This is a genomic window from Nocardia sp. NPDC059195 (assembly GCF_042754695.1).
In the GTDB taxonomy this organism is placed as follows: Bacteria; Actinomycetota; Actinomycetes; order Mycobacteriales; family Mycobacteriaceae; genus Nocardia.
In genome coordinates, this window is sequence record NZ_JBHZBG010000016.1 from 1 (window position 1) to 113,926 (window position 113,926).

Below are 113,926 nucleotides of genomic sequence, written 5' to 3' on the forward strand. Positions count from 1 at the left end.
CACGCAGTGCCAATGGCCGAGCGTAGCGGATCGGGATGGGTTGATGATGGTGGTGAAATCGATGGAACCAGAACGGGCTTCGGTGCGTCTAAGGGTGTGCAGGAGTGCCACATCGGTGCGCGATTGTGCGGGATGGGCAGGGCGGTGAGGATAGGGCTCGACCGTGTGACTCGCGGCCGTCGGCCGGCGGGCGTGGGTTGCTGTGGAGGGTTGGCAGAATTTTGGCGCGGCGGAACTCGGTGTGGTTGTGGAGGTTCCATGGGGCGGGGGCTGTGGGGTGAATTGGGTGGGGTGGTGTCGTAGGCTGTGCGGAACGACGGGGTGGCCGGGTGCGGGGAGTACTCGGGGCGGCCGTGGGGTTGGTGACGGGCTCGGCCGGCTGGTGTGGCTCGGTGATCGGGGAAGACGGAGGATGCTCGTGCGGCGACGGTCTGTGGTGGTGACCACTGTGTTGTGTGGGGTGCTTGCGGTGGCGGGATGTTCCACCACTGAGAGTGGGAACGCACAGCCGAGTACGTCTACGGATCTGTCGGCGGCCACGGCGGCTTTGTGGGATCCGTGTTCGCAGATCCCGGATTCGACGTTGACAAGCCTCGACATCGACCTCGCATCGAAGCGGTCAGGCATCCTCGGAGCAGAAGAGCCAGGATGGAAGATCTGCCTGTGGGAAGAGAACGAGTTCCCGCCGAATTACGGGATCTCGGTCGCATCGTCAGTGCACACCTCCGATGAAGTCAGGGCAAAGCCCGGCAACGTCGATTTTGCAGACGTGACTATCGCCGGCCGCGCAGGAACTAAGTACCGGCAAAGCCACAACGATGTAAATGAAGACTGCACGATCATGTTCCCGACAAGCACGGGATTCGTACAACTCGGCATGCTGAATGTCAGCTCTAAGTCGAAGTCTGTACCGCCATGCGATCGGCTAACACCGATTGCAGAAGCGATCGTTCCACTCCTTCCACGATAGAATTACAACGATATAGGGGGTGCGGTGGCTCCAACTGACGAGAAGTCCCGCTGGCAGTACCTGAACGAAGAGGCCAAAGCAGGACGCCTCTACTTGGATCCGTCGGTCGCTACAAGCTGCCGGGATGCAAGCAATACACAAATCGCCCTATTCACGCAGCTCAAGAATGATCTCCAGATGCTGGCCAGCGTCACCGGACTCGGCCGCTTCGATGCAGCCGACGAGCTGGCGACGATGCTCGGCATGAAGGCCATCGGTGGCGAACGAGATTTCAAAACTGCCTTTGAGGAGCATATAGCGGTCCTTGAGCTCATCCGCGACACCATCGAGATCTCGGTGAAGAAGTACGAAGACCAGCAAGTAGCTCAAGCACAAGCGCTGAATTCCCAGGGCGCCAACATCCCCGGTGGTCAATAGTGTCATTCTTGGACAACCTCGGCAGGGCCGTCGTCAACACCATCCCGGGAGGTAGCACCTACCTCACGTTGAAGGATTACGCCGATGGCAGCAAGCCGACCCGCTCAACGGATGAGAGTCCGGACGCACACATCGCACGGAATCGGCTGGCGGAGTTGAAGACCGACTTCGACGGCACCTATCAGAAGCCGCAGGTTGTCTCGTACGACGAGCCGAGCCAGATGTCGGATCTGTACGAGCGGGTCTCCGCGATGTCGATGACCGACGTCAATACGTTGCACACCCGCTGGGAAACCCTGCGCAACAAGCTCGAAGAGGGGTTCAAGACCTACGACGCCCAGATCGGGACAGCGATCGCCGAGAAATGGACCGGCAACGCGGGTGCCAGCGCCGGTGCGGGAATCAAAGAATATGTCGAGAAGTCGGGCAACCTCCTCGGGTCGGCGCAGATGATGGCCGAGAAGGTGAAGGTCGTCGAGTCGGCCATGCAGATCGCCAAGGATCGGGTGAAGCCGCACGAAGGGTCCACGCTCAGCGGGATCGCGAGCTATATCCCCGGACCCACCTGGAAGATGGACAGCCACAACGCCGACACCGCGAAATCCGAAGGGGCGGAGGTGGTCAAGGGCATCTACTACGAGGCGATCAAGATCGCGGACACCGATGTCCCACTGGTGCCACAGCCCTACAACCCCCTCGACACCGGATCGAAGCCGGGCGACGACCAGGGCAGCAAAGACGACACCACCGGCACGAAGCCGACCACCCAGCAGCCCACTACCGAACAGCCCACCACCGAACAACCGACCACTGAACAGCCGACGACGGAGGATCCCTCCGACGACGACACCGGCGACGACACCACGCCGTCGAGCACGGAGCCGGCCGCGACGACACCACAGTCCACCGTGCCGACCACCCCGACCTCACCGGCAGGCACCACACCCGCCTCGACGACACCGATGGGAACCGGTGGCTCGCCAGGCGGGGGTTCGCCCGGTGCGGGCACACCCGGTTCCGGCGTTCCAGGAGCGGCCGTTCCGGGCACGCCAGGAGGCGCGACCGCTGGGAAGGCGGGCGCGAGCGCAGGCGGCGCGGGTTCCGGCGGCGCGGGCCGTGGAATGTCGGGCATGGGCGGTATGGGTGCCGGTGCCGGTCGCGGCAAGGGCGACGACGAGAAGGAAGCCGGGACGAAGGACTATCTGATCACTCAGGAGAACGGTGAAGAACTCACCGGGCTCAGCGAAGATCAGCGAGCCAGAACCGTTCCCCCTGTGATCGGAGAGTGAACGTGACTCAGTGGCAGTTCAGCGCCCTCGGGTTCACCGTGCTGTGGCGGGCGGCGGATCGGGATGTGCTGCCCTACCCCCTGCAGACGCAATCGGATGCGGTGACCGTGGACGACTACGACCGGCTGTGGCACGACGAGGCGCAGCGGATTCTGCCGATGTTCGACCAGTCCCTGGAAACGGCGTTGCGGATTCTGCGCGAGCCGGAAGCGCGATTCGAACTGGCCGGGTACGGCGACGGGGAGAAATTGCGGTCGTTCGCGGCGGTGCAGGGGCAGCAGGCGGTGCTGGTGGAACAGCAGCGGGTGCCGCTCGACCGCGACGGTGGTGACATCCGGATGAGCATGCTCGAGATCGAGCAGCTGCCCGACAAGCTCCTTTCCCGGCTGCCGAAGACGGGGGCGGCAGCCGGGGAAGGGTTCACGATGAACAGCAACGACATCGACGAGGAAACGCCCTACGATCCGTGGGCGGCCGATCGGCGCACTCCGCAGCAGAAAGCGGATGATTTCTTCGGGCGAACACGGTCGACACTGGTATATGTGGCGGGCTATCCGGGCGCCGCGATCGACAACCGGCCGCAACCCGGTCAGGGCTTCCACGTCATGGATTTCCCGGATGGGCGCTACCTGATCACCGAACGTGGCTCGGTGATCGAGGCACGCCCAGGTGATACCGGTGACGCGCGAGGAGCGCTGGTGCGGTTGATGAAATCGGCGCTCGCGATCTATCGCGAGGACAACGAGCCCGCGTACCGATAGGCACGCATCGACCCTGCCGCGGGTTGCGGCGGGGTCGATGTCGATTCGGAGCAGCGGGCAGCTGTCGCGCCGCTGAGGCAGAATGGCTTCATCCTCCGACTGGTCGTCGGAAACTCCCTCGCGCCGAGGCAGTTACAGGGCTATACAGGTGTTCATGGCAATTCAGAATCCGCCGGTTGAACCGGTTGTGCCCGAAGCCGAAGCGATCGCCGCCAACCGCGCGAACTGGGACGACCGGGCCGACGTGCACGCGCGTTCGCGGATGTACGACGTCGATGCCTTCTTGGCCGATCCGGACGACATTTCCTCGGTGGTGCGCAACGATCTCGCGATGCTGGCGCCACACCTCCCGGCATCCGGGATCCAGGGTCGGTCCCTGCTGCATCTGCAATGCCACATCGGCACCGACACCGTGTCCTGGGCGCGGTTGGGCGCGGTGGAGGTACACGGACTGGATCTGTCGCCGAACTCGCTGCGACACGCGGCGCGGATCGCCGAGGCCGACGGTCGCGACATCACCTGGGTCGAAGGGGACGCGCGGTTCGCCTCGGCAGTGCTCCACCGGCGCTTCGACACCATCGTGACCAGCGCGGGAACGATCGTCTGGCTGCCGGAGCTCACCGCGTGGGCGCGGTCGATCCATGATCTGCTCGAACCGGGTGGGGTGTTCGTGATCCGCGACGACCATCCGATTCTGGGCGCGATGCAGTGCCAACCGTGGGCGATCGACGACGACTACCTCGGCGGTGGTGGTGCTCGGAGCTACTCGGACTCGGGTACCTACACCGAGGAATCGGACGGGCAGATCACCCACACCACCAATCACGAGTGGCGCCACGATCTGGGGGAGATCGTCGGAGCGCTGCTCGGGGCCGGGCTCGTGATCGAGGCGTTGACGGAACTGCCCTATATGGACTGGCCCGCGTTTTCCGATCTCGTGCCCTGCGAGCAAGGGTGGACGCTGCGAGACGGCACGCCGCGCATCCCGTTGAACTTCGCCGTCGTGGCCCGGCGGCCTGACCGCTGAGCCGAGAACGGCTCAGCGGGTACTCGGCCGCGCGCTATACGGCCCGGATCAGCGCGATTGCAGCCAGCCGCCGATCCGCTGGGCGATGGCATCGGGAGTGAGGCCGAGTTCTTCGAGAATCTCGTTGCGGGAGGCGTGGTCCAGGAACTGTTGGGGCACACCGAGATCGCGGGTGGGGACGTCCAGACCCGCGTCACGCAGGCGGGCGGAAACGGTGGAGCCGATGCCGCCGTGCAGGCCGCCGTCTTCGACGGTGACGACGAGGCGGTAGTTCTCGGCGAGCTTGACCAGGGTGTCGGAAACCGGGATGACCCAGCGCGGGTCGACGACGGTGACCGAAATCCCTTGGGGATCGAGCAGTTCGGCGACCTGCATGGCGGTCTCGGCGAAGGGGCCGACGGCGACGATCAGGACGTCACCGTGCTGGGACTGCGCCGAACCGGCACCGGGGACGGCCAGCCGCAGCACATCCAGTCCGTCGAGACGTTCCACGGCCGTGATGTCTTCGGCGACACTGCCTTTCGGAAAACGCAGCACGGTGGGACCGTCGGAGACGGCGAGCGCCTCCGCCAGTTCCTCGCGCAGGGTAGCGCCGTCGCGGGGGGCGGCGACGCGGATGCCGGGGATGATGCCGAGCAGCGAGAAGTCCCACATGCCGTTGTGGCTGGCACCGTCGGGGCCGGTGACGCCCGCGCGGTCCAGCACGACCGTGACGGGCTGCTTCAGCAGCGCTACGTCCATCAAGAGCTGGTCGAACGCGCGGTTGAGGAAGGTGGCGTAGATGGCGATCACCGGGTGCATGCCGCCCAGCGCCAGACCGGCGGCCGAGGCCATGCCGTGCTGTTCGGCGATGCCGACGTCGAACATGCGCTCGGGGAAGCGTTCGCCGAACGCGGCCAGACCGGTGGGGCCGGGCATGGCGGCGGTGATGGCGACGATGTCCTCACGACGCGAGCCGTGTTCGATCAGCTCCTCGGAGAACACCGCGGTCCAGCCCTTCGGCTTCTTGCCCGCCAGCGGGCGGCCGGTGCGGACGTCGATCGGGTCGCAGGCGTGCATCTGGTCGGCGACGTGGTTCTCGGCGTGCTCGTAACCGTTGCCCTTGCGGGTGACCACGTGCACGACCACCGGACCACCGAAGTCCTTGGCGCGCCGCATCGCCGCCTCGAGCGCGACGAGATCGTGGCCGTCGACCGGGCCCACATACTTCATGCCGAGGTCGGAGAACAGTTCCTGCGGGCTCACCGCGTCCTTGATCCCGGCCTTGAGCGCGTGGACCATCGAATACGCCGAATCCCCTACCGCGGGAATACTTTTCAGAATGCGTTTCCCGGCGACGAGCGCGTGCTCGTAGGCGGGCTGGGTGCGCAGCGCGGTCAAGCGATCGGCGAGTCCACCGATCGTGGGGGCATACGAACGGCCGTTGTCGTTGACCACCACCACCACCGGACGATCGGGGGCACCCGCGATGTTGTTGAGCGCCTCCCAGCACATGCCGCCGGTGAGCGCGCCGTCCCCGACGATCGCGACCGGGGTGCGGTCCTGATCGGTGAGCGCGAACGCCTTGGCCAGGCCGTCGACGTAGGACAGCGCGGCCGACGCGTGCGAGGACTCGACCCAGTCGTGTTCGCTCTCGGCGCGACTCGGGTAGCCCGACAGGCCGTTGCGGCTGCGCAGCGAGTCGAAGCGATCCTTGCGGCCGGTGAGGATCTTGTGCACGTACGCCTGGTGACCGGTGTCGAAGATCAACGGGTCGGCCGGCGAATCGAAAATCCGGTGCAGGGCGATGGTCAGCTCGACCACCCCGAGATTGGGGCCGAGATGGCCTCCGGTGGCGGCGACCTTCTGCACCAGGAACTCGCGGATCTCGCCCGCCAGTTCCCGCAGTTGCGGCACGCTCAGCCGGCGCAGATCTTCGGGTGAATCCACCCGCGACAGCACTCCCACCTGAACTCGCTCCCTCCGGACTACATTGTGATCTGCCCAGTGTATTTGCCCGCGTGACGGGCACCGGCCCGCGGGCCCTTCCCCGCGTAGGCACGGCAAGGCCTACGGTCGCGACGACGATACTCCCGCATGCCCGCTGAACAGGACGCGCGAGCGGAAATCGGGTTCGGCAAAGGCTTACCTCACCGCGTTCTCGGCTGTGAGGACAATCTCCCGCGCGTCCCCGCCCGGCCCGCCGACGACGCGACCTACAGTGACGCTGTGACCCGACCGCACGGCGCGACGCGCACGATCGACCCGGGTGTGGTGGCGGGCATACTCGACGAGGTGTACGCGGTCTGCCGCGACGACACCTCCGGCGCACCCGCCGACTACATCCCCGAGCTCGCCGCGGTCGCACCGGATTCGTTCGGGTTGTGCCTGGCCACCGCCGACGGGCTCGTCTACGAGGTCGGCGACACCGACATCAGCTTCACCATCCAGTCCATCTCCAAGCCGTTCACCTATGCGCTCGCCCTCGCCGATCGCGGGCTCGACGGGGTGGCCGCGCACATCGATGTGGAGCCGTCGGGCGAACCGTTCAACGAAATCAGCCTCGAACCGGACAGCCAGCGTCCGAGCAATCCGATGATCAACTCCGGGGCCATCACCGCGGCCTCGCTGATCAACGGCCGCGACGCCGCCGACAAGTTCGAGCGGGTCCGTCGCTGTTACTCCCGGTTCGCCGGGCGCGAGTTGACGATGAACGAGGCGGTCTACGAATCCGAGGCCCGCACCGGGTACCGCAATCGGGCGATCGGGTACATGTTGCGCTCGGTCGGCATCATCGACGTCGACCCGGACGACGCGGTCGACCGGTACTTCCGGCAGTGCTCGATCGAGATCACCTGCGCCGATCTGGCCGTGATGGCCGCGACCCTCGCCGACAACGGGGTCAATCCGAGAACCCGCGAACGGGCGCTGTCGACCGCGCTCACCGAACGGGTGCTCAGCGTGATGACCACCTGCGGCATGTACAACGCCGCCGGTGACTGGGTGACCACGGTCGGACTGCCCGCCAAGAGCGGGGTCGGCGGCGGGATCATCGCGGTGCTGCCCGGTCAGCTCGGGATCTCGGTGTATTCGCCGAGGCTGGACGAGCAGGGCAACAGTGTGCGCGGGGCCGCCGCGTGCCGCGAGCTGTCGCGGCGGCTCGAGTTGCACTTCTGTCACGTGACTCGGTCGGCGCGCACGGCGATCCGCGCCGACTACTCGGTGGCGCAGCTGCCGTCGCGGTTGCGCCGGACCCCCGAGGACGCCGCGGTGCTGGCCGAGCAGGGTGATCGGGCGCGGGTCTACGAACTGCACGGCGACCTGTTGTTCGCCGGGGCCGAGCGTGCGGTGCGGGCGATCGAGGGCAGGGCCGACGAGCTGGACGCGTTGGTGATCGACCTGCGTCGCGTCGGCGAGGTGAGCCAGGTGGCCCGCCACATGCTCGATGAATTGCAGACCGAGCTCGTGCGGCGCGGCAGCCGGGTGGCGTTGGTCGATCCCGACGCCAAGCTCGGGCACGAGGTGTCGAGTCTTGACCCCGACGACCCGCTCGGGCGGGTGTTCATCGATCGGGACACGGCGACCGAATGGTGCGAGGACGTCGTGCTGGACCGGCATCGGCAGCCGGGCACAGGCGTCGGCACGTCGATAAGCCTCGACGAACACCCGCTGCTGGTCGGGCTGGACACGGCCGATCTGGACCGGTTGTGCGCGGATTTCGAGGTGCGCACGTTCGCCCGTGGTGAGGTGATCGCCGAGCGCGCGTCGCAACGGTCGGGGCTGTATCTGATCCTCGACGGGCGGGTGCGGGTCACGTTTCCCGGCACCGACGGGCGGGTGCATCGGCTGGTGACGTTGTCGGCCGGGATGTCGTTCGGCGAGATTCCGATGCTGATCAAGGAACCGTTCGTCAACGAGATCGTCGCCGAGACGCACGTGCGAGTGGCGGTGATGAGTCCGGCGGTGTTCGACGAGCTCGCCGAGCAGCACCCCCAGCTGAAACTCGCCCTGCTGCAACGACTTGCGGCCGGGGCGTACGCACAAATGGACGCAGCGGTGCGAACAGTATCGGCGAACGCCGACAATTACTGACCATCTCCAAACGCTGCTGTCCGAACAGTATCGGCGAACGCCGAGAACTACTGACCATCTCCGAACCCCACCTCTGGCAACACCGAGAATTACTCACCCGGGCCATGGAACTCGGTCCGGGTGCGAGACGTTGAGCAGCACAGCAGCCTTCGACCGACAGGAGTACCGCGGTGAGCAACAAGTCCTGGCAGGCGAGCACGACCACATTCGGGCGCGGGGTGGTGCGCGCGGTGCCCGATCTGATCCGGTTGACGTTGTCGGTGGAATCGCGCGCCGACACCGTCGCCGCGGCGTATGGGCGGGCCGGTGACCGGGTGAGCGCGGTCGTCGCGGCGCTGCGGACCGCCGGGGTGAGTGATGCGGACATGGCGACCAGTGGCTTGAGCGTGCGCACCGAGACCGTCTACACCGACAACGGGCGCAACGAGATCTCCGGCTACCTGGCGTCCACCGGGCTCAGTGTGGCGCTGCGCGAAGACACCGGCACCGGCACCGGCCCCGCCGAAACCGTTGCCGCCGCGGTGAAGGCGGGCGGTGACGACGTCCGCCTCGGCGGCCTCACTCGCGGCATCGCCGACCCGGCTCCACTGCTCGAGCAAGCCCGTGACGCGGCCTTCGACGACGCGAAGGCGAAAGCCGAGCAGTACGCGACCCGCGCCGGGGTAACCCTGGGCGCCGTCCTCCAGATCACCGAGGACACCGCTCCCCCGTCGATCCGCGCCTACGACATCAGTGCCGAGATGGACTCGTCCCCCATGCTGATGGCCCGCGCCAGCTCCCCCGTCCCCATGGTCCCCGGGGAAACCGAAGTCGGCGCAAGCGTCCGAGTGACGTGGGCCCTCGACTGACCCCCTCCCGAGGTCCGCAGCCCTACCGAACCCCTGTCATCGGTCGAGCAACGCCACACACTCCACATGGTGGGTAGCCGGGAAAGCGTCGAACGCCCGCAACTCCGCAAGGTGATAGCCCGCATCCAGGTACAACCCCAGATCACGGGCGAAAGCCGCTGGATCACAACCGATATGGACGATCCGACGAGGATCGGCATCGGTGACGGCGGCGGCGACATCCTTACCCGCACCCGCCCGCGGCGGATCGAGAACCACCACATCCGGCCTACCGGAGGCACTTCGAGCCCACCGCTCGACCCGGTCGCTACGCAATTCCAACCAGGGCAGATCACCCAGCGCCGCAGCACCGTCGACCACTGCCGACCGGGCGGACTCGACACCGGTCACCGCACCGGTCTGTCCCGTCTGCTCGGCCAGACGTGCGGCGAACACACCGACACCGCTGTAGAGATCCCACCCGGACCCACCGGGAGCAAGCCCCGACCATTCGGCGATCAGATCCGAATAGCATTGCGCCGCACCACGATGTGCCTGCCAGAACCCTGTCGCCGCCAGTTCCCAGCGACGCCCCGCCACATACTCCACAACCCGACCTGAACCTTCGACCACACACTCTTCACGAGGCGCGTTCATCGCCGACTTCCGCGAAGCCGCCCGGTCCCGGATCGCACCACGCTCATCACCCGCGGGCGGCGCCGACTCACGACGACGACCCGGACGCTGACCACGACCGCGACTCGCACCACGCGGAGTCTCGGGGCGACCGGACGGGCCGCCGGCCGGCGTCTCGGCCAATTCCACGATGTGCCGCACACCGTCGCCGTCGATCGCGACGACCACATCTGCCCCCGGCGTCCACAGCCGATCCGCGACACCGTCGAGCGCACCGGCGACAGGCTGCGGACAGCCCAGATCCGCGATCACCTCGGTGCTGCGGTAGCGATGCACACCCGCACGCCCCGCACGGTCCACGACCAACCGCACACGGGTGCGCCAACCGCCGGTGACCGCACCGGAATCACCCGCGATCGGGTCGACCGCCACCTCACGCTCGATCTTGGCCAACCGGCGCAGCTGCTCCTCCACCACCGTGGCCTTGAGCGCACGCTGCGCCGCGGGCGTGGCGAAGGAGAAATCACAGCACCCCGCACCGCCCGGTCCCGACACGGGACAGGTCGCGGGCACCCGGTCCGGGGACGCCTCGATGATCTCGACGGCATCGGCGCGGCAGAACGAACCGCCGCGGTCCTCGGTCACCCGGGCCCGCACCAGCTCACCGGGCAGCCCGTGTCGCACGAACACGACCCGGCCCTCGTGGCGCGCGACGATGAAACCACCGTGCCCCGGCGCCCCGAGACGGACCTCGAATTCTTGTCCGCTCCAATCACTCACGGCTACACCCACTCTCACCCTCGACCGGTGCGCCGCTCATTCGCGATCTCCTGGTCGTTCGAAACCTCGGCGCACCGATCCCGGTGCGTTCACATCTGCTGTCTGCTTGGCGCGGGCGGAGGAACTGAGCTGCCACGGCACGCTCGTCACCATCACACCGGGCTCGAACAGCAACCTGCCCTTCAACCGCAACGCGGACTGATTGTGCAGTACCTGCTCCCACCAGTGGCCGACCACATATTCGGGGATGAACACGGTAACCACGTCGCGCGGTGCGTTCTTGCGCACACGCTTGACGTAGTCGAGCACCGGCTTGGTGACCTCGCGGTACGGCGATTCGATCACCTTCAGCGGCACGTTGATCTCGCTGTTCTCCCACTCGCGTACCAGCTTGCGGGTGTCGGCGTCGTCGACGTTGACCGTCACCGCTTCGAGGGTGTCCGGGCGGGTCGCCCGTGCGTAGGCCAGCGCCCGGCGGGTCGGCAGGTGAAGTTTGGAGACCAGCACCAGGGAATGGGTGCGGCTGGGCAGCACACCGTCCCAGTCGGATTCGTCGAGTTCGCGCGAGACCGAGTCGTAGTGCTTGCGGATCAGCTTCATCACGATGAAGATCGCCACCATCACGATGATCGCGATATAGGCGCCGGCGAAGAACTTGGTGACCAGCACGATCACCAGCACCGCACCAGTCGCCGTCAGACCGATCGCGTTGATGACCCTCGACCGCTTCATCTTCGACCGTTGCGCCGGATCGGTTTCGGTGCGCAGCAGCCGCGTCCAGTGCCGCAGCATGCCGGTCTGGCTCAACACGAACGAGACGAACACGCCGACGATGTAGAGCTGGATGAGCTTGGACACCTCGGCGCCGAACAGCACCACGAACGCGATGGCCGCGCCCGACAGGAACAGGATGCCGTTGGAGAAGGCCAACCGGTCGCCCCTGGTGTGCAGCTGACGCGGCAGGTAGCGGTCCTGCGCGAGAATCGAACCGAGCACGGGGAAACCGTTGAACGCGGTGTTGGCGGCCAGCACAAGAATCAGCGCGGTGACGATGGTGATGAAGAAGAAACCGATCGGGAAGCCGTGGAACACAGTCTCGGCGAGCTGGGCGATCAGCGTCTTCTGGTGGTAGTCGGCGGGTGCGCCGATCAGATTCGAGGTGTCGTGGGCGTAAACGATGCCGATCTTCTGGGCCAGAATAATGATGCCCATCAGCAGCACGATCGCGATGGAACCCAACAGCAGCAGGGTGGTCGCGGCATTGCGCGACTTGGGTTTCCGGAACGCGGGAACACCGTTGCTGATGGCCTCGACACCGGTCAGCGCCGCGCAGCCGGAGGAGAAGGCGCGCGCGATCAGGAAGGCGAAAGCAATGCCGTAGAGATGTTCGTCTTCGGCGTTGAGCCCGAATCCGGCGGACTCGGCCTGGATGTCGTCACCGAGCACGTAGGTCCGGAACAGACCCCAGACCAGCATCGCGCCCATGCCGAAGATGAACGCGTAGGTCGGAATCGCGAAGGCGGTCCCGGATTCGCGAACGCCACGCAGGTTGATCGCGGTGAGAATCGCGATCGCCACCACGGCGAACAGCACCTTGTGCGTGGCGACGAACGGAATGGCTGACCCGATATTGGAGGCGGCCGAGGAGATCGACACCGCCACGGTGAGCACGTAGTCGACCAGCAGCGCGCTGCCGACCGTCAAGCCCGCGTTGGGGCCGATGTTCGTGGTCGCGACCTCGTAATCACCACCGCCGGAGGGGTACGCATGCACGTTCTGCCGGTAACTGGCGACGACCACCGCCATCACCAGGGCTACCGCGAGACCGACCCACGGCGCGTACACATAGGCCGAAATGCCCGCCGCCGACAGCACCAGGAAGATTTCCTCCGGGGCGTAGGCGACCGACGACATCGCATCGGAAGCGAACACCGGAAGAGCGATACGCTTGGGCAACAGCGTGTGGCCGAGCGTATCGCTACGGAACGGCCTGCCGAGCAGCACACGCTTGGCTGCCGTCGTCAACTTGGACACCGGGCTGAGCATAGAGGAATTGAGGAGCACCTTCGCGCGCACGTTCATCGGCGTCACGGGGATGTCCGGATTGTTTGTACCGCGTCGGCGCGGGGAAAATGGGCGATGGGAGCATCCGGCGGGTACGGTCCTTGCCGGACGCCACGGGTAGGCCAGGAACGAGGGTGCACGGTGTACGTAGTGATCATGGGGTGCGGGCGCGTCGGCTCGTCACTGGCGCGTGCGCTGACCCGGGTGGGTCACGAGGTCACGGTCATCGACCGCGATCCCGCGGCGTTCCGCCGCCTCGGTGAGGGCTTCACCGGGCAGGAGGTGATCGGCGTCGGGTTCGATCGCGAGGTGCTGACCCGCGCGGGGATCGAGCGGGCCGACGCGTTCGCCGCGGTGAGCTCCGGTGACAACTCCAACATCATCTCGGCCAGGGTGGCCAGGGAGATGTTCGGTGTCGAACGTGTCGTGGCTCGCATCTATGACGCCAAGCGCGCCGAAGTGTACGAACGGCTCGGCATCCCGACCATCGCGACCGTGCCGTGGACCACCGACCGGTTCCTGCGCACCCTCATCGGCGACAACTCGACCACCACCTGGCGCGATCCCACCGGCGCGGTCGCGGTGACCCAGCTGACCCTGCACGAGGACTGGTCCGGCCGCACGGTCCGCGATCTGGAACGCGAACTGCAGGTGCGGGTGGCGTTCATCCTGCGCTTCGGCCAGGGCCTGCTTCCCGAATCCAAGACGATCGTCCAGGCCGACGACATCGTCTATGTCGCGGCCACGTCCGGCACCGTCGGCGAGGCGATCGCCCTGGCCGCCAAAGCCCCCGTGAGCGAGGACTGAACATATGAAGGTCGCCATCGCCGGAGCGGGCGCGGTCGGGCGCTCGATCGCCAGGGAACTACTGCGCGGGGGGCATCGGGTGATGCTGCTCGAACGCCAGCTCGACCACATCGACCCGGCCGCCATCCCCGACGCCGTGTGGGTCCACGCCGACGCCTGCGAGCTGTCGCTGCTGGAGAACGCCGATCTCGAGACCTACGAGGTGGTGATCGCGGCCACCGGTGACGACAAGGCGAATCTGGTGCACGCGCTGCTCGCCAAGACCGAGTTCGGGGTGCGCCGGGTGGTGGCTCGGGTCAACGATCCACGCAACGAATGGCTGTTCAACGAGTCGTGGGGCGTCGACGTGGCGGTATCGACACCGCGGCTGCTCGCCTCGCTCGTCGAGGAGGCCGTGTCGGTGGGTGATCTGGTGCGGCTGATGACGCTGCGTCAGGGACAGGCCAACCTGGTCGAGATCACCCTGCCCGCCGATACCCAGCTGGCCGGCAAACCGGTGCGCACGCTGTCGATGCCGCGCGACACCGCGCTGGTGACGATCCTGCGCGGTGGCCGGGTGATCGTGCCGCAACCCGACGATCCGTTCGAGGGCGACGACGAACTGCTGTTCGTCACCTCGGTGGAAGCCGAAGAGGACCTGCGGCTGACCCTGGCGACGCACGGTGTGAGGCCGTAGCCCTTACGCCACTTTCAGTTCCGCGCGCAGCTTGGTGAGCGCGCGGTGCTGCATCACCCGGACCACGCCGGGACTGGTGCCGATGGCCTCGGCGGTCTGGGCCGCGCTCCAGCCGAGCACGATCCGCATCACCAGCACCTCCCGGTGATTCGGGGCGAGCACCTTCATCAGTTCGTGAGTGGCGGCGCGGCGTTCGAAGGCGAGTACCCAGTCCTCCGGTCCCGCAGAGGCGCTCGCGGTGTCGGGGAGGTCGGCCGTCGGGTAGGCGGTGTGCTTGCCGCGACGAAAGGCGTCGGAGACCTTGTTGGCGGCGATACCGTAGACGAAGGCCAGGAACGACTTGCCCTGATCGCGGTAGCGCGGGATGGCGGTGACGGTGGCGATCAGGACTTCCTGGGTGACATCCTCGGCGGTGACGGTGAGATGGCCGGTGGTGCCCATCCGCGCCGAGCAGTACCGGCGCACCAGCGGATGCACCAGGCGCAGGATCTCCGCGACGGCGTCGCGGTCACCGCGGGCGGCCGGGCCGATCAGCGCGTCGAGTTCGGCGCCGATGCGCTTGCTCTCCGACAGCACCGGCGCCGGGATCTTGGCGGCGTCGCGGCGGGCAGCGGTGGCCGGTCGCTCATTTCGGTGCTCGGTTGCCATCATGGTCGCCGGTCCTCTCACGATCATCGCGTGTTTTTCGGTACGCATTGATCGTGCGACGAACAGGCGGTCGCAACCAGGCACCCCAGGGTGGGTACTTCCCCACCTCCGGCGGCGCGCTACCCACCCTTACGCGGACACGGATTCCGTTCCGGCACCGGACTTGTCGGCTTTCTCGGCAGGCAGATGTCCGGCGCGGCGCACCGCCCACACGGTGACCACCAGGGCGATCGCGGTGAGCGGCCAGCCCATGCCGATGCGCGCCACGGCCAGCCAGGTGGTGTGGTCGGTGTCGTAGAGCTGTGACTGCACCAGGTAGCGGGCACCGAACACGACCACCCAGACGCCGGTGGCCAGGTCGTAGAGCTGACGAACGCGCTTGTCGGTGCGCCAGCGGTGACCGTGGCCGTTGAGCGCGCCCCAGATCACGCCGACGAGCGGTCTGCGCAGCAGGATCGACAGCGCGAACACGCCCGCGTACACCAGGCTGGTGTAGATGCCGAACAGGAAGAAGCCCTTGGCCTCCCCCACCCGCTGGGCGATGAGCGCGCACACCCCGACACCGAGGAAGCCGGAGATCGCGGGCTGGATGGGGCTGCGCTGCACCAGCCGCCAGATGAGGATGGCGGCGGCGACGCCGAGGGCGGCCCAGATGGCCACGGTGAGGCCCGCGAAGGTGTTCACCGGGACGAAGACCAGAACGGGCAGGGTGGAATAGATCAGGCCGCTGAAACCGCCGAGCTGCTCGAGCAAGGTCTGTTCGGCCTTCTCGACCTCGGTGTCGATCTCCGGGTCCACCGATTCATCGGTGACCACGGGCAACGCCACGGTGGCTTCGGGGTCCGCGGCAATGCGGTACTCGTCGCTGGAGGGCATACGTCAGCTGTTCCCGCGCAATTCGTAGTAGGGGTTGAAGATCACCTTACGGCCGTCGCGGTCGCCGACGCGGCCGCGGACCAGAATGCGCCTGCCCGGTTCGATTCCGGGAATGCGCCTGCGCCCGATCCACACCAGGGTGATGGCGTCGGTGCCGTCGAAGAACTCGGCCTGCACGGTGGCACCGGCCGCCTTCGGACACGCCTCGACACTGCGGAGCCTGCCCAGAATCGTCGCCTCTTCACCGCGACAGCAATCCTTGGCCCGCCGGGCACCGGAGGCATCGACCGTCTCCGCCAATTCCTCGGCGTCGAGCTGATCGATATCGGCGGTGAGACGACGACCGAGTCGACGAAAATATCCCGAGTCCGGACCCGATCCCGACTTGTGTCCGCCCGTGGATGACGACATGGCACGCTTCTCCCGCTAGTTGGCCGTACACCGCCACTGTAGATGGGCAAACGCCCGGCCGCTACGCTCGGTCGGTGTTGTGCACCCCACCCCAGGTCACCGTGGTCGCCCTGCCGGGGACCGGCTCCGATGCCGCTTTCGCCGCCCGCGCGTTCGGGCCTGCCGCCCATGCGCACGGACTCGCGTTCCACGCCGTCGAACCGGACCCGCAGGCCGTGATCGGGAGCTGTACCGCGGCTTTGGACGCTGCCGCGGCGCGCGGTCCGGTCCTGGCCGCGGGCATCTCCCTCGGCGCCGCGATCGCACTCGACTGGGCAGCCGAGCACCGTACCGCGGTTGTCGGTGTCATCACAGCATTACCCGCCTGGACGGGTGCCGAAACCGCCGCGTGCCCAGCGGCGTTGAGCGCTTCGGTTACCGCCGAGCAACTGCGAGCCGATGGCCTGGAGGCGGTGATCGAGCGAATGCGGGCGTCGAGTCCGCCGTGGTTGGCCGACGCGCTGACCCAGTCGTGGCGCGGACAGTGGCCGCATCTACCCGCGGCGCTGGACGAGGCCGCGGGGTACGCGTGGCCGTCGACGGCAGCGTTGGCCGCCAACAATGTGCCGGTCGCGGTGGTCGGCGCGACCGACGACCCGGTACACCCGATCGCCGTCGCCGAAGAATGGGCGGCAACATTGCCGTCGGCCCGACTGCACCGAGTGACACTCGCCGAGCTCGGCGCCGACCCGGCAATACTCGGGCATGCCGGGTTCGCAGAGTTGAGCGCGTTACTGCCAGCGACCACTCAGGCAACGGAAAGCCTTGCAGAACAACTGATTTCGCGAGTACATGGGTAACTCGCCGGGCACCCCCAACACAAAACTCACCCCGAACCGCCGGCCCGGCCACTAGCTGAACCGCCTCCCCACGACCGGCAAAAGTCGCGGAGAGGCGGGAAAGCCTAGTTCAGGCCTAGTTGTTGCATGGCCGAACCGTCCGCGCCTCGACGCGGCTCGTCCGGCAGCTTCGGCGGGAGGGCCGAGGGCGGCGGGGCGGCCGCGGCGGCCGCCTGGGCCTCGAGGGCGTCCTGCTGGGCCTGGACCTGCTGCTGGTGGGCGGCGGCCAGCTGTTCGGCCAGTTCCTGGGGTAGGACCACCGGGAGCGGGTCGCGCACGGGCAGTGGCTCGGTACCGCGGCGGACCACGGCGTCGGCCAGGACCGCGCGCGCGGCGGTGATCAGCGGGCTGCGGTCGTCGACGGCGCCCTTGGGACCGGCGGCGACCAGACGGATCATCCAGCGCGGGCCGTCGACGCCGATGAAGCGCAGGTCGGCGCCCTCGGTGATCGCCTTGACCTCACGGCCCCACGGGCCCTTCTCGACGGCCACGCTCGCGCCGTCACCGCGCAGCGACTCGGCCAGATCCGCGGCGACCGTGCGCCATTGGCCCGCCGACTTCGGCGCGGCGTAGGCGGCGACGGTGAGCCTGCCGTGCTCGGTGGCCAGGTGCACCGCCTGCGGGGTGCCGTCGGGGCTCATCTCCACCTGCAACTGCCCGCCCTGGGGCACCGGAATGAGCACCGAACCCAGGTCGAGGCGCCGCGAGATCGCCTCGTCGGAGACCTCGCTGATGTCGTAGGGGCCTGCGGCGGCATCGGGGGCGTGGTCGAAGTTGCCGTAGATGCGCTCATCGGTCGGCGCGTCGTCGAAGTCGAGGCGCGCGAAGTCGGGGCGCTGGAACTCGTCGGTGTCGTACTCGTCGGAGTCCGCGTCCAAGTCGTAGTCCGCCTCGTCGTACTCGACGTAGTCGGCGTCGTCGTACTCGACGTAGTCGGCATCGTCGTCGCGCGCGCGCTTCTTCTTCCCGAACAGACCCATCACGCCTCCTTGCCGGCCAGGCTGGCGTGCCCGCCGCTCGACCCGTATCCGCCGGTGCCGCGGGCGGTGTCGTCGAGATCGTCGACCTCGGCGAAATCGACCGGCTCGACCCGCTGCACCAGCAACTGCGCGATGCGGTCACCGCGACGCAGCTCGATGGCGGTGCGCGGGTCGTGGTTGATCAGGCACACCTTGATCTCACCGCGGTAGCCCGCGTCGACCGTGCCGGGCGTGTTGACCACCGACAGACCGGCCTTCGCGGCCAAGCCGGAACGGGGATGGATCAAGCCGACCGTGCCCATCGGCAACGCGATCGCGATCCCGGTGCCGACCAGCACCCGCTCGCCCGGTTCGATGATCACATCCTCGGTGGTACAGAGGTCGACGCCCGCGTCACCCGGATGGGCACGCGTCGGCACAGGGATGCCGGGATCGAGCCGCCGCAGCGGAATCGGTGCAAGTGCGTTCACATCGGTCGAGACTACGCGGTCGAGGCCGGACCTTCTCGTCGCAGCCCTGGTGCGGTGACCTAGTGTTGAGGGGTGCCCGACCAGCCCGATTCCCCGACCACCGCGACCGCGGACACCGACCACCGCGCGCCGAGCGCGCAGGGTCCGTCGCCCTACTCCGAGCGCCTGTGGGTGCCGCTGTGGTGGTGGCCGGTCGGCTTCGCGATCGCGGGCCTGCTCGCGGCCGAGATCCACATGGGCGCGCCGGGGCTACGGGCCTGGCTGCCCTACGTTCTGCTGGCGCCGGTCCCGGTCTGGATTCTGTTGTGGATGAGCAGGCATCGCCTGGATGTCACCGTGGCCGACGACGGTACGGCGGAACTGCGCGTCGACCGTGCCCACCTACCGGTGAGCTTCGTCGCGCGCGCCACGGCCGTCGCGCCGACGGCCAAGAGTGCGGCGCTGGGCCGACAACTCGACCCCGCCGCCTATGTGCAACACCGGGCCTGGATCGGCCCGCTGGCATTGCTGGTGCTCGACGACCCGGACGACCCGACGCCGTACTGGTTGGTCAGTACGCGCAGGCCGGACCGGGTCTTGGCCGCGCTCGGACTCCCGAGCGCGGGCTGACCCTTCCTCGCTGATCCGTACCGGATCAGACTGCGCGGCCCGTGCGGATCATGTCGACCGCAAGGTGCCGCACACTGCTTGCCGCTAGAGCGCGCAGTCCATGCAGATCAACTGGCCACCCTTCTCGGTGGCCAGTCGGCTGCGGTGATGCACGAGGAAACAGCTCGAGCAGGTGAACTCGTCAGCCTGCTTCGGGACCACCCGAACGCTGAGTACCTCGTCGGACAAATCCGCGCCGGGAAGCTCGAACGATTCCGCTGTATCGGATTCGTCGATGTCCACGACGGCGGACTGCGCCTCGTTGCGGCGCGCCTTCAGCTCCTCGAGCGAATCCTCCGACACCTCGTCGGATTCGGTGCGCCGCGGTGCGTCATAGTCGGTTGCCATGTCGTCTTCCCCTCAGTCCTTACTCCGTATATCCCGGATCAGTCGATTGCCGTAACCCCGCAGGGGTCCGGCGTTCGTACCGCCCCGCCGGTGGTGCACCTCACACGTGCACCGGTCGACTATCAGGTTCGACCGGCTAGCGATCTACTCCGACAGCGTTCGGTAAACGCAGGACATGCCCTTGTTGTTCCCGCGACCGACCACCGTTTCACCGGTAAATATTCGATCTGGGCGGGCAGACAATAGCGGACCAACGGGCGAAAGTCGCAATCAAACCCCAGCCGTGCCGAAACCGACGACGAATCGTCACCTGCTGGGAAACTCGCCGAGACCTCCCCGACTCGCGTACCGCGGCGGGACTCGTAGAGTGAGCGCGTGGTTTCACTGATCACCGAAGGCAGCGCGACTGATCGCGACGGCAAACCCTTTCCGCGGCGGCGGCCCGAGCTCTGGCTCGCGCTGGTCCTCGTGCTGGCTCTGGTGAGCCTGTTCGTCTGGATCACGGCGTTCCGAACCCGTGACGACAGCAACGAACCGATGGCGTGCAACCCGCCGAGCACACCGACGGCCACCAGCGCACCGCAGCCCGCGGCTCTGGGTACCCGGGTGGGTCCGACGCGGCTCGCCGAGGTCGACCCGGCGGCCCTGTCGGAGTCCAGGGTGCGGGTGTTCAACGCCAACGGCAAGAGCGGTCAGGCGGGCAACATCGCCTCGGCACTGGCCGACCTCGGCTTCGCCGGCGCGCCGGGGACACAGGTCGGTAACGATCCGGTCTACGTCGCAGGCGACCTCACCTGCACCGGTCAGATCCGGTACGGCGTGAACGGTCGACCGGCGGCCGCCTCGGTGCAGTTGATCGCACCCTGCGCCGAGCTGATCGAGGACCCGCGCACCGACGACACCGTCGATCTGGTTCTCGGGCAGGCGTTCGGCGAGTCGCTGCGCCCCGGCGCCGACGCCGAGGCGGTGCTCCGGTCGCTGAAGAACCTGGCCCCTGGCGCGAGTTCGTCCTCGATCGACCCGGACCTCCTCGACGCCGCGCGCGAAGTCAAATGCTGAGCTGATGTCTTTGCGGCCGGCGCCGCTGGTTTTCGGCCGCGATTGTCAGTCCGGGAGCGCGGTCGGCGCGCCGGCGCGGTCGAGTAGGTCGTTGAGGTCCTTGGCGATGCCGGGGGCGGCGACGACCGTGAGTTCGCCCGCGGCACCGCCGACGGTGACCGGGGGGACGTGCACGACCGCGCCCGCTTCGGCGGCGATGAGGGCGCCCGCGGCCCAGTCCCAGGCGTTGAGGCCGTGTTCGTAGTAGGCCTCCAGCCTGCCCGCGGCGACATGGCACAGGTCCATGGCGGCGGCGCCGAGGCGGCGGATGTCGCGAATCTGCGGGAGGATCTCCGTGAGCAGCTGCGCCTGGCGGGCACGGCGCACGCTGCCGTAGGCGAAGCCGGTGGCTACCAGGGCCACCGAGAGCGAATCCTCGCTACTGCAGCGAAGTGTCACGCGGGTGCCGTCCGGGCGCACAGCGTGCGATCCAGCGCCCAGTGCGGCACTGTAGGTGGTCGCGGCGGCTACGTCGACCACGGCGCCCGCCACGGGCTTGCCATCGACCACCGCACCCACCGAGACGGCGTAGCCGGGTAGCCCGTAGAGGAAGTTCACGGTGCCGTCGATCGGGTCGACGACCCAGGTGACAGTGCCCGATGCCGTGGCGCCGACATCGCCGCCACCCTCCTCTCCCAGAATCGCGTCGTGGGGCCTGCGCTCGGCGAGCAGGCCACGGATCAGCTGTTCGGATTCGGTGTCGACGATGGTGACCGGATCGGTGACGTGCCCCTTGGTGGCCACGGCGCCCACCACGGGTCCGTCCTCGGCGAACACCTCGGGCCTGCGGGCGCGCACATGCGCGGCGGCCGCTTCGGCGAGCTCGACGGCGAGGCGCCGCAACTGCTCGTAATCGGCGGATGCGACGGGGGCGGGGGCGGGGGCGGGGGCGGGGGAAGTCTCGGGCTCGGTGTATTCGGGCACCGCTCCATCGCATCACATGTCGTGGCGCGTCGCGCGAGAGGTGACTACCGCTACTCTGCTTGCTGGTGCCTGTCAGGCACATCGACCGCGTCAGCAAGGGGTTGAACCATGTCCACTCGGGGGCACGCATTCGGGATCGACATCGGCGGCAGCGGGGTGAAGGGCGCCGAGGTCGATCTGGCCACCGGGCTGCTCACCCATGACCGCATCAAGATCGCGACACCGCAGCCGTCAACGCCCGCGGCCGTCGCCGCGGCGGTCGCCCAACTGGTGGCGCAGGCGGGGTGGGACGGCCCGGTCGGCATCACCATGCCGTGTGTGGTGCTCGACGGCCACGCCAGAACCGCGGCCAACATCGACCAGGCCTGGATCGGCACCGATGCCCGCGCCTTGTTCGCGCAGGCACTGGGTGGGCGAGCCGTCACCGTGCTCAACGACGCCGACGCCGCGGGCCTGGCCGAGGATTCCTACGGCACCGCGCGAGACCTCTCCGGGCTGACCCTGCTGCTCACCTTCGGCACCGGCATCGGCTCCGCGCTGCTCTACAACGGCGTGCTGATCCCCAACTCCGAACTCGGCCATCTCGAGATCGATGGCGCCGACGCCGAGGATCTCGCCGCGGCCTCGGTCAAGGACAACGAGGATCTCACCTACCCCGAGTGGGCGCAGCGGGTGAGTCGCGTGTTGGGTCACATCGAGGATCTGTTCTGGCCGAAGGTGATCGTGGCGGGCGGCGGCATCAGCCGTGATCACGAACAGTGGATTCCCTTGCTCACCAACCGAACTCCCGTGATTCCGGCCGTATTGAAGAACACCGCGGGTATCGTCGGCGCGGCGATGGCCATCGATGCGGGCATCGCGCCGTAGCCCGGCGCGGCCTGCGACGCAACGCCTGGGTGGCATCGTGCCATGAGTACCCTGGTTGGATCGTTACAATGGAACACGTCCGGCGGTGAGCCGGTGAAACCTTCCGGCCGCGGCCGGTCGCGAGAAGGTCGGTGAACGAGCGCCGACTTCCCCCGGCCGACGCATCGCCGGTGCAACCCGACCGACCGCTCCGCCGGAAAACCACTCTGGCGTGACGCCGCACGAGACCGTCACGAAAGGGCGTACGTGGTAGCCACGAATACCCGTCAGACCGCCGACTCGGCCTCCGACGCCGATGCCGACGACGCCGCAACCCCGGCTAAGAAAGCGCCGGCTAAAAAGGCCCCCGCCAAAAAGGCCCCGGCCAAGAAAGCCGTAGCCAAGAAGGCGCCGGCGAAGAAGGCTGCCGCCAAGAAGGCTCCGGCCAAGAAGACCGCCGCGAAGAAGGCGACCTCGGGCGAGGGCGGTGACGAGCAGCTCGACGACGAGTCGGTCGACGTCGACGATCTCGGTGATCTCGAAGTCGCCGAGGACGAACTCGTCGGCGAGGAAGTCGTCGTCGAAGACGTCGCCGAGGAAACCACCGAGGTAGCCGATACCGCGGAGCCGTCCGAGAAGGACAAGGCCTCCGGCGATTTCGTCTGGGACGAGGAGGAGTCCGAAGCGCTGCGTCAAGCACGCAAGGACGCCGAACTCACCGCCTCCGCCGACTCGGTGCGCGCCTACCTCAAGCAGATCGGCAAGGTCGCGCTCCTCAACGCCGAAGAGGAGGTCGAACTCGCCAAGCGGATCGAGGCCGGCCTGTTCGCCGCGGAGAAGATGCGCGAGTTCGCCGAGGCGGGCGAGAAACTCTCGGTGACGACACGCCGGGACTTCAACTGGATCGTGCGCGACGGCAACCGGGCCAAGAACCACCTGCTCGAGGCCAACCTGCGACTGGTCGTCTCACTGGCCAAGCGCTACACCGGCCGCGGCATGGCGTTCTTGGACCTCATCCAGGAAGGCAACCTGGGCCTGATCCGCGCGGTCGAGAAGTTCGACTACACCAAGGGCTACAAGTTCTCGACCTACGCGACGTGGTGGATCCGTCAGGCCATCACCCGCGCCATGGCCGATCAGGCCCGCACCATCCGTATTCCGGTGCACATGGTCGAAGTGATCAACAAGCTCGGCCGCATCCAGCGCGAGTTGCTCCAGGACCTGGGCCGTGAGCCCACGCCGGAGGAGCTCGCCAAGGAAATGGACATCACGCCGGAGAAGGTGCTGGAGATCCAGCAGTACGCGCGTGAGCCGATCTCGCTGGACCAGACCATCGGCGACGAGGGCGACAGCCAGCTCGGTGACTTCATCGAGGATTCCGAGGCGGTCGTCGCTGTCGACGCGGTGAGCTTCACCCTGCTGCAGGATCAGCTGCAGTCGGTGCTGGAGACCCTGTCCGAGCGTGAGGCGGGCGTGGTGCGGTTGCGCTTCGGCCTCACCGACGGTCAGCCGCGCACCCTCGATGAGATCGGTCAGGTCTACGGCGTCACGCGTGAGCGCATCCGCCAGATCGAATCGAAGACGATGAGCAAGCTGCGCCACCCGAGCCGTTCGCAGGTTCTGCGCGACTACCTCGACTAACGGTTCTACGACACGAGGCCCGCACCACCGATTCGGTGGTGCGGGCCTCGTTTTCGTTTCGACCGCTACATTCCAAGCGGTCTGTTTTATCCAATGTACCGACGGGTAATCGTTTCGTGATCAAACCCACACCGATGGATTGCACTGGGGAGGACACGGTTTGGCGAATTTCACCGTATCGTCACATTCAGTTTTTCGTTCTACCGCCTCGAGTCTGCGGTATCGGCATTTGAGGGTTTTTCGCGCGTGCTCGACATTTACCACTTCAGCTACGGCTGGATCACCCCCGTTCTCGCCTACTTCATGTCGGTCACGGGTTGTCTGCTCGGGCTGCAGTGCGCGGCTCGCGGTCGCAATGCCGCCGAGGGACGGGTCGCCTGGCTCATCGGCGCCGCGATCGCGATCGGCGGAACCGGCATCTGGGTCATGCATTTCATCGCCATGCTCGGTTTCACCATCCGCGGCGCCGACATCCGCTACGACATCCCGTTGACGCTGTGCAGCGCGATCACCGCGATGGTGGTGGTCGGGATCGGGCTGTTCATGGTCAACAAGCCGCAGCCGACACTGCGCTCGTTGCTCGCCGGTGGCACCATCACCGGCCTCGGTGTCGGGACCATGCACTACACCGGCATGTACGCGATGAAGTCCAGCGCGACCGTGCAATACGACCCGGCGATCGTGGCACTGTCGATGCTGATCGCGGTGGTGGCTTCGGTGGTGGCGCTGTGGTTCACGTTGCGCGTCAAGGGTTTTCTCGCCACCGTGGGTGCGGCGCTGATCATGGGCGTAGCCGTGTGCGGCATGCACTACACCGGGATGGCGTCGATGCGCGCGCACACCGGGCATCAGACCGCGCCCGCGACCGGCGCCGAGGCGATGGAGTTGCTGGCTCCGCTGATCGGGGTGAGCAGCATCGTCACCATGCTCGTGTTGATCAGCGTGAGCCTCACCGAGATCGAGAACGAGGAAGCGCTGCCGCGCATGTGGCTGACCTCGCGGCACCGTCCGCGACCGGCCAGGACCGCACGGCCGGTCGCGCAGTTCGCGCCGGCCGCACCGCAGGAGTACCGCACCGAGGAACTGAGTTACGACGGTGCAGGCGCCTGGCCGCGTCGCGTCGTCGACTGATCAGCTCGTCGCGACATCCGAACGGCGCCTGACGAATTCGACCACCGGCTCCACCACGCGCGCCGCGATCGGGCCCAGGATCGCCATCAGGAGCACATAGGCCGAGGCCAGCGCGGCCAGTTCCGCGTCGGCCTTGCCATAGGCGACCGCCAGTCCCGCGATGACGATGGAGAATTCGCCGCGCGCCACCAGCGCCGCGCCCGCCCGCGCACGGCCCATCCGCCGGATTCCCTGCTTGCTCGCCGCCCACCAGCCGACCGCGATCTTGGTGCCGGTGGTCACCACTGCCAACGCGACCGCCCAGGCGAACACCGGTGGGACCGCGGCCGGGTCGATCGACAGGCCGAACGCGACGAAAAAGATCGCGGCGAACAGATCACGCAGCGGCTCCAGCAGTTTCGCTGCCTCGTGCGCGGTGGATCCCGAGATGGCGATGCCGAGCAGGAACGCGCCGACCGCGGCCGAGACATTGAGCGCCGAGGCCGCGCCGGCCACGAGCAGCGCGGCGCCGAGCAGCTGGAGCAGGAACACTTCGCGATCGGCGCTGTCGAGTACCGCCGACACCACCCGCCCGAAACGCAGCGCGACCACGAGCACCACGGTGATGGTCGCGAGCGCGATCGCCAGCGAGATCAGTCCGCTCAGCAGGCTCAGCCCCGCCAGCATCATGGTCAGGATCGGCAGGTACACCGCCATCGCGAGGTCTTCGAACACCAGGATCGACAGCACCACCGGGGTCTCGCGGTTACCGAGGCGGCCCAGGTCGTCGAGCACCTTGGCCACGATCCCCGACGACGAGATATAGGTGACCCCGCCGAGCACGACGGCACCGAGTACACCCCAGCCGAGGATCAGCGCCACCGCGACGCCGGGGAGCGCGTTGGCGACCAGGTCCAGCACTCCGGCCGCCCAGGAGCGTCGCAGGCCGGTCATCAGCTCGGGGGCGGTGTACTCGAGCCCGAGCAGCAACAGCAGCAGCACGACACCGATCTCGCCTGCCATGTGCCCGAACTCGATGGCGGCGTCGAGCTCGATGAACCCGCCGCGACCGAACGCCAGCCCACCGAGCAGGTACAGCGGAATCGGTGACATCCCGAACCGGCCCGCCACTCGCCCGCAGATCCCCAGCGCGAACAAGATCACGCCGAGCTCGAGCAGAGCCAAGGCCTGCGAGGTCACGGCGCTCAGCCGTGCACGAGAATCTTCGCGGCCGCTTCCAGGCCCTCCGGGGTGCCGACAACCACGAGTAGATCGCCCTCGGTGAAGGTGAAGTCCGGTCCGGGTGACGGGTGGAGCTGACCGGCGCGCATCACCGCGACGATCGAGGTCTTGGTACGGGTGCGCATGCCCGTCTCGCCGAGGGTTCGCCCCGCATAGGGTGATTCGTCGACGACGGCGAGTTGACGGGTGGTGATGCCCGGCAGATCGCGGTGGTCGTCGTTGAGTTTGGCGACCAGTTGCGGCGCGCCGAGCAGGTTCGCCAGCACCGATGCCTCATCGGTGGACAGTGGCACCTGGGCGGCGATGGCGTCCGGGTCGTCGGGTTTGGACACGATCAGATCGATGTCACCGTCGCGGTGGGCGACCACCCCGACGCGGCGCCCCGACCTGACTTCGAAATCCTTACGCACTCCGATGCCCGGTAGCGCTGTGACGTCGACGTTCACCTCATCAACAGTAGTCGCGCCCGGTGCCGATTGTGGTCTACGCCACTCCGTCCCGGCGCGGTGTCGTGAACACGCCGTCGGAGCCGGGCAGGTACGGCTGCGCGGCGAGCACCGCGGCGACCGGCAGCGGGGCATACAGGTGCGGGAAGAGCATCGACGACGGGTCGCTCGGCACGCCCGGCTCCCACTTCACCGCACCGGTGAACGCCGCCGGATCCAGCCACAGCACGACCATGTCGGTGCGGCCGGCGAAGAGCCGGTTGGCGGGCAGGTGGACCTGCTCCGGGGTGGACAGGTGCACGAAGCCGGCGTCGGCCAGTGACGGGGGCCTGCGTTCGCCCGCGCTGCGGGCTTGTTCCCATTCTTGGGAAGAACACAGGTGAACAAGCGTGTGAGTGTCGGATGTCACGGGTAATCTCCGGGTAGACAACAGGTTCGGACGGTCAAGACCCTGTCACAACTCGACATGTTCGGCCCGGTTCGGTGGTTACGCCCCGTGCGTAACGAGCAACACCGCAGCGAGCGACATATCGGTGAGTAGCAGGATCGAGTGGGAGGTGGCATCAGCGCTTCGCGGGTGATCGGTGGGTGCTCGAAACCGACGACCGGCGGGTGTTCGCTTTCAGCGAAACCGCAGGTCTGTTATCGAAAACACAAAGATTCACTTCCGGGAACAAAGCCTGAACCCCGAACGTCTGACAGAGTAGTCGTACCACTGCTGGGAAGTAGCGGACGCGAGCCACGTGGAGTGACCACGAGGCCCACACCTAGGCGAACGGCCACGCAGCGCCGGGAGCCGGGACGGAGGAGTCATGCCAGGAACCCTGACCAGCACCCCACTGACCGCGATCGATCGTTGCGATCGTTGCGGGGCGGCTGCCCGAGTGCGTGCCGTGCTTCCTGCGGGTGGCGAGTTGCTCTTCTGCCAGCATCACGCGAATGAACACATGGACCGTTTGCGCGAACTCGAAGCCGTGATCAACACGGACGAAGCTCCCGCGATCTGACCCCTCCTCGCGTCCGGAACAATCACATCCGACAATCGAATACTCCCGACAGCGGGCGACCCGAACAGGGCGCCCGCTGTTGCTGTATCCGGGTATCGACGCAGGCCCTCGCCGAACGCTTCGGCCGTGCGCGGCGGAGGAATGCCGCATCGGCGCTCAGCAGGCGTCGGCGAGAATGCCGTCGACGAGAGTGACCACGCCGTAGTCGAACGCACCGTCCGGGTCGGCGGGGGCCTGGTAGTACTCGCCGACGGCGGTGCCGACCCGCCCGGCGAGCGGGAATTCGTCGGCGGGCATCACCCGGGCGAGTACGGGGCCGTTGACCGCCCACCACTGCGCGTCGCTCAGTTGCGCGGCGGCCCCCGCGGCCGCGATGGCGAGGCGGGCATTGCCGGTGGCGAAGTCGGTGAGCACCGCGATCGCGCGGTCCATGACCAGATCACCGAAGCCGACGCCGTCGATCGCGGCCAGCTGACGTTCGTAGCGGCGCATCCTGGCCGGGCCGAGTACCTGGCGCCAGGGGGACACTTCCAGCAGCCAGGGGTGCTCGATCAGTTCGGCCCTGATCTGGGTGGCGATGGCGATCATGCGTGCCCGGACCGGCAGGTCGACCGGGATCGGGGTGTCCGCGGCGGCGACGGCATCGACCATGAGCACGATCAGGGCATCCTTGCTGGGGACATAGGTGTAGAGGCTCATCGCGCGCAGGCCCAGTTCCGCGGCGACGGCCCGGATCGTCAGCTTGTCGATACCGTCGCGGTCGGCCAGCGTGATACCGGCCGAGACCACATCGTCCACGGTGAGACCGGGTTTCGGGCCACGCGCGCCCGGCTTGGGCGGCAAGGCGTGGCGCCACAGTAGTTCGAGGATCTGGGTGGCCTGTGCGGTGGATTTCGCGTCCTCGTCGGCGGGCACGGGCCGTCCTCTCCGGAACTTGTCCGAGCGTTCGGGAACAAACTCAGTACAGTGTACGTTGTTCGGTTGTTCGCGCTTCCCGATCAGAGGAGAACGTTCTGCCCGCCATCGAGGCCACCTACCTCCCCGACCGTCATCTGTTCGCCTTGTGGACGTGGACCGGGCACGATGCCGGTGCCGCGCCGACAGGAATCGGCGATCCGGAACAGCTCACCCTCGCGCTGCCCGTCGGCGAGCGCGGCGCGATCGAAACCGTCGAAGTGGCGACCGCCGTGGTCACGTCGGCCGAACTGGCCGAGGTCACCATCGACGACCTCGCCCCGTCCGCCCTGGCGTGGCGTGCGTTGATGACCGACGAACGGCCCGGCCGATTACCCGCCGCCGCGCACGCGGTGCCCGATGCGGTCGGCACCGCGATCGTCTCCGCCGAGCGAGCGGCGCGGGTGCTCTGCGAGACGCAGGCGCTGGACGGAGAGCTCGCGGGGGTCCTCGATGCCACGCTGCGGCCGTATCAGGTGCGTGGGGTCGGTTGGTTGCGCGAGACCGTTTCGGCGTACGGCGGGGCCGTGCTGGCCGACGAGATGGGCCTCGGTAAGACGGTGCAGACGATCGGGTTCCTTCAGGGGCGCGCCGATGGGCCGCAGTTGGTAGTGTGCCCGACCTCGCTGGTCGGCAACTGGGCGCACGAGATCGAACGGTTCGCGCCGGGGTTGAAGCCGGTGCCGTGGCGTGGTGGTGCGGTGTCCGCCGGGGCGGGGACGGTCGTCGTGACCGGGTATCCGACCTTGCGGCTGCACGGTGCGGCGCTGACCGGTGAGCAGTGGGCGACGGTGGTGTTCGACGAGGCGCAGGCGTTGAAGAATCCGCGGACCCAGGTGTCGCGGGCGGCGCGAGCGTTGACCGCCGACGCGAAGGTCGCGCTCACCGGCACGCCGGTGGAGAACCACCTCGACGAACTGTTCGCGCTGCTCAACCTCACCGTGCCGCGACTGTTCGCACATCGAACACAGTTCCGGCGAAGGTTCGTCCGGCCGATCGAGGAGGGTTCGGCCACAGCGGCGGCCCGGCTGCGCGATGCTGTCGAGCCGGTTGTCCTGGGACGCAAGAAGCTTCAGGTGGCGGCGTCGCTACCCGCGAAGATCCACAGTGATCTGCTGTGCGATCTCACCGCCGAGCAGGAACGGGTGTACGACGCGGTACTCGCCGAGGCCCTCGACGAGGGATTCGGCTCGGGCCTGCAACGACAGGGACGGGTGCTGGCCGCGCTCACCCACCTCAAGCAGGTGTGCAACCACCCCGGACTGGTCTCCGGCGACCTGGGCGAACTCGCGGGCCGCTCCGGCAAACTCGACCTGTGCGCCGACATCGTCGCCACCAACCTCGACACCGGTGACCCCACGCTGATCTTCACCCAGTACCGCAAGACCGGCGACCTGCTGGTGCGTCATCTGGCCGAACAGTTCGGCGTCGAGGCGCCGTTCTTCCACGGTGGGCTCGACGCCACCCAGCGCGGCGACCTGGTTACCCGCTTCCAGGCACCGGACGGGCCGCCGGTGCTGATCCTGAGCCTGCGCGCCGCGGGCACCGGCCTCACCCTCACCCGTGCGGCCGATGTGATCCATTTCGATCGCTGGTGGAATCCGGCGGTGGAGGCGCAGGCTTCGGACCGGGCGCACCGGATCGGGCAGACGCGCACCGTCACCGTCACCACCCTCACCAGCGCTACGACGGTGGAGGAACACATCGCGGCGATGCACACCCGCAAGTCCGCGCTGACGGATCTGTCCGATACCGCGGGCATCGCCGAACTGGCCCGCCTCGACGACGACGCCCTCGTCGACATCCTGCGCCGGAAGCGAGAGAACTGATGGCCGACAACGAATTCGGTTACACCCCATGGGGAATGGACTGGGTAAGACTGGCCGAACCGCTGCGCCAGACCCGCCCGGAACCACTGCTGCCGCGGGCCCGCAGCATCGCCCGCAACGACGGTGCGCGCATCGAGATCGAGGGTCGCACCGTGCGCGCGCACCTGCATCGCGGCGGTCAGGCCTCGATCGCGCACGTCGAGGTGGCATCGCTGTCGCGGGCGGCGGTGACCGCGATCGGTCACACGATCACCGACCCGACCGTCCTCACCGACGAGATGCACCGAGCCCTGCTCGACGCGGGCCACTCCCCCGCGCCGACCCTGGTGAGCACCGATTGCTCCTGCTCGGCACGGACCGCGCGCTGCGTGCATGTGTTCGCGACCCTGTACACGATCGCCCGCAAGGTCGACGAGAATCCGCGCCTGGCATTGGAATTGCAGGGCTACTTCGACGCCACCACCGACTCCGGCCTCCCCGTCCAGGAACCGCGCTGGACCAGTATCAACGCTCTCGACCCGACCCAGTTCTTCGTGCCCGCCCCCTGAGCCTTGGGCCAGGAATCAACGGCCGGATGAGCCGCAGGCGATGCGGCTCATCCGTTCGAACACCACGCGGCACCCGACATCCCGAGCCATGTGCCCATCGACCCTGCTCAGGCGTTGGTGCCACCGTCCACCGTGAGGATCGCGCCGGTGATCGATCGACCGGACGGTCCCGCGAGGAAGGTGACCAGGTCGGCGACATCGGCGGCGGCGCCGAACCGGCCGAGGGCGTTGAACTCTCGCTGGGTCGAGGCGTGGCCGCTGTTCGCCGGGTTCATGTCGGTGTCGGTGGGGCCGGGCTGGACGAGGTTGACGGTGATGCCGCGCGGACCGAGTTCGCGCGCAAGGGCTTTGGTGAAGCCGTTGAGGGCCGACTTGCTCAGGTTGTACAGCGACAGCCCGCCGAAGAGCGCGCGGTCGGACAGGTTGGAGCCGATGGAGATGATCCGGCCGCCCTCGCCGAGGTGCGGTAGAGCGGCCTGGCCCGCGACGAAGGCGGCGCGTGCGTGGATGTTCAGCGCGCGGTCGATCTCGTCGAGGGTGAACTCCTCGTAGGGCTTGGCCGGGAAGATGCCTGCGTTGTTCACGAGCACATCGAGGCCGCCCAGTTCGCGCGCGGTCTGATCGACGGCGGCGACGACCTGTGCGGCATCGGCGCTGTCGGCCTTGATCGGCAGTGCCCGCCTGCCCAGCGCCTCGATGTCGGCGGCGACCGCCTTCGCGGCGACCTCGTCGCGCTGGTAGGTGAACGCCACATCGGCGCCCGCGGCGGCCAGTGCGCGGGCGATGGCCGCGCCGATCCCACGGCTCGCGCCGGTCACCAGGGCAACGTTGTCAGTGCTCGTCATCATGCTCGCTCCAATTTTGTAGTGGTCGATACACAAATAGACAAGCGCATCCACACCCCGCCGTCAAGAGTTTCTTATCGATCGACACAGAATTAGCGGGCGGACGCTGCGACCCCCGCGCCACGGGGTATATTTACCGATCGGCACAGAAAGGTTTCGCATGGCAGAACGCGGGCGTCCCCGGGGTTTCGATCGTGAGGTCGCGCTGCGCCGGGCGATGGAGGTGTTCTGGGAACGGGGCTACGACGGCGCCTCGATGAGCGACCTCACCGCCGCCATGGGCATCAACTCCCCCAGCCTCTACGCCGCCTTCGGCGACAAGGAAGCACTGTTCCGGGCCGCCGTCGAGCTCTACGGCCGCAGCGAGGGTTCCCACACGGCCAGGGCGCTGCGCGAGCAACCCACCGCCTACGCCGCGATCGAGGCGATGCTGCGCGACAACATTCCGATCTACACCGACCCCGGCCTTCCGCACGGCTGCATGGTCGTCCTCGCCGGCGCGACCTACACCACCCGAAATGCCGCGGTCCGCGAATTCCTGGTCGAAGCCCGCCGCCACACCACAGCCGACATCCACGCCAGGCTCGACCGTGGCGTCGCCGAAGGCGACCTCGCCCCCGACACCGACACCGCTTCGCTCGCCATGCTTTTCAGCACTGTGCTCTACGGGCTGTCGATCCAGGCCAGAGACGGCATCGGGCCCGACGAACTGAACATCGCCGTCGACAGCGCCATGCAGACACTGGCGGCCGCGACGCGCTAGGTGGGGCCGTGTGATCGGCGAACGGCCGGACGGGGATCTACGTCGAGGGCGGCGACCCGTCGGCGGGATCTCTCAGAGTCGACGCAGGGCCGCGATGCGCTCGCCCAATTGATCGACACTGGCCAATGCTGTTGGCGGACCACCACATTCGCGGCGGAGTTCGCCATGGATCACGCCGTGGGGTTTGCCGGTGCGGTGGTGGTGCATGGCCACGAGGCTGTTGAGTTCGCGGCGCAGTTCGCCCAATTTGTCGGAGGTGGCGACCCGTTCGGCGACGGCCGCGGGCGGCGGGGCGGACTCCTGGGCGGCGCTTCGGTCGGCGAGTTGGCGGGTCTGCCGGTCGCGCAGCAGCGCGCGCATCTGGTCGGCGTCGAGCAGACCGGGGATGCCCAGATAGTCGGCTTCCTCGTCGCTGCCCGCGATGGTGGCGGTGCCGAAGGAGGATCCGTCGTAGATCAGCTGGTCGAGTTCGGCGTCCGCGGCGAGCGCGACGAAGGACTTCTCGTCCTCGCCGGGCTCGTCCTTGGCCTTGTTGGCGTCCATCAGCAGCTCATCGTCGAGGCCGTCCTTCTCGCGATGCGGCTTGCCGATGACGTGATCGCGCTGCAGCTCGAGCTGCGCGGCCAGGTCCAGCAGCACCGGCACCGACGGCAGGAACACACTCGCGGTCTCCCCCGGCTTGCGGGCACGCACGAAACGGCCGATGGCCTGCGCGAAGTACAGCGGCGTCGACGCGCTGGTGGCATACACGCCGACGGCCAACCGTGGCACGTCGACGCCCTCGGACACCATCCGCACCGCCACCATCCACGGCTGGGTGCTCTTGCCGAACTCACTGATGCGCTGCGAGGACTGCGGATCATCGGAGAGCACCACCGAGGGCCGCTCGCCACAGATGTGTTCGAGCAGTTCGGCGTAGTCGCGAGCCCGTTCCTGATCGGTGGCGATCACCAGACCGCCCGCGTCGGGCATCCCGGAGGCGCGCAGCTGACGCAGGCGCATGTCGGCCGCGCGCAACACCGATGAGATCCAGTCGCCCGCCGGATCGAGCGCGGTGCGCCAGGCCCGCGCGGTGTGTTCGGCGCTGAGCGGTTCGCCGAGCCGGGCGGTGTGCTCCTCACCCGCACTGTCGCGCCAGTGCGCGTCGCCGGAGTAGGCCAGGAACACCACCGGACGCACGACGCCGTCGGCGAGCGCGTCGGCATAGCCATAGGAATGATCGGCGCGCGAACGCGGGAAACCGCCTTCGTCGGGCTCGTAGGTGACGAACGGGATCTTCGAATCGTCACTGCGGAACGGGGTTCCGGTCAGCGCGAGACGGCGCGTCGCGTCGCCGAACGCCTCCTCGGTCGCCTCGCCCCAGGTCTTGGCGTCGCCCGCGTGGTGGATCTCGTCGAGGATCACCAGCGTGCGCCGGTTCTCGGTGCGCACCCGGTGCCGGGTGGGGTGGGCGGCAACCTGGGCATAGGTCACGACCACGCCGTGATAGTCGCCGGAGGTCGCGCCGGTGGAGTTGGAGAATCGCGAGTCGAGCTGGATTCCGGTCCGCGCGGCCGCGGACGACCACTGGTGCTTGAGGTGCTCGGTCGGGGCGACGACGGTGATCTGATCCACCGTGCGATCCGCCAGCAACTCCGCGGCTACCCGCAGCGCGAAGGTGGTTTTACCGGCGCCGGGCGTGGCGACCGCGAGGAAGTCTCGCGGCTTGGTGGCCAGGTATTTCGTCAATGCGCGCCGCTGCCAGGCGCGCAGCGAACCCGACGGGGCACCTCCCGCGGCAGAATCGCCCGGTGTCCCCACTTGCTTCGCCGTAGCGGCACCACCCGACCCAGTCACGCAGACGACCCTAGCCGCCCGATGCGGCGTGTCGCCAAACCGACGCGGGGTGGGCGACAGGCATCACAACCGCACCCGTGGTCACCGGCCATTTACCTGTTACCCGCCGACACGATGCCCGGCCCGCACCACACGGACCTCCATCGTGCGGGATGCTTGACACTGAGATGAACAACGACCAGGTCCCGGCTGCCGACGCGGCACACCCGCCGCACACGCTCCCGCCCCTCGACTCGCCCGCGCGCCCCACGGTCGGCGCGCAGGCCGCCCCGCAACGTCACAGCGATCACGCGCCGTGGGTGCGCCGGCTGGCTACGGCATGGCGGTTGATGGTCCGGGTCGCCATCAAGTGCTGGGACAATTCGATCTTCGCCAAGTCCGCGGCCGCGGCGTTCTGGCAGACGCTGTCGCTGGCCCCGCTGTTGCTCGGTCTGCTCGGCAGCCTCGGCTATGTGGGCGGATTGTTCGGGCCCGACACCGTGCAGATCGTGGAGAGCAAGATCATCGCGTTCAGCCGCGAGTTCTTCAGTCCGTCGGTGGTCTCGGATCTGATCGAACCGACCGTCGACGACGTGCTCGGCCGGGGACGCGGTGCGGTGGTGTCGGTGGGTTTCGTGCTGTCGCTGTGGGCCGGATCCTCGGCGATGGCTACCTTCGTCGACGCCATCGTGGAGGCGCACGGGCAGCAGGACGCGCGTCACCCGATCTGGCAGCGGATCTTCGCGCTGCTGCTGTACGTGCAGTTCCTGGTGGCCGCGGTGCTGATCTTGCCGGTGATCGCCCTGGGTCCGACCCGGATCGGGCGGGTGCTGCCCGAATCCTGGCGTGAGCCGGGGTTGCGGCTGATCGACACGTTCTACTACCCGATCGTCGGCCTGCTGCTGATTTTCGGGCTGACCACGCTCTACAAGCTGGCCCTGCACAAATCGCTGCCGTGGCATCGGCTCTTCGGCGGTGCGCTGGTGGCCGGGGTTTTCTTCATGGGCGCCAGCGACCTGCTGCGCCGGTACCTGTCGTGGATCACCGACACCGGGGTGAGTTACGGCGCGCTTGCCACCCCGATCGCGTTCCTGCTGTTCACGTACTTTCTCGGCTTCGCGGTGATCCTCGGCGCGGAGTTCAACGCCGCCGTTCAGGAGTTCTGGCCTGCCCGGGCCACCCGGATCGAGCAGGTCAAGGACTGGATCACCAGCCAGGTGCGCGGTGACGACGAGGAGGTCGACGAGCACGACGAAACCGCCGACGCCTCACCCGAGGCACCGGCGTCATCGACCGAGCGCTGCGCTCAGTCGCCGTCCTTGCGCAAGCCCTCGTAGACCTTCTTGCAGTCCGGGCACACGGGCGAGCCGGGCTTGGCCGAACGCGTCACCGGGAAAACCTCGCCACACAGGGCGACGACCATCGTGCCCATCACGGCACTTTCGGCGATCCGGTCCTTCTTCACATAATGGAAGAATTTGGGGGTGTCGTCGCTGGTCGTCTCGTCGGTCGTGGTTTCCGGGCGTACCAGAGTGTCTGTACTCACGCCATCCATGATGCCGTATCCGGCGCCCGCACCGCTGACCAGCCGCGTGTGCGCTCGACGACGCCGAGTGGAAGACTCGGGGGTATGCAGTCCTACGGCGATGTCCCAGGCGCCGACGAATCGAAGCCGGACCCGGAAGTGACCATGCCCACCGAGCCCAAGCCCTCGCGTGGGTTCTTCCGTCCCGCCCCCGCCGAACATGCCGTGCTGATCACCGAGGCCGCGCCCTCGCTCGACGACCAGCATCGCGCCAGGGTGCGCCGCTACACGTTCATCATGGCCTTCCGGATCCCCTGCCTGATCCTGGCCGCGATCGCCTACAGCGCGTTCGAGAACCCGCTGCTCTCGATCCTGATCATCGCCGCCTCGGTGCCGCTGCCCTGGATCGCGGTACTGGTCGCCAACGATCGGCCGCCGCGTACCAAGGACGAACCCAGCCGCTGGGACGGCCGCAACAACCAGATCGCCCTCGAATCCGGACACCACAAGACGCTGGAATAGGCGCCTGTCGCACGCAGTCCGGCTAGCGAAGGCTGTGTAGCCGCCAGCGTTCGGCTACACGGCCGTCTTGGGTCTGCGGACCAACATCGACATGACGGCCGCGATACCGCAGAGACCGCCCGCGACGTACCACGCGAGGTCGTAGGAGCCCTGGAGGTCACGGATCAGGCCGGCGCCGGTGGCGGCGATCGCGGCGCCGACCTGGTGGGCGGCGAAGACCCAGCCGAACGCGATCGGTCCGTCGGCGCCGAAGAGTTCACGGCACAGCAGCACCGTCGGCGGGACCGTCGCGATCCAGTCCAAGCCGTAGAACACGATGAACACCCACATGCTCGGCTGGGTGTGCGGGCCGAGCAGTGACGGCAGGATCAGCAGCGACAGGCCGCGCAGCGAGTAGTAGCCGAGCAACAGATAGCGCGGGTCGACGCGGTCGGAGAGCCAGCCCGAGGCGATGGTGCCCGCCACATCGAAGATTCCGACCAGTGCCAGCAGTCCGGCCGCGGTGGTCGGTGGCATGCCGTGGTCGTGGGCGGCGGTGACGAAATGGGTGCCGACCAGGCCGTTCGTCGAGGCACCACAGATCGCGAATCCGCCCGCCAGCAGCCAGAATCCGGGTTTGCGCGCGGCCGAGGCCAACACCGTCAGCGCCCGGTTCGCGCCGCCGGCGATCGGCACCCGCGCCCCCGCGTCCGAACCGGCAGGCGCCCCGTAGGCACGCACGCCGACATCGCTGGGGTAGTCGCGCACGAACAACCACACCAGCGGCACCACCGACAGTGCCACCGCCGCCACGATCAATGCGGGCAGCCGCCAGCCGTGCTCGGTGGCGAGCATCGAGACCAGGGGCAGGAACACCAGCTGACCGGTGGCGCCCGCGGCGGTGAGCACCCCGGTGACCAGGCCGCGACTCCGGACGAACCAGCGTCCGGTGATAGTGGCGACGAACGGCATGGACATCGACCCGACACCGACGCCCACCAGTAGTCCCCAGGTCGCCACCAATTGCCACGCCTGGGTCATGAACACCGTCAGCCCACTGCCCGCGGCGATCAGCACCAGCGCCGAACACACCACCTTGCGGATGCCGAATCGGTCCATCAGCGCGGCGGCGAACGGCGAAATCAGGCCGTAGAGCAGCATATTCAGCGAGATGGCGGTGGAGATCGTCGCATGTGACCAGCCGAATTCGGTGTGCAGCGGGTCGATGAGGACGCTGGGAACCGAGCGGAAGGCGGCCGCGCCGAGCAGGGCCACGAATCCGACGCCGGCCACGATCCACGCGGGGTGGAGTCGACCGCGTTCGTCGGTGCCCGATGCCGGAGTGCGAGTGAGGTTGTCGGCCGGGTCGTCGCCGGTGGGCGGCAGGGGCGCACGTAGATCGGTCACTTGCCCAGCGTGCCGCATCGGCGAAGGACGGACTAGTGGCCGATATGACATGTTTCGTTGATATCCTGCCAACAAGTACGGGCGCGGGCCTGTCAACGGCCGCGCATACTGCGCACCAAGGACTCTCGACGCCCGCGCGCAAGGTTCTCTCGATCGCGGCGCTCACGATCCGCTCGCGCAACCTTGGTCGACAGCGGAGCTCATGGCGCCTACCGTTCGGACAGGACTGCCGACAGTGTGCCCGGAACAGGCCGACCGCTCGGCGAGTGCCGCATATCGGAAGGGAGACAGCATGATTCGCTGGACCTGGGCGTTTCTCGATCGGCCCGTCGATTCGTTCGCCGACTGTGCGCGGTTCTGGGCGACGGTCACCGATTCCACGGTGTCGGCGCCACGCGGCGAGCACGACGAGTTCGTCACGCTGTTGCCCGCCACCGGACCCGCGTGGATCAAGATGCAAGCGGTCGGCGATGACGGTGGCATCCATCTCGACCTCGACGTCGACGACATCCCCGCGGCGGTCGCGACCGCAACGGGGCTCGGCGCCCGCGTCACGGCCGAGCTGCCTGATTACACCGTGCTGGAATCGCCTGCCGGACAGACGTTCTGCCTCACTCCGGCGGCCGGCCGATCGGATCTCGGGCCTGCACCGGTCACGGTGTCGACCGCACCCGACGGCACGGTGACCCGCCTCGACCAGATCTGTCTCGACCTGTCCCCCACCGACATCGACGCCGATACCGCCTTCTGGCAGGAACTCACCGACTGGACGCACAGGCCCGGCCGCCGCCCGGAATTCTCCCGCCTCCGCGGCCCCGACCAGCCACTGCACTTCCTGCTCCAACGCCTCGACGACCCCGGCCCCACGGGCGCGCACGCCGACCTGGCCTCGTCGAACATCACGGCCACCGCCGCCTGGCACGAATCGCTCGGCGCCACCCGAATCACCGACACCGAACACTGGATAGTCCTACGAGACCCCGGAAACGCCCTGTACTGCGTGACATCCAGAGACCCATACACCGGCTGAGCAGCAGCGCCGCCGACTATCGCAATACGTCAATCGGTCGGCCACTGCGAGCGCAGACGATGCCCATCCGACCCGACGGCTATCCTTCCCAGCCGCATCAACCGCCACAGCCACCCGGCGCAGGCGACCCGAGGCGCTGTGTGCGCGGCGACACGCACCGGCAGTTTGTCGATCTCAGTACTCGCGGTCCTGGCAGAGTAGGCGGGTGCCTACGAACCCGACGATGACCGACTCCCTGCTCACCGCACTGTGCCCGGACCTGCGCACCGCGCTGATCCGGGTCGGTTACGCCGCCGACACGCTGGTGGAGGCGCTGGGTCCGGATGTGCATGCGGCGCTGAGCCGTTCGGAGCCGGTACCGGTGCGCCGGGCCGCGCGCGCGGCCGGTGACCTCGGCACGCTGGTGCGGTTGCTGCTTCTCGGCGACGTGTTGCCGGAGCGCGAGGTCGCCGCCGCGCTGGCGCCGGTGCGCATCGACGCGGCGGTGGCGGCGGGTCTGCTCCTCCGCGAGGGCGACGAGGTCAGGGCCGCGCTGGATCTGCGGCCGCTCGATGTCGGCGCGGGGACGCGGTGGATCCTGTCCGATCTCGACGATTCGATGCGGCGGCGCACGCTCACCTCTGATCACGTCCTCGGCGTCGGGCACGCGTCACTGTCCTTGCTGCGCGCGACACCGACCGAAGCCGTCGGCACCGTGTTGGATCTGGGCACCGGCTGTGGCGTGCAGGCCGTGCACGCGGCGGGTTACGCGGGCCGGGTCACCGCGACCGATGTCAACGCGCGGGCCTTGTGGCTGGCACAGGCCACGGCGGCGCTCAACGAACTCGATATCGAACTGCTCGAGGGGTCCTGGTTCGAGCCGGTGGCCGGGCGGCGCTTCGATCAGGTCGTGGCCAATCCGCCGTTCGTGGTCGGTCCGGCGCGCATCGAGCACACCTATCGCGACTCCGGGCTCGCCCTGGACGGCGCCAGCGAACTGGTTATCGGGCGGGCGCCCGCGCTGCTGGCACCCGGTGGCACGGCGGCCATGCTCGCTGCCTGGGTGCACGTGGACGGCGAGGACTGGCGGCAACGGGTGTCGAGCTGGTTGCCCGCCCACGGGGTCGACGCGTGGGTCGTGCAGCGCGACGTCGCCGACCCGGCCCTCTACGTCGGCACCTGGCTGCGCGACGCGGGCCTCGACCCCCGCGACCCGGCCGCCCAGGAACAGGCGGCGCGGTGGCTCGATGCCTTCGACGCCGCCGACGTCGAAGGCATCGGGTTCGGCTTCGTCTATCTGCGCGCGATCGACGGCCCGACCGAACTCCTCGCCGAGGACCTCACCCACGGTTTCGACGACCCGCTCGGTACCGAGGTAGCCGGGTATTTCGCGCGGTCGGCGTGGCTGCGCGCGGTCGCAGGCGACGAGGAACTCGCGTGGACATCTCGTTTCGCGCCGAGCCCGGCGACCGCGTTGGAGCGGGTATACCTGCCCGGCGAGTTCGGCTGGACCGAGCAGGTGGCCCGGCTTCATCGCGGCGACGGACCACGCTGGCAGCACGAAGTCGACGAGTCGACAGTCGCCCTGGTCGCGGGAATGCGGCCCGACGGGCTGCCGTTGTACGAGCTGATCGAACTACTCGCTCTCGCCGACGGAGCCGAGCAGGTCACGCCGGAATTCGCCGCCCAGGCACTCGGTGTGGTCGCCGGACTCGTCCGCCACGGATTGGTGCGGCCGGTCTGAACCGCCCCGCGGTGGTAGCGAGTTGGCGACCACGGCGCTCTTCTCAGGAACTTCTCAGCCGTTGGGGTGGGAACCAGCAGCTCAGAGCGGTTTATCGACCGCGGGAACGGGAACTTTCTCTAAGTCGGGTCCGTTGAACGGAGTGAGACACCACCGACAGGAGGCAAGTCATGACAAGCCCCGCCACCACTCGTTTGCGCCCCAGCGAGGCCGATATCGACGCCCAGAGCCCCGCAGCCGATCTGGTACGCGTGTACCTCAACGGAATCGGACGCACGGCACTGCTCACGGCGGCCGACGAGGTCGAGTTGGCCAAGCGCATCGAGGCGGGCCTGTATGCCCAGAACCTGCTATCAACCGGTAAGCGGTTGACGGCGGCTCGCAAGCGTGATCTGGCGATCCTGGTCCGCGAGGGCTCCGCCGCCCGCTCGCACCTGCTCGAGGCCAACCTGCGTCTGGTCGTATCCCTGGCCAAGCGCTACACCGGCCGCGGCATGCCGCTGCTCGACCTCATTCAGGAGGGCAACCTCGGACTGATCCGCGCGATGGAGAAGTTCGACTACGCCAAGGGCTTCAAGTTCTCCACCTACGCCACCTGGTGGATCCGTCAGGCCATCACCCGCGGCATGGCCGATCAGAGCCGCACCATCCGGCTGCCCGTGCACCTGGTGGAACAGGTGAACAAGCTCGCCAGGATCAAGCGTGAACTGCACCAGCAGCTGGGCCGCGAGGCCACCGACGCCGAACTCGCCAACGAGTCGGGCATCCCGGTGGAGAAGATCGCCGACCTGCTCGACCACAGCCGCGACCCGGTGAGCCTGGACATGCCCGTCGGCAACGACGAAGAGGCCCCGCTCGGTGACTTCATCGAGGACTCGGAAGCCACCTCCGCCGAGAGTGCCGTCATCGCCGGCCTGCTGCACCACGACGTGCGCAGCGTCCTGGCCACCCTCGACGAGCGCGAACAGCAGGTCATCCGCCTGCGCTTCGGTCTCGACGACGGACAGCCGCGCACCCTGGACCAGATCGGCAAGCTGTTCGGGCTGTCCCGTGAGCGAGTCCGTCAGATCGAGCGCGAGGTCATGTCCAAGCTACGCAAGGGCGACCGCGCCGACCGCTTGCGCGCCTACGCCAGCTGATCCAAATCTCGACGGCCCCCCGGGGTCGTCTGCCGAAACGCCGACCGGCGACCGCGAACCCCTCCCCTCCGGGTCGCGAGCCGGTCGGCGTTGTTCGTTATTCCGGCTCCGCGTCGGATCCCCGGTAAGACGGGCCGCCGGGGCGGGGCGACCACGGCCGACGGGGCAGCCGGCGAGGACCGTCGCACCTCAGGCCAGTCGGCGGGGGCCGGTGTCGAAGCGGCTGGGTTCGGGGCCGATGCGGGCTCGGGCGTAGATGATCTCCGCCGATGCCGACGCGGCCAGCACGGGGTCACAGGAGAGTTCGCGCATCTGGGGGATGTCGTCGAACAGGGCCGAAATGCGTTGGGCCAGCTCGGCGAGGGCTGCTTTGTCGACGCCCACTCGGCCCGGTCCATCCGACAGGAGTGGTGCCGCACGTGGCGCGTCGATGAGCGCGGTCGCTTCCTCCTGGGTCAGCGGTAGGGCACGGTAGGCACGGTCGCCGAGCAGGTCGATGATCATGCCGGAGAGGCCGAATTGGATGACCGACCCGAACGAGGGGTCGTCGGTGACGCGCAGCACACAACCGACCCCCTTGGTCGCCATCTTCTGCACGTGCAGAAGCGGATCGCCGCAGATTTCCACCAGGTCGGTGTAGGCCTGACGGACCGCGTCCGGTCCCCACAGGTCCAAGCGCACACCGATCAGATCGGGTCGGCGCCGCCACAGCTCCCCGGTTGCCTTGGCCGCGACCGGATAGCCCAGTTCCTCGGCCGCGGCGACCGCTTGCCCGCCGTCGCGCACCGCCCGGAACTCGACCACGTCGATCCCGTAGCACCCGAGCAGCAGCACCGCCTCCTCATCGGTGAGCCACCGTCCGCCCGATTCCGCCAGCCAGCCCTCCACCAGCGCCGCCGCGGCCGCGGTGTCGATCCCGGGCGGGCGCACCACCGGCGAGATCGGCCGGTCACGCCAGCGCGCGTACCGATCGACCCTGGCCAGCGCACGCGCGGCCCGCTCAGGGTCCGGGTAGGACGGGATGGATCCGCGCGCCGGTGCGCCCGCGGTGGTACGCACCGCCAGCTGTCGCGGAATGCCGGATTCCGCGACAAAGGTGGTGAGCATCGGCTTGCCCGGCGCCGCCGCGGCGGCCGCCCGCAAGGCGTCCCCGAAGCCCTCCATCGGCACCGGAACCGGCGGTGCGACCACGACGATCACCGCGTCGATCTCGTCGCTGCGTAGCGCAGCGAGGACCGCTTCCCTGAAGTCGGCAGGCGTCGCCTCCGGTCCGAGGTCCACCGGGCCGTCCACGCCCACGCCCCGCTCGATGGGCCCGGCAACTCCGGTATCCCGCTCGGGAAGTTCGATGCTGTTCGCACCACGGCCAGCGCGCCGAGCACTGCGCGCGCCCCACGCGGTCCTGCCGACGCGATCCGCACCCTGCGCCGCACGATCCGAATCCCGTGCGGTTCGCCGCACACGATCTGCTCCCCGCCCGGCCCCGCCACGATCTGCCCTCCGGCCGACTCGCCCCGCTCGGTCCGCATCTCGCTCGGCCACTTCGGCCGAATCCCGGTCGATCCGCAGAGGACTGTCCGCACCCCGCTCGGCCGACACCGCACCACCTGAATCCCGCTCGGCCTGCTGGGCGCTGTCCACGACCCGTCCCTCCGACCAGGCACTCTGCACAACTGTCGGCCGGCTGCCGTGCACGCCGTGCTCGGTCGGTCGAGCGCCGGGGCCTCGGTCGAGGGCCGTCACGGGCCGGTACACGTGCAGACCTTCGCCGCGGGCGGCGTCGATGGCCAGCCAGTTCAGCGCGGCGCTGTTGCCGACCACCGCGACTCGGGGGCCCTTCGGTAGCGGCTGACAGGCCAGCAGGGCGGCGCAGTCGAACAGTTCGGAGATGGAGTCGACCTGGATGATCCCGGCTTGGCCGAAGAGGTCACGGACCACCGTGCGGTCCATGTCGGCACCGGCCGCGAGGCGCCCACTGCTCACCGCGACGATCGGTTTGCCGCGTGCCACCCGGCGCGCCAGCCGGGAGAACTTGCGCGGGTTACCGAAGCTCTCCAGGTACAGCAGGATCACCTCGGTGTCGGCGGCGGTGTCCCAGTACTGGAGCAGATCGTTGCCGGAGACGTCGGCTCGGTTGCCTGCCGAGACGAACGTCGACAGACCGAGGTTGCGGGCCGCGGCCTCGCCGAGAATCGCCGCACCGAGCGGGCCGGACTGGCAGAAGAAGCCGATCCGCCCGCGCTCGGGGAGCACCGGTGCCAGGGTGGCGTTCAGGCCGACCGCGGGGTCGGTGTTGGCGATGCCGAGCGCGCTGGGCCCCACCACCCGCATGCCGTGTCCGCGCGCCGCGGCGACCAGGTCGTGTTCGGCGGCCAACCCGGCCGCTCCGGTCTCGCCGAAGCCCGCGGTCAGCACGACCAGGCCCTTGACCCCCTTGGCCATGCAATCGTCGAGGACCGCCCCGATCGCGGCGGGTGGCACCGCGACCACCGCCAGGTCCACCTCGTCGGGAATCTCGCGCACCGTGGCGTAGGCCCGCACACCGCGCACCGAACGCCGGTGCAGATTCACCGGGAACACCGGCCCGCTGAAGCCGCCGGCGAGCAGATTCGCGAACACGGCACCGCCGACGCGGGTCTGCTCCGGTGACGCGCCGATCACCGCGACCGAACCGGGTGCCAGCAGATTTCCGACGCTGCGCGCCTCCGAGGCCGCCTCACGCGAATCCCGCACGGTGCGTAGCGCTTCGGTGGGGTCGATGGCGAATTCGAGGTGCACTTCGGAACCGTCGCGACTGCGCTGCAGTTGGTAGCCCGCCTCGCGGAAGACCGTGATCATGGCCTCGTTCTCGGCCAGCACCTCGGCGACGAACGCGACCACTTCGTTCTCGGCGGCGGCACCGGCGAGATGCTCGAGCAGCACCGAGCCGAGCCCTCGTCCCTGGTGCTCGTCGGCGATCACGAAGGCCACCTCGGCCGCGCGTGGCCCCGGCCGGGCGAGCAGCTCGTAGCGGGCCACGCCGATGATGGCCGTGCCGAGTACCGCGACGAGGCCGACCCGGTCGCGGTAGTCGACGTGTGTGGTGCGGTACATGTCCTTCGGCGAGATCTGTGGGTAGGGACCGAAATAGCGCAGATATCGGGTGCGATCGGACAGACCGGTGTGAAAGGCGGCGAGCGCGTCGGCGTCGGCGGGCACGATCGGGCGTAGCTGGACCACACCGCCGTCGGCGGCGAGCACATCGCCGTACCAGTGTTGGGGTGGCGCAGGCGGATTCGCGGGCGTGTCGGAGGTATCGGGCAGCAGTGGCTCAGTCACGGGGGTCCTCCGGGTCGAGCCCGAGCAGGCCGAAACTCGCCCGCCGGGTGGCCGTGATCGCGGTATCGACCGCGCGCTGGGCGCGGATCTGGCCCGCATCGCCGATCTCGGGTGTGCCGCCGGGACCGTCCCAGGCGCGGTAGGCGGTGTCGCCGCCGTCGCCCATGGTCGTCGGTGGTCGCACGCGCGGCGCGGATGCCCGCACCTGTTCGATCCAGTCGGTGGGCACCGGCGTTTCGGGGGCTAGCGGCCGATCGAGTGCCGCGGCGAGCAGGTGGGTCCAGGCGCGCGGCACCACCCGCACCACGCCGTAACCGCCGCCGCCGACGGCCAGCCAGCGCCCTTCGGCGTATTCGTCGGCCAGGTCCCGCATCGCGAGGAAGGCCGCGCGCTGGCCGTCGACAGTAAGTTCCAGATCAGCCAGCGGATCCTCGCGGTGGGTGTCGACACCACACTGGCTGATGATGATCTGCGGCCGGAAGGCGGCCACCGCGCCGGGTACCACCGCGTGAAATCCCCTCAGCCACTGCGCATCCCGTGTGCCGGGCAGCAGTGGCAGGTTGATCGAGGTGCCCTCGGCCGCCCCGATACCGGTCTCCTCGGGCCAGCCGGTATTGGGCCACAGCGTGGCCGGATGCTGATGCAGCGAGACTGTGAGCACACGCGGATCGGCGTAGAACGCCCGTTGCACGCCGTCGCCGTGATGGACATCGACATCGAGGTAGGCGATGCGGTCGAAGCCGTGGTCGAGCAGCCATGAGATGGCGATCGCGGCATCGTTGTAGACACAGAACCCCGCCGCCGAATCCGGCATGGCGTGGTGCATTCCGCCGCCGATACTCACCGCGCGCCGCGTACGGCCCGCCGCGATCTCCCGTGCGGCGGCGAGGGTGCCGCCGACGATCACCGACGCCGCCTCGTGCATGTGCGGGAACACCGGATTGTCGGCGGTTCCGAGCCCGTAGGCGGCGTCCTCGGGTGTCGGCGGGCCCTGCCCGGCCCGGCGCACCGCCTCGATGTAGGAGCTGCTGTGGACCCGCATCAGGTCCGATTGAGTGGCCGCGTCGGGTGCCAGCGGCTCGACACCATCGAGAAGACCTAGGCTTTGGGCCAGCGACATGGTGTATTGCAGGCGCGCGGGCTTCATCGGATGCTCCGGACTCCAGGTGTAGCCGAGGAATCGCTCGGTCCATACGACGGTCCCTGCGTGTTCGCTGCGCGGCGACGTGACCATGCTCGCCACGCTAGCCGGAAGCAGCGGACCCCGTGTGGCGTTGACATGCAGTAGAAATAGGGCCGCTGGTCCGACGGGCGGACCGGTGTTCGCGCGTGGGTAGAATTCGTCCTGACGAAGGGGTATCAGGTGAAGGATCTGGTCGACACCACGGAGATGTATCTCCGTACCATCTACGACCTCGAGGAAGAGGGCGTGGTGCCCTTGCGGGCGCGTATCGCCGAACGCCTCGAGCAGAGTGGTCCGACGGTGAGCCAGACGGTCGCGCGGATGGAGCGCGACGGCCTGTTGCTCGTCGCCGGCGACCGCCATCTCGAGCTCACCGACAAGGGCCGGTCCATGGCCGTGTCGGTGATGCGCAAGCACCGGCTCGCCGAGCGGTTGCTGGTCGACATCATCGGATTGGACTGGGAGAACGTGCACGCCGAGGCGTGTCGCTGGGAGCACGTGATGAGCGAGGAGGTGGAGCGGCGCCTGATCGAGGTGCTCAACCACCCGACCACCTCGCCCTACGGCAACCCGATTCCCGGCCTGGACGAACTCGGCCTCAGCGACGCTCCCGCCCCCGAGGAGAAGCTGATCCGGCTCTCCGATCTGCCCAACGGCGCGCTGCACGCGGTGGTCGTGCGCAGGCTGGCAGAGCACATCCAGACCGACCCGGAGGTCATCGGGCGGTTGCGTGAGGCGGGCGTTGTGCCCGACGCCCGCGTTACCGTGGAGACCAAACCGGGTGCGGTATTGATCACGGTGCCGGGCCACAACGGTTTCGAACTGTCCGAAGAGATGGCGCATGCCGTCCAGGTGAGGCTGGTCTGATTCGTGAAACTCCTTGTCACCGGCGGCGCCGGCTATGTGGGTGGCGGCTGCGCCGCAGTGTTGCTCGAAGAGGGCCACGAGGTTGTCGTCGTCGACGACCTCTCGACCGGTAATGCCGATGGCGTCCCGGCCGGTGCCCGATTCGTCGACGGCGATATCGCGGTCGCCGCCCCCGATCTGCTGCGTGCCGAATCCTTCGACGGCGTCCTGCATTTCGCGGCACAGTCGCTGGTCGGCGAGTCGGTGGAGCAGCCGGAGAAGTACTGGCACGGCAATGTCGTGAAGACGCTGACGCTGCTCGAGGCGATCCGTGAGACCGGCACGCCGCGCCTGGTGTTCTCCTCCACGGCCGCGGTGTACGGCGAGCCAGAGCAGGTCCCGATCACCGAGGACTCGCCCACTCGCCCCACCAATCCCTACGGTGCGAGCAAGCTGGCCATCGATCACGCCATCACCTCCTACGCGGTGGCGCACGATCTGGCCGCGACGAGCCTGCGCTACTTCAACGTGGCAGGCGCCTATGCCGGACTCGGCGAGAACCGGGTCGTGGAAACACATCTGATCCCCCTCGTGTTGCAGGTGGCGCTGGGTCACCGCAAGGCCATTTCGGTGTACGGCACCGACTGGCCGACGCCGGACGGTACGTGTGTGCGCGACTACATCCACATCCGCGATCTGGCGCAGGCACACCTGCTCGCGCTGTCGTCGTCGCAGCCGGGCGCGCACCGGATCTGCAACCTCGGTTCGGGCACGGGTTTCTCGGTGCGCGAAGTGATCTCGGCGTGCGAGCGGGTTACCGGCCTGCCGATCGAGACGATCGACGCACCGCGGCGCGCGGGCGATCCGGCCGTACTGATCGCCTCCAGTGACCGCGCGGTCGCCGAACTGGGCTGGCAACCCGAGCACAACGACCTCGACGAGATCGTCTCCGACGCTTGGGATTTCCTGCGTTCCCTCGGCACGAACGCCCACAGCGCCCGCTGAAACGCCTCCCTCATCCGGCGATGGGGCCGATGTCGACCCCGAGATCGGCGGCGATCTGGTGGCCACAATGCGCGAGTCTGCGTAGCCGTTCGGGCCGCAACCCGGTCTGCAGCGAAGTCTCCAGCAGTGCCGCCATCGCGTGCTCGGCGTCGGCCTCGACGGCGGCGGCGATAGCGACACCGGCGAACGGTCCGTCGCCGCGCAGGTAGGCGCTGAAGCCGAGCAGAGCCGCGGCCTCGGCGCGGTCGGAACCGGAAGTCGCCCGAGCCAGCTGCGCCCACAGCAGCTCGGCGGCTTCGGCGTGATCGCCCAGCGCCAGCCCGTACATGGCGTCGCGGATCGGCCGGTCACGCAGGTTCGCGGCCAGTCGCGCGAGTTCGCGCTCGGCACGCGGTGCGCCCGACGCGGTATCGGCGATCTGCCACAGCACCCATTCCAGTGCCCGCCGCTGGTAGGCCACCATGTTCCCGGCGCGCGTCGCCGCCGCCAGCCCACCCCGATACCACGCGTCCGCCGCCCCGAGCTGGGCACGCACTCGCGCGCTCAGCAGGTCGTCGGGAATCATCAGCGCGGTCATCTCGTGGCGGGAGCCGCGAATCTGCTTGCCTTCCAGCACATGTGACACCGCGACGATCGAGGACGCCGGGTCGGCGACCAGGCCGGTCCCGACCGTGCCGAACACGCTGGAGTAGCGCTCGCCCACCGCGATCGCGGGCACCGACCAGGCACCGCGAACCGCGATCCCGTCCTCGGCGAGCACGTCGATCAATTCGGCCGCACGCAAGACTTCCTCACCCTCGAACTCGGCGCGGTCCTCGACGAAGACGGCGAGCACCCCGGTTGCCTCTTCGCGCAAGCAGATCGATGCCAGACAGGCGGTGAACTGGTCGAGCAGCCGCATGTCGGTGGCCGCGTCGAGGTCGAAGCGCACTACTGCCTCGATTGCCTCGGACCCGCCACCCGCCACCTCGTGCAGAACGGCGACAACGAGGGATCGTTCGGGGACGAAGCCGAGCATCGCGGGCAGGGCGGCGATCAGTTCACCGGGTTCGTCGACGCGCAGCGGTGGGCGCGGCAGGCCGCCGGGATAGCGGGGGGTGGATTCGGCGCAGCCGAGTGCGCGGGGAAACGGCCCGGTGCGCTTGGCCCGGCGGGTGGGGTTCGTCGAATGCGTCATGGCTCCACTGTGCCCGCCGCCTACCGCACACGCGGCGCACCGACCTGGGCTTTTATCCGCCCTGTGAGTAGCGCCGGAGCTGTGGAGAAACCCCGGTCCCGGCGATGCGCCGCCAGCGAATCTGTCAGCGCCTCGTGGTAGGCGCGTCAGCTGCCGTTCACGGAGGCAACGGTTGTCGCGAACATGTCGTCCACGGCGGCTGTATCCGGTTGTCCGGCACCGAAAGTCATCGACGTCACCGTGATGCGCACGTCGCCGATCTGCCCGATCGAGGTCTGCATCGTCTGTGTCAGCCCCGCACCGCCGACCTCGGGAACTACGGTGCGCCGCAACGCTATCGCATCGTCGGTACCGGCAGGCACGGCCTGGTCGAGCACGGTCGTGACGGTGGAGCCCGCACCGGCCCGCCGGACCTGGATCTGCCCGCACTCGTGGAGCCGATCGCGCAGCCGCGCCACCGGCTCGGGGCTACGCGACAATTCGACGGTGAGCGTGGCCCGGCTCGCGTCGTCGGTCCCGACCGCTACCGCCGCGGGCTCCCCACCGGGCTCGACCTCGGTCGGCATGCACTGCGCCGGGCTGACCGTCGCGCCCGCCCCCACTCCGTCGAGATCGCCCGCGGCCGCCGTCGCCGCCTGCGCGGGCAGCACCACCGCCGGGTACCGAGCCGGAAAACGCGAAGGTGAAGGCAGTAGGTCGGCCAATGCACCATCGACCTGTCGCACCGACACCGCGCTCTCGGCGACCGGCGTCCCGCTGACGCTCTGCGCGCATCCGGCGAGCGCGAACGACACTGCCGCCAACCCCAGCCACCAGCGACGCAGGCCCGGATCACCCGTACGGATCGGTGTCGCCTGCGCCACGTTCACACCGTCCACTGTGCCCCACCGCGTCGATCGGCCCGGTCGCGCCACGCCGTCCGGGAAGTCGCGGCGTGCGCAAGACCCAGGTCAGCAGCCCGGCCGCCACACCGGACGGGAATGGGCGAACAGTCCACGACCACCGCCAGAAGCCCGATCACCACGCCCCGCGGGAATGCGGGGAGAGCCCACGACCACCGCCAGAAGCCCGGTCACCACGCCCCGCGGGAATGCGGGGAGAGCCCACGACCACCGCCAGAAGCCCGGTCACCACGCCCTGCGGGAATGCGGGGAGAGTCCATGCTGTTGCCTACCAGGACGAGCCGTCCCCGGCCGTGTGCGATGGCACTAGCTCGCGTGGGGGACAATGGAGATCCGCTTCCCCACCCCCGCGAGCGATGGTGGACCGCGCAGGAAGGAGAAACGCGATGGATGACCAGTCGCATATGTACGAACTGGAGTTCCCGGCGCCGCAGTTGTCCTCGGACGACGGTGCGGGCCCCGTGCTGGTGCACGGCCTGGAAGGTTTCACCGACGCCGGACATGCCGTGCGCCTGGCGACAACCCATCTGCGCGAGAGCCTCGAATCGGAGCTGGTCGCGTCCTTCGATGTCGACGAGCTGCTCGACTACCGCTCGCGCCGGCCGATGATGACGTTCCAGACCGATCATTTCGCCGACTACGCCGAGCCGGAACTGAACCTGTGGGCGTTGCGCGACACCGCAGGCACCCCGTTCCTGCTGCTCTCGGGCCTGGAACCGGATCTGCGCTGGGAGAAGTTCACCACCGCGGTGCGACTGCTGGCCGAACAGCTCGGCGTGCGCCGCACGATCGGCCTCTCGGCGATTCCGATGGCGATCCCGCACACGCGCCCGCTCGGTGTCACCGCACATTCCTCGGACCGTTCGCTGATCGGCGAGCACCAGCGCTGGCCGGGCGAGTTGCAGGTACCGGGCAGCGCGTCGTCGCTGCTCGAGTACCGGATGGCGCAGCACGGCCACGAATCACTCGGGTTCTCGGTGCACGTGCCGCACTACCTGGCCCAGACCGATTATCCCGAGGCCGCGCAGACGCTGCTGGAGAATTTCGCCGACAACGCGGGCCTGGATCTGCCGCTCGCGGCGCTGGGTGAGGCGGCCGCGCGCGTGCGCGAGCAGGTCGCCGAGCACATCGCGGGCAACGAGGAGGTGGAGACGGTCGTCACAGCGCTGGAACGCCAGTACGACAGCTTCGTCACCGCCCAGGAAAGCCAGTCCAGCCTGCTGGCCGCTGATGGTGAACTGCCCAGTGGTGAGGAGCTCGGCGCGGAGTTCGAACGCTTCCTGGCCGAGCAAGGTGGTTACGACGACACCGCCGGCGACGGTAAGGACTGACCCGCCGGACCCACTAGGGTGGTCGGAGTGGATCTGACCGACCTGCTGGAAATTCCCGGGACCGACGCCGACGCGCTCTACGAGTCGTTCGCGGCGTGGGCCGCCGAGCAGGGCACACCCCTGTATCCAGCACAGGACGAGGCGCTGATGGAGTTGGCGTCGGGATCCCATGTCATTCTGGCGACGCCGACCGGCTCCGGAAAATCTCTGGTGGCGGTCGGCGCGCACCTGTTCGCCATGGCCAACGGGCAGCGCAGCTATTACACCGCGCCGATCAAGGCCCTGGTCAGCGAGAAGTTCTTCGCGCTGTGTGAGGTGTTCGGCGCGGAGAACGTCGGCATGGTGACCGGCGACGCGGCCGTCAACGCCGACGCCCCGATCATCTGCGCCACCGCGGAGATCCTGGCGAACCTGGCGTTGCGCGAGGGCGCGGCGGCCGAGGTCGGCCAGATCGTGATGGACGAGTTCCACTTCTACGCCGACCCCGATCGCGGCTGGGCGTGGCAGGTGCCGATCATCGAACTCCCCCGCGCCCAGTTCCTGCTGATGTCGGCGACTTTGGGTGAGGTGGATTTCTTCGCCACCGATCTCGAGGCGCGCACCGGCCGCTCGACCTCGGTGGTCGCGGGCACCGAACGTCCTGTCCCACTGACGTTCTCGTACGTGCGCACGCCCATCACCGAAACCCTCGAAGAACTGGTGACCACCCACCAGGCACCGGTCTACGTCGTGCACTTCACCCAGGCCGCCGCCCTCGAACGCGCGCAGGCACTGACGAGCGTGAACTTCGCCTCCCGCGCCGAGAAAGACGCGATCGCCACCGCGATCGGCGATTTCCGGTTCGCGTCGGGCTTCGGTAAGACCCTGTCGCGCCTGATCCGCCACGGCATCGGCGTGCACCACGCGGGCATGCTGCCCAAATATCGCCGTTTGGTGGAGAAGCTCGCCCAGGACGGCCTGCTGAAAGTGGTGTGCGGCACCGACACCCTCGGCGTCGGCATCAACGTCCCGATCCGCACCGTGCTGCTCACCGGCCTCACCAAATACGACGGTGTCCGCACCCGCAGGCTCAAGGCCCGTGAGTTCCACCAGATCGCCGGACGCGCGGGCCGTGCGGGCTACGACACGATGGGCACCGTAGTGGTGCAGGCACCCGAACACGAGGTGGAGAACACCCGCCTGATCGCCAAGGCGGGCGACGACCCGAAGAAGCAGCGAAAAGTGGTGCGCCGCAAGCCCCCCGAGGGTTTCGTCTCCTGGAGCGAGGAGACCTTCGACCGTCTCATCGCCGCCCCGCCCGAGCCGATGGTGTCGCGCTTCGCGGTGACGAACTCGATGCTGCTCAACGTGATCGCCCGCCCCGGCAACTGTTTCTACGCCATGCGTCACCTGCTCGAGAACAACCACGAGCCGCGCCCCGCGCAGCGCAAGCACATCCTGCGCGCCATCCGTCTCTATCGTTCGCTGCGGGATGCCGGTGTGGTGCAACAGCTTTCCGAACCCGACGCGAAGGGCCGGATGGCACGGCTCACCGTCGACCTGCAACGCGACTTCGCGCTCGACCAGCCGCTGTCACCGTTCGCACTGGCCGCGTTCGAACTCCTGGATCGCGAAAGCCTTACCTACACACTCGATGTCGTCTCCCTGATCGAGGCGACCCTCGAAGACCCACGCCAACTGCTGATGGCCCAGCAGCACAAGGCCCGTGGCGCCGCTGTCGCCGAAATGAAGGCCGAGGGCATCGAATACGAAGAGCGCATGGAGCTGCTCGAAGAGGTCACCTGGCCCAAGCCGCTGTCGGAACTGATCGACCCCGCGTTCGAGACCTACCGGGCCGGACACCCCTGGGTGTCGGAATTCGCGCCGTCGCCGAAGTCGGTGGTACGCGACATGATCGAGCGCGCGATGACCTTCGCCGAGCTGATCTCGCACTACGAACTGACTCGCTCCGAAGGCGTCGTGCTGCGCTACCTCGCCGACGCCTATCGCGCCCTGCGCCGCACCGTGCCCGACGCCGCGCGCACCGAGGATCTCGACGATCTCACCGAATGGCTCGGCGAACTGATCCGCCAGGTCGACTCGAGCCTGCTCGACGAGTGGGAACAGCTCACCAATCCCGGCGCCGAGAACGATGCCGAGCAGGTCGCGTTCGGCGCCGAAACGGTGCGCCCGATCACCGCCAACGAACGCGCCTTCCGGATCATGGTCCGCAACGCCATGTTCCGTCGCGTGGAGCTGGCCTCGCGTCGCCGCTGGTACGAACTAGACGAGCTGGGCACCGGCCCCGACTGGGCCGAGGACTTCGCCCCCTATTTCGACGAGTACGCCACGATCGGCACCGGCCCCGACGCGCGCGGCCCGCAATTGTTCCAGATCGAGCAGCGGCCCGGTTTCTGGCATGTGCGCCAGGTGATCGACGACCCGTCGGGCGATCACGGCTGGGCGCTGACGGCGATCGTGGATCTCGAGGAGTCCGACGCCGCGGGCGAGGTCGTGTTCGACGAGGTCACAGTCACAGCCGGCTGAGTAATACCAGCCGCCTATGACGAATATGACGAATGTTTGACGGATTCGTTGTTGGGTAGGCGCCGCTGATAGTCTCTCCCGGCCGCCGAGGAGAAAGTTCACCGTGCTCGATTCCCCGTACCTTGTCATCGACCCCGAGCGGGTACGTGCCAATTACCGAACCCTCGACGCCGCCGTCTCCACGGACACCCGGATCAGGTACGCGGTCAAAGCGGCACCGGTGGCCCAACTGATCACCCTGCTCGACGACGAGGGCGCCGAATTCGACGTCGCCAGCATCGGCGAGATCGACCAGTGCCTCGACCTCGGCGTCGCCCCCGAGCGGCTCTGCTACGGCAACCCGATCAAGAAGAGCGCCCACATCGCGCGCGCCTTCGCCCTCGGGGTACGCCGCTACGCCTTCGACACCGAAGACGACCTCGACCGCATCGCCGAGCACGCGCCCGGCTCCGAGGTCGAGTGCCGATTCCTGTCCTCGGCCCCCGAATCACGGACGCCGTTCGGCACCAAGTTCGGGTGCGCGCCCGCCGAGGCCCTGCGACTGCTGGTGCGTGCCCATGACCTGGGCCTGACGGTCGGCGGCCCCTATTTCCACGTCGGCTCCCAGCAGCTCGACCCCGCCGCCTGGCGGATCGGCATCGAGCAGGCCGGTGAGATCGTCAAGGCATTGGCGGACAAGGACATTCACGTCACGGCGGTCAATGTGGGCGGCGGTCTGCCGATCTCCTACGCCGAACAAGCCCCCGAACTCGACGCGATCGCGGCCGCCATTTCGAGCGCCGCCGCCGAGTTCCTGCCCGCGGCCACCGGCCTGATCGTGGAACCCGGCCGTGCGCTGGTGGGTAACGCGGGCACCATTCACGCCGAGGTCGTCGGCGTGCGTTTCGCGCCGGATGGCCGGCGCTGGGTGTATCTCGACATCGGCCGATACAACGGTATGGCCGAGACCGAGAACGAGTACATCGCTTACCGTTTCGTCACCGATCGCGACGGCGATCCGGTCGAGGAGGCGGTGGTCGCGGGTCCGACCTGCGACGGCGACGATGTACTGTATCAACGCACGAAGGTCCTTCTGCCGACCACGTTGCGAGCCGGTGACCGGATTCAGATCCTGCACACCGGCGCCTATACCGCGAGTTATTCGTCGGTGTCCTTCAATGGTTTTCCGCCCTTGACCGTTCATGTCTCGGGCGCTGAGCGAGAGTGAGTTTGCCCATGACGGCGGAATTCACCGGTTGGCACGTGCTGGCCGAGTTCGGTGGCGTCGACACAGACCTGTGTGACGATCTCGAACGACTCGAATCGGCGTTGCGTGAAGCTCTGCTCGCGGCGGGCGTCACCATCTGCGAAGTCGTACATAAAAAGTTCGATCCGCAGGGGGTGACCGTCCTCGCGCTGTTGGCGGAGTCGCACGCCTCGATTCACACTTATCCGGAGTCCGGCGACATCTTCGTCGACGTCTTCACCTGCGGCAGCATCGGTGCGGGCGCGACGAAAGCAGTCGACCTGCTCCGAGACAAGTTGTCCCCCACCACTGTTCGGATGCAGGTGGTCCAGCGTGGCCACGGCGCCGAGAAGATCTACGAACCGGTGGGCGACGGCCTGACCCGGATCTGGGATCTGCACGAGGTGATCGTCGATACCAACACCCCGTTCCAGCACATGGTGATCGCGCGGACCGATCAGGGGATCTCCCTGTTCTCCGACGACGATCGCCAGTCCACCGAGTTCTCGCAGGTCACCTACCACGAGGCCATGATGGTCCCGGCGTTCGTGCTGGCGGAGAAGCTCGATCGGGTGCTGATCATCGGTTCCGGTGAGGGTGTGGCCTCGCAGATGTCGGTGGCGGCCGGGGCGAGCCTGGTCGACCATGTCGACATCGATCAGCGCGAAGTGGAGCTGTGCGCCGAGCACCTGCCCTACGGCTACACCACCGCCGAGCTCACCGCCGCCGTGGCCCACGAGGGCCCGATCCACGTGCACTACGCCGACGGCTGGGATTTCCTGGCCAAGGCGCAGCAAGCCGGCACCCGCTACGACGTGATCGTCATCGATCTCCCCGACGAGCGCGTCGAGGATGCCCAGCACAACCGCCTCTACGAGTCGGAGTTCCTGTCCCGATGTAAGGCACTGCTGGCACCCGGCGGCGTACTGACGGCGCAGGCGGGTTGCGCGACCATGTGGCGCAACGAAACGCTGAAGCGTTCCTGGGGCCGTTTCCAGGAGCAGTTCGCCACCGTGGTCCCCTACGGCAGCGACGAGCACGAGTGGACCTTCCTGTTCGGCCTGAACGAGAAGATCGACGACCCGGTCCGCGGCATGCGCGACCGCCTCGCCCTGCTGCCCTACCGCGCCGAAACCATCGACGCGCGGGCACTGGAGCGCGGCGCGATCGAGCCATACGCCCTGCGCGGCTGATTCTCGATACGCGAGAAGGCGGTGACCCGGAGTTCCGGGTCACCGCCTTCGTCGTTCGCCGGCACCGCCGATCCGGCGGATTCGCCGGTCCGCGGGCGGCGACCGGGCGACACTGGTCAGTACCCGAGCCCGCCAGTGCAGAATCGAGCCAGCAATGACGCAGACACCGTTGTCCGCAAACGGCCTGATGCCGGTCCGCCGACCGTCCGATCATCGGCCCCGGCTGGACGCGCTGTCCGCGGCGGGAATCGCCGAGTTCCCTCGCCTGTTCGCCGCGGCGCCCGCGGTGACGACAGCCGATTTCGCGCGCCTCGAGGGTGATCTGGTGATGCGTTCGTTCCCCGGGTCCGCGCAGCGGGTGCTGGGACCACTGATGGCGCGGCCCTCGTACTCATGGGTGGGGAAATCGTTTCGTCACGTGGACGACGCCATGGCGGTCGGCCACAATGTCTTTCGTCTCCTCGGCGGTGTCCGCGCGCTGAGCTTCGTCGCGACGGTGGGCGATTCGGTGGTCGACGGCAAGTCCGCGGTGCGGCTCGACTACGACGATTCCCGCACGGGTCCGCGCAGCCCCGCTCGCGGGATCTACGACGAACTGCGCGAGATCGAGCCGGGATTGTGGCTGGGGCCCAGCTATTTCGTGACGCGCGGGAGACGGATCTCGATGGGCTGGTTCGCCCTCGACGCCTCGGTCGAGTTCGACAGTTTGCTGTGAGCCGGGCGCAACCGTTGCGCGCACCCGGCTCGTCAGCGGGGACTCATTCCGCGGCGGCGCGCCGAGCGCGATACTCGGCGACGTTCACCCCGCCCACACCCCAATCCGTCAGCGGCACTTCGTCGATCACGACATAAGTACTGTCGGGGGCCTTACCGAGCACGTCGAAGAGCAGATCGGTGACGCCTCTGATGAGCTGTGATTTCTGCTCCGGAGTGACATTCTCATCGGTGACCTTGATGTTCACGTACGGCATGACGGTGTCCTTTCGCGATGGTGCAGCTACTACAGGATGACCCGGGATCGTGCTGCTGCGGGCCCGAACCCGTTGTGCGCGAGCAGCTCTCGCCGATTCAGCCAGCTCGACCGGTAACGAACCCACCGTCGACGGGCAGGATATGGCCGGTGACGAACTGGGCGTCGATGAGATACAGCACGGCCGCTGTGGTGTCGGCGACCTCGCCGATCCGGTTCAGTAGCGCCAGCGCTCCCGACGCGCGCTCGTCACCGTCTCCGAAGAGCGGGGTGCGGATGATGCCGGGAGCCACCGCGTTCACCCGGATTCCGGCGGCGGCGAGTTCGGCGGCCAGGCTGGTGGTGAGCGCGTGCACGCCGCCCTTGCTGATGAGCGCGGCCGAGGCCGGCAGACCGGCCAGCGCGTGGTCGATCAGAACCGTGCCGATGTTGACGACGCTGCCGCCCGTGCCCTGGGCGAGCAGCTGCCGAACGACGGCCTGCGTGGTGAAGTAGGTGCCCTTGAGGTTGCCGCCGAGATAGCGATCGAGTTCGGCCTCGGTGACGTCGACGAACGGCGTGGCACCGAAGACGCCCGCGCTGTTGATCAGCGCGTCGACCCGGCCGAACCGATCGAGCGCGATGCGCACGTACGCCGAACCCGTCGCGGGCGAGGCGATGTCACCGACCACCGTAGCCACCCGTTCGGGCGCGGCCAGTTCGGCGGCGACCTCGGCGAGCTTGTCCGCGTCGCGCCCGCCGAGGACGACATTGTCACCGCGGGCGACGAGCGCACGGGCGACATCACGCCCGATGCCGCTGGAACCACCGGTCACGACGACCGTCTTCGATGTGGACATGAACTGATCCTTTCGGGAAACAATATACGACCGGTCGTCTTGAAATGGCGACCGAAAGGAAACCGACCCGTAGGCCGACGGTGCTGGTCAGGTCGACACCAGAGAAGGTGCCGACAGGAGTTACGGCCGGAAGTAGTCGTCGAGCAGGCGGCGCAGACACTTGTCGAGCGGCTCGACGGTGCGGTCGATCTTCATCCGGATCACCGCACCCTCCCAGGATTCGAGCAGCAGATCCGCCAGATCCACGGCGTCGATATCGGCGCGGACAGTGCCCTGCGCCTGCGCCTCGCGCAGCGCGGTGGCCACGCCGTCACGCCACGCACCCCAGGCGCTCGACAGCGAATTCCGCAGCAGCTCACTGCCTTCCAGTTCCGCGCCGAGGTTGGCGATCAGGCAGCCGCCGGTGTATTCGGCGGTGACGAAATCCTCGGTCATGGCCGCGAAGAAGACGCGGATGCCACTGAGCGGGTCCGGCGCCGCGTCGAAGGCGGCGGCGAGGTTGCGCTGCACGCACAGCGAGTGATGCTCGATGATCGCCTGCGCGAAGCTCTCTTTGCTGTCGAAGTAGTTGTAGAACGAACCTTTCGGCACCCCGACCTTGTCGAGCACCTGCTTGATACCGGTGCCGTGGTAACCCTGCGACAGCAGGCCGACGGCACCCTCCTCGATGAGGAGAGCTCGCGTGTCGTCGCTGCGCCGTGGTCGTGCCATGCGGTAAACTATACGACCGGTCGTCTAGGAATGGCAAGTGGCAGTGTGGACGTGCCCCGCACCGACCTCAGTCATCGTCGACACCGCGCGCCGCGAGCGCCTCGCCCATCGCGTCGGCGGTCCGCAACGCCCGCACCAATACCGGCGTGACCAGAGCGGTCGCCGACCACGACACCCCGCGCGCTCGCCGCGCCTCGCCGACATCGTTGACGATCTGCGCCAGCAGTGGAACACACCGAATCGCAAGCGCGAGAAGCAGGCTCACCCGCTCCGGGTTCACCCCGACGCGACGCAGCGGTCCGAGCGCGCGAGTCAAGGCGTCGAGCATGTCGGTCACCCGCGTGGTCACCGTGACCAGCGCCGCGAGAGCGACCGAGACCAGCAGTACCCCGCAGACCACGACGGCCCGCCCGGGTGAGGTGGTGAGCAGCTGGAACGCCCCGATGATCGCCGTCATCCACAGCACCGGGCGCACCTGAGCGAACGCCACCCGCCAGGAGATGCGGGCGAGCGCGAACAGGCAGGCCACCAGCGCCACCGCGACCAGCACACCGAGCGGGCCGCGGACGAACACCGTCATCGCCAGGATCGAGACCAGCAACAGCGCCAGCTTCACCCCCGCAGGCATCCGGTGCAGCGGCGAGTCGCCGGGGCAGTACAGGCCGATCATTCGATCAGTTGCCGATACGCGTCGATCGCCGCTACCGGGTGGCCGTCGAAGACGACGGAACCGTTGTCGAGCACCACGACTCGATCGAATCCGTCGAGCAGGCCGAGCTGGTGGGTTACCACGATCACCTGCTGATCGAGGGAGTTCAGCACCTGCGATACCCGCCGTGCGTTGCGCAGATCGAGCAGCGTGGTCGGTTCGTCGGCGACGATCACCTCGGGCTCGCGGATCAGCGCGGAACCGATGGCCAGTAGCTGTTTCTGCCCACCGGAGAGCAGGTGTGCCGGATGGTCGGTGTGGGCGGCGAGGCCGAAGCGGTCGAGCATTCGCTGCACCCGTGCCGCGATCTCGACCTTGCTCAGGCCGCTGCGGCGCAGCGAGAACGCGAGGTCCTCGGCGACCGTCGGCATCACGATCTGGGTGTCGGGATCGGTGAACACGAAGCCGACCTTGCGCCGCACCTGCGCACCCTTGCGGGCGACGTCGAGCCCGTCGACGGTGACGGTGCCGGTGGAGGGCTTCAGCAGTCCGTTGAGCATGCGGGCCAGCGTCGATTTGCCCGACCCGTTGGCGCCGATGAACCCGACTCGGCGTTCGGTGATCCGCAGATCGATATCGCGCAGCACGCTCCGATCGCCGAATCGGTGCCCCACCGCGTCGACGACGATCTCGCTCACGACGCCCAGCGATCAGGCACGGATCAGCCCGGGATAGGCGCGATGCACGCCCTTCGCGACGATCGTGGCGATCACGACCTTTGCCAGGTCACCGGGGACGAACGCGAAGTTGGTCGACACCGCCGCCCACGGGCTGAGATCGGTGCGGACCAGCAGTCCCGCGGTGCCGAACAGATAGATGATCACGATGCCACCGAGGGCGTTGATCAGCAGGCCGAGCACGATCGGATATTTCGGCAGGATCATCGCGGTCAGCAGCCCGATGACCAGCGTCGCCGGAATCCAGCCGATCAGGTAGCCGGCCGTCGGCGAAGCCAGCGCGGTGAGTCCGGTGCGACCACCGGAGAGCAGCGGCAACCCGATCATGGTGAGCGCGATGAACACCGCCACCGCGGCCGTGCCTTTGCGGGCGCCCAGGATCGCGCCGGTGAGGATCACCCCGAGCGTCTGCAGCGTGATCGGTACCCCACTGAACCCGACGGTGATCGCGCCGGGCAGGCCGAGGGCCGCGATCAGGGCCGCGAACACCGCGATCTGCGCCATGTCCCGTGCGGCGAACCCGATCACCGGCTTCGCGTTGTTCTCGACTTCAGACACGGCAAACATCCTTCACGACAGAATTGAACAACGTTCAAAGTAACAGGTGATCAGGGCGGTGCCGCAACCGGAACGACACAGTGGAGGATGTCGCCCCGGCCGTTGATCGACTACGATCGGAGGGTTGGAACAACTCGGATGGCACTCGCCGCACGACACCATCGTGCGAGTGATCCGTGCCCGAGGAAGGCCACTCATGTCGATTGCGCTACAACGCTTTTCGAACTTGATCGCCGAAATACACAACGCGAGCACCGACCCGGACCGATGGGACGGAGTGGTTCGCGACATCATCGATACCTTCGACGCGATGCACGGTTTTCTCGTGATCGCCGACCCAGCCCGCGGCGGCGTCGAGGTCAAGACCGCGGGCCCGATCACGCTCGCCGAGGTCGAGCCGCAGCTCGATTCGGTGGCGGTCCGCCTGAACCGGCTGCCCGCGGGCGCCACGGCGACCGTCGAGGAACTGTTCGGGTCCGTCAACGGTGACCGCGCCGCGGCCGTGAGCACCAACGGCCTGACCAACAGTTTCGTCGCACGACTCACCGCCGATCTGCCGTCGTCGTGGCTGTGTCTGACGATGTCGGACCATCGGGCGATCGCCGAGCAGCCGGGCGGCCCGGTGCTGCTGCGAGTGCTCGTACCGCACCTGCGCGGCGCACTGCGCACTCGCGCGAAGCTGGTCGGGATGGCGCGGGAACGGGCATTCGCGTTCGCCGCCCTGGCGAAGGCCCATCACGGCGTCATGATCGTCACCGCCGACATGGCGCTGGTGTTCGCCAATGCCGCGGCCGAGCGCATCGCGCACGAGTCCGACGGGTTGACGGTGGACTCGTGCGGACACCTACGGGCCGACTCCGCGCACCTGCAGGACCGGCTGCGCGAGTTGATCGACGACGCCACCGACTCGGAGTACGGCGGCGGGAACGTGGCCGTACTCCGACCGTCGGGTAAGCGGTCGCTGATTCTGCGGATCTCCCCGCTGGACACGCAGTCCGGTCACGGGCGGTGGCCGAGGGCCGCGCTCGTGGTGATCACCGATCCGGATCATGAACCGACACCGGATCCGTCTGTACTGCACGAACTCTTCGGGTTGACCGAGGCGGAGGTAGCGGTCGCGCTGTGTGTCCTGCGCGGCGACGGACTCCCCGCCGTCGCCGATGAACTTTCCGTCTCGGTATTCACGGCCCGGACACATTTGCAGCATATTTTCGCCAAGACGAAAACACACCGGCAGGCCGAATTGGTCCGGTTGTTATCGACTACCGCGATTTCGGCGCATTGATACTCGTGCGCTAGATCGGGTGGAATCCCACCCCTGGGCCGCCACGGGCATTCACATCGTCGAGAATTCTGGTGAAATTGGCGCCCACCTGCGGTCCGAGACACGGCACCGCGACGTAGCCGTTGACAATGGCGACGAGAGTAGATCCGACCACCACGGGCGCGCCGGAATCGCCGACGATCACGCAGATCTGTGTCAGCGTCCAATTGGCGCCGCCGAAAACATCGCCGTAGACCAAACCGCAGGTCTGCCCGGTGGTTCGTCCTTCCTTGCAGGCGACGGCCGGGAACTGCGCGGGCAGTCCGATACCGGTGATCGAAGTCGAGCCGACGTAGTTCACCGGGTTGACCAGACCCGCGTCGAAGCGGATGACCGCGTAGTCGAGGTCGGTACTGGTGAACGCGACGGTGCCGACGGACCCGGCCTCTTGATCAGCTTCCGCCGATACTCCGGCTCCGGCCACCGCGCAGTGTCCCGCGGTGAAGCCGACCAGCTGACCTGAGCCGTCGAAGCCGATGGTGGTGAGTGTGCAGGTCGACCCGTCGTCGAAGATGATGCCCGATCCGCCACCGAGGGTCACCGGGGCAGCTGCCTGCGCCGTCCCGACGGTCGCCCACATCAGCAGCAATGCGGCAGCGACCTGCCACCATCGACGCCATGTCACAGGGACACTCCCGCACTGTGGTGCGGGAGTGACTCGATTACTCCTCATGGTTGCTGGCATCGGCGGGTCAGACCACGCATACCGGGTAGAGGAACGGCACTGTCACCAGGACCGGAAGACACGCCAGGAAAGCGCCGGGGATGGTGATGAACGGCGACAACACGACGGGCTCGACCTGAACAGGAACCGGTGCGACGGGGACGGGATCCGCCGCGGGCGCTGCGCCGGCTACACCGGCACCTAATGCGATCAGCGGCGCACAAGCGAGCACCGCGATGGTTGAACGGACTTTGTACATGACCATTTCCTTCGACTGTCTGACTACGAGTCGTGTCGGTCCCGAGTCGGGAACGTCACCGCTTTCAAGAACAGCACCGGCGGTCAGGAATTTCGTCGTTCGAACAGATGAAATCAGAAAGGTCGCTTGGAACGGATGACCGCCGCCAGGTATTCGTAATCCGCGGCCCGCGCGGATGACCCCCGATAGGCGAGCCCGATCGTGCGGCCCGGGGCGGGGTCGGCGAAGCGCGCGGTGTCCAGACTCGCGCGCGCTGTCTCGGCCGCCACGGCCATCTCCGGGATGAGTGTCACGCCCAGCCCGCCCGCCACGCACTGCACGACCGTGGTCAGCGAGGCCGCGCGGGTGTCACCGACCATCCCTGGTTGCACGTCGGCCGAGCGGCACAGGTCAAGGGTCTGATCGCGCAGACAATGCCCCTCGTCGAGCAGCAGCAGTGGCAGATCGGCGAGCGCGGGTGCGGCCAGGTCGGTGCGCCCGGCCAGGTCGTGGCCGCGCGGGGTGACCAGGACGAATTCCTCACTGTAGAGCGGGATCTCGACCAAGCCGCTCGCTTCGCTCGGCAGCGCCAGCACCGCCACATCGAGCACACCGGTGCGCAGGCCGTCGAGCAGCCGCGCAGTCTGGTCCTCGATCACCTGGGGCACCACCCCGGGCAGTTTGCGGCGTAATTCGGGCAGCAGCTCGGGCAGCACATACGGCGCCACGGTCGGAATGAAGCCCAGGCGCAGCGTGCCGCCGAGGGTGTCACCGGTCGCCGAGGCGACGAACCGATCGGCGGCTTCCAGCGTCGCCCTTGCCTGCGGCAGCAGACGCATCCCGGCGGCGGTGACCAGCACGCGGCGGGTGCTGCGCTCGATCAATTGGAGCCCGAGTCCGTTTTCCAGTGATGCCAGTGCCTGCGATAACGTGGGTTGACTCACAGTCAAACGCGCTGCGGCGGTGCCGAAATGCCGGTATTCGGCGACGGCCACGAACGCACGCAGCTGCGACAGGGTTGGCTGATAAGTCTGATCACTCACACCTATCAGTGTACGGCCAGCAATCGGCTTTACCTTTCAGTAGGCTCACATCAACCACACCACGAATGAGGAGACGAAGCATGGCTCTGCTGACCATCGGCGACCAGTTCCCGGCATACAACCTCAAGGCCGTCATCGGAGGCGATCTCTCCAAAGTCGACGCACAGCAGCCCGACGATTACTTCACCCAGATCACCAGCGACGACCACGCGGGCAAGTGGCGCATCGTGTTCTTCTGGCCCAAGGACTTCACCTTTGTGTGCCCGACCGAGATCGCCGCGTTCGGCAAGCTGAACGACGAGTTCGCCGACCGCGACACCCAGGTGCTCGGCGCCTCGGTGGACAACGAGTTCGTGCACTTCCAGTGGCGCGCCCAGCACGAGGACCTCAAGACCCTCCCCTTCCCGATGCTGTCGGACCTCAAGCGTGAACTGGCCACCGCCACCGGTGTTCTCAACGCCGACGGCGTCGCCGATCGCGCCACCTTCATCGTCGACCCGAACAACGAGGTGCAGTTCGTCTCGGTGACCGCCGGTTCGGTCGGCCGCAATGTCGACGAGGTGCTGCGCGTGCTCGACGCCCTGCAGTCCGACGAGCTGTGCGCCTGCAACTGGAAGAAGGGCGACCCGACCATCGACGCGGGCGAACTCCTTTCGGCCAGCGTCTGATTCACCCTTCCCCACCGAAATACCCCCAGAGGAGCCCCACTGTCATGAGCATCGAGAACCTGAAGAACTCTCTTCCCGAGTACGCCAAGGACCTCAAGCTCAATCTGTCCTCGCTGGCCCGCACCACGGTGCTCAACGAGCAGCAGCTGTGGGGCACCTTGCTCGCTTCGGCCGCGGCCACCCGGTCGGCGACCACCCTGCGCGAGATCGCCGAAGAGGCCGCCGACGTGCTCTCGGCCGAGGCGTACGACGCCGCGCTCGGTGCCGCGTCGATCATGGGCATGAACAACGTGTTCTACCGCGGTAAGGCGTTCCTGGACGGTCGTTACGACGACCTGCGGGCGGGTCTGCGGATGAACATCATCGGCAACCCCGGCGTCGACAAGGCGGATTTCGAGCTGTGGTCGTTCGCGGTCTCCTCGATCAACGGCTGCGCGCACTGCCTCGAGGCGCACGAGAAGACGCTGCGCGAGGCCGGTGTGTCGCGCGAGGTGATCTTCGAGTCGCTGCGGGCGGCGGCGATCGTCGCAGGCGTCGGCCAGGCGGTGGCGTCGACCGAGGCGTTGGCCTCGGCTGCCGTCTGATTCGAGACACTGCTCTAGGCGTTTGCGCGGCCCCGATCCGGATTCCGGGTCGGGGCCGCTGCTGTGGGGTGCGGACACGTCCGCCGCGCTCACGGTGCGGTCGGCGCCGCTGTGCGGGCCGGTAGGCTCGCGCTCATGAACGCACATGATGTGCCAGATGCCCCGGATATCCAGGTCGAGGTCGTCCGCGTGTTCACCGATCCGGCCGGAAATCTCGGCAATGCGCTCGGCATCGCCCGCGCGGGCGATGTTGTCGCCCTCGACAAGCAGGAGCTGGCGGCGCGGCTGGGATTCAGCGAGACCACGGTGGTCTCCGAGCCTGTCGACGGCGTCGCCGACGTCCGCATCTACACGCCCGCCGTCGAGTTGCCCTTCGCCGGGCATCCCACCGTCGGCACCGCGTGGTGGCTGGATGTCCAGCGCACTCCGGTGCACACCTTGCAGGTGCCCGCGGGCCCGGTGGCCGTCACCCAGACCGACGGTCTGACCTGGATCACCGCGCGCGCCGAGTGGGCACCGAAATTCGCCTTCCAGCAACTGGAGTCGGCCGAGGCGCTGGCGGCCTTGTCGCCCGGCGACTTCACCGATGGTCAGCATTTCTTCTGGGCCTGGACCGACGAGACGCGCGGTGCGCTGCGGGCCAGGATGTTCGCTCCCGCGATGGGCATCGCCGAGGACGAGGCGACCGGGGCCGCCGCGGTCGCGCTCACCGGGCAGTTGCGTCGCGGGCTGATCATCACGCAGGGGCTGGGCTCGCAGCTCTACACCGAATGGGACTCCGACGGGTGGGTTCGACTCGGCGGGCGGGTCGCCGAAGATCACGTGGTGGTGCTCTAACTTTCCGGTTGACTGCCGAAGCGGCGCAGCCAGGGGGGTCTGGCCGTCCAGTGGCCGCGCCGCTGCGGTGCGTCGGTGCCCAGGTCGGCGAGGATGCGGGTTTCGAGCATGCGGGGCGGGGTGTGCTGGTCGTCGGCGGCGAGCAGTGCGAGCACTTCGTGCACACCGCGGACACGGGTGGCGAACTGCGACAGGCTGTTCGCGGTGGTGGCGGTGAGTCTGTTCTCGATGTGGTGATGTTCGAGTTCGGCGACCGCGTCGAGGGCGTAGGCGTCGGCCAGCGACAGCACCGAGCCGGGCGGGCACCACGACTGTGTGGCCGTCCATCGGTCGATCCGCTGCTCGGCGAGCCGTTCGATGCTTTCGGCCAGCAGTCTCGTGACCATCGGCACGCGCAGGCCCAGTTCGCGGCCGATGGCACGGTAGGTGCGGCCGCCGTAGTAGGCGAGGACGAAGACTTCGCAGTGGCTGTCGAGTGGATCGTCGAAGCCGAGCCTGGCCGCGGCCGCGAGCCATGGCATGTCGTCGCCGCCGCGGCGGTCCAGGCGAAGGCGCTGGACCGCGAGACGATGGATCTGGGCAAGTAGCCAGGACTGATCGGGGGTGAACGCCAGGCCGGGATGGGCGATATGAGCTGCGCCGGGGTGGTCCAGTTCTGTATCGCTGCCGGGGTCGCCCGGTCCCGCCGTACCGAAGCCCCATCGGTCTTCTGTACCGGCATTGCCGTGGCCGGGGTGAACAAGTCCGGGATGGGCAAATTCCGCGTGGTCCGGTTCGGGATGGCGGGGGTCGGAGTTGCCATGACCCGCACCGTCGGTGCCGTCATCGCGAGCGTCCGGGTAGTCGGCGCCGAGGTGGTCTGGTTCCCCGGACCGGGAATCGGCGTGGTCGGCACCCGCATGATCGGACCGGCGGGAACCGTCGTTGGTGTAGACGACGCCTCGACCGAACGCTACGTCCATCGAACCGTAGGTGGGCGGAGCTAGATCGGAACGCTGTTCGGTCGCGACGAATGCCGAACGGCCCCATGGTGTGCCGAGGTCCGGACCGGGACGTGGCGGCGTGCCCGCCGCAGTGTCGTCGGCGGATTCGGCCGGGTGGAAGTCGCAATCCCGGTTGGTGTCGTCCTCGTCGAGGATCCACTGCGCCGCTCTCGCCCGCCGATATCCCTCACGGACAACATCTTCGGCGGCGCCACGACGATGCAGCACCCGCAGGGCCAACCCGAACGCGGCGGCGCCGGTGGAGCGGTAGAGCGCGCGCATCTCCTCGCGATCGTCGGCGCCGGAGACGATCGGGGGTACCCGCGTACCGCCGCCGCGGCCCCCCGGCGGCGGTTGGGGACCGCGCTGCCCGCTCATCGTCGAATTCCTGCCCGCACTAAGGCAATTCGCAGCGCAAGCCGTTGTGGATCGGTATTCACCGGCCGATCGCGGCGATCAGCATGAACGCGGTCCCGATATCCATCGCCACATGGGGCACCAGCGCCGAGGTCAGCGGGTGGGAACCGGCGGGATGGACGAAGCGGTGCCAGCGTGACCGGTGACCGACCGTACCGAGCGTGAGCAGCGCATCGAAGCCGAACAGCACCGCCAGCACGACGGCGGGCCAGCTCGCCCCACCGGCGCCGTGCACCGCCCCGTGCCCGGTCATCGCGTAGAGCATCGCCGCCGCGGCGACGGTGTGATAGCCCAGTGCCAACATGGGGTCGGGTGCCGATCCGGTGCGCCACCCCATGATGCGTTCGGCGAGCAGGATCGCGAACGCGACGGTGAGGGCGGTGAGCAGCCCGCGCATCGCGTGCGGGTCGGTGGCGGCGGGGAACACCAGCATCGCCAGCATCACCAGGCACATGAGCAGGTGCGCGCTGTCGGACGCGGTATCGACTCGGTGCGCCGGCGGCGTTCGCCTGGTCAACCGGGTCGCCACGATCAGCGACGCCAGCACGAACGCGGCGACCACCGGCCACCGCACGAACGCATACTGCTCCACGAAATCGGCCACACCCCACCACTTTCGAGTCGACACCCGCACCACCATGCTCGCACCCACGGTGGTGCCCTGGGGCGTTTTCCGCGGTCAGGGCGCACCTCATCGCGACGCCGCACGCCGACGGCCACTCCAGCGAGACCCTCGCGCTGCGCCCTCAGCACCGCTCGCTCAGCACGGCGAGGTCACTCCCATAGTGACCGACCCGGATCGATGGGCATCGGCATCGATCTGCAAACTGGACTGATGACCGATAACCCAACCGCCGCGGTCGACCAGCTTCGCGTGGTGGCCGATGATCTCACCGGCGCGGAAATCCGGACCCTGCTGGCCGCTCACCACGCGGAAATGGCGGACACCACCCCCGCCTGCAGCATGCACGCCCTCGACCTCACCGCCCTGCGCGATCCCGCGGTCACGGTGTGGAGCGCGTGGTCCGGCGACGACCTCGCCGGGTGCGCTGCGCTGAAGGAACTCGACGACCGGCACGCCGAGATCAAGTCCATGCGCACCGCCGAGGGATTCACCGGCCGTGGAGTCGCGGCCGCGGTGCTCGCCCACCTGGTCGAGGTAGCCCGAGAACGCGGGTACCGGCGGCTGAGCCTGGAAACCGGCGCCGAGGACTTCTTCGCCCCGGCCCGCCGCCTCTACCTGCGCCACGGATTCATCGAGTGCGGCCCGTTCGGCAGCTACTCCCCCGACCCACTGAGCCGATTCTTCACCCTGGGGCTCGAACCTTCCTGATTCCGCGCGAGGTGATGTCGACACCGTGAGGCCGGTTCCGCCTGCGAGGTCCGCTGACGGAACCGGTGGACGAATCAGCCGAGGGCGCGGGCGAATCCGTCCGCGAGCTCGGCGACCTGCGCGTCGGTCATGACGAACGACGGCGAGATCTGCATGGCGCCCGCACCGGCGGCGCGGCCCGAGATGCCGTGTTCGCGCAAGGTTCTCACCAGGGCGGGACCTTCGGCGGGGTCGGCGAGTTGGACTGCGGCTACGGCGCCGAGGCCGCTGCGGACTTCGGCGACGCGGGGGTGATCGGCCAACGGGGCCAACGCGGTGTGCAGGGTGGATTCGAGGCGGGCGGCTTCCTCGATGAGGCCTTCGCGTTCGACGATGGCGAGGTTGGCCAGGGCTGCGGCGGCGGCACCGGCGTGGCCGCCGTAGGTGTAGCCGTGGCGGAACCAGGTGCCGCCGGCGAAGAACGGCTCGGCCAGGTGGGGGGCGATGAAGACCGCGCCCATCGGGACGTAGCCGGAGGTGAGGCCCTTGGCCGTCGTCATCAGATCGGGCTGCAGGTCGAAGCGGGTGGAGGCGAACCAGGAGCCGCCGATGCGGCCGAAACCGGTGACGACCTCGTCGGCGACGAAGAGGATGTCGTGGTCACGGCAGATCTGGCGGACCTCGGCCAGATAGCCATCGGGCGGCAGGTACACCCCACCGGCACCGATGATCGGTTCGCAGAAGAACGCGGCGATCTGCTCGGCGCCGACCTCTTCGATCAGGGCGAGCAGCGATTTGGCGTCGTCCCATTCGACGGTGCGGGTGTCGTCGACCAGCACGCCGTAGCCCTCCTTGTTCGGCGTCAGACCGCCGAGCGAGGTGCTCGCGTAATGCATGCCGTGGTAGGCCAACCGGCGGCCGACCAGAATCTTCTTGTCGGCGCGGCCCTGTTCGTACCAGTAGCGGCGGGCCAGTTTGGCCGCGGTCTCCACCGAATCGGAGCCACCGGAGGTGAAGAAGATCTTGCTGCCGGGAACGGGGGCGATCGACGAGAGTTTCTCGGCGAGTTCCTGGGTGGGGGCTTCGGTGAGGTCGCCGAAGTTGGAGTAGTGCGCGATAGTGCGCAACTGGTCGGCGACCGCGTCGGCGATCTCACCGCGACCGTGCCCGACGTTGGCGAACCACAGCCCAGCGGTGGCGTCGAGGTAGCGCTTGCCCGCGGTATCGAAGACGTAAGCGCCCTCGCCGCGAGCGATAACGAACGCACCGTCACGATTGACGGCACCCATATCAGCGAATCCGTGCCAGAGCGCATTCATGGGTCCACATTTACCCCACCGCACCGCGACGCGCGCGCCGGGCCCGTCGCGTGGTCAGTCTTCGGCCTTGCGTTCGCGCCACCACGCGGGCAGATCGCCCAGCGAAGCCATGGCTACCGCCAGCACCGCGAACACCAGCGTGAGCACGACCAGTCCGATCGCCATCGACAGATAACCCTGGTCGGTGGGGTTGATGAACGGGTAGGGATACCAGTCGACGATCGGACCGCGGATCAGGCTGTAGACGCCGTAGACGAGCGGGAAGATCAACCACTGGCCGATCAGCGCCGGACTCGGCCGCAATCGCCGCGCCATCGCGACGAACATCCAGTCCAGCACCAGGATCAACGGCAGGTAGCGGTGCATGAGGTCGTTGATCCACTTGTCGTTGAGCATCACATCGATCCGCGACAGCAGCACCGCGTAGACGACCATCGTGATGAGCATGTAGAGCGTGACGGCACCACGCAACAGCTGCCAGCCGCGGCCCTGCGGTGCGACCAGACCACCGATGAGCAGCACGATCACGCCCAGAATGTTGGACTCGATGGTGAAGTAGCTCAGATAGTTGGTGAGCGAGAAGGTCGCCGAGTCGATATTGCGCACGGGAATCCACAGCAAGACGACAACTCCCAGCAGGCCGAAACCGAGCCGATAGGCCCTGATCCACCACGCCGTTCGCACCGATGCGCTCATGCTGTGTCCCTTTCGCCTGGTCGCCGCGCTCTGAGTGGCGACGCGAGGTGCCTGCTGACCGCTCATGCCCGGATCCTCGCATGATGGACCCCCGCTGACCGGGAGTTCGTCGTCGCATGAGCCATCGCGTCGCGCGGTGTCACCCAGACGCGCGGACCGCGACGGGCGGTGTCGTGGTGTGTCGTTGGTCTCCGCGAGCATGCGAGCGGGCCACGCGAGGGGAAAACCGGTGGCGGGCCTCGCTACGCTGGTAGGCGCAATGACCAGAACAGCTAGCACCGGAACCCGCGCGCTGCGCACCCGCCTGGCGGAGGTCTCGCTGCGCGATGAACATCGGCTCCAGCGCAAGCTCGACCGTGCGCGCCCCGACGACTTGCCCGCCATCGAGGCCGAGATCGCCACCGCCGAGACCCGCGTGGCCAATCGCCGCGCGGCGCTTCCGCGGATCACCTACCCGGAACAACTCCCCGTTTCCGCGCGCCGCGACGACATCGCCGCCGCCATCGCCGCCAATCAGGTCGTGATCGTGGCCGGTGAGACCGGTTCCGGCAAGACCACCCAGATCCCCAAGATCTGCCTCGAACTCGGTCGCGGGATCCGCGGCACCATCGGCCACACTCAGCCGCGCAGGCTCGCCGCGCGCACCGTGGCCGAACGCATCGCCGAGGAACTGGGTACCGAACTGGGTGACGTGGTCGGCTACACGGTCCGATTCACCGATCAGGCTTCGGATCGCACACTGGTCAAACTCATGACCGACGGCATCCTGCTCGCCGAGATCCAGCGCGACCGGATGCTGCGCCGCTACGACACGATCATCATCGACGAGGCCCACGAACGCAGCCTCAATATCGACTTCCTGCTCGGCTATCTCAAGCAGTTGCTGCCGCAGCGGCCCGATCTCAAGGTGATCATCACCTCGGCGACGATCGATCCCGAACTGTTCGCCCGCCACTTCGCGGACGCGCAAGGCACGCCCGCGCCGATCGTCGAAGTGTCGGGTCGGTCGTATCCGGTGGAGTTGCGGTACCGGCCGCTGTCGCTGGAACTGCCCGGATCCGACGATGACGAGGACACCCGCGTCGTCGACCGCGATCCCACCGACGCCATCGCCGACGGGGTTGTCGAACTGTTCGCCGAGGGCGACGGTGACGTGCTGGTGTTCCTGTCGGGCGAACGCGAGATCCGCGACACCGCCGACGCCCTCCGCGATCTGAAACTCCCCCGCACCGAGATCGTGCCGCTGTACGCGCGGCTGTCGGCCGCCGAACAGCACAAAGTCTTCGCCCCGCATACCGGGCGCCGGGTGGTGCTGGCCACCAATGTCGCCGAGACCTCGCTGACGGTGCCGGGCATCCGCTACGTCATCGACCCCGGTACGGCTCGCATCTCGCGCTATTCGATGCGCACGAAGGTGCAGCGGCTGCCGATCGAAGAGGTCTCCCAGGCCTCGGCGCGGCAGCGATCGGGTCGCTGTGGTCGCGTCGCCGACGGTATCTGTATCCGGCTGTACTCCGAGGACGATTTCGAGGCGCGGCCCGCGTTCACCGAGCCGGAGATCCTGCGCACCAACCTCGCGGCGGTCATCCTGCAGATGACGGCGCTGGGGCTGGGCGATATCGAGAGTTTCCCGTTCGTCGAGGCACCCGACCGTCGTGCCATCCGCGACGGCATCGCCCTGCTCGAAGAACTGGGCGCGCTGGCGCACGGCAGCACGAAATCTGTTGACGGCGAAGCTGATTCGGGTGGACATCTCACGCTCACGCCGATCGGGCGGGAGATGGCGCAGCTGCCGGTGGATCCGCGGATGGCGCGCATGCTCGTCGAAGCGCAGCGCAACGGGTGCCTGGACGAGGTGCTGATCATTGTCGCGGCGCTCTCGATTCAGGATGTGCGCGAACGCCCCGTCGAGCATCAGCAGGCAGCCGATGCCCAGCATGCGCGCTTCGTCGTCGAAGGCTCGGACTTCCTGGCCTACCTGCGGCTGTGGGATTACCTCACCGAGCAGCGCAAGTCGCTGTCGTCCAACCAGTTCCGCCGGATGTGTCGCGAGGAGTTCCTGCATTACCTGCGCATCAGGGAGTGGCAGGACCTGCACGGCCAGTTGCGCACGATCGCCCGCGGGATGGGCTGGAACGACGTGGGCGCGAGCCGGGGACAGACGAACTCCGACACCACAACGACCGGCGACCGGCGCACCGCGGCTGCCGGTGGTAGCACCGCCGAGGGCGCCGGCGGCAATCGTGGACGCCGTGGTCGCGGCCGCGGGAATTCCCAGCGCGCGGTGACGGAGTCGACCTCCGGGGCGAACGCCACCGTCGGCCGTGCGGACACACAGGACGAAGGTTCGCGCCGGGCAGCTGGACGATCTCGACGTGGCGGCGGTGCCGGCCAGCACGCGGTGTCCGCGAAAGCCGTTGGCGGGTCGGCGGATTCGTCCGACGATGACGCGATGCCGTGGCCGAGTACCCAGATCCACCAGTCACTACTGGCGGGCATGCTGTCGCATATCGGTGTGCGCGAAGCGGAGTCGCGGGAGTTCCTCGGGGCGCGCAATGCGAAGTTCATGATCTTCCCCGGGTCGTCGCTGGCGAAGAAGGCACCGCGCTGGGTGATGGCGGCCGAACTGGTGGAGACCTCGCGACTGTGGGGGCGGATCGCGGCGAAGGTGGAGCCGGAGTGGGCCGAACGGCTCGCCGGCGACCTAGTGAAACGTACCTATTCCGAACCACATTGGTCGTCCAAGCGCGGCTCGGCGCGCGCCTACGAGCGGGCGACGCTGTACGGCGTGCCCTTGGTGACCGGGCGGCCGGTGGACTTCGGGCGCATCGACCCGGAGCTGTCGCGCGAGCTGTTCATCCGCCACGCCCTGGTGCAGGGCGAATGGCAGACGCGGCACGGGTTCTTCGCGCGCAACCGGGCCCTGATCGACGATGTCGCCGACCTCGAACATCGCGCGCGGCGGCGCGACATCCTCGTCGACGACGAAGTGCTGTTCGAGTTCTACGACAAGCGCATCCCCGCCGACATCGTGTCGGTGCGCCATTTCGACAGCTGGTGGCGCAAGACCGAGCGCAACGATCCCGCGCTGCTGGACTTCTCGACCGACACCGTGGTCAATGCCGGTGTCGCCACGCTCGACCCGACCGACTTCCCCGACGCCTGGCGCCAGGGTGAACTCAGCTTCCCGCTGACCTACCAGTTCGAGCCCGGCCAAGACGACGACGGCGTCACCGCGCGGATCCCGGTGGAGCAGCTCGCGCACGTGCGGGCGGTCGGCTTCGACTGGCTGGTGCCGGGCATGCGCGAAGAACTCGCTGCCACGTTCATCAAGACTCTTCCGAAAGCGTTGCGGCGCGCGATCGTTCCCGCGCCCGACTTCGCGGCGGCGGCGTTGCGCGCGCTGACTCCGCGCGCCGAGCCGCTGCGCACGGGGCTCTCGCGGGAACTGTCCCGGCTGGGTTCGGTCACCATCACCGCCGACGACCTCTCCCCCGCCGCGCTGCCCGATCATCTGCGCATGACCTTCGCCGCGGTCGATCGCAATGGCAAGGTGCTCGCCAAGAACAAGAGCCTCCAGCAGCTGAAAGCACAACTGGCAAAACAGGTTTCAGCGTCGGTCGCGCGTGCCACCGCCGGTGCCGAGCGTGCGCCCGCGACGGTGTGGACCTCGGAATCCCTTGGTTCGGTCGCGCCGACCGTGAGCCGCGAAGTCGCAGGCCAGACCGTGACGGGGTACCCGGCACTGGTCCCCGAGGGCGAGGGCGTCGCGGTACGCGTACTGAGCTCGCCCGGCGAGCAGGCGGCCGCGATGCGAGCCGGTGTGCGCACCCTGCTGCTCGCCGCGATCCCGACCTCGACTCGCGCGGTCACCGCCGGACTGCCCGCCCGCGATCGGCTGGCGTTGAGCCAGAACCCCGACGGGTCGCTCGACAACCTGGTAGAGGACTGCAGGATCGCCGCCGCCGACGAACTCATCGCCACAGCGGGCGGCCCGGTTCGCACGCCCGAGGAGTTCGACAAGCTGGTCGCGACCGTCCGACCGCAACTGTCCACGGCGGTCGTCGCCCTGATCCGCACCGTCGTGCCGGTACTGTCCGCCGCCCAGCAGGCGCGCGCGGCGCTGGCCGACACCCTCGAAACCGATATCGCCGACGATGTCCGCCAGCAACTCGACGACCTGCTGTTCCCCGGTTTCGTCGCCGAATGGGGACGGGTGCGGCTGGGTGAACTCCCGCGCTACCTCCTCGCCGCGGCACAGCGCCTGCAATCGCTACCCGGATCGGCGGTGCGCGACCGTCAGGCCATGGTCGAGGTGGACCGGATGCTCGCCGCCTACGACAAGCTCGTCCGCGCGCTGCCTCCCGGCCGCAAGAACGCCCGCGAGGTCACCGAGATCTGGTGGATGATCGAGGAGCTGCGGGTCAGCCTGTTCGCACAGAAGTTGGGCACGCCGTACCCGGTGTCGGCCAAGCGCATCGAGAAGACGATCAGCACGATCCGTCGCTGAACCCGGTGCGGGCGTTGAGGATCAGCCACCGACGACTGATGGACCAATCGCTGCGAGAGGTAGGCCGAGACAGCGGGGATGTCGCGAGGCGATGCCGGTGGACGGGGCCCGCGCTGAACCTGGGTCGTAGATCAGTCGGTCGCGGCGACCGCGGCCGCCGCGCGGGCCGCCCGCATCTCGGTGATCTCGCGTTCGAAATCAGCTGCGCTGGTGAAGGATCGGTACACCGAGGCGAAGCGTAGATACGCCACTTCGTCGAGGTCGCGCAGCGGGCCGAGGATGGCAAGACCGACCTCGTGGCTGGGTACCTCGGGAGAACCCTTGGCGCGCACCGCGTCTTCGACCTGCTGGGCGAGCAGGTTCAGTGCGTCGTCATCGACTTCCCGGCCCTGGCAGGCCCGGCGGACACCGACGATCACCTTCTCGCGGCTGAACGGCTCGGTCACGCCACTGCGCTTGACCACCGACAGAATCGCCGTCTCGACGGTGGTGAATCGGCGCGCACAGCTCGGGCAGGAACGACGGCGGCGGATCGCGGTGCCCTCCTCGACTTCCCGCGAGTCGACGACGCGCGAGTCGGGGTGTCGGCAATACGGGCAATGCATCCGAGGGTTCCTTCGTCGATGCGCATTTCTATTCCATGGCTCTTGACAGGATACCGGTCAGGATGGCACAACCTGCCACTGCGTGGTCAGGTCCGCGATGATGTCGGGCAGCCGGGCGAGCAGCCGGCCCCGGTCGAGCTTGACGGCGAACGGTTCCCGATACACCGTCACCGCGTGCGCGGGGTCTGCGACGAGGTCGAGTTGGCGGGGCACCAGGTCGGCGATGAGGTAAGCCCAGCGGGCGTCGCGGTCGGCCCAGTTGAACGCGGGCAGCGGCATCCGCAGCCCCAGCGGGCTCCCCGCGGCGATCGGCGACCACACCGTCGCCGGTGCGTAGACGCCGGGTGCGCGGGTACCGGCCAGACCCGGCTTGCCCGCGACCGTGGTGACATAGGTGAGCACCCGGCCCATGCCGTCGCGACCAGTCGCGGTCGCGTCCCATTGGTCGGCGACGATGTGGTTCTGCTCCCGATCGGTCATGGCGACCAGCGCGTCGGCGCGGCCCGCCTCGGTGCCACCGTCGATCCCACGCCAGGCCGTGAGCATGCGGTCGTCGAGCAGACCGGCCGCGAACATCTCGTCGATGCCTGCCATCCCCTCGGCGAGGTAGGCCTCGTGCATCGGCACCAGGTCGGTGAAGATGTGTTTCTGCATGATCATCAGCCGCGTTTGATACCAGGCCAGATCGGCGGGGGTCAACCGCGGGGCGAGGGTGGCCAGCGCGGTGATGTCGCGGGGCACCCCCGAGAGGAGCTGCGGCGGGGTGGCGCGCAGCAGGTCGGAGACGACGTTGCCGAGTTCGTGGATGCCGCCGACCGAGAGCACGGTGGAGACATCACCGATATCGAAGAACCCCGAGGCGAAGGAGCCGCCCGCGATGCCGGCGAGGCCTGCCCAGTAGAAGTCGGGGCGGGCGGCGGCGATGCGAAAGTAGTTCACATACACCTGGGTGAAGGTGGCCGTATTCTCCGCTACGCCGCGGTAGGGCGCCCAGGCATCGAGGTCGATGGCGGCGTTGTCGGTGGCTACGACGAGCCAATACTGGTGCAGCAGGGTCGAATAGCGTGCGGGGTCGATACCGTCGGACCGTGCGTGCTCCAGCGCATCCCAGAGGAGGGGCTCGGCGGTCGGGAGTGCCGGGTGCAGGGCGCCTGCCTGTTCGCCGTCGCCGTTGAGGGCGGGCAGGTCGAGGTACTCGGCGTAGGCGGGGGCCGCGTGCGCGGCGGGTGCGAGTACCGCACCGAGGACCAGGCTCATGAGAAGAGCGATCGTGCAGCGGCGCACCGAAACCTCGCATCCGGGTTCGACCGGGGCCCCGCCCCGATTCAGGATGCCCGCCACCGTAGCAACGTGTTCTAGTTTCAGGGTGCGATTCGCCGATACCGACGATCTCGCTCACCGCCGAAAACGTTTCCGAAAACGTTTCCGCGCAGCTGTTTTCGACTCATCGCCCCGGCTCGAACCGCGCGCCGGACCCGAACCCCGCCTGCTCCGAGATTCCGGGGATCGTCGAGTCGACGTGGTCGACGAAACTGCCGGCGCGTACGTGCGCCAGTCCGAGAAAGGCCACGACGATCAGCGCGGTCACCAGCGCCGTCACGGCCAGCGCGGCGAACCCGACCTTGGCCTGTTCGACTCGGTGCAGCGGATGCAAGCCCTGCGCACGGCCGGCGCGCACGGGACCGCGGGCATACAGCGAGAGTTCGCTGCGCGGTGCGCGACGATGTGGGCCGCGATCCGCCGACGGGCGAGCGACCTCGCGGGTTCGGCGCGCGGGTTCACTGCGGGGCACGGTGGCGAAGGCGAGATCGAGCTCGGCGTCGGTGAGTTCGATACGCCGAGCGCCGCGAACGATATCGGCGGCGGGCAGTCCGTCCGCCGGCGCACTCAACACGCCGGACCGGACGATACTGCGCGCGACATCCGCGGACGTCGTCGCGGGCGCGCGGGTCGAGGCAGCGCTCGCGGTCGGCGCTTCGACCGCCGGTTCTTCGACGCCTGCCGCCTGCGGCATCGCCGGTCGGACCAAGGCGAAAGGCCGTGGAGCGCGGGCGGTCCGGCGTCGGCGGAGAATCGACTCCGAGGCCGGGATGGGGTCTGAGGAACGCAGGGCGCTGGTTGCTGTGCTCATCGGAAGAACCTCCGGGGTGGTGTGCTCCGCTGCTGCGAGAAAGTACTGGTGAGGCGGCGATGCCTCCCGCTGTTCGAACACCTGTGCGACGAACTGATGTTCGATTTCTACCAGATTGCCGTGCCCCTGTCAGCACGAAACGCCCGACATGCTCGAACAGATGTTTGATTGTTCGGCGTGGCCCGACTAGCCTCGAGATGGCGAATTCGACAACTCAGAAGGGCGGGACACGGTGACCCACACAGACGACACGGGTGACGAAAGCGGCACCGGCACCGTCACATCGGGATCCGGGACGGATCTCACCGTGCGTCAGCGCACGGTCCTCGATGTCATCCGTTCCTCGGTGACCGAACGGGGCTATCCCCCCAGCATCCGCGAGATCGGCGACGCGGTCGGCCTCACCTCCACCTCCTCGGTGGCCCATCAACTACGCGCCCTCGAACGCAAGGGCTATCTACGCCGCGACCCGAATCGACCGCGCGCGGTGAATGTCCGCGGGCTCGATGAGGCGGTCCGCTCGGTCACCACGCTGCCCCAGCAGACCGACGAGGTCGACCCGAGCCGCCCGACACCGACGTTCGTCCCGGTCCTGGGACGGATCGCCGCCGGTGGCCCGATCCTGGCCGAGCAGGCCGTGGAAGACGTTTTCCCGCTGCCGCGCGAACTCGTCGGTGAGGGTTCGCTGTTCCTGCTCAAGGTGGTCGGCCAGTCGATGATCGACGCGGCGATCTGCGACGGCGACTTCGTTGTGGTGCGCCAGCAGAATGTCGCCGAAGGTGGCGACATCGTCGCCGCGATGATCGACGGCGAGGCCACCGTGAAGACCTTCAAGCGCAGCGGCAAGGACGTGTGGCTGATGCCGCACAACCCGCATTTCGAGCCGATCCCCGGCAACGACGCGCAAATTCTGGGCAAGGTCGTCACCGTCATCCGCAAGGTCTAGCGGCGCGGTCATCTCCCAGATCAGCAACTCGGCGGCGGTCACGCGGTGGGGGTAGCGAGATCGGCGCCGCGGGCATTCCGCACACATGTGCGCGTCTGCACCGCGGCGCCGATCCAGCCGATCAGGCGGTTCCGGTCACCAGGGCAGTACGTTGCGCAGGCGGCCGACCATGGTGCGGCCGGTATCGCGTGCGCGCTCGTTGAACAGGAACTGCAGTTCTTCTTCGAGACCCTTGCGCACCACATCGCGCAGATCGGCGGCCGCACCGTCGAGGTCGTCGGCTTCCATCCACGGCGTGGGGTCGATGGGGGCACCCGCGGAGAAGTAGAACCGCTCCGGGCGGGGCAGTACCGTCGGGCCGACACCCTTGACCAGCGGCGGGTTCAGCTCGGGATTGATGCCGAGCAGACGGCAGGTCCAGCGCAGCGGAGCCATCACCGGATGCTGACCGTCGAAGACGATGTCGTAGGCGTCGTCGATGCCGATCATCGCCAGCGGCACGATGGGCACCCCCGCCTGAATCGCCATCCGCGCGAAACCCGTGCGGCCCTCCCACTTGAGCACGTACTTCTCGCCCTTGCGGCGGATCGCCTCGCGGCCACCACCGGGGAACACCACCACCGCTTCCCCGCGCTCGAGCAGCGCCAGGCAGTTCGAGCGGGTGCCACGGACAGCGCCGAAATGATGCAGGAAGTCCCGCACACCGGGCACCATCAGCACATGCTCGGCCAGGCCGCGCACCAGTCTGCCGCGCACCCGCAGGATCTCCGGCATGATCAGCGGTGCGTCGATCCCGCCGAGCAGATTGTGGTTGGCAACGATCAGCACCGGCCCTTCGGCCGGGATGTTCTCCAGACCGTAGAACTTCGGGCTGGTCCACAACCGCACCGGCGCGAACAGCGCTTCGAAGGCGCGCATGTCCCATTCACTCGGCGCCGGATGCAACGGCGCGCCATCCGACAAGACCGCGCCGGACCGAACAGGATCGCCCTCCGCGACCCTGTTCTCCTTCAGATTTTTCGTACCATCATGGTCGTTCGACATAACACCCTCCTGCAGTCGATATTCGACCATAGCGTCCGAAAATGCCTGTGTCGCATCGACATTTGTCCGCAACCGGCGGGCAAATCAGCGAAAAAGATCAGCTGAGCGCCGGCTCGGAAGGCCCGGAGTGGGCGTACTCGGACAGTGCCGCGGCCAAGGCGTGCGGCACACGCGCGCGAACCCGGGTGCCACCTTCCTCGTGGTCGGCGGTGACGATCCGGCCGTCGGCGTGGATGCGGGCGAGCAGATCGCCGCGGCTGTAGGGCAGCAGCACACTGATGTCGACATCGAGTCCGCCGAGCACCTCGGAGAGCCGCTCGCGCAACTCCTCCACACCCGCGCCGGTCTGCGCGGAGACGAAGGCCGCCTGCGGCAAGATGCCGCGCAACCGGGTGAGCTCGTTCGGATCGGCGGCATCGATCTTGTTGACCACCAGCAGTTCCGGCGGAGCGGGCGTGCCCTGCTCCCTGATCACGTCGGTGATCACCTCGCGCACCGCCCTGATCTGCTCGAGCGGCAGCGGGTCGGCGCCGTCGACGACATGCAGCAGCAGGTCGGCGCCGGTGACCTCCTCGAGCGTCGAGCGGAAGGCCTCGACCAGCTGGGTCGGCAGGTGGCGGACGAAGCCGACGGTGTCGGTGAACACCATCTCGCGGCCGTCGTCGAGCGCCGCCCGACGGGTGGTCGGGTCGAGGGTGGCGAACAGCGCGTCCTGCACGAGCAGGCCCGCACCGGTGAGCGAGTTCATCAGGCTGGACTTGCCCGCGTTGGTGTAACCGACGATCGCGATCGAGGGCACGCCGCTCTCGCTGCGGCGCGCGCGCATGGTGTCGCGCGCGGTCTTCATCTCACGGATCTCGCGGCGCAGTTTGGCCATCCGCTCCCGGATGCGGCGACGATCGGTTTCGATCTTGGTCTCACCGGGACCACGCAGACCGACGCCACCGCCGTTGCCGCCCGCCCGGCCACCGGCCTGACGCGACATCGACTCACCCCAGCCGCGCAGGCGGGGCAGCATGTACTCCATCTGCGCCAGCGCGACCTGGGCCTTGCCCTCGCGGGAGGTGGCGTGCTGGGCGAAGATGTCGAGGATCAGCGCGGTGCGGTCGATGACCTTCACCTTCACGACCTTCTCCAGCGCGGTGAGCTGCGCGGGCGTGAGTTCACCATCGCAGATCACCGTGTCGGCGCCGGTGTCGAGAACGACGGTGCGCAGCTCCTCGGCCTTGCCGGAGCCGATGTAGGTGGCCGGGTCGGGCTTGTCGCGGCGCTGGATCAGCGCCTCGAGGACCTCCGAGCCCGCCGTCTCGGCGAGCGCGGCCAACTCGACCATGCTCGCGTCGGCCTGGGCGACACTGCCGGTGGTCCAGACACCGACCAGCACGACGCGCTCGAGGCGCAGCTGACGGTATTCGACCTCGGTGATATCGGTGAGTTCGGTGGACAGCCCGGCGACGCGGCGCAGCGAGGAGCGCTCGTCGAGCTGCATCTCGCCGACCGTCGGGTCGGCCGCCCAGCCGGGCTGTTTCATGCGGGCCGCGTGGCGGGCCAGCGCGTCATCGACGTCACCGCGATCGGCGGCCACGTCGGGATCGGCCGCGGTGGTGTGCTCGGCCGAGGTGGATTCTGTGGGTTCTACTGGTTTCGTCATACGTTCTCTATGCTGCCACGTCCAGGTGACAGCGTGCACGCGGTTATCGCTGCTACTGCGCGTCCCACCAGTCCTGCGACAGCGCGCCCGAGGCCAGCAGCACCGAGGGCCCGCGCAACCAGGCGCGTCCGTCGGCGATGCCGACGCGGACCTGCCCGCCGGGTACACGCACGGTGACCTCGCCGGATCCGGTGCCGATCGGCACCCCGGCGGCCGTCAGCGCGGCGGCGGCCGCGGCCACGGTTCCGGTTCCACAGGAACGGGTTTCGCCGACTCCGCGTTCGTAGACACGCATGTCGACGGCGTTGTCGGCATCGAGCGCAGTGAGTATTTCCACGTTCACGCCGTGTGGGAAAAGGTCAGGATCGAAGCCCGGCGACACGCTCAGATCGAGTTTGGCGAGGGCGTCGACGGTCAGGCCGTCGTCGACGCAGGCCAGGTGCGGATTGCCCACATCGATGCCGATTCCGCCCAGCGCCCAACCGGCCAGGGTGGCGGTGGAGGGGCCGAGTTCGCGAACGACACCCATGTCCACGGTGACCTCGCCGTCGGTCGGCCCCGCGGCGTGCACGACGACCGGCCGGGCGCCCGCGCGGCTGCCGACGACGTACTCGGTGCGCTCTTCCAGCCCGGTGGCGTTGAGGTAGTGCGCGAAGACCCGCACCCCGTTGCCGCACATCTCGGCGATCGAACCGTCGCCGTTGCGGTAGTCCATGAACCAGTCGTCGGCGCCGACACCCTCGGGCAGTGCTTCCAGAACACCGGCCGCGCGCAGCGCACCGGCCTTCGCCACGCGCAGCACACCGTCGGCGCCGAGGCCGCGCTGCCGGTCGCACAGTGCGGCGACGCGGTCGGCGGTCAGGTCGAGGCGCACCTCGAGGTCGGGCAGCACCACGAAATCGTTCTGGGTGCCATGGCCCTTGCTGAATTCGATGTCGGACACGTCCGTCATTCTCCTCTGCGCCGCAGTGGGGTGTACTACCGGGCGAACGTGCGCCGCTGCCTGGCGATCTCGTAGAGGCTGATCGCCCCCGCCGACGGCGCGCCGAGCGAGCTGGCGGTGCCGCCCATCGGGATGGTGACCAGGTCGTCGCAGGCGTCGGCCCAGGCCGAGCTCATGCCGGTGGTCTCGTTGCCGACGACCAGGATGGTGGCCTCGGTGAAGTCGTGGTCGTAGATGGTGCCCGGCGCGTCCTCGTCGGTGCCGACGATGCGGGTGGGGATGCCACGAGCCTGTTGACGGTCACGGAATTCGAGCACTTGACCGGGGCCCGCCGCGCGCAGCACCGGCATCGCGAACAGCGAACCGGTCGAGGCGCGCACGGCCTGCGGGTCGAACTGGTCGGCGCCGTGGCCGGTGACGATCACCCCGGACGCGCCGAAAGCGTCCGCCGAGCGGATCAGCGTGCCGAGGTTGCCGGGCGAGTTCGGGCGATCGAACACGACCACGACCGGGGCGTCCTCCCCCGGTTCACCGGGTGTGTAGTCGGCCAGGTCGGGGTGCTGCGACACCGCGACCGCCACGATCTCCGGCGTGCTCGCCGCCTTCTCCCCCAGCTCGGCCATGAGTTCGGGGACCAGGCCGACCTGCGGCACGTCGGCGGTGGCGAGAATCTCGCGCGCCCAACTCGACAGCTCAGGGCCACCGAGCCGGTAGAGCAGCGTTTCCAGCGGCCAGTCGTTGGCCAGTGCCTGGGTGATCGGGCGCACGCCTTGCACGAGGAACCGGCCGTCACGATGACGTTTGGTCCGGTTGTTGAGGTAGGCCTGCCACACCTGCACCGAGGCGTTGCGGGTACTCACTCGTCGCGTCACTGCGCTGTCCGTCCTATCGGGTCGGTGTTCGATGCTTCAGAGCAGGGCCAGCGCGGTCGCGGCGAGCTCGGGATCGGCGCCGTCGACCCAGGAGACCCTGGGGTCGCGGCGGAACCACGACCGCTGCCTGCGCACGTATCGGCGGGTGCCGATCAGGGTGCGCTCGCGCGCGTGGTCGAGATCGTATTCGTCGTCGAGGTAGGCCAGCACCTGGGCGTAGCCGATGGCGCGGCGGGCGGTCTGGCCCTCGCGCAGACCCGCGTCGAGCAGTCCGCGGACCTCGTCGACCAGACCCGCATCGAACATCAGGGCGGTGCGGGTCTCGATGCGGGCGTCGAGAGCGGCGGTCTCCCGGTCGACGCCGAGAATCGCGGTGTTCCAGCGCGGGGTGCCGATGGTCGGGGCCGATGCGGCGAACGGGCGGCCGGTCAGTTCCACGACCTCGAGCGCGCGCACCATGCGCCGGCCGTCGGTGGGCAGGATGGTGGCCGCGGCGACCGGGTCGGCCTGTCGCAGCGCCGCGTGCAGCGCCTGCACACCGCTCTCGTCCAGGAGCGCCTCCCAGCGAGCACGGACCTCGGGGTCGGTGGCCGGGAAATCCCACTCGTCGAGCAGCGCCTGCACGTACATCATCGAGCCGCCGACGATGACCGGGGTCTTTCCGCGCGCCATGATGTCTTCGACGATCGCGCAGGCCGAGCTCTGGTAGGCGGCGACGGTCGCTGTCTCGGTGACATCGAGAACGTCGAGCAGATGGTGTGCGATACCGCGTCGCTGGTCGGGCGGCAGTTTCGCGGTGCCGACATCCATCCCGCGGTAGAGCTGCATGGCGTCGATGTTGACGATCTCGCCGCCGAGCTCGGTGGCGAGGTCGAGTGCGAGGTCGGACTTGCCGGTGGCGGTGGGGCCGACGACCGCGATCGGTCTGCTCGTCACTCGTCGATACCTTCCTGTCCACCCGGTTCCCACACGCTCACGTCGTAGCCGACGCCATAGGGTGCGCCTTGGTACAGCGTACGGACCTTCGGGTCTGCCGAATCCGGGGCGAACAGACCGCCCAGTACCTGGTAGGCGGCCCGGCCGTCGACGAGCAACGCCGCGCACAGTTCCGGCTCCAGCGCGGCCAATCCCGCCCGCGAACCCGTGCGCAAGGCGGTGTCGAGGTCGTCCTGAACCGCGTGGGCCCGCTCGTCGAGATAGCCGGGCGCCTTGACCGTCAAGGTCGCGGCACCATCCCCGACGACGAGCACCGCATACGGGTCCCGCTCGCTGTCCAGCTCGGCGCGGAGCGCGGCACCTGCCTCGGCACAAGCCGCGGCTGAGGCGTCGGCGGCGAACAGCCGAGCTTGTACCGAAATCCGCGGTGCGACCTGCTCCCGCAACCATCCGGCGATCAGTATCGGGAGGGGAAGCTGGGCGTCTGCTGGACCGGGCTCCTCGCCCACCGGACCGAGCCCGACTGAGACATCGGCACCGAACCCCGTGAACGTTCCCCGGGTCGCCGAACCGTAGATCCGGTCATGGCTGCCGACCCCGATGACGATCCACCGGTCGGCGGTCGCGGCGAGGGTGGCCGCGGCGTCCAGGGCGGCCGCGCGCAGCACCATGGTCGGATCGTCGGGATCGCTGCCGGACACCGGGACTCGCCCACACAGTTCGGGCACCAGCATCGGCGGCGACGGGACCAGGGCCGCTATCGAGAACACGCGGTAACCGTAGCCGCAGCGCGCGCGTGGGCACGCATCCGGCGCCGCGCGGGCGTGCGGCCGTCTGCGAGTGTCCGGCGTAGAGATGCTCGCCGAGATTGCTAGTGTTTTCAGGTGCGACTACCCACGTCGTCCGGGACGAAATCCCAGGAAATCCGCTATCCGATCCGCTGGATCGATGGTTTCCGTGGCTCGAACCGGGTTCAATGGGATGTGCTAGGGCGTAACCAGGCAGCCGTGACGCGCGGCAGGGACGGAGAGCAATGACCGACAGCAACGGAACCGCGAAGCCCACCCCAGGTCCGGCCCCGCGACCGTCCGGTACCCCCAAGCCCGGCGGGAATGCTCCGCGTCCGCCGAAACCGCATGCCGTGAAACCGGCGCCGGGCCCCGATCAACCGCATCCGCACGCCGTGATCGTGCCGAGCGCCACCGACCCGAGCAAGTGGGGTCGGGTCGACGAAGACGGCACCGCCTGGGTGCAGACCGCCGAGGGCGAACGGATCGTCGGCTCCTGGCAGGCGGGCGACGTCGCCGAGGGCCTGACCCACTTCGGCCGCCGCTTCGACGATCTCGCGACCGAGGTCGCGCTGCTCGAGGCCAGGCTGGCCGCGGGCGCGGATGCCCGCAAGACCAAGGCCGCCGCGCTGGCACTGGCCGAGACGCTGCCGACCGCGGCCGTCATCGGCGACATCGACGGCCTCACGGCCCGTCTGCAGGCCATCACCGAGCACTCCGAGGAAGCCGCCGCGCACGCCAAGGAGGAGAAGGACCGCGCCCGCCACGAGCACACCGAGCGCAAGGAAGCCCTCGCCGCCGAGGCCGAGCAGATCGCCGCCGATTCCACCCAGTGGAAGGCGGCGGGCGACCGGCTGCGCGAGATCCTCGACGAGTGGAAGTCGATCCGCGGTGTCGACCGCAAGGTCGACGACGCGCTGTGGAAGCGCTACTCCAAGGCCCGTGAGGCGTTCAACCGCCGTCGCGGCGCCCACTTCGCCGACCTCGACCGCGAACGCGCCACCGCCAAGACGCGCAAGGAAGAGCTGTGCGTACGTGCCGAGGAACTGGCCGACTCCACCGACTGGACCGGCACCGCCGCGGTGTTCCGCGACCTGCTCTCGGAGTGGAAGGCCGCGGGCCGGGCACCGCGCGAGGCCGACGAGTCGCTGTGGCGGCGGTTCAAGAGCGCCCAGGACGTGTTCTTCGCCGCCCGCAACGCGGCGGTCTCCGAGCGCGATGCCGAATTCGACCACAACGCCACCGCCAAGCTGGAACTCCTGGCCGCCTACGAGCACATCGACCCGGCCAACGGCGTGGACGCCGCCCGCAACGCGCTGCGCGAACTGCAGGACAAGTGGGACGCCATCGGCAAGGTCCCCCGCGAACGCATGCAGGAGCTGGAAGCCAAGCTGCGCGCCATCGAGAAGCGGGTGCGCGACGCCGCCGATCAGCAGTGGCGTCGCTCCGACCCCGAGGCGGTCGCGCGGGCCGCGCAGTTCCGTGAGCGGGTCGCGCAGTTCGAGGAGCAGGCCGCCAAGGCCACTGCGGCGGGCAAGAAGCGCGATGCGGAGAAGGCACTCGAGCAGGCCAAGCAGTGGCGCGAATGGGCCGAAGCCGCCGAGGGGGCCGTCAGCAATTTGTGAGTGGCAGAGAAAGTAACCCCCGACCGATTCGGTCGGGGGTTTTCTTGTCTCGCAGGACTATTCGCCGGTGAGGCGCTTGCGGTCGCGGTCCTCGGCTTCGCGCGCCGCATTGCGACGCTGCTCCTCCGCGGCGAGCTGCACCGCGGTGCGACTCCAGACCACACGGACCCAGTGGAAGGTGAGCACCATGATCGCGATGGTGCCAAGGATCAGGCCGATGCCGGGCCCCGCGCCTTCGTAGTTTCCGAGGCCGGGGGTCTGGCGGTGCCAGATCGAGAGCACGCCGAACACGCTGCCCACGGCCGAACCCGCGCAGGCGATCCAGGCCAGCACCCAGCGGCGGGTGGTCAGCGCCAGCAGCGAGAAGCCGACACCGAAGACGATGACCAGCCACACGAAGATCCGCGACGGCAGGCCGATGTGTTCGACGCCCGCTGCGCCGGTGTTCAGCAGTACGTCGAAGCCGCGCGCGGTGCCCGCGGTCGGCAAGACGAGGGAGATCAGCAGCGCGAAGACCGCGCCCGCCACCACCAGCGCCCGCGCGCCGGGGTCGATCTCACCGGCGATGCGGCGCTCGACCGCGTCGAGCTCACCGCGGAATTGTTCGAAATCCTGGTCGTTGCGCGCCGGGTTCACCGCGTGTCCGCTCCTGTCCGCAGGCTGATCGTTGGCGGGTCCCACTGTGCCATCACCGGACGCACCGTTCGCATCCGACCCACTACGACCGGTAGTAGATTCGTCGTCGCTCACGACGCGCACCCCGTCGAACAGCCGCTCTCGACCGTCTCGACAACCGGTGCGCCGATGCGGGGCAGCCCGAGCCCCACGCCGATCGGCGCCGTTTTAGGCGTGATGCCACGTTCATGCGCGTCGCCGGCGGTGGTGCGCCGATGCGACTTCACCACACTGTCGGCGATGAGGTGGTGCGGTGCCGCCTCGGTGATGTCGACGGTGACGATGTCGCCCGGACGGATACCGGTCACGTCACCGGGACGGAAGTGCACCAGCCTGCCGTCGCGCGCGCGGCCGCTCATCCGCGCGGTCACCGCGTTCTTCTTGCCGGCTCCGTCGGCGACGAGCAGTTCCACCTCGGTGCCGATGAGCGCCTGGTTGTTCTCCCAGGAGACCTGGTCCTGCAACGCGATCAGCCGTTCGAAGCGTTCCTGCACGACCTGCTTGGGCAGCTGATCGGGCAGTTCGGCGGCCGGGGTACCGGGCCGCTTGGAGTACTGGAAGGTATAGGCGCTGGTGAAGCGGGCCCGACGGACCACGTCGAGAGTCTCGAGGAAATCCTCCTCGGTCTCGCCGGGGAAGCCGACGATGATGTCGGTGGTGATCGACGCGTGCGGCATCGCGGCGCGCACCTTGTCGATGATGCCGAGGAAGCGTTCCTTGCGGTAGGAGCGGCGCATCGCCTTGAGCACCCGGTCCGAACCCGATTGCAACGGCATGTGCAACTGCGGGCAGACATTCGGGGTGGCCGCCATCGCCTCGATGACGTCGTCGGTGAACTCCGCGGGATGCGGGGAGGTGAACCGCACGCGTTCGAGGCCATCGATCTGCCCGGTCGCGCGCAGCAGCTGCGCGAAAGCGCCCCGGTCGCGCGGCTGTTCGGGATCGACGAAGTTCACCCCGTAGGAATTGACGTTCTGCCCGAGCAGGGTCACCTCCAGCACGCCCTGGTCGACCAGTGCCTGCACCTCGGCGAGCACGTCACCGGGACGGCGGTCCACTTCCTTGCCGCGCAGCGAGGGCACGATGCAGAACGTGCAGGTGTTGTTGCAGCCCACCGAGATCGACACCCAGCCCGCGTAGGCCGACTCCCGCTTGGCGGGCAGCGTCGACGGGAACGCCTCGAGCGATTCGAGGATCTCCACCTGGGCTTCGTCATTGTGGCGGGCCCGCTCGAGCAGCACCGGCAGCGAGCCGATGTTGTGGGTGCCGAACACCACGTCGACCCACGGCGCCTTGCGCACCACGGTCTCGCGGTCCTTCTGCGCCAGGCAGCCACCGACGGCGATCTGCATGCCGGGGCGACCCTGTTTGACCGGCACCAGCTGACCGAGGGTGCCGTAGAGCTTGTTGTCGGCGTTCTCGCGTACCGCGCAGGTGTTGAACACCATCAGATCGGGCGTCTCCCCGGTGGCGGCCTTGGTATAGCCCGCGTCCTCGAGTAGCCCGGACAAGCGTTCGGAGTCGTGCACGTTCATCTGGCAGCCGAACGTGCGAACCTCATAGCTGCGTGTAGGCGCGCTCTCAGTCGCGTTCTGAACCGTCGAATCCACCTGCCCAGGGTACGGGCAGACCATACTGTGACGCACATCACGCCAACAATCGCCAGATAATACGCAAAGGTAACGGGCAGCCACCGGGTTACCAGCAGGTGTCGTCTCGGCGTGGCGTGACGGCATGTCGGCGAAAGCCGGGCATTTCTCCAGATACGACATAAGGTTTCTCACCATGACCGACGACGCCGCACCCGCGACCGGGAACGCCGACGCCGCAGCCGCAACCGCTGCGCCGCCGATGATCTCGATGCGCAGCGTGGACAAACACTTCGGTGAACTCCATGTCCTGCGCGATATCCACCTCGAAGTGCCCCGTGGGCAGGTCGTGATCGTCCTCGGCCCGTCAGGGTCGGGGAAATCGACCCTGTGCCGCACTATCAACCGCCTCGAACCGATCGACTCCGGCGACATCGCCATCGACGGCGTCGCACTGCCCGACGAGGGTAAAGCCCTCGCCGCCTTGCGCGCCGACGTGGGCATGGTGTTCCAGTCGTTCAACCTGTTCGCGCACAAGACGATCGTCGAGAACGTCATGCTGGCGCCGACGAAGGTACGCGGGAAGAAGAAAGACGAAGCCCGCAAGCACGCCATGGCCCTGCTCGAGCGGGTCGGCATCGCCAACCAGGCCGACAAGTACCCCGCCCAGCTCTCCGGCGGTCAGCAGCAGCGCGTCGCGATCGCCCGCTCGTTGGCGATGGACCCCAAGGTCATGCTGTTCGACGAACCGACCTCGGCACTCGACCCCGAAATGGTCAACGAGGTGCTCGACGTGATGGTCTCCCTCGCCAAGGAAGGGATGACCATGCTCGTGGTCACCCATGAGATGGGCTTCGCACGCCGGGCAGGCGACCGTGTGTTGTTCATGGCCGACGGCGAGATCGTCGAGGACACCGCGCCCGAAACATTCTTCACCGCACCGAAATCCGAACGCGCCAGGGACTTCCTCGGCAAGATTCTCAGTCACTGACTCGCAGCACCATTGTCACAAGGAGAAGGAAACTCATGAGGATCAATCGTGCGATGCGCGTCGGAATCGGCGCCGCAGCACTGGTATTGGCAGCCACTGTCACCGCCGCGTGTGGTGGCGGTGACGACAAGTCCGCCCTGGAAAACGCCAAGGACGGCAAGCTGACCATCGGCATCAAGTTCGACCAGCCGGGTCTCGGCCTGCGCAATACCGACGGCACCTACAGCGGTTTCGATGTCGACGTCGCCAAGTACGTCGCCGAGAAGCTCGGTGTGAAGCCGGAGAACGTCACCTTCAAGGAAGCGCCATCGGCGCAGCGCGAGACGCTGATCGAGAACGGCCAGGTCGACCTCGTCGTGGCCACCTACTCGATCAACGACAAGCGCAAGGAGAAGGTCGATTTCGGCGGCCCGTACTACATCGCGGGCCAGGACCTGCTGGTGCCCGCCGCCAACACCGACATCACCGGCCCCGATTCCCTCGCGGGCAAGAAGGTCTGCTCGGTGAAGGGTTCCACCCCGGCCCAGAACATCGAGAAGAACTACCCGCAGGCGCAGCTGCAGACCTACGACACCTACTCGCTGTGCATCGAGGCGATGCGTAGCGGTGCGATCGACGCGGTCACCACCGACAACGTGATCCTCGCCGGTTACGCGGCCCAGTCGCCGGGCACCTTCAAGCTGGTGAACAAGACCTTCACCACCGAGAAGTACGGCATCGGCCTGAAGAAGGGCGATTCGGAGCTGCGCGGCAAGGTCAACGACGCCATTCAGGCGATGATCGATGACGGTTCGTGGAAGGCCGCGCAGGAGAAGAACTTCGCGGGTACCGGTATCGCGGTTCCGGCGCCGCCGACCGTCGACCGCTACTGATCGACCATCGCATCGGTGGCCCGGGGATTCCCGGGTCACCGATGCGATGTTGTCCTGCTGGCCTTCACACCGATCGGAGGACGCGCGTCCGTGTTCGACCTGATCTCGAGGTATGACAACCAAATCCTCGATGCGTTCTGGGTAACAATCAAACTCACCTTCTTCTCGGCGATCGGTGCGCTCGTCATCGGTACCGTCGTCGCCGGCATGCGCGTGTCCCCGATTCCGGTCGCGCGCTGGGTCGGCGCGGCGTATGTGGCCGTTTTCCGCAACACCCCGCTCACCCTGATCATCGTGTTCACCTCGCTCGGCCTCTACACCACCCTCGGGTGGAAGATCGCCGGTGACGATCTACGCGAGAACAACTACCGCTGGGCGATCATCGGCCTGAGCGTCTACACCGCGGCCTTCGTCTGCGAATCGCTGCGCTCTGGCATCAACACCGTCGCGCTGGGCCAATCCGAAGCGGGCCGATCGCTCGGCTTCGGATTCGCCCAGAACTTGCGGTTGATCGTGCTGCCCCAAGCGTTTCGGGCCGTCATCGCACCGCTGGGCAGCGTGCTGATCGCACTGACCAAGAACTCCACGGTCGCCTCGGTCATCGGTGTCGCCGAGGCCGCGTACCTGATGGGCGCGATGAACGAGAACGAGGCCGCGGTCCTGGCCATCGGCGCGATCTTCGCGCTCGGCTTCGTCGTCCTCACCCTGCCGACCGGGCTGTTCTTCGGCTGGCTGGCCAAGCGATACGAGGTGGCACGATGAGCGGCGCTTCGGTTCTGTTCGACGCTCCCGGGCGTCGTGCCCGGCTACGGCACAACCTGTACTCGGTCCTGGTCGTCATCCTGGTCGTCGGCGCGGGCTGGTGGCTCTATGACGCCTTCGCCGACAAGGACCAGTTCACCGCGGCCAAGTGGAAGCCGTTCCTCGAAGCCGAGATCTGGGAGACCTACCTCCTGCCCGGCTTGGAAGGCACCCTCACCGCCGCGGTCATCTCGATCATCGGCTCGGTGTTCTTCGGCATGATCTTCGGGATCCTGCGCCTGTCCGACCACGCGTGGGTGCGCTGGGTATCGGGCACGATCGTCGAGCTCGCCAGGGCGATCCCGGTGCTGATCTTGATGATCTTCCTGTTCGCGGTGTTCGGCGACTACAACCTGTTCCCCTCCGATCAGCTCGCACTGGCCGCGGTGGTCATCGCGCTGATCATCTACAACTCCGCGGTCATCGCCGAGATCGTGCGCGCCGGCATCAAGTCCCTGCCCAAGGGACAAACCGAAGCCGCCGTCGCGCTGGGGTTGCGCAAGAACCAGCTCATGCGGCTGATCCTGCTCCCGCAGGCCGTCACCGCGATGCTGCCCGCCCTGGTCTCGCAGATGGTGGTCGTGCTCAAGGACACCGCGCTGGGCTACCAGATCACCTATGTGGAGCTGGTGCGGTCCGGTCAGCAAGAAGGCGCGTCGATGCAGAACACGATCCCCGCGCTGATCGTCATCGCGCTGATCATGATCTCGCTCAACATGGCGCTGAGCTTCCTGGCGACCACCCTCGAAAAGCGGTTGCGGTCGCGGAAGAAGAGCGGTGGTGCGGTGCTGACCGCCGATTCGATCCTCACCGACGCCGCGCCGGGCGTCGACATCACCAAGAAGTAGTCGCACGGCAACAACGGGGCCTGATCCGAGTTGGATCGGGCCCCGTTGTTGTTTTCCTAGTCCTCGCCGATGAGGCCGAATTCGCGCAGCAGCGGCCCGATCTCGGTGTCGTCGAGCTTCTTCAGCAACCGAGTGCGAACGAACTCCGGTCCCGGCAGACTCATCTCCTCGCCGTCACGCAACCGGCTGGTCGCCGCCAGCAGCGACCGGATGTCATAGGTGGAGGCGAATACCTCGGGCACTCCCCGTTCGACATCGAGCAGCGTGTAGGCCGCCTCCATTCCGGTGCGCACCGAGTACTCGGTGGTGAAGATGCAGTCGCGGGTGGTCTCCGCGAACTGGCCGATGAAGCGGAATCCGCTCGTCGAGGGTGGTGACCGTGGCCGATTCCCATTTTGTCTGCGGGATGTGGCCGCCGAAGACGTCGGGGTGGCCGAACGCGGGGTCCTTGGCGGCGATGCGCTTCGGCTCCTTGATCCCGTCGAGCGCGCCGCCGGGTAGTTTCAGCCGCTCCAGGACGGTGATCTTGTCGGCCGCCAGCTGCCCATCCCTGATGAGGAACGCCGCGCCGGCGAGCGAGGCCAGCCCGGCCCCGACGAACCAGGCCGATTTGCCGTCCACGCCTTCGGGTTTGCGCGGCCGGGCGAACGCTTCGTAGTTGCCATTGCTGTAGTACATCCGACTCCTCTGTCCGATCCGGAAAGGTCGAGCGGGACGGTGCGATGTACGGAACTACGAGGTGTAGCGGTAGAACCCCTCTCCGGTGGAGGCGCCGAGCTTGCCCTTGTCGATGTAGTTCTCCTTGAGCCAGGCCGCGAGCTTCTTGTGGGCGTCACCACCATTCATCAGGATGTTGTACGGGGTGGTCAGGCCGACGATGTCGAGGATCTGGAACGGGCCCATGGGCGCCCCGGTGGCGATGCGCCAGGTCTCGTCCACCGCGGCGGGCTCGGCGTATCCGCCTGCGGCGAGCTCGATTCCGGAATTCAGAAACGGCACGAGCAACGAGTTGAGAACGTAACCCGCCTTCTCCTTGTGCAATTCGATCGGCACCATGCCGATGGCCTTCGCGAACTCGACCACCGCGCCGAACACCGCCGGATCGGTCTGCTCGGTGCCCATCACCTCGGCGGTGTTGAACTTCCAGACGTGGTTGGCGAAGTGCAGCGCCAGGAATCGGTCGGGCCGGCCGGTGTAGGCGACGATGTCGCTGGGCAGCAGCGTCGAGGAGTTCGTCGCGAACACGGTGCGTTCGGGCGCGAGCGCGCCGAGCTTGCCGTACAGGTCACGTTTGATCTCGAGTACCTCCGGGACCGCCTCGATGACGAGGTCTGCCTCGGCCGCCGCGGTGGCCAGGTCGGCGGTCAGGGTGATGCCCGCCGCGGTCGCTGTGGTGTTGCTGGCATCGGCGCCTGCCACGTCCTGCTGGTACACCGTGGCGAGGTCATCGAATCGGGTGCGCGCGGCGGTGAGTGCCGCGTCGTCGATGTCGTAGGCGGTGACGTCGAACCCGTGGAACGCGGTCTGGAAGGCGATCTGGGATCCGAGCACCCCTGTCCCGAGGACGGTCACCTTGCGGATTTCGATGGTCATGCGTCAGCCTCCCAGTCTGGACGCGAGCCCACCGCTGCGCGTCGCGGTTTCCGGTTGTCTCTACCGCCGTCCATCATCGCCCGAGAAGCTGAGTCAGTGGTGTGAGCGACCCACGCGTTCCCGACATCTCGGGCGAGAAACTGGTAACAGTTCGGCAAACCACCGCGGTGGATCAGCCCGCGGTGACGAGTCCCTCGGCAACCATCCAGTCACGGGCGACGTCGGCGGGTTCGCGGCCGTCGATGTCGACCTGACGGTTGAGTTCGGTGATCACCGCGTTGGTGAGCCGGGCCGAGATCGGGGCCATGACCCCGACGACCTGGGGGTGGGCATCGGCGAAGTCGCGGTGCATGACCAGCGACGCGTTGTACTTCGGGAAGAAGGCCCTGTCGTCTTCGAGGAGCACCAACTCGAGGGCGGGAATGCGGCCGTCGGTGGCGGCGACCGAGCCGAACCGGCACTGTTTCGCGTCGGCGGTGGCCTGGTAGACGAGCGCGTCCTGGACGATCTGACGTTGGGCCTTGCCGAGGTCGATCCCGTAGGCGCCGGCCAGGCCTGGATAGCCGTCCGGACGGACATTGAACTCGGTGCCGACACAGGTGGCCGCGGCACCGGGATCTTTCGCGATGAGGTTCGCGTAGTCCGACAGCGTGCGTACCCCGGTCTGCTCGGCGGTGCTCTTGCTCGTAACGAGGGCGTAGGTGTTGTTCATCGGCGCCATCGCCGCCCAGACCATGTCATGCTCGGCGAGGTCGGCCTCGCGCACCGCCTCGAACTGGGCCGCCTCGGTCGGAATCGGCTTCTCCTTGCCGAGGTAGTTGATCCAGCCGGTGCCGGTGTAGTCGTAGGCGATGTCGATCTGGCCGTTCAGTTGCGCGTCGCGCAGGCTGTTGGAGCCTTGGATATTGGTCAGGTCACGCACATTCGCACCCGCGGCCGTCAGCGCGAATTCGATCATGTAGCCCAGAATGTTGGCCTCGGTGAAATCCTTGGAACCCACCGTGACCGCGACACCGTCGAGTTCGGGCACGGGGCCGATGCTGCCGGGGCCGACCGGCAACGGCACCGAACCACCCGACTGCAGACCGCAACTCGCGAGCACCAGCACGCTCAGGACCGGGACGAGCCCGCGCAACAATCCGGTGAGCCTCACCGCAACCCCCTCGGCCCGAGGAACTGTTCGGCCAGCGCGCCGAGCCAGTCGACGAACAGTGCCAGCGCTACCGCGAGTACGGCGCCGAGCGTCAATGTCACGGTGTCGCGCAGTTTGTAGCCGGTGTCGATGAGAATGCCGAGCCCGCCCGCACTCACCATGAACGACAGCGTCGCGGTGCCGACGGCCAGCACCAGCGAGGTTCTCAGGCCCGCCAGGATGTAGGGCACCGCGAGCGGAAATTCGATGCGGCGCAACACGAGTCCGGCCGACATGCCCTGTCCCCTGCCCGCGTCGATCAGTGCCGGGTCGACCTGCTGGTAGCCCAAAATCGTATTGCGCAGGACCGGTAGCAGCGAACAGAACGCGATCGGCGCGACACCCACCCAGAACCCGGTGGTGCGGGTGACCAGGTAGCACAGCACGATCAGCCCGATCGCCGGCGCGGACGCCCCGATATTGGCGATGCCGACGAAGAACGGGGCGAGACGGCGGAATCGGTGTCGGGTGAGCAAGGTCCCGAGCGGCACGGCCACCACCACCACGATGAGCACCACCGCCGCCGTGATCAGCACATGCTGCCAGGTCACCTGCGCGACATTGCGCACGCTGATGCTGGCCTGCTGGATGACGGTGAGATCGCGCCGGAACGCCCAGACGAGCACCCCGACGGTGAGGATCAGCACGATCGCAGGTTGCACCAACAGGCGCCAGAACTCGGCGCGGCGCTGGATCGCGGGCGCTGCGGCGACGGGCACATCGGCGATCGACCGCGACCGGCCGGGAACAGTTTTCGTCACCATGATGTCCGCCCAGCCCGGGTCGTGGCACCGCTGAAACTTCGGGCGGTGGTCCTCGCGGGAAACGACAAGGCGAGCGAATGTGGTCGAACAGAAACAGTATTCGTCACTGTGTGCCCACACGAGGCGTAGCACTGCACGATCGTCGCCACGAATGCTGATCGAATTCGAGTCGGCGCAGGTCGACGCCGATATCCGGCCGTCTGGTGTCGTCGGCCTCGGTGCGATCGGTGTCGCGGCTCGGCCGTCATGCCGGTGCGGTTTCTGTCGCGGCCAGATGGCTGATCAGCGTGTCGACGGTGACGGTTCCGGTGTAGGTGCCGGTGTTGTCGACGACGACGGCGGAGGCGGTGCGTTCGGTGAGAAGCGCGGCCAGTGCGTCCTGGAGAGTGGCGTCGGCGGGCAGGGTGGTGCCGATCGGGGTGCCGAGCTCGTGCAGCGAATCCGCGTGGGCGAGTTCGCCTGTCGTGACCCGCCGGAGTGGGCGGCGCTGTGCGTCGAGGAGGATGCCCCAGGTTCGGCCGGCCTCGCGCAGGGCCGTGGTGAGGGCTGTGGGAGTGGCGCTCTCCTCGACGGCGATGCCCTCGTCCAGGTCCATGTCGGCGAGGACGGTGAGGCCGAGTCGGTCGATGGTGGCGGTGGCGCCCACGAAACCGGCGACCGTTTCGTCGGCGGGGGCGGCCAGGATCGCGGCGGGGGTGTCGTACTGCAGGATGCGGGAGCGGTCGCCGAGGACGGCGATGCGGTCGCCCAGCTTCACCGCTTCACCGAAGTCGTGGGTGACGAAGACGATGGTCTTGCCGAGTTCGCTTTGCAGGCGGAGCAATTCGTCTTGCAGCAGCCCGCGGGTGATCGGATCGACCGCGCCGAACGGTTCGTCCATGAGCAGGACCGGCGGGTCGGCCGCCAGCGCTCTGGCCACACCGACGCGCTGCTGCTGTCCGCCGGAGAGCTGGCGGGGGTAGCGGTTGCGGTAGGTGTCGGGATCGAGGCCGACGAGGGTGAGCATGTCGTCGGTGCGTTCGGCGATCCGGCGGCGGTCCCAGCCGAGCAGGCCGGGCACCGTGGCGATGTTCTTGGCGACGGTCATGTGCGGGAACAGTCCGGCCTGCTGGATCGAATAGCCGATGCCGCGGCGCAATTCGTCGGCGTCGATCGCGCCCGCGTCGCGACCGCCGATGGTGACGGTGCCCGAGCTGGGTTCGATCAGCCGGTTGATCATCCGCATGGTGGTGGTCTTGCCGCAGCCGGACGGACCGACCAGCACCACGATCTCCCCGGCCGGGATGGTCATGGAGACCTCGTCGACCGCGGGTTCTGGCTGTTCGGGATAGCGTTTGGTGACCCGGTCGAGGACGATCTCGACCCCGGAGACCGCGGCGGCCGTCGCCGTCTTGGTGGTTTCGATGTCAGTCACGAATTCCCCTCGGAATAGTGAGCCGTCCGAGCAGAACCAGGACGCCGTCGAGTGCGAGTGCGAGCACGACGATGAGGACGGTGCCGGTGAGCGTCTGCGGCACCGCGTTCGGGCTACCGAGCCGCCCGAGGCCGGAGATGATCAGGTTGCCGAGACCGGGGCCCTTCGCATAGGCCGCCAGTGCCAGGATGCCCATGATCATCTGGGTACTGACCCGCATTCCGGTGAGAATGGACGGCCAGGCGAGGGGCAGTTCGATCTTGGTCAGCAGGCGCAACCGGTTCATGCCGACACCACGCGCGGCATCGGTCACCGCCGGATCCACCGACGACAAGCCGAGCACCGTATTACGCAGGATCGGTAGCAGCGCGTACAGCACCAATGCCACGATCGTCGGCCCGACACCGAGCCCGAGGAACGGAATCAGCAACCCGAGCAACGCGAACGAGGGCACGGTCAGAATCGCCCCCGCCGTCGCGGTAGCGGTCGCGGACCCGAGCGGACTCCGGTACACCAGCACCCCGAGCGCCACCGCGATCACGGTCGCCAGCACCAGCGACTGCACCACCGCCGACACATGCAGGTAAGAATCGACCAGCAACTGCTCGCGCCGGTTCACCACGAACGACCACAACGCGTCCAGGGTTCCACCTCCCCCGTCGTTCGGCGGCCACCTACGGCCCTGCTCCGCGGAGTGCCCACCCCGAACCGGATGAAACATCCCATCCCCACACCCACCGCATCACCGATACGGCGAATCTGCCTGTGCGAAACCATGTTTCACCGGCGGGATCATCTTACGCCCGCAAACGAGCTCGTGCGGCGATTCGGGACTCACCGCACTACCGACGACCTCTCGCCGCATCACCGGCACCCGGTTGTCGCGCCCACAGCCACCCTCGGCCCCCGCGCTCGTCACGTCACCGACCCGGTGCCGTGCGCTCGCGGTCATCGCCTGCGCACGGCCTCGACATCGCTCGGGTGTACCTCCCCGGTCCGCACGGTGCTCATCGATCGGTCTGCGACAGTGCGGCTTTCACCACGGAGAAAGCCGTAGACGAGCTGTATCCGCGGCGGGCGAGCATGTCGACCAGGCGGCGAGTGGCCTTCGCGCGGTCCAGATCCGCGGGCATGGCACGGAGCTTGCGACGGACCAGGTCGATCGCATCGTGTTCGTCGCCAGGAGTCGGGCGGCCGGCCGAACGACGGGCAGTATCCGATTCGGCTGTATCGCTGAAGGTTTCACCGGTGTCCGCCGAACCAGCACCGCGCGACATCGAGCGGCGTGTCCGCCACGGGCCGCCTGCCTCGTCGGTTCGGGCTGCCTGCTCGCTCACCGAGGCAGCGTGAGCGGGGCGAGGCGGGGTGCGTTCGAACCCCGCTTCGTCCAGTTCCGCGGTGGCGACGGCGAAAGCGGTGGACTGGTCGTAGCCGCGGCGGGCGAGCATGCCGACGAGTCGGCGGACTGCCTTGTCGCGGTCCAGGTCTGCGGGCAGGGTGCGGAGTTTGCGGCGGACCAGGTCGGCGGCGCGAGCGTGTTCGGCATCGTCGGTGACCATCGACAGCGCCTGTTCGGCATCGCCGGGGGCGACGCCCTTCTCGCGCAGCTCGCGCTGGAGGGCCCTTTTGCCTCGGCCGGAGTAGGTGTGACGTTCGTGCACCCACTGCTCGGCGAAGGAGGCGTCGTTGATCAGACCCACTTCCACGAACCGTTCGAGGGCGGCCGCTGTCACCTCTAGGCGGAACCCCTTCTCGCCGAGGCGTTTCTCCAGTTCGGCGCGGCTGCGAGCACGCACCGAGAGCAATCGCAGGCACACGTCCTTGGCTTGTTCCAGGGTCGCATCGGGACGGTCGCCCGGGGCGAGCCGGCGTGTGCCGGCCCGCCTGTCGGGCTCTCCCGGCTGGGATCCGGCCGCCACCGGATCCGCCTGCCGTCCGTCGTCACCACCGACGACGGTCGACAGGGAGACTTCGTCGCGCCGCGCGGACTTGCGTTCGCGTCGGGCGCCGCGGGGCCGTCGCCGACCCTCGCTCCCCCACTCTTCATGATCAACACCAACCCGCGCAGCGGAATGCGGTGGTTTGTCACCATCGGTGAATCCGGTCGGGTGCGCGCGCTGCGGATCGCCCGCACCCGACCGAATCCTCTTCGCGTCCGGATCGGCTCGTTTGTCGCGAGCCGATCGGACGAGATCATCGCCCGCCCCCCTGCCGCGACCCACCGCGGGCGGCAGCACCGGCTCCGGGGAGACCTCGATTCCGAGGCGAGCCAGCTGTCTGCGCATCTGTTCGACCGGGTCGGCCGAATCGCGGTGGCCGCCGGGGTTCGGCGTGGTCATCGGCTCAGAAGTCGGCGGGCGCGTCGGCCTCGGCGGTCAGTACGGCGCCGATGCCCAGCTTCTCCTTGATCTTCTTCTCGACCTCGTCACGCACGTCGGTGTTCTCCAACAGGAACTTGCGGGCGTTCTCCTTGCCCTGGCCCAGCTGGTCGCCCTCGTAGGTGTACCAGGAGCCGGACTTGCGGATGAAGCCGTGCTCGACACCCATGTCGATGAGCGAGCCCTCCTTGGAGATGCCCTGGCCGTACAGGATGTCGAACTCGGCCTGCTTGAACGGCGGGGCGACCTTGTTCTTGACGACCTTCACGCGGGTGCGGTTACCGACCGCGTCGCTGCCGTCCTTGAGGGTCTCGATGCGGCGCACGTCCAGGCGGACCGAGGCGTAGAACTTCAGCGCCTTACCACCGGTGGTGGTCTCCGGCGAGCCGAACATGACGCCGATCTTCTCGCGCAGCTGGTTGATGAAGATGGCGGTGGTGCCGGAGTTGCTGAGGGCACCGGTCATCTTGCGCAGGGCCTGGCTCATGAGGCGGGCCTGCAGGCCGACGTGGCTGTCGCCCATCTCGCCTTCGATTTCCGCGCGCGGCACCAGGGCGGCGACGGAGTCGATGACGAGGATGTCGATGGCGCCGGAGCGCACCAGCATGTCGGCGATCTCCAGGGCCTGCTCACCGGTATCGGGCTGGGAGACCAGCAGTGCGTCGGTGTCGACACCCAGCTTGCGGGCGTAATCGGGGTCTAGGGCGTGCTCGGCGTCGATGAAGGCGGCGACACCGCCCGCGGCCTGGGCGTTGGCGACGGCATGCAGCGCGACGGTGGTCTTACCCGAGGATTCCGGGCCGTAGATCTCCACGACGCGACCGCGCGGCAACCCGCCGATACCGAGCGCGACGTCGAGCGCAATGGAGCCGGTGGGGATGACGGCGATCGGCTGACGGGTCTCTTCACCAAGACGCATGACCGCGCCCTTGCCGAAGCTCTTCTCCACCTGCGCCAGTGCCAGTTCCAGCGCTTTGTCGCGATCGTAGGCCTGCGGTGCCATGATGTGTGCCCCTTCTCGAGGTGAGTGTCTCTCTGGTTGGCGCCCACAGTAGAGGCCGGCACCGACAAGTTCTGGCGCCCAGGTTAGTCGAACACCCATTCGAGTCAAGCGACGCGCCCACCAACACGCGAAGCAGCCGCTCAGACCAGCAATCCGGGAGCGAAACCAGCCGTCAGTGCTGCGGCAGCACCGAGTCGTCGCCCTCGGCGCGTGGCCCGAAGATCCGCCGCTGCGCTTGCTCGATCCGCACATCGTTGATGCTGGCCTCACGCCGCGCCATCCGCCCGTCCGGCGCGAACTCCCACTGCTCGTTGCCGTAGCTGCGCCACCACTGCCCCGACTCGTCGTGCCATTCGTACTGGAAGCGCACGGCGATGCGGTTGTCGTGGAAAGCCCACAGATCCTTGCGCAGCACATAGCCGTTCTCGGCCGACCATTTACGGGTCAGGAAGTCGACGATGGCGGCGTGGCCGGTGAAGAATTCGTCGCGGTTGCGCCACACCGAATCCTCGGTGTACGCCGCGGCGACCCGTTCGGGGTCCCTGGTGTTCCAGGCATTTTCGGCGGCGAGCACCTTCGCGCGGGCGGACTCGAGGTCGAAGGGTGGCAGCGGTGGTCGCATGGCGGGAAGCCTTTCGGTGTGATCAGGGGTTGTTCGGGGAGAGCTCGGGCGGCCCCCAGCGCACAGCGAGCGCGCCGGGGCGTTCGAGCACCTGCTCGACGGTGAAATCGACGGCACACTGCGCGCCTGCGGTGAATGCCGCCGTATCCCAGACTAATTCGGCACGGCCGGTGAGCTGGAGCAGCGCACCGGTCGACCAGTCGGCGACGAGCAACCCGCAGCGGGGTTGCACGGCGAGGTTGCCCAGGGTCATGAACATCGAGTTGCCGCGATAGTCCGGCCAGCGCAGTCGGGTCGGCGAAAGAACCTGCAGGAAACCGGGATTGCCGCCGCGGTGCGAGGCGTCGGCATGCCCGTCGCCATCGGCGGTGGCGACGAAGAACATATCGGCGGCACCGATCGTCTCGACCGCGGCGGTGGTCAGCGCCGTACCGCGTGAGACCGGGCCGGGCGCACCGACCGGCGCCACCTCCCGAATCTGCCTGCGCGAGATGTATTTCGGGCAGTTCGCGTAGACCTGCTCGGTGCGGATCCGCAGCCCACCCGCCCGTGCCGCCGCCGTGCCGTTGACGCGCATCCGCCGACGGCGCTGCGGCTGCAGCGCGATCAACCCGACCTCGACCTCACTCGACAGCGCCACCGACAGCGGATCGGCGCCGTAGGGGAGCGTGTCGATGTCGATGGTCGTGTCACCGACCGCGTGCACGAACCCGGCCGGACCGGCGAGCGGACTCGCCCACAGGCGCCCGGCCGGATCGGCGGCGCCGAGCACCACCATCGACTGCTCGGCCAGGAAGGACGCGGCGACCGCCGGAATCCCGGTACGGATCGAGCGACCGACCCTGGCAGCCGCCGCTGCCTGCCCCATACGGTGCTGCACCGCGAGCTCGCCGGAGTGAAACATCCTCGCCCTCCCGGTCGATGACGTGAAATTGGCTACGGGTCAGAAGAATCCGCACGTCGGGGCGGGCCCGGCCGGTGCGGGTGCGGTGCCGGTGCCCAGCGGGGCGAAGACCTCGAGCCGAATGCCATCGGGATCGGCGAAGAAGATGCCACCGGAGGACGCCCCCTCGCCGTGGGCGACCACACCGTCGTGGAAGAACTCGGCATCGACCGCACGCAGCGCCGACTCGACGACGCGCACCGTGTCGAGGTCGTCGACCTGGAACGACAGGTGATGCAGACCGGGTGTGCTGGTGGAGAATTCGCCGCTGCTCTGCTGCCACAGCGTGAGCACCAGCGCACCGCCCCGACCGAGGAAGGCCCAGCGCCGATCACCGTCGGCGCCGCTGCCGAGCTGTTCGAAGCCGAGGCCACGGCGGTAGAAGTCGACGGAACGGTCGAGGTCGGCGACGTTGAGTCCGATATGGCCGGTGGCGAGCACAGGCGCGGTGACGGTGGTCATGGTTTCCTCCCGGATGTAACTGTCTATCGATAATTGAATAGTTAGAACATAGAATGGGGTCACCCACTTCGTCAACCCTTGAAACACTTTTAAACAGTTAGGAGGGTCGTGTTGATAGCCTCGGGCATGCGCGATCCCCGTCCGCACACCGGCGAACCCCCCGCTCTCGACCTGCTCAACACCCGGTGGGCGGGCGCCGAACCCGGCGATCTGCTCGCCGATCTCGACGGGTTGCGCACGTGGCTGGAGCTCATCGGGCTCGCCGATCGGGTACCCGTCGACGACCACGCTCTCACCGCGCTGCACACCGCGCGCGATGCCGTGCACGACGCCGTCACCCGGGCCGATCACACCGCGCTGAACCGGGTTCTCGAGCACGGGCGCATCCGCCGCGAACTCACCGACGAGGGCCCCCGCGACATCCCAGAGGTCGACGACCCGGCGTGGTTACCCGGCTGGCTCGCCGCCGACAATCTGCTCCACCTGATCGCCGAGGCACCGCATCGGATCCGCCAGTGCGCGCACCCCGATTGCGTGCTGTTCTTCTACGACACGTCCAAGAACGGCACCCGGCGCTGGCATTCCATGGCGACCTGCGGCAACCGCACCAAGGCCGCGCGCCACTACGCCAAGACCAGTTGAGAAGCGGACCTCAGAACAGTTCGTCGAGCAGCCGGTAGTAGTCGAGCGCGGTGCGATCGGGTTCGGTCAGGCCATAGGCGGTGTAGAACGCCGCGACGGCCTCGGCGCCGAAGTCCCCGGCCAGGTCGCGCTCGGCCAGCGCCAGGTCGCGATAACGATCGCCGCGACCCAGCGCCGCGACATCGATCAGCAGGCCGCCGGCGAGCACATTGCCCGGTGTGAAGTCGCCGTGCGTGACGACCAGGTCTTCGGTGGCCGGGCGCCGTTCCCGGAGTCGCGCGAGGATCATCGCAGGTGTGAGATCACGGTGATCGTCGTCGAAATCCGCTGCGTCGACGAAACCTTCGACCACGGTGCGGTGTGCCCGCGCCAGGGTAACATCGAGACCACCGTCGAAGGGGCACTCCGCCACCGGAAGGTCGTGCAACGAACGCAGGGTCTGACCCAGCTGCGTGCCGATCGCGGCGACTTCGGTCGAATCAGCTTCTCCGGCAAGTGATCCGACCCCGGCATCGGCGAGCACGAGGACGTCCTCGGCGAACGCGACCACCTCCGGCACCGCGATCCCGTTCTCACGCAACCAGGTCAGCCGCTCGTACTCGGCCACCGCCCGCGGGCCACGCTTGATCCAGTACCCGCCCGACCGCACAAGATTCCCGTCCCGGCCCTCGTGCTCGTCCGACCATGCGGGCACCGGCCCGAGCAGGGTCTCGATCGCCGACGGGAGCGGCAGGGCCAGCTCGTCGAGGTGGTCGAGGGCCGCGCGGGTGGATTCGATGAGCTCGGAATCGCCGTCGGCCACCCGCAGCCGCATGGCCTCCATGAGCAGCGCACGCGCCTCCTGCGGCCGGTGCTGTTCGGCCAGCGATTTGCCCAGGTGGTGGGCAGCGAAGGAGACGAGGTCGGGGTCATCGAGCGCGCGGCTGGCGTGCAGGGCCCGGCGGTACAGGATCTCGGCGTGCGACGGTTCGCCCTGGTACCGGTAGACATCGGCCAGGTTGATCCAGACGGTGATCCGGCGCCGCTCGGTATCGGCCAGTTCGAGGGCCTGATCGAGCCGGTCGAGGGCCTGGTCGTAACGCCCGAGCAGCATCAAGGCGATGCCGAGCCTGCGCAAGCCGGGGAAATCGGCGGGGTCGGCGAGGGCGACCCGGGCCGCGAGGGTCTCGGCGTCGACCGGGATCATCCGCAGCCGCTCGTCGAACCGATACGGTCGGATGTCCGAGTTCTGCGCTGTCACGGCCATTTCCTGGTCACCACCGGTTCGGAGGTACATCGAAGTCGGCACACAGCGCCCGCCACACGTCGCGTGGGTCGACACCACTGTCGATCGCCACCGCCCCCGTGCGCCCCAGTTGGGGTATCACGTGATCGGTCAGCATGGCGTCGGCGCGCGCCACGCCGAACTCGGTGTGCATCAGCTCCTGGAATTCGGTCAATCGCACGTTGCCCAAGATACTCGCGCCGGGCGACTGCCGACAGGGCACCGCTCGCCCAGCACCCGGCAGTATCCGCGGCGACCGGCGACGGCGACACCCAGGATTGTCCGAGCGGGCTCCTGCGCAGTTCCCCAGTGGGCGCGAGCGACGTACTACCGCTTCGCGGCGTCGTGACAGACCTGGACCGGGTTCTCGACCGCTGCCAGACCGGCGGCGGCATGGCGAGCCGCTTGGGCGTAGGCGGGGTCGTCGAGAACTTTCCGCACCGCGGCGCCGACCGCCTCGGGCGTGAGCGGTCGCACGAGCACCGAACTACCCTGCCGCACAGCGCGATTGGCGAGTTCCCACTGGTCACCGCCGCCGGGGACGGTCACCACCGGCACACCGGCGGACAGGGATTTCGCGAGCAGGCCGTGTCCGCCACCACCGATGACCACCGCGGCGTGGGTGAGCAGTTCGTCCTGGCGGCCGAGGCCCGCGGTGGCCCAGCCGGGCAGGTCCGCAGGTGGGGTGTCCAGGGTCGAGATGGCCGCGCGCACACCGAGTTCGGCCAGGCCGGATACGACGACGTCGACCATGTCGGCGACGCCGGTGTGCGCGGTCGAGGGCGCCACCATCACCAGCGGGGCGTCGCCGGGGGGCAAGGGGAGCACGGCGTCGGTGGGTTCCCACAGCAGCGGTCCGACGACGTGGGTGTCGGCGGGCCAGTCGGGGCGGTCCATCTCCAACGCGGGCAGGGTCGCGACCAGGCGCGCGGCGGGACCGGGGTCCTCGGCGGGCAGCCCGATGGTCTCGCGGGCGGCGGAGCGCTGGCGGTGCCCATTGCGAACCGCGCGCGCGGTCATCGTGCGCAGGACACCGTCGCGCATGCGGCCACGCACACCCTCCCCCGGCGCCAGGCCACTTCCGATCGGCGGCAGGGCTTTCGACGGCAGGTAGAGCGGGTGCGGTGACAATTCGACCCACGGCAACCCCAGCCGCTCGGCCGCCATCCCGCCGCCCGCGGTGAGGACATCGGAGACGATCAGGTCCGGCAGCATCGCGCTGAGTTCGGGCAGGTTCTCGGTGGCGATATGGGCGGCGCGATCGTGGATCCGGGCACCCGCGTCGGTGTCGTCGTCGGTGGGGCGCGGTGCGAGACCCTTGAGCTTGCGCACGCTGATCCCCGCCGAGCGTGCCGGGTCGAGCCATCTCGGCCCGGTGAACAACACGGGCTCGTCCCCCGCGGCCAGCAATCGCAGACACAACGCGATCGCGGGAAACGCATGCCCTGGATCGGGCCCGGCCACCACAGCTATTCGCATCCGCCCACCCTGCCATATCCCCAGGCCGTGCCCACCTCGGACGAGGCGAACTCATGGTTTCTGCGCTACGTTGACCGTCGCAACACCGCGTCGAGCGAAACCGGAGCGAGCACATGCGTCCCCCGAGGATCGACACCGTCGAGGATCTGTTCGCGCTCCTCGAGCAGTGCGCCGGTGCCTGGGACACCGCTGACCGCACCGGCGACCCCGTCGACATCCTCGATCACGATCGCCAGTGCGCGCAGTTGCTGCGCCACGACTTCCCCGATGACGAAGAACTCCAGGTCGCAGGTCTGCTGCACGACATCGGCCACGTCCTGGTCCCCGGCGACGACGCCGGCCACGGCAGGCACGGCGCCGAGGCCGTGCGCGGGCTGCTCGGCAATCGGGTGGCCCGCCTGATCGAGCTGCATGTCACCGCGAAACGTTTTCTGGTGGCAACGGATTCAGCACACGAGGCCGCATTGTCGGCGTCGAGTCAGCGCACACTCGTCGCGCAGGGCGGGCCGATGACACCCGCCGAGGCCGATTCCTTCCGCGCGGACCCCGACTTCACCGCCGCCTTGGCGCTGCGCAGGGCTGATGACGCGGGCAAGGTGGTCGGCCTGCGAGTCGCGCCACTGCAGGACTGGCGACCTCTTGTCGAACGCGTCGCGGCGCGGGGGCTCCGACACCGGCCGAGCCCAGCACGGGCAACCTCTTCCGTTGCACCACTTCATCATCGGCATCAGTGATCGAACGGGTGGCCGCCCGCCGATCAGCCGGCGAAGGTGAACAGTTCGAAGCCGACCGCGTGCTCGGCGGGGAACCCTTCCTTCGGACCCGTTGCGAACGTGACGATTTCGCGCACCTGCTCCGCCACCGGCACCGGGCTCAGCACCTGCAGATACCGCCGATGCGCCGACAGCGACGCGCGCGCCTGCTCCAGCTGCGCGCTCACATCGACGGCGTGGGTCGCGCCAGGGCCGACGACGGCCGCCCAGCGCGCCGACCACGGCGGCAGGTCGGCGAGTTCGGGGAAAATCCATTCGTTGCCCGCGTCGGAGATCGCGTCCATCGCCGATCGGCCGACAGCCCGGTGATCGGCACTGTTGACCATTCCCGGCGCCCAGGTGTCGCCGAAGTTGAACAGCACCACCATCTCCGGGCGGTGCCTGCGCAGTGCGGCGGCCAGTTCGCGGCGCAGGGCGAGGCCTTCCTCGATGCGGCCGTCGGGATGGTCGAGGAATTCGACGGTGTGCACGCCGACCTCGCGGGCGCCCGAGATCTCCTCGATCTCCCGCAACGGCGCGGCCTGCGCGGGCGGCATCCCGGCGATCCCCGCCTCACCACGCGTGACGAGCAGATAGCGAATATCTTTTCCCTGTCCCGTCCAGCGCGCGACGGCCGCAGCGGCGCCGTATTCGATGTCGTCGGGGTGCGCGACAATCACCAGTCCGCGCTGCCAGTCCTCGGGTACCTGTTCCACCCCGCCATGCTAACCACAGACGGCTAACTGATCGGGGTCTTGTCGCTCCCCGAGATCGCCTTGTACAGCAGGTACAGGCCGGTACCGATCGCCCCGATCACCAGGATCGGCATCAGCGCCTCGAGCAGCGCGCCGAGAATCCAGAACGCGATCACCGCAACCACGACGATGCCGATGACTTTCAGAACCATGATGTGACTCCTCGCCAGCTCTACGACCGCTGTCCAGCGATCCGATATCTTCGATGCTCCCATCTCGCGAGCAATAGATCACCAGGTCAGCACCAATATCCGGGTGTAGATCAGGGTTCACCCCGAGACCGGCACCGAGGTACCGGGCTACCGTGATCGGCATGGATTACTTGGCGTTGCTCTGCGCGAAGCTCACCGCCTTCGGCGAGCTCATCACTCCTGACACCGATCTCGCCGCGCCCGTGCCGTCCTGCGGCGACTGGACGTTCTACGACCTCGCCGACCATGTCGGGCGCGGCAATCTGTGGGTGATCACGGCGGTGGCCGAGTTGCGCGGCGATTTCGACGGCGAGCCCGCACCGAAAGATCGCGCGGCCCTGCGGGAGTGGTACGAGTCGACCGCCGACGCCCTGGTGACCTCGCTGTCGGCCGACGAAGACCAGCAGGCCTGGACCTTCACCCGCACCATGCCGCGCACCGTCGGCTTCTGGCGGCGCCGTCGCGCCCACGAGACGCTCATGCATCTGTGGGACGGTCAGAATGCTCTCGGCAAGGCCGACCCGTTCGACCCTGATCTCGCTGTCGACGGCATCGACGAGGTATTCGAACTGTTCGCGCCCCGGATGATCCACCGCGGCCTCGCGGTCGAACCGGAGGTGGCACTGCGGTTGCGAGCCACCGACATCGAAGGCGGTTGGACCTACGGCCCCGGCGAGCCGGTCGCCGAGCTCGCGGGCACCGCGTCGGACCTGCTCCTGGCCCTGTGGGCACGCAAGTCCGGCGACGACCAGGAGTTCGCCTGGGACGGCGACCGCGCCGCGGGTGAACGAGTACTCAGCGGACCACTCGTTCCGTAGGCAAACGACTGACGACGAGCCGGACAAACGCCCATAATCGGGGCTCACTGCGCGTAGGAGGACTTCTATGGAACCCATCGTCACGATCACGAGCGGCGCGGTCCGCGGCCACACCGAGGCCGGCGTAACCCGCTTCCTCGGCGTGCCGTTCGCGGCGGCACCGGTCGGGCCGAAACGATTCCAGCTGCCCGAGCCCGCGCCCGCCTGGGACGGGGTACGTGACGCGACCCAGATGGGCGCCACCTGCGCGCAGTCGCCGTATCCCGCACCGATCCACGCCCTGCTCGGCAGCGACGGTATTCCCGGCGACGAGTACCTCAACGCGAATGTGTGGACGCCCGACACCGCCGCTTCGGGGCTGCCGGTGCTGGTCTGGATTCACGGTGGCGCGTTCGTCCGCGGGTCCAACGCGCGGGCGATCTACGACGGGACCGCGTTCGCGCGCGACGGTGTGGTCATGGTGGGGATCAACTACCGCCTCGGCGTGTCGGGATTCGCCGAGATCGCCGGCGCACCGTCGAATCGCGGTCTGCACGACCAGATCTTCGCGTTGCGCTGGGTGCGCGAGAACATCGCCGCCTTCGGTGGCGACCCGGACAATGTGACGATCTTCGGTGAGTCCGCGGGCGCGATGAGCGTGGCGGCCTTGATCGCCGCCCCGCAGACCGCCGGGCTGTTCCGCCGGGCGATCATGCAGAGCGGCAACGGTGCGGTCGCCGCCGATCCCGAGGACGCGCGCAAGGTTTCCGCCGCGCTGGCCGCGGAGCTCGGAATCTCGCCTACCGCAGAAGATTTCGGAAAACTCGGCCCGGACGAACTGCGCGCCGCACAGAACGCCGTCGCGCTGGCCGTGATGACCGATCCCGACCCCGAGCGGTGGGGCCGATCGGTGATCCAGTTGGGCGGCGGCATCATGAGCCTGTTCCCGGTGACCGACAACGACATCGTCGAAGGCCCACCGACCGAGGTCCTGCGCGCGCATCCGAACCGCGCGGTCCCCCTCATCGCGGGCACTACCGCCGACGAGTTCCGCTTCTTCACCGTCCCCGCCGGCCTCGCCGCCGCCATCACCACCGACACTCTCCCCTTCGTCCTCACCCGCTACGGCATCGATCCCGCGGTCGCCCAGACCTATTCGACCGAGCGCCCCGACGCCACCCCCGCCGAGATCTTCAACGCCATCCTCACCGATATGAGCTTCCGCGCGGGCACCTACGATTTCGCCGAAGCCAACGCGACAACCGCCCCCACCAACGTCTACGAATTCGCTTGGCCCACAGCCCTTCCCGGCCTCGGCGCCTGCCACGTCCTGGAAGTCCCCTTCGTCTTCGACACCATCGACGACGCCCACTCCCTCACCGGCCCCACCCCACCGCAGTCCCTGGCCGACGAAATCCACGCCGCCTGGGTGTCTTTCGCCACCGACGGCACCACCGGCTGGGCACCGTTCACCGCCGACGAGAAGAACGTCCGCATCTTCGACACCCCCGAGTCCGCCACCGTCACCGACCCCCGCGCCGGGGAACTCGCGGCCCTGCGCGAGGCCGTGACCCCTGCCTGACCTCCGGTCGGCACGCCGCGTCCAGGACCGGCGTGCCGACCGAGCTGGACCCGAGGGTGCTAGCGGGCGGAATCCGTTCCACCGGCGAACAAGTCGGTGCCGTGGTCGGCCATTTCGGTGAGGGCCTGGGCCCAGCCGTCGAGGCGGTCGGCGGCTTCGCGCAGGTCGGCGACGATGCCGTTGAACTGGTAGGCCAGGACCGAGTCCTCGGGGACCGCGAGGATGCGGGCCGCGGCGGCGACCAGTTGTTCGTATTCGACCACGCCGGTGTCCAGACGGGTGAGTACGCCGGCGACGGTGGTCTTCAGCGCTGCCACGGTGTCGGGATTGGCGCGGCCGACGGTATCGGCGGCCTGTTCCATCGCGACCACGTCGGCGGCGAGCGCGTGCAGGGCGGCCGCACCGGAGCGGGCCGTCTCGAGCAGGTCGCGTAGTTCGTCCTCGGGGAGACGGCGGGTGCGCGCGATCTGGGCACCGAGGTCGTAGAGCGCCCGTTCGGCGCGGATCAGGCGCTGGATGGGAGCGCGCGCGGCCGATCGCAGGCCGGGCGATTTGCGGGCGACGAACGCCGCCTGGGGCAGGGGTTTGCCGCGCAATTCCAGATAGCGGCGGGCGGTGAGCGCGGTTCCGGTGACGAAGGCGACGGCGCCACCACCGATCACCACGACCGCCCAGGCCGGCGCCGAGATCACCGCAAGCCCGACCGCGCCGACCGTGGTGATGCCGGAAACGGTGCCCAGCTGGAAACTGCGCCTGCGCACCCGGCGCCGACGGCGCAACTCACGTTCGCGCGGGTCGGCCCAGCGCCGCACCGCGACCATGGCCTGCTCACCGACCCCGCGCAGGGTCGCGGGCACCGAGCCTGCCATCGCGGCCTGCGCGAGCGCCGCCGGATCCACGATCTCGGCACGTTCGCGCCGCATTTTCCCGCTCATCGCCTGTCCTTCCCCCGGGTGCCGGTCGTCGCGGAAACCGTTGATGGCGCGGCCACCGGGCGTTACCGCCGGGTTTCCGCGCCCTCGCCGGACTCCACGTACTGCTTACTGCTGAGCCGCTTGGCCCTTGTTGATATTCGGCGCCGGTGCGGCCTGGGGCTGCGCCGGGTCGATCGCCGCGTTGGTGTTGCCCGTGGGCAACGCGTCACCACGCATGGAGGCGCGGATCTGCTCGAGCTTGCTGTGCCCGGCCATCTGGACGCTGGCCTGCTGCACCTCCATCATGCGACCCTGCACCGTGTTCTGCGCCAGCTCGGCCGAACCGAGCGCGTTGGCGTAGCGGCGCTCGATCTTGTCGCGCACGGCGTCCAGGCTGGGCGTGGAGCCCGGCGCGGACAGGGTGGAGTCCATCTGCTGCAGCGAAGCCGAGACCTGCTCCTGCATCTTGGCCTGCTCGAGCTGGCTGAGCAGCTTGGTGCGCTCGGCGACCTTCTGCTGCAACATCATCGCGTTCTGCTCGACCGCCTTCTTGGCCTGTGCGGCGGCCTGCAGGGACTGATCGTGCAACACCTTGAGGTCTTCCACCGACTGCTCGGCGGTGACCAGCTGGGCGGCGAACGCCTCGGCGGCGTTGGTGTACTGGATCGCCTTCTCGGTGTCGCCCGCCGCCTGCGCCTGATCGGCCAGGGTGACGGCCTGACGGGCGTTGGCGTTGAGCTTCTCGACCTCGTCGAGCTGGCGGTTCAGCTTCATCTCCAGCTGACGCTGGTTACCGATCACCGACGCCGCCTGCTGCGACAGCGCCTGATGCTGACGCTGCGCCTCCTCGATAGCCTGCTGAATCTGGACCTTCGGATCCGCATGCTCTTCGATCTTGGAGTCGAAGAGGGCCATCATGTACTTCCAGGCCTTCACGAACGGATTAGCCATCGATTGATCCCGCCTCCATCTGTGCGTCGCTCGTGCGACTGGTGGTACGCGACCGTCACGCACCAGATACGTGCTTATCCTTCACCATGCGGCACCCGAACCGGAATGACCGGACCGATCGACGCCTGATGAGAATCTATCCGTTCTCACCAGCGGTGTGCAGCGTCTCGCGCGCCGGGCGCAGGGTTCGCCGCGTCACATTCCCTTCACCAGTACCAGCATCTCGGCCCTCGGGGCCGGGATGACGATGCGGGTGTCTTCGGCGATGCCGATGCGCGCGCCCTGCTCGGCCGCCGCGCTCGCGGAGGCGGATGCCTCGCCCGCGGCGGGTTCGGGCACAGTGGCAGGCTCGGCTTCGGTCGGCTCGCGCTCGGCGGCGGGGCCGGTCAGCGCGGGTTCGCGCGGCGCGGAGCCGTCGGCGCCCGCCATCAGGGTGCTCACATCCCACAGCACGCGCGAGAGCGGCAGGTCGAGTGCCTCGCAGATGCTGGCGAGCAGTTCACTGGAGGCTTCCTTGCGGCCGCGCTCCACTTCCGACAGATAGCCGAGGCTCACGCGCGCCGAGGTCGACACCTCGCGCAGCGTTCGATGCTGGGCGAGACGCGCACGCCGCAGACTGTCCCCGATTGCCTCCCGCAGCAGCGTCATCTCGTTCTCCTCCACCTCGTGTCACCGCCGTAGCGGTGCTCACCTCTTTCTGGCACAACGTCGAGCATGGACCGGTGGTTCCCGAACCTGGCTACTTCACACTGACACAGCGCAGCAACTCCCGCACCGCACTGTGCACCGCACCGAGTCTGATCGTCCACCGGTCACCGTGCAGTTTCAACCGGACCACTTCGCTGTGACGTGGACCGGCCAACCCGAGGTATACCGTGCCGACGGGATGCCCGTCCTGGGAATCGGGTCCGGCGACCCCGGTCAATCCGACACCCCAGTCCGCGCGGCACTGCTCCCGTGCCCCCACGGCGAGCTGTTCGGCGGTCGAGGCGGCCACCGGCCCGTCGGCGCGAAGGAGGGCGTCGTCGACGCAGGCCAGACGGCTCTTGAGGTCGGTGGCGTAGACGATCACACCGCCCCGCAGGACCGCGCTCGCACCGGGAACCCCCGCCACCGTGGCAGCCAGCAGACCGGCGGTGAGCGATTCGGCCGTGGCCACGGTCTGACCC

General features: G+C 68.1%; 112 protein-coding genes and 2 pseudogenes (1 of these 114 cut by a window edge). 47 read left to right on the plus strand and 67 right to left on the minus strand.

Translation table 11 applies throughout. The annotated features are described in order from the left end of the window. The first annotated feature begins 439 nt into the window (after nt 1-439). The 5 genes from ACFXKN_RS20500 to ACFXKN_RS20520 all read left to right on the plus strand — a co-directional run bounded on the left by ACFXKN_RS20500 (nt 440) and on the right by ACFXKN_RS20520 (nt 4,464). A complete protein-coding gene (locus ACFXKN_RS20500; RefSeq protein WP_378944975.1) occupies nt 440-970 on the plus strand; it encodes a DUF3558 domain-containing protein in 531 nt (176 codons plus the stop codon). Nucleotides 971-994: 24 nt separating this feature from the next. Beyond that, nucleotides 995-1,387 carry a hypothetical protein gene (locus tag ACFXKN_RS20505; protein WP_378944972.1) on the plus strand — a complete coding sequence of 131 codons (393 nt, stop codon included), beginning with the start codon at nt 995-997 and terminating at the stop codon, nt 1,385-1,387. Next, entirely contained in the window at nt 1,387-2,676 is a 1,290-nt protein-coding gene (locus tag ACFXKN_RS20510; RefSeq protein WP_378944969.1) for a hypothetical protein, read from the plus strand. The genes ACFXKN_RS20505 and ACFXKN_RS20510 overlap by 1 nt, the downstream gene beginning before the upstream one ends. Nucleotides 2,677-2,678: 2 nt before the next feature. Beyond that, complete coding sequence (locus ACFXKN_RS20515) at nt 2,679-3,437, plus strand: ESX secretion-associated protein EspG (protein ID WP_378944966.1); 759 nt, start codon at nt 2,679-2,681, stop codon at nt 3,435-3,437. Nucleotides 3,438-3,591: 154 nt separating this feature from the next. Further along, the gene (locus tag ACFXKN_RS20520; protein ID WP_378944963.1) at nt 3,592-4,464 is read left to right on the plus strand and encodes a class I SAM-dependent methyltransferase; all 873 of its coding nucleotides are present in this window, start codon (nt 3,592-3,594) and stop codon (nt 4,462-4,464) included. Between the two features lie 48 nt (nt 4,465-4,512). Here ACFXKN_RS20520 and dxs read toward each other — a convergent pair whose 3' ends face one another. Further along, entirely contained in the window at nt 4,513-6,411 is a 1,899-nt protein-coding gene (dxs, locus tag ACFXKN_RS20525; protein ID WP_378944959.1) for a 1-deoxy-D-xylulose-5-phosphate synthase, read from the minus strand. A gap of 129 nt (nt 6,412-6,540) precedes the next feature. Here dxs and glsA point away from each other — a divergent pair, with 129 nt between their 5' ends. Both glsA and ACFXKN_RS20535 read left to right on the plus strand, forming a co-directional pair. Next, nucleotides 6,541-8,535, plus strand: coding sequence for a glutaminase A (gene glsA / locus ACFXKN_RS20530; protein WP_378944956.1), 1,995 nt, complete (start codon nt 6,541-6,543; stop codon nt 8,533-8,535). 170 nt (nt 8,536-8,705) lie between these two features. Continuing rightward, nucleotides 8,706-9,383 carry an SIMPL domain-containing protein gene (locus ACFXKN_RS20535; protein ID WP_378944953.1) on the plus strand — a complete coding sequence of 226 codons (678 nt, stop codon included), beginning with the start codon at nt 8,706-8,708 and terminating at the stop codon, nt 9,381-9,383. Nucleotides 9,384-9,419: 36 nt separating this feature from the next. Here the strand turns inward: ACFXKN_RS20535 and ACFXKN_RS20540 are convergent, their stop codons facing one another. After that, entirely contained in the window at nt 9,420-10,778 is a 1,359-nt protein-coding gene (locus ACFXKN_RS20540) for a class I SAM-dependent RNA methyltransferase (RefSeq protein ID WP_379433616.1), read from the minus strand. Nucleotides 10,779-10,814: 36 nt separating this feature from the next. Beyond that, nucleotides 10,815-12,812 (minus strand): APC family permease, encoded by a 1,998-nt coding sequence (locus tag ACFXKN_RS20545; protein ID WP_378944944.1) that lies wholly within the window; start codon nt 12,810-12,812, stop codon nt 10,815-10,817. Between the two features lie 171 nt (nt 12,813-12,983). Between ACFXKN_RS20545 and ACFXKN_RS20550 the strand changes: the two genes are divergently transcribed. Further along, entirely contained in the window at nt 12,984-13,649 is a 666-nt protein-coding gene (locus ACFXKN_RS20550; protein ID WP_378944941.1) for a potassium channel family protein, read from the plus strand. A 4-nt stretch (nt 13,650-13,653) separates the two neighbouring features. Next, nucleotides 13,654-14,325 (plus strand): potassium channel family protein, encoded by a 672-nt coding sequence (locus ACFXKN_RS20555; protein WP_378905736.1) that lies wholly within the window; start codon nt 13,654-13,656, stop codon nt 14,323-14,325. A gap of 3 nt (nt 14,326-14,328) precedes the next feature. On the opposite strand, the gene ACFXKN_RS20560 is transcribed toward ACFXKN_RS20555, so the two are convergent. From ACFXKN_RS20560 to ACFXKN_RS20570, 3 genes are all read right to left on the minus strand, one after another. Beyond that, nucleotides 14,329-14,973: a sigma-70 family RNA polymerase sigma factor gene (locus tag ACFXKN_RS20560; protein ID WP_378946205.1), complete on the minus strand. Its 645-nt coding sequence runs from the start codon at nt 14,971-14,973 to the stop codon at nt 14,329-14,331. Between the two features lie 129 nt (nt 14,974-15,102). Next, nucleotides 15,103-15,849: a DUF3159 domain-containing protein gene (locus ACFXKN_RS20565; protein WP_378944936.1), complete on the minus strand. Its 747-nt coding sequence runs from the start codon at nt 15,847-15,849 to the stop codon at nt 15,103-15,105. 3 nt (nt 15,850-15,852) lie between these two features. Then, a complete protein-coding gene (locus tag ACFXKN_RS20570) occupies nt 15,853-16,260 on the minus strand; it encodes an OB-fold nucleic acid binding domain-containing protein (RefSeq protein ID WP_101466671.1) in 408 nt (135 codons plus the stop codon). 74 nt (nt 16,261-16,334) lie between these two features. Here ACFXKN_RS20570 and ACFXKN_RS20575 point away from each other — a divergent pair, with 74 nt between their 5' ends. Beyond that, nucleotides 16,335-17,099 (plus strand): alpha/beta fold hydrolase, encoded by a 765-nt coding sequence (locus ACFXKN_RS20575; RefSeq protein ID WP_378944932.1) that lies wholly within the window; start codon nt 16,335-16,337, stop codon nt 17,097-17,099. 104 nt (nt 17,100-17,203) lie between these two features. On the opposite strand, the gene ACFXKN_RS20580 is transcribed toward ACFXKN_RS20575, so the two are convergent. Both ACFXKN_RS20580 and dut read right to left on the minus strand, forming a co-directional pair. Next, entirely contained in the window at nt 17,204-18,112 is a 909-nt protein-coding gene (locus ACFXKN_RS20580; RefSeq protein ID WP_378946202.1) for a DUF3710 domain-containing protein, read from the minus strand. A 5-nt stretch (nt 18,113-18,117) separates the two neighbouring features. Continuing rightward, complete coding sequence (gene dut / locus ACFXKN_RS20585) at nt 18,118-18,588, minus strand: dUTP diphosphatase (RefSeq protein WP_378944927.1); 471 nt, start codon at nt 18,586-18,588, stop codon at nt 18,118-18,120. Nucleotides 18,589-18,660: 72 nt separating this feature from the next. On the opposite strand from dut, the gene ACFXKN_RS20590 reads away from it, so the two are divergent. Next, nucleotides 18,661-19,197 (plus strand): DUF3093 domain-containing protein, encoded by a 537-nt coding sequence (locus tag ACFXKN_RS20590; protein WP_378944924.1) that lies wholly within the window; start codon nt 18,661-18,663, stop codon nt 19,195-19,197. Between the two features lie 84 nt (nt 19,198-19,281). On the opposite strand, the gene ACFXKN_RS20595 is transcribed toward ACFXKN_RS20590, so the two are convergent. Beyond that, on the minus strand, nt 19,282-19,584 hold the full coding sequence (locus tag ACFXKN_RS20595) for a DUF4193 domain-containing protein (RefSeq protein ID WP_056811237.1): 303 nt from the start codon (nt 19,582-19,584) through the stop codon (nt 19,282-19,284). A 375-nt stretch (nt 19,585-19,959) separates the two neighbouring features. Between ACFXKN_RS20595 and cei the strand changes: the two genes are divergently transcribed. Continuing rightward, the gene (gene cei, locus ACFXKN_RS20600; RefSeq protein ID WP_378944921.1) at nt 19,960-20,643 is read left to right on the plus strand and encodes an envelope integrity protein Cei; all 684 of its coding nucleotides are present in this window, start codon (nt 19,960-19,962) and stop codon (nt 20,641-20,643) included. A 45-nt stretch (nt 20,644-20,688) separates the two neighbouring features. Here cei and ACFXKN_RS20605 read toward each other — a convergent pair whose 3' ends face one another. After that, nucleotides 20,689-21,606, minus strand: coding sequence for an inositol monophosphatase family protein (locus ACFXKN_RS20605; RefSeq protein ID WP_379433617.1), 918 nt, complete (start codon nt 21,604-21,606; stop codon nt 20,689-20,691). Between the two features lie 108 nt (nt 21,607-21,714). Between ACFXKN_RS20605 and ppgK the strand changes: the two genes are divergently transcribed. From ppgK to ACFXKN_RS20620, 3 genes are all read left to right on the plus strand, one after another. Next, nucleotides 21,715-22,473, plus strand: coding sequence for a polyphosphate--glucose phosphotransferase (gene ppgK / locus ACFXKN_RS20610; protein WP_379433618.1), 759 nt, complete (start codon nt 21,715-21,717; stop codon nt 22,471-22,473). Between the two features lie 246 nt (nt 22,474-22,719). Beyond that, complete coding sequence (locus ACFXKN_RS20615; protein ID WP_378944910.1) at nt 22,720-24,093, plus strand: RNA polymerase sigma factor; 1,374 nt, start codon at nt 22,720-22,722, stop codon at nt 24,091-24,093. A 246-nt stretch (nt 24,094-24,339) separates the two neighbouring features. Then, on the plus strand, nt 24,340-25,224 hold the full coding sequence (locus tag ACFXKN_RS20620) for an MHYT domain-containing protein (RefSeq protein ID WP_378944907.1): 885 nt from the start codon (nt 24,340-24,342) through the stop codon (nt 25,222-25,224). On the opposite strand, the gene ACFXKN_RS20625 is transcribed toward ACFXKN_RS20620, so the two are convergent. Genes ACFXKN_RS20625 through ACFXKN_RS20635 form a run of 3 tightly spaced genes read right to left on the minus strand, consistent with a single transcriptional unit; the run spans nt 25,225 to nt 27,300 of the window. After that, the gene (locus ACFXKN_RS20625) at nt 25,225-26,403 is read right to left on the minus strand and encodes a cation:proton antiporter (RefSeq protein WP_378944904.1); all 1,179 of its coding nucleotides are present in this window, start codon (nt 26,401-26,403) and stop codon (nt 25,225-25,227) included. It abuts the gene before it with no gap. 5 nt (nt 26,404-26,408) lie between these two features. Continuing rightward, nucleotides 26,409-26,891 carry a cation:proton antiporter regulatory subunit gene (locus ACFXKN_RS20630; protein ID WP_378944901.1) on the minus strand — a complete coding sequence of 161 codons (483 nt, stop codon included), beginning with the start codon at nt 26,889-26,891 and terminating at the stop codon, nt 26,409-26,411. Between the two features lie 37 nt (nt 26,892-26,928). Beyond that, the gene (locus ACFXKN_RS20635) at nt 26,929-27,300 is read right to left on the minus strand and encodes a DUF952 domain-containing protein (RefSeq protein WP_379433619.1); all 372 of its coding nucleotides are present in this window, start codon (nt 27,298-27,300) and stop codon (nt 26,929-26,931) included. 403 nt (nt 27,301-27,703) lie between these two features. Between ACFXKN_RS20635 and ACFXKN_RS20640 the strand changes: the two genes are divergently transcribed. Further along, the gene (locus ACFXKN_RS20640; RefSeq protein ID WP_378944895.1) at nt 27,704-27,898 is read left to right on the plus strand and encodes a hypothetical protein; all 195 of its coding nucleotides are present in this window, start codon (nt 27,704-27,706) and stop codon (nt 27,896-27,898) included. Nucleotides 27,899-28,054: 156 nt separating this feature from the next. Here ACFXKN_RS20640 and ACFXKN_RS20645 read toward each other — a convergent pair whose 3' ends face one another. Then, entirely contained in the window at nt 28,055-28,813 is a 759-nt protein-coding gene (locus ACFXKN_RS20645) for a TetR/AcrR family transcriptional regulator (RefSeq protein WP_379433620.1), read from the minus strand. 137 nt (nt 28,814-28,950) lie between these two features. On the opposite strand from ACFXKN_RS20645, the gene ACFXKN_RS20650 reads away from it, so the two are divergent. Continuing rightward, nucleotides 28,951-30,681, plus strand: a complete 1,731-nt coding sequence (locus ACFXKN_RS20650) for a DEAD/DEAH box helicase (protein ID WP_379433659.1) — start codon at nt 28,951-28,953, stop codon at nt 30,679-30,681. After that, the gene (locus tag ACFXKN_RS20655; protein WP_379433621.1) at nt 30,681-31,229 is read left to right on the plus strand and encodes a hypothetical protein; all 549 of its coding nucleotides are present in this window, start codon (nt 30,681-30,683) and stop codon (nt 31,227-31,229) included. Before ACFXKN_RS20650 ends, ACFXKN_RS20655 begins: the two co-directional genes overlap by 1 nt. Nucleotides 31,230-31,336: 107 nt before the next feature. Here the strand turns inward: ACFXKN_RS20655 and ACFXKN_RS20660 are convergent, their stop codons facing one another. Further along, a complete protein-coding gene (locus tag ACFXKN_RS20660) occupies nt 31,337-32,074 on the minus strand; it encodes an SDR family NAD(P)-dependent oxidoreductase (RefSeq protein WP_379433660.1) in 738 nt (245 codons plus the stop codon). A gap of 160 nt (nt 32,075-32,234) precedes the next feature. Here ACFXKN_RS20660 and ACFXKN_RS20665 point away from each other — a divergent pair, with 160 nt between their 5' ends. Continuing rightward, nucleotides 32,235-32,837, plus strand: a complete 603-nt coding sequence (locus tag ACFXKN_RS20665; RefSeq protein WP_379433622.1) for a TetR/AcrR family transcriptional regulator — start codon at nt 32,235-32,237, stop codon at nt 32,835-32,837. Between the two features lie 72 nt (nt 32,838-32,909). Here ACFXKN_RS20665 and ACFXKN_RS20670 read toward each other — a convergent pair whose 3' ends face one another. Next, the gene (locus ACFXKN_RS20670) at nt 32,910-34,637 is read right to left on the minus strand and encodes a DEAD/DEAH box helicase (protein ID WP_378946194.1); all 1,728 of its coding nucleotides are present in this window, start codon (nt 34,635-34,637) and stop codon (nt 32,910-32,912) included. Between the two features lie 365 nt (nt 34,638-35,002). Here ACFXKN_RS20670 and ACFXKN_RS20675 point away from each other — a divergent pair, with 365 nt between their 5' ends. Next, nucleotides 35,003-35,989 (plus strand): YihY/virulence factor BrkB family protein, encoded by a 987-nt coding sequence (locus ACFXKN_RS20675; protein ID WP_378946191.1) that lies wholly within the window; start codon nt 35,003-35,005, stop codon nt 35,987-35,989. On the opposite strand, the gene ACFXKN_RS20680 is transcribed toward ACFXKN_RS20675, so the two are convergent. Next, a complete protein-coding gene (locus tag ACFXKN_RS20680; RefSeq protein ID WP_056815556.1) occupies nt 35,959-36,198 on the minus strand; it encodes a DUF3039 domain-containing protein in 240 nt (79 codons plus the stop codon). The genes ACFXKN_RS20675 and ACFXKN_RS20680 overlap by 31 nt on opposite strands. Nucleotides 36,199-36,342: 144 nt before the next feature. On the opposite strand from ACFXKN_RS20680, the gene ACFXKN_RS20685 reads away from it, so the two are divergent. Next, nucleotides 36,343-36,699, plus strand: coding sequence for a DUF3099 domain-containing protein (locus tag ACFXKN_RS20685; RefSeq protein WP_378946188.1), 357 nt, complete (start codon nt 36,343-36,345; stop codon nt 36,697-36,699). Between the two features lie 54 nt (nt 36,700-36,753). Here the strand turns inward: ACFXKN_RS20685 and ACFXKN_RS20690 are convergent, their stop codons facing one another. Continuing rightward, nucleotides 36,754-38,085 carry an MFS transporter gene (locus ACFXKN_RS20690; protein ID WP_379433623.1) on the minus strand — a complete coding sequence of 444 codons (1,332 nt, stop codon included), beginning with the start codon at nt 38,083-38,085 and terminating at the stop codon, nt 36,754-36,756. Between the two features lie 292 nt (nt 38,086-38,377). On the opposite strand from ACFXKN_RS20690, the gene ACFXKN_RS20695 reads away from it, so the two are divergent. From ACFXKN_RS20695 to ACFXKN_RS20705, 3 genes are all read left to right on the plus strand, one after another. Then, nucleotides 38,378-39,115, plus strand: a complete 738-nt coding sequence (locus ACFXKN_RS20695) for a VOC family protein (protein WP_379433624.1) — start codon at nt 38,378-38,380, stop codon at nt 39,113-39,115. 223 nt (nt 39,116-39,338) lie between these two features. Next, the gene (locus ACFXKN_RS20700; RefSeq protein ID WP_378944870.1) at nt 39,339-40,838 is read left to right on the plus strand and encodes a methyltransferase; all 1,500 of its coding nucleotides are present in this window, start codon (nt 39,339-39,341) and stop codon (nt 40,836-40,838) included. 170 nt (nt 40,839-41,008) lie between these two features. Then, a complete protein-coding gene (locus tag ACFXKN_RS20705; RefSeq protein WP_056811283.1) occupies nt 41,009-41,977 on the plus strand; it encodes a sigma-70 family RNA polymerase sigma factor in 969 nt (322 codons plus the stop codon). A gap of 189 nt (nt 41,978-42,166) precedes the next feature. On the opposite strand, the gene ACFXKN_RS20710 is transcribed toward ACFXKN_RS20705, so the two are convergent. Together ACFXKN_RS20710 and ACFXKN_RS20715 are read right to left on the minus strand one after the other, a co-directional pair. Further along, nucleotides 42,167-45,295 carry a GNAT family N-acetyltransferase gene (locus tag ACFXKN_RS20710; protein ID WP_379433625.1) on the minus strand — a complete coding sequence of 1,043 codons (3,129 nt, stop codon included), beginning with the start codon at nt 45,293-45,295 and terminating at the stop codon, nt 42,167-42,169. After that, entirely contained in the window at nt 45,288-46,529 is a 1,242-nt protein-coding gene (locus tag ACFXKN_RS20715; protein WP_379433626.1) for an acetoin utilization protein AcuC, read from the minus strand. Before ACFXKN_RS20715 ends, ACFXKN_RS20710 begins: the two co-directional genes overlap by 8 nt. A gap of 129 nt (nt 46,530-46,658) precedes the next feature. On the opposite strand from ACFXKN_RS20715, the gene ACFXKN_RS20720 reads away from it, so the two are divergent. Then, complete coding sequence (locus ACFXKN_RS20720; protein WP_378944859.1) at nt 46,659-47,345, plus strand: metal-dependent transcriptional regulator; 687 nt, start codon at nt 46,659-46,661, stop codon at nt 47,343-47,345. Between the two features lie 3 nt (nt 47,346-47,348). Continuing rightward, nucleotides 47,349-48,329 carry a UDP-glucose 4-epimerase GalE gene (gene galE, locus ACFXKN_RS20725; RefSeq protein WP_379433627.1) on the plus strand — a complete coding sequence of 327 codons (981 nt, stop codon included), beginning with the start codon at nt 47,349-47,351 and terminating at the stop codon, nt 48,327-48,329. Nucleotides 48,330-48,339: 10 nt separating this feature from the next. Here the strand turns inward: galE and ACFXKN_RS20730 are convergent, their stop codons facing one another. Next, nucleotides 48,340-49,506: a DUF4192 domain-containing protein gene (locus ACFXKN_RS20730; RefSeq protein ID WP_379433628.1), complete on the minus strand. Its 1,167-nt coding sequence runs from the start codon at nt 49,504-49,506 to the stop codon at nt 48,340-48,342. 146 nt (nt 49,507-49,652) lie between these two features. Then, nucleotides 49,653-50,375 carry a sensor domain-containing protein gene (locus ACFXKN_RS20735; RefSeq protein WP_379433629.1) on the minus strand — a complete coding sequence of 241 codons (723 nt, stop codon included), beginning with the start codon at nt 50,373-50,375 and terminating at the stop codon, nt 49,653-49,655. A gap of 419 nt (nt 50,376-50,794) precedes the next feature. Between ACFXKN_RS20735 and ACFXKN_RS20740 the strand changes: the two genes are divergently transcribed. The 5 genes from ACFXKN_RS20740 to ACFXKN_RS20760 all read left to right on the plus strand — a co-directional run bounded on the left by ACFXKN_RS20740 (nt 50,795) and on the right by ACFXKN_RS20760 (nt 57,398). Continuing rightward, nucleotides 50,795-51,739 (plus strand): PAC2 family protein, encoded by a 945-nt coding sequence (locus tag ACFXKN_RS20740; RefSeq protein WP_379433630.1) that lies wholly within the window; start codon nt 50,795-50,797, stop codon nt 51,737-51,739. 27 nt (nt 51,740-51,766) lie between these two features. After that, the gene (locus ACFXKN_RS20745; protein ID WP_379433631.1) at nt 51,767-54,265 is read left to right on the plus strand and encodes a DEAD/DEAH box helicase; all 2,499 of its coding nucleotides are present in this window, start codon (nt 51,767-51,769) and stop codon (nt 54,263-54,265) included. Nucleotides 54,266-54,368: 103 nt separating this feature from the next. After that, the gene (locus tag ACFXKN_RS20750) at nt 54,369-55,472 is read left to right on the plus strand and encodes a type III PLP-dependent enzyme (RefSeq protein ID WP_379433632.1); all 1,104 of its coding nucleotides are present in this window, start codon (nt 54,369-54,371) and stop codon (nt 55,470-55,472) included. An 8-nt stretch (nt 55,473-55,480) separates the two neighbouring features. Next, nucleotides 55,481-56,683 (plus strand): adenosylmethionine decarboxylase, encoded by a 1,203-nt coding sequence (speD, locus tag ACFXKN_RS20755; protein WP_378944834.1) that lies wholly within the window; start codon nt 55,481-55,483, stop codon nt 56,681-56,683. Nucleotides 56,684-56,837: 154 nt separating this feature from the next. Further along, complete coding sequence (locus ACFXKN_RS20760; protein WP_378944831.1) at nt 56,838-57,398, plus strand: hypothetical protein; 561 nt, start codon at nt 56,838-56,840, stop codon at nt 57,396-57,398. Between the two features lie 43 nt (nt 57,399-57,441). Here the strand turns inward: ACFXKN_RS20760 and ACFXKN_RS20765 are convergent, their stop codons facing one another. The 6 genes from ACFXKN_RS20765 to ACFXKN_RS20790 form a co-directional block, all read right to left on the minus strand. Continuing rightward, on the minus strand, nt 57,442-57,654 hold the full coding sequence (locus ACFXKN_RS20765) for a 4-oxalocrotonate tautomerase family protein (RefSeq protein ID WP_379433633.1): 213 nt from the start codon (nt 57,652-57,654) through the stop codon (nt 57,442-57,444). Nucleotides 57,655-57,751: 97 nt separating this feature from the next. Then, the gene (locus ACFXKN_RS20770) at nt 57,752-58,492 is read right to left on the minus strand and encodes an SDR family NAD(P)-dependent oxidoreductase (protein WP_378944559.1); all 741 of its coding nucleotides are present in this window, start codon (nt 58,490-58,492) and stop codon (nt 57,752-57,754) included. A gap of 120 nt (nt 58,493-58,612) precedes the next feature. Next, the gene (locus ACFXKN_RS20775; protein ID WP_378944556.1) at nt 58,613-59,203 is read right to left on the minus strand and encodes a TetR family transcriptional regulator C-terminal domain-containing protein; all 591 of its coding nucleotides are present in this window, start codon (nt 59,201-59,203) and stop codon (nt 58,613-58,615) included. Between the two features lie 67 nt (nt 59,204-59,270). Next, nucleotides 59,271-59,873, minus strand: a complete 603-nt coding sequence (locus ACFXKN_RS20780) for an energy-coupling factor transporter transmembrane component T family protein (RefSeq protein ID WP_378944553.1) — start codon at nt 59,871-59,873, stop codon at nt 59,271-59,273. Beyond that, a complete protein-coding gene (locus tag ACFXKN_RS20785; RefSeq protein ID WP_378944550.1) occupies nt 59,870-60,550 on the minus strand; it encodes an energy-coupling factor ABC transporter ATP-binding protein in 681 nt (226 codons plus the stop codon). The genes ACFXKN_RS20780 and ACFXKN_RS20785 overlap by 4 nt, the downstream gene beginning before the upstream one ends. Before the next feature lie 12 nt (nt 60,551-60,562). After that, nucleotides 60,563-61,093: a biotin transporter BioY gene (locus ACFXKN_RS20790; RefSeq protein ID WP_378946185.1), complete on the minus strand. Its 531-nt coding sequence runs from the start codon at nt 61,091-61,093 to the stop codon at nt 60,563-60,565. A gap of 250 nt (nt 61,094-61,343) precedes the next feature. On the opposite strand from ACFXKN_RS20790, the gene ACFXKN_RS20795 reads away from it, so the two are divergent. Next, nucleotides 61,344-62,432, plus strand: a complete 1,089-nt coding sequence (locus ACFXKN_RS20795) for a helix-turn-helix transcriptional regulator (RefSeq protein ID WP_378944548.1) — start codon at nt 61,344-61,346, stop codon at nt 62,430-62,432. A gap of 10 nt (nt 62,433-62,442) precedes the next feature. On the opposite strand, the gene ACFXKN_RS20800 is transcribed toward ACFXKN_RS20795, so the two are convergent. The 3 genes from ACFXKN_RS20800 to ACFXKN_RS20810 all read right to left on the minus strand — a co-directional run bounded on the left by ACFXKN_RS20800 (nt 62,443) and on the right by ACFXKN_RS20810 (nt 64,416). Beyond that, nucleotides 62,443-63,051, minus strand: a complete 609-nt coding sequence (locus tag ACFXKN_RS20800) for a serine protease (protein ID WP_378946182.1) — start codon at nt 63,049-63,051, stop codon at nt 62,443-62,445. Between the two features lie 112 nt (nt 63,052-63,163). Beyond that, nucleotides 63,164-63,394, minus strand: coding sequence for a hypothetical protein (locus ACFXKN_RS20805; protein ID WP_378944546.1), 231 nt, complete (start codon nt 63,392-63,394; stop codon nt 63,164-63,166). A gap of 113 nt (nt 63,395-63,507) precedes the next feature. Continuing rightward, the gene (locus ACFXKN_RS20810) at nt 63,508-64,416 is read right to left on the minus strand and encodes a LysR substrate-binding domain-containing protein (RefSeq protein WP_378944544.1); all 909 of its coding nucleotides are present in this window, start codon (nt 64,414-64,416) and stop codon (nt 63,508-63,510) included. 80 nt (nt 64,417-64,496) lie between these two features. Here ACFXKN_RS20810 and ACFXKN_RS20815 point away from each other — a divergent pair, with 80 nt between their 5' ends. From ACFXKN_RS20815 to ACFXKN_RS20825, 3 genes are all read left to right on the plus strand, one after another. Continuing rightward, nucleotides 64,497-65,084 carry a peroxiredoxin gene (locus tag ACFXKN_RS20815; protein WP_266291067.1) on the plus strand — a complete coding sequence of 196 codons (588 nt, stop codon included), beginning with the start codon at nt 64,497-64,499 and terminating at the stop codon, nt 65,082-65,084. Between the two features lie 44 nt (nt 65,085-65,128). After that, nucleotides 65,129-65,668, plus strand: a complete 540-nt coding sequence (locus tag ACFXKN_RS20820; RefSeq protein WP_378905620.1) for a carboxymuconolactone decarboxylase family protein — start codon at nt 65,129-65,131, stop codon at nt 65,666-65,668. A gap of 135 nt (nt 65,669-65,803) precedes the next feature. Further along, a complete protein-coding gene (locus tag ACFXKN_RS20825) occupies nt 65,804-66,505 on the plus strand; it encodes a PhzF family phenazine biosynthesis protein (RefSeq protein ID WP_378944539.1) in 702 nt (233 codons plus the stop codon). On the opposite strand, the gene ACFXKN_RS20830 is transcribed toward ACFXKN_RS20825, so the two are convergent. Beyond that, entirely contained in the window at nt 66,502-67,866 is a 1,365-nt protein-coding gene (locus ACFXKN_RS20830) for a hypothetical protein (RefSeq protein ID WP_378944535.1), read from the minus strand. The genes ACFXKN_RS20825 and ACFXKN_RS20830 overlap by 4 nt on opposite strands. Nucleotides 67,867-67,924: 58 nt before the next feature. Beyond that, the gene (locus ACFXKN_RS20835) at nt 67,925-68,533 is read right to left on the minus strand and encodes a DUF5134 domain-containing protein (protein WP_378944532.1); all 609 of its coding nucleotides are present in this window, start codon (nt 68,531-68,533) and stop codon (nt 67,925-67,927) included. A gap of 207 nt (nt 68,534-68,740) precedes the next feature. Between ACFXKN_RS20835 and ACFXKN_RS20840 the strand changes: the two genes are divergently transcribed. After that, nucleotides 68,741-69,238: a GNAT family N-acetyltransferase gene (locus tag ACFXKN_RS20840; protein WP_378944528.1), complete on the plus strand. Its 498-nt coding sequence runs from the start codon at nt 68,741-68,743 to the stop codon at nt 69,236-69,238. 74 nt (nt 69,239-69,312) lie between these two features. Here the strand turns inward: ACFXKN_RS20840 and ACFXKN_RS20845 are convergent, their stop codons facing one another. Together ACFXKN_RS20845 and ACFXKN_RS20850 are read right to left on the minus strand one after the other, a co-directional pair. Next, on the minus strand, nt 69,313-70,536 hold the full coding sequence (locus ACFXKN_RS20845) for an aspartate aminotransferase family protein (protein ID WP_378944524.1): 1,224 nt from the start codon (nt 70,534-70,536) through the stop codon (nt 69,313-69,315). A 54-nt stretch (nt 70,537-70,590) separates the two neighbouring features. Further along, nucleotides 70,591-71,232 carry a Pr6Pr family membrane protein gene (locus tag ACFXKN_RS20850; RefSeq protein WP_378944521.1) on the minus strand — a complete coding sequence of 214 codons (642 nt, stop codon included), beginning with the start codon at nt 71,230-71,232 and terminating at the stop codon, nt 70,591-70,593. A gap of 259 nt (nt 71,233-71,491) precedes the next feature. Between ACFXKN_RS20850 and hrpA the strand changes: the two genes are divergently transcribed. Further along, a complete protein-coding gene (gene hrpA / locus ACFXKN_RS20855) occupies nt 71,492-75,742 on the plus strand; it encodes an ATP-dependent RNA helicase HrpA (RefSeq protein WP_379433634.1) in 4,251 nt (1,416 codons plus the stop codon). Nucleotides 75,743-75,873: 131 nt separating this feature from the next. Here hrpA and nrdR read toward each other — a convergent pair whose 3' ends face one another. The 3 genes from nrdR to ACFXKN_RS20870 form a co-directional block, all read right to left on the minus strand. After that, nucleotides 75,874-76,347 carry a transcriptional regulator NrdR gene (nrdR, locus tag ACFXKN_RS20860; protein WP_378944515.1) on the minus strand — a complete coding sequence of 158 codons (474 nt, stop codon included), beginning with the start codon at nt 76,345-76,347 and terminating at the stop codon, nt 75,874-75,876. Nucleotides 76,348-76,404: 57 nt separating this feature from the next. After that, a complete protein-coding gene (locus ACFXKN_RS20865; RefSeq protein ID WP_378944510.1) occupies nt 76,405-77,604 on the minus strand; it encodes a hypothetical protein in 1,200 nt (399 codons plus the stop codon). Between the two features lie 187 nt (nt 77,605-77,791). Beyond that, complete coding sequence (locus tag ACFXKN_RS20870) at nt 77,792-78,478, minus strand: hypothetical protein (RefSeq protein WP_379433635.1); 687 nt, start codon at nt 78,476-78,478, stop codon at nt 77,792-77,794. 307 nt (nt 78,479-78,785) lie between these two features. Here ACFXKN_RS20870 and lexA point away from each other — a divergent pair, with 307 nt between their 5' ends. Next, nucleotides 78,786-79,424 (plus strand): transcriptional repressor LexA, encoded by a 639-nt coding sequence (lexA, locus tag ACFXKN_RS20875; protein ID WP_235569435.1) that lies wholly within the window; start codon nt 78,786-78,788, stop codon nt 79,422-79,424. A 135-nt stretch (nt 79,425-79,559) separates the two neighbouring features. On the opposite strand, the gene ACFXKN_RS20880 is transcribed toward lexA, so the two are convergent. The 6 genes from ACFXKN_RS20880 to ACFXKN_RS20905 form a co-directional block, all read right to left on the minus strand. Then, nucleotides 79,560-80,468 carry a lysophospholipid acyltransferase family protein gene (locus ACFXKN_RS20880; protein ID WP_378944503.1) on the minus strand — a complete coding sequence of 303 codons (909 nt, stop codon included), beginning with the start codon at nt 80,466-80,468 and terminating at the stop codon, nt 79,560-79,562. A gap of 97 nt (nt 80,469-80,565) precedes the next feature. Continuing rightward, nucleotides 80,566-81,999: a GTPase HflX gene (hflX, locus tag ACFXKN_RS20885; RefSeq protein WP_378946178.1), complete on the minus strand. Its 1,434-nt coding sequence runs from the start codon at nt 81,997-81,999 to the stop codon at nt 80,566-80,568. A 172-nt stretch (nt 82,000-82,171) separates the two neighbouring features. Beyond that, a complete protein-coding gene (gene dapF, locus ACFXKN_RS20890) occupies nt 82,172-83,053 on the minus strand; it encodes a diaminopimelate epimerase (RefSeq protein WP_379433661.1) in 882 nt (293 codons plus the stop codon). Nucleotides 83,054-83,097: 44 nt separating this feature from the next. After that, nucleotides 83,098-83,934: a TrmH family RNA methyltransferase gene (locus ACFXKN_RS20895; RefSeq protein WP_378944500.1), complete on the minus strand. Its 837-nt coding sequence runs from the start codon at nt 83,932-83,934 to the stop codon at nt 83,098-83,100. A 36-nt stretch (nt 83,935-83,970) separates the two neighbouring features. Beyond that, entirely contained in the window at nt 83,971-84,870 is a 900-nt protein-coding gene (gene miaA / locus ACFXKN_RS20900) for a tRNA (adenosine(37)-N6)-dimethylallyltransferase MiaA (protein ID WP_379433636.1), read from the minus strand. After that, entirely contained in the window at nt 84,867-85,640 is a 774-nt protein-coding gene (locus tag ACFXKN_RS20905; protein WP_379433637.1) for a hypothetical protein, read from the minus strand. The genes miaA and ACFXKN_RS20905 overlap by 4 nt, the downstream gene beginning before the upstream one ends. 263 nt (nt 85,641-85,903) lie before the next feature. Here ACFXKN_RS20905 and ACFXKN_RS20910 point away from each other — a divergent pair, with 263 nt between their 5' ends. After that, entirely contained in the window at nt 85,904-87,283 is a 1,380-nt protein-coding gene (locus ACFXKN_RS20910) for a DUF349 domain-containing protein (RefSeq protein WP_379433638.1), read from the plus strand. Between the two features lie 57 nt (nt 87,284-87,340). On the opposite strand, the gene ACFXKN_RS20915 is transcribed toward ACFXKN_RS20910, so the two are convergent. Further along, nucleotides 87,341-87,919, minus strand: a complete 579-nt coding sequence (locus ACFXKN_RS20915; RefSeq protein ID WP_379433662.1) for a hypothetical protein — start codon at nt 87,917-87,919, stop codon at nt 87,341-87,343. 110 nt (nt 87,920-88,029) lie between these two features. Then, nucleotides 88,030-89,592: a tRNA (N6-isopentenyl adenosine(37)-C2)-methylthiotransferase MiaB gene (gene miaB / locus ACFXKN_RS20920; protein ID WP_379433663.1), complete on the minus strand. Its 1,563-nt coding sequence runs from the start codon at nt 89,590-89,592 to the stop codon at nt 88,030-88,032. Nucleotides 89,593-89,809: 217 nt separating this feature from the next. Here miaB and ACFXKN_RS20925 point away from each other — a divergent pair, with 217 nt between their 5' ends. The 4 genes from ACFXKN_RS20925 (at nt 89,810) to ACFXKN_RS20940 (ending at nt 93,059) form a co-directional block, all read left to right on the plus strand. Next, on the plus strand, nt 89,810-90,538 hold the full coding sequence (locus tag ACFXKN_RS20925; protein ID WP_378946168.1) for an amino acid ABC transporter ATP-binding protein: 729 nt from the start codon (nt 89,810-89,812) through the stop codon (nt 90,536-90,538). 35 nt (nt 90,539-90,573) lie between these two features. Beyond that, nucleotides 90,574-91,410, plus strand: coding sequence for a glutamate ABC transporter substrate-binding protein (locus tag ACFXKN_RS20930; protein WP_378944479.1), 837 nt, complete (start codon nt 90,574-90,576; stop codon nt 91,408-91,410). A gap of 90 nt (nt 91,411-91,500) precedes the next feature. Next, nucleotides 91,501-92,172 (plus strand): amino acid ABC transporter permease, encoded by a 672-nt coding sequence (locus tag ACFXKN_RS20935; RefSeq protein ID WP_378944475.1) that lies wholly within the window; start codon nt 91,501-91,503, stop codon nt 92,170-92,172. Then, on the plus strand, nt 92,169-93,059 hold the full coding sequence (locus ACFXKN_RS20940) for an amino acid ABC transporter permease (protein ID WP_379433639.1): 891 nt from the start codon (nt 92,169-92,171) through the stop codon (nt 93,057-93,059). The genes ACFXKN_RS20935 and ACFXKN_RS20940 overlap by 4 nt, the downstream gene beginning before the upstream one ends. A gap of 56 nt (nt 93,060-93,115) precedes the next feature. Here the strand turns inward: ACFXKN_RS20940 and ACFXKN_RS20945 are convergent. The 12 genes and pseudogenes from ACFXKN_RS20945 to ACFXKN_RS21000 form a co-directional block, all read right to left on the minus strand. After that, a pseudogene (locus ACFXKN_RS20945) lies at nt 93,116-93,737 on the minus strand (oleate hydratase). A 54-nt stretch (nt 93,738-93,791) separates the two neighbouring features. Beyond that, entirely contained in the window at nt 93,792-94,652 is an 861-nt protein-coding gene (locus ACFXKN_RS20950) for a 3-hydroxyacyl-CoA dehydrogenase (protein WP_378944465.1), read from the minus strand. A 172-nt stretch (nt 94,653-94,824) separates the two neighbouring features. Continuing rightward, entirely contained in the window at nt 94,825-95,805 is a 981-nt protein-coding gene (locus ACFXKN_RS20955; RefSeq protein ID WP_378944462.1) for a glycine betaine ABC transporter substrate-binding protein, read from the minus strand. Then, on the minus strand, nt 95,802-96,608 hold the full coding sequence (locus ACFXKN_RS20960) for an ABC transporter permease (RefSeq protein WP_378944459.1): 807 nt from the start codon (nt 96,606-96,608) through the stop codon (nt 95,802-95,804). The genes ACFXKN_RS20955 and ACFXKN_RS20960 overlap by 4 nt, the downstream gene beginning before the upstream one ends. A 244-nt stretch (nt 96,609-96,852) precedes the next feature. Beyond that, entirely contained in the window at nt 96,853-98,022 is a 1,170-nt protein-coding gene (locus ACFXKN_RS20965; protein ID WP_378944456.1) for an ABC transporter ATP-binding protein, read from the minus strand. Next, a complete protein-coding gene (locus ACFXKN_RS20970) occupies nt 98,015-98,665 on the minus strand; it encodes an ABC transporter permease (protein ID WP_378946163.1) in 651 nt (216 codons plus the stop codon). The genes ACFXKN_RS20965 and ACFXKN_RS20970 overlap by 8 nt, the downstream gene beginning before the upstream one ends. A gap of 364 nt (nt 98,666-99,029) precedes the next feature. Then, on the minus strand, nt 99,030-99,299 hold the full coding sequence (locus tag ACFXKN_RS20975) for a hypothetical protein (protein WP_379433664.1): 270 nt from the start codon (nt 99,297-99,299) through the stop codon (nt 99,030-99,032). A gap of 111 nt (nt 99,300-99,410) precedes the next feature. After that, nucleotides 99,411-99,857 (minus strand): annotated as a pseudogene (locus ACFXKN_RS20980) (regulatory protein RecX); the annotation flags it as partial. 508 nt (nt 99,858-100,365) lie between these two features. After that, entirely contained in the window at nt 100,366-101,403 is a 1,038-nt protein-coding gene (gene recA / locus ACFXKN_RS20985) for a recombinase RecA (RefSeq protein WP_067460620.1), read from the minus strand. A 172-nt stretch (nt 101,404-101,575) separates the two neighbouring features. Next, complete coding sequence (locus ACFXKN_RS20990; RefSeq protein WP_378944451.1) at nt 101,576-102,025, minus strand: nuclear transport factor 2 family protein; 450 nt, start codon at nt 102,023-102,025, stop codon at nt 101,576-101,578. 22 nt (nt 102,026-102,047) lie between these two features. Further along, entirely contained in the window at nt 102,048-102,929 is an 882-nt protein-coding gene (locus ACFXKN_RS20995; protein WP_378944447.1) for a pyridoxamine 5'-phosphate oxidase family protein, read from the minus strand. A gap of 39 nt (nt 102,930-102,968) precedes the next feature. Then, complete coding sequence (locus tag ACFXKN_RS21000) at nt 102,969-103,430, minus strand: VOC family protein (protein WP_378944442.1); 462 nt, start codon at nt 103,428-103,430, stop codon at nt 102,969-102,971. A 126-nt stretch (nt 103,431-103,556) separates the two neighbouring features. Here ACFXKN_RS21000 and ACFXKN_RS21005 point away from each other — a divergent pair, with 126 nt between their 5' ends. After that, a complete protein-coding gene (locus tag ACFXKN_RS21005) occupies nt 103,557-104,072 on the plus strand; it encodes a CGNR zinc finger domain-containing protein (protein WP_378946159.1) in 516 nt (171 codons plus the stop codon). Nucleotides 104,073-104,082: 10 nt separating this feature from the next. Here ACFXKN_RS21005 and ACFXKN_RS21010 read toward each other — a convergent pair whose 3' ends face one another. The 3 genes from ACFXKN_RS21010 to ACFXKN_RS21020 all read right to left on the minus strand — a co-directional run bounded on the left by ACFXKN_RS21010 (nt 104,083) and on the right by ACFXKN_RS21020 (nt 106,815). Continuing rightward, on the minus strand, nt 104,083-105,318 hold the full coding sequence (locus tag ACFXKN_RS21010) for a phosphotransferase (protein ID WP_379433640.1): 1,236 nt from the start codon (nt 105,316-105,318) through the stop codon (nt 104,083-104,085). 7 nt (nt 105,319-105,325) lie between these two features. Next, on the minus strand, nt 105,326-105,517 hold the full coding sequence (locus ACFXKN_RS21015) for a DUF3046 domain-containing protein (protein WP_378920194.1): 192 nt from the start codon (nt 105,515-105,517) through the stop codon (nt 105,326-105,328). A 146-nt stretch (nt 105,518-105,663) separates the two neighbouring features. Then, nucleotides 105,664-106,815 carry a glycosyltransferase gene (locus ACFXKN_RS21020; protein WP_379433641.1) on the minus strand — a complete coding sequence of 384 codons (1,152 nt, stop codon included), beginning with the start codon at nt 106,813-106,815 and terminating at the stop codon, nt 105,664-105,666. A 113-nt stretch (nt 106,816-106,928) separates the two neighbouring features. On the opposite strand from ACFXKN_RS21020, the gene ACFXKN_RS21025 reads away from it, so the two are divergent. Further along, entirely contained in the window at nt 106,929-107,549 is a 621-nt protein-coding gene (locus tag ACFXKN_RS21025) for an HD domain-containing protein (protein WP_379433642.1), read from the plus strand. Between the two features lie 23 nt (nt 107,550-107,572). On the opposite strand, the gene ACFXKN_RS21030 is transcribed toward ACFXKN_RS21025, so the two are convergent. Together ACFXKN_RS21030 and ACFXKN_RS21035 are read right to left on the minus strand one after the other, a co-directional pair. Next, nucleotides 107,573-108,283 (minus strand): PIG-L deacetylase family protein, encoded by a 711-nt coding sequence (locus tag ACFXKN_RS21030; protein ID WP_379433643.1) that lies wholly within the window; start codon nt 108,281-108,283, stop codon nt 107,573-107,575. A gap of 23 nt (nt 108,284-108,306) precedes the next feature. Then, nucleotides 108,307-108,474, minus strand: a complete 168-nt coding sequence (locus ACFXKN_RS21035) for a hypothetical protein (protein WP_378944417.1) — start codon at nt 108,472-108,474, stop codon at nt 108,307-108,309. A 161-nt stretch (nt 108,475-108,635) separates the two neighbouring features. On the opposite strand from ACFXKN_RS21035, the gene ACFXKN_RS21040 reads away from it, so the two are divergent. Together ACFXKN_RS21040 and ACFXKN_RS21045 are read left to right on the plus strand one after the other, a co-directional pair. Next, nucleotides 108,636-109,331, plus strand: a complete 696-nt coding sequence (locus tag ACFXKN_RS21040) for a maleylpyruvate isomerase family mycothiol-dependent enzyme (RefSeq protein ID WP_379433644.1) — start codon at nt 108,636-108,638, stop codon at nt 109,329-109,331. Nucleotides 109,332-109,398: 67 nt separating this feature from the next. Then, a complete protein-coding gene (locus ACFXKN_RS21045; protein WP_379433645.1) occupies nt 109,399-110,892 on the plus strand; it encodes a carboxylesterase/lipase family protein in 1,494 nt (497 codons plus the stop codon). Nucleotides 110,893-110,951: 59 nt separating this feature from the next. Here ACFXKN_RS21045 and ACFXKN_RS21050 read toward each other — a convergent pair whose 3' ends face one another. The 4 genes from ACFXKN_RS21050 to ACFXKN_RS21065 all read right to left on the minus strand — a co-directional run. Further along, nucleotides 110,952-111,827, minus strand: a complete 876-nt coding sequence (locus ACFXKN_RS21050; RefSeq protein ID WP_379433646.1) for a hypothetical protein — start codon at nt 111,825-111,827, stop codon at nt 110,952-110,954. Between the two features lie 105 nt (nt 111,828-111,932). After that, nucleotides 111,933-112,757: a phage shock protein PspA gene (pspA, locus tag ACFXKN_RS21055; RefSeq protein WP_062988009.1), complete on the minus strand. Its 825-nt coding sequence runs from the start codon at nt 112,755-112,757 to the stop codon at nt 111,933-111,935. A gap of 195 nt (nt 112,758-112,952) precedes the next feature. Beyond that, nucleotides 112,953-113,405: a helix-turn-helix domain-containing protein gene (locus ACFXKN_RS21060; protein ID WP_379433647.1), complete on the minus strand. Its 453-nt coding sequence runs from the start codon at nt 113,403-113,405 to the stop codon at nt 112,953-112,955. A gap of 91 nt (nt 113,406-113,496) precedes the next feature. Beyond that, nucleotides 113,497-113,926, minus strand: the 3' portion of a protein-coding gene (locus ACFXKN_RS21065; RefSeq protein ID WP_378944397.1) for a CinA family protein. It continues 62 nt past the right edge of the window; only the last 430 of its 492 coding nucleotides appear in the window; the start codon falls outside the window, past its right edge; the stop codon is at nt 113,497-113,499.

Bases quoted from the DNA above. Each gene is read 5' to 3' on its own strand.
- ACFXKN_RS20520 (WP_378944963.1), top strand. From the start codon at position 3,592: ATGGCAATTCAGAATCCGCCGGTTGAACCGGTTGTGCCCGAAGCCGAA.
- glsA (WP_378944956.1), top strand. From the start codon at position 6,541: ATGCCCGCTGAACAGGACGCGCGAGCGGAAATCGGGTTCGGCAAAGGC.
- ACFXKN_RS20555 (WP_378905736.1), top strand. From the start codon at position 13,654: ATGAAGGTCGCCATCGCCGGAGCGGGCGCGGTCGGGCGCTCGATCGCC.
- ACFXKN_RS20560 (WP_378946205.1), bottom strand. From the start codon at position 14,973: ATGGCAACCGAGCACCGAAATGAGCGACCGGCCACCGCTGCCCGCCGC.
- ACFXKN_RS20565 (WP_378944936.1), bottom strand. From the start codon at position 15,849: ATGCCCTCCAGCGACGAGTACCGCATTGCCGCGGACCCCGAAGCCACC.
- ACFXKN_RS20570 (WP_101466671.1), bottom strand. From the start codon at position 16,260: ATGTCGTCATCCACGGGCGGACACAAGTCGGGATCGGGTCCGGACTCG.
- ACFXKN_RS20595 (WP_056811237.1), bottom strand. From the start codon at position 19,584: ATGGCAACCGACTATGACGCACCGCGGCGCACCGAATCCGACGAGGTG.
- ppgK (WP_379433618.1), top strand. From the start codon at position 21,715: ATGTCCACTCGGGGGCACGCATTCGGGATCGACATCGGCGGCAGCGGG.
- ACFXKN_RS20640 (WP_378944895.1), top strand. From the start codon at position 27,704: ATGCCAGGAACCCTGACCAGCACCCCACTGACCGCGATCGATCGTTGC.
- ACFXKN_RS20655 (WP_379433621.1), top strand. From the start codon at position 30,681: ATGGCCGACAACGAATTCGGTTACACCCCATGGGGAATGGACTGGGTA.
- ACFXKN_RS20660 (WP_379433660.1), bottom strand. From the start codon at position 32,074: ATGACGAGCACTGACAACGTTGCCCTGGTGACCGGCGCGAGCCGTGGG.
- ACFXKN_RS20665 (WP_379433622.1), top strand. From the start codon at position 32,235: ATGGCAGAACGCGGGCGTCCCCGGGGTTTCGATCGTGAGGTCGCGCTG.
- ACFXKN_RS20675 (WP_378946191.1), top strand. From the start codon at position 35,003: ATGGTCCGGGTCGCCATCAAGTGCTGGGACAATTCGATCTTCGCCAAG.
- ACFXKN_RS20685 (WP_378946188.1), top strand. From the start codon at position 36,343: ATGCCCACCGAGCCCAAGCCCTCGCGTGGGTTCTTCCGTCCCGCCCCC.
- ACFXKN_RS20695 (WP_379433624.1), top strand. From the start codon at position 38,378: ATGATTCGCTGGACCTGGGCGTTTCTCGATCGGCCCGTCGATTCGTTC.
- ACFXKN_RS20700 (WP_378944870.1), top strand. From the start codon at position 39,339: ATGACCGACTCCCTGCTCACCGCACTGTGCCCGGACCTGCGCACCGCG.
- ACFXKN_RS20705 (WP_056811283.1), top strand. From the start codon at position 41,009: ATGACAAGCCCCGCCACCACTCGTTTGCGCCCCAGCGAGGCCGATATC.
- ACFXKN_RS20715 (WP_379433626.1), bottom strand. From the start codon at position 46,529: ATGGTCACGTCGCCGCGCAGCGAACACGCAGGGACCGTCGTATGGACC.
- ACFXKN_RS20730 (WP_379433628.1), bottom strand. From the start codon at position 49,506: ATGACGCATTCGACGAACCCCACCCGCCGGGCCAAGCGCACCGGGCCG.
- ACFXKN_RS20740 (WP_379433630.1), top strand. From the start codon at position 50,795: ATGGATGACCAGTCGCATATGTACGAACTGGAGTTCCCGGCGCCGCAG.
- speD (WP_378944834.1), top strand. From the start codon at position 55,481: ATGACGGCGGAATTCACCGGTTGGCACGTGCTGGCCGAGTTCGGTGGC.
- ACFXKN_RS20760 (WP_378944831.1), top strand. From the start codon at position 56,838: ATGACGCAGACACCGTTGTCCGCAAACGGCCTGATGCCGGTCCGCCGA.
- ACFXKN_RS20765 (WP_379433633.1), bottom strand. From the start codon at position 57,654: ATGCCGTACGTGAACATCAAGGTCACCGATGAGAATGTCACTCCGGAG.
- ACFXKN_RS20770 (WP_378944559.1), bottom strand. From the start codon at position 58,492: ATGTCCACATCGAAGACGGTCGTCGTGACCGGTGGTTCCAGCGGCATC.
- ACFXKN_RS20775 (WP_378944556.1), bottom strand. From the start codon at position 59,203: ATGGCACGACCACGGCGCAGCGACGACACGCGAGCTCTCCTCATCGAG.
- ACFXKN_RS20780 (WP_378944553.1), bottom strand. From the start codon at position 59,873: ATGATCGGCCTGTACTGCCCCGGCGACTCGCCGCTGCACCGGATGCCT.
- ACFXKN_RS20790 (WP_378946185.1), bottom strand. From the start codon at position 61,093: ATGGCGCAGATCGCGGTGTTCGCGGCCCTGATCGCGGCCCTCGGCCTG.
- ACFXKN_RS20795 (WP_378944548.1), top strand. From the start codon at position 61,344: ATGTCGATTGCGCTACAACGCTTTTCGAACTTGATCGCCGAAATACAC.
- ACFXKN_RS20800 (WP_378946182.1), bottom strand. From the start codon at position 63,051: ATGTGGGCGACCGTCGGGACGGCGCAGGCAGCTGCCCCGGTGACCCTC.
- ACFXKN_RS20805 (WP_378944546.1), bottom strand. From the start codon at position 63,394: ATGTACAAAGTCCGTTCAACCATCGCGGTGCTCGCTTGTGCGCCGCTG.
- ACFXKN_RS20815 (WP_266291067.1), top strand. From the start codon at position 64,497: ATGGCTCTGCTGACCATCGGCGACCAGTTCCCGGCATACAACCTCAAG.
- ACFXKN_RS20820 (WP_378905620.1), top strand. From the start codon at position 65,129: ATGAGCATCGAGAACCTGAAGAACTCTCTTCCCGAGTACGCCAAGGAC.
- ACFXKN_RS20825 (WP_378944539.1), top strand. From the start codon at position 65,804: ATGAACGCACATGATGTGCCAGATGCCCCGGATATCCAGGTCGAGGTC.
- ACFXKN_RS20830 (WP_378944535.1), bottom strand. From the start codon at position 67,866: ATGAGCGGGCAGCGCGGTCCCCAACCGCCGCCGGGGGGCCGCGGCGGC.
- ACFXKN_RS20840 (WP_378944528.1), top strand. From the start codon at position 68,741: ATGACCGATAACCCAACCGCCGCGGTCGACCAGCTTCGCGTGGTGGCC.
- ACFXKN_RS20845 (WP_378944524.1), bottom strand. From the start codon at position 70,536: ATGAATGCGCTCTGGCACGGATTCGCTGATATGGGTGCCGTCAATCGT.
- ACFXKN_RS20850 (WP_378944521.1), bottom strand. From the start codon at position 71,232: ATGAGCGCATCGGTGCGAACGGCGTGGTGGATCAGGGCCTATCGGCTC.
- hrpA (WP_379433634.1), top strand. From the start codon at position 71,492: ATGACCAGAACAGCTAGCACCGGAACCCGCGCGCTGCGCACCCGCCTG.
- nrdR (WP_378944515.1), bottom strand. From the start codon at position 76,347: ATGCATTGCCCGTATTGCCGACACCCCGACTCGCGCGTCGTCGACTCG.
- ACFXKN_RS20865 (WP_378944510.1), bottom strand. From the start codon at position 77,604: ATGAGCCTGGTCCTCGGTGCGGTACTCGCACCCGCCGCGCACGCGGCC.
- ACFXKN_RS20870 (WP_379433635.1), bottom strand. From the start codon at position 78,478: ATGAGCACAGCAACCAGCGCCCTGCGTTCCTCAGACCCCATCCCGGCC.
- ACFXKN_RS20880 (WP_378944503.1), bottom strand. From the start codon at position 80,468: ATGTCGAACGACCATGATGGTACGAAAAATCTGAAGGAGAACAGGGTC.
- hflX (WP_378946178.1), bottom strand. From the start codon at position 81,999: ATGAAACAGCCCGGCTGGGCGGCCGACCCGACGGTCGGCGAGATGCAG.
- ACFXKN_RS20910 (WP_379433638.1), top strand. From the start codon at position 85,904: ATGACCGACAGCAACGGAACCGCGAAGCCCACCCCAGGTCCGGCCCCG.
- miaB (WP_379433663.1), bottom strand. From the start codon at position 89,592: ATGGTCTGCCCGTACCCTGGGCAGGTGGATTCGACGGTTCAGAACGCG.
- ACFXKN_RS20925 (WP_378946168.1), top strand. From the start codon at position 89,810: ATGATCTCGATGCGCAGCGTGGACAAACACTTCGGTGAACTCCATGTC.
- ACFXKN_RS20930 (WP_378944479.1), top strand. From the start codon at position 90,574: ATGAGGATCAATCGTGCGATGCGCGTCGGAATCGGCGCCGCAGCACTG.
- ACFXKN_RS20940 (WP_379433639.1), top strand. From the start codon at position 92,169: ATGAGCGGCGCTTCGGTTCTGTTCGACGCTCCCGGGCGTCGTGCCCGG.
- ACFXKN_RS20950 (WP_378944465.1), bottom strand. From the start codon at position 94,652: ATGACCATCGAAATCCGCAAGGTGACCGTCCTCGGGACAGGGGTGCTC.
- ACFXKN_RS20960 (WP_378944459.1), bottom strand. From the start codon at position 96,608: ATGGTGACGAAAACTGTTCCCGGCCGGTCGCGGTCGATCGCCGATGTG.
- ACFXKN_RS20975 (WP_379433664.1), bottom strand. From the start codon at position 99,299: ATGTCGCGCGGTGCTGGTTCGGCGGACACCGGTGAAACCTTCAGCGAT.
- recA (WP_067460620.1), bottom strand. From the start codon at position 101,403: ATGGCACCGCAGGCCTACGATCGCGACAAAGCGCTGGAACTGGCACTG.
- ACFXKN_RS20990 (WP_378944451.1), bottom strand. From the start codon at position 102,025: ATGCGACCACCGCTGCCACCCTTCGACCTCGAGTCCGCCCGCGCGAAG.
- ACFXKN_RS20995 (WP_378944447.1), bottom strand. From the start codon at position 102,929: ATGTTTCACTCCGGCGAGCTCGCGGTGCAGCACCGTATGGGGCAGGCA.
- ACFXKN_RS21000 (WP_378944442.1), bottom strand. From the start codon at position 103,430: ATGACCACCGTCACCGCGCCTGTGCTCGCCACCGGCCATATCGGACTC.
- ACFXKN_RS21005 (WP_378946159.1), top strand. From the start codon at position 103,557: ATGCGCGATCCCCGTCCGCACACCGGCGAACCCCCCGCTCTCGACCTG.
- ACFXKN_RS21010 (WP_379433640.1), bottom strand. From the start codon at position 105,318: ATGGCCGTGACAGCGCAGAACTCGGACATCCGACCGTATCGGTTCGAC.
- ACFXKN_RS21020 (WP_379433641.1), bottom strand. From the start codon at position 106,815: ATGCGAATAGCTGTGGTGGCCGGGCCCGATCCAGGGCATGCGTTTCCC.
- ACFXKN_RS21025 (WP_379433642.1), top strand. From the start codon at position 106,929: ATGCGTCCCCCGAGGATCGACACCGTCGAGGATCTGTTCGCGCTCCTC.
- ACFXKN_RS21035 (WP_378944417.1), bottom strand. From the start codon at position 108,474: ATGGTTCTGAAAGTCATCGGCATCGTCGTGGTTGCGGTGATCGCGTTC.
- ACFXKN_RS21040 (WP_379433644.1), top strand. From the start codon at position 108,636: ATGGATTACTTGGCGTTGCTCTGCGCGAAGCTCACCGCCTTCGGCGAG.
- ACFXKN_RS21045 (WP_379433645.1), top strand. From the start codon at position 109,399: ATGGAACCCATCGTCACGATCACGAGCGGCGCGGTCCGCGGCCACACC.
- ACFXKN_RS21050 (WP_379433646.1), bottom strand. From the start codon at position 111,827: ATGAGCGGGAAAATGCGGCGCGAACGTGCCGAGATCGTGGATCCGGCG.
- pspA (WP_062988009.1), bottom strand. From the start codon at position 112,757: ATGGCTAATCCGTTCGTGAAGGCCTGGAAGTACATGATGGCCCTCTTC.
- ACFXKN_RS21060 (WP_379433647.1), bottom strand. From the start codon at position 113,405: ATGACGCTGCTGCGGGAGGCAATCGGGGACAGTCTGCGGCGTGCGCGT.